General features: G+C 65.1%; 117 protein-coding genes (1 of these 117 only partly in view). 53 read left to right on the top strand and 64 right to left on the bottom strand.

Annotated features, from left to right (window positions below; all coding sequences use genetic code 11):
• The 4 genes from VGU00_RS11695 to VGU00_RS11680 all read right to left on the bottom strand — a co-directional run.
• Positions 1–434: the 5' end (the start) of an acetyl-CoA carboxylase carboxyltransferase subunit alpha gene (locus VGU00_RS11695; RefSeq protein ID WP_327468664.1), read on the bottom strand. 514 nt of this gene lie to the left of the window's left edge; only the first 434 of its 948 coding nucleotides appear in the window; the start codon lies at positions 432–434; its stop codon lies beyond the left edge, outside the window.
• An 11-nt stretch (positions 435–445) separates the two neighbouring features.
• Positions 446–1,357 (bottom strand): tyrosine recombinase, encoded by a 912-nt coding sequence (locus tag VGU00_RS11690; protein ID WP_327468662.1) that lies wholly within the window; start codon positions 1,355–1,357, stop codon positions 446–448.
• A 107-nt stretch (positions 1,358–1,464) separates the two neighbouring features.
• Entirely contained in the window at positions 1,465–3,282 is a 1,818-nt protein-coding gene (locus tag VGU00_RS11685; protein WP_327468660.1) for a hypothetical protein, read from the bottom strand.
• A complete protein-coding gene (locus VGU00_RS11680) occupies positions 3,279–3,692 on the bottom strand; it encodes a hypothetical protein (protein ID WP_327469863.1) in 414 nt (137 codons plus the stop codon). The genes VGU00_RS11685 and VGU00_RS11680 overlap by 4 nt, the downstream gene beginning before the upstream one ends.
• Here VGU00_RS11680 and VGU00_RS11675 point away from each other — a divergent pair.
• The 3 genes from VGU00_RS11675 (at position 3,625) to VGU00_RS11665 (ending at position 6,600) form a co-directional block, all read left to right on the top strand.
• The gene (locus VGU00_RS11675) at positions 3,625–4,140 is read left to right on the top strand and encodes a shikimate kinase (protein ID WP_327469817.1); all 516 of its coding nucleotides are present in this window, start codon (positions 3,625–3,627) and stop codon (positions 4,138–4,140) included. The genes VGU00_RS11680 and VGU00_RS11675 overlap by 68 nt on opposite strands.
• Positions 4,128–5,222, top strand: coding sequence for a 3-dehydroquinate synthase (gene aroB / locus VGU00_RS11670; RefSeq protein ID WP_327468658.1), 1,095 nt, complete (start codon positions 4,128–4,130; stop codon positions 5,220–5,222). The genes VGU00_RS11675 and aroB overlap by 13 nt, the downstream gene beginning before the upstream one ends.
• Before the next feature lie 91 nt (positions 5,223–5,313).
• The gene (locus VGU00_RS11665; protein WP_327468656.1) at positions 5,314–6,600 is read left to right on the top strand and encodes an MFS transporter; all 1,287 of its coding nucleotides are present in this window, start codon (positions 5,314–5,316) and stop codon (positions 6,598–6,600) included.
• Here the strand turns inward: VGU00_RS11665 and VGU00_RS11660 are convergent.
• From VGU00_RS11660 to radA, 4 genes are read right to left on the bottom strand one after another with little or no spacing between them, the layout of a single operon-like run.
• On the bottom strand, positions 6,597–8,495 hold the full coding sequence (locus VGU00_RS11660) for a cation:proton antiporter (RefSeq protein WP_327468654.1): 1,899 nt from the start codon (positions 8,493–8,495) through the stop codon (positions 6,597–6,599). The two genes, VGU00_RS11665 and VGU00_RS11660, sit on opposite strands and share 4 nt — an antisense overlap.
• Positions 8,492–8,920, bottom strand: coding sequence for an iron-sulfur cluster assembly scaffold protein (locus VGU00_RS11655; protein ID WP_327468652.1), 429 nt, complete (start codon positions 8,918–8,920; stop codon positions 8,492–8,494). The genes VGU00_RS11660 and VGU00_RS11655 overlap by 4 nt, the downstream gene beginning before the upstream one ends.
• Positions 8,917–9,477 (bottom strand): CvpA family protein, encoded by a 561-nt coding sequence (locus tag VGU00_RS11650; protein ID WP_327468650.1) that lies wholly within the window; start codon positions 9,475–9,477, stop codon positions 8,917–8,919. The genes VGU00_RS11655 and VGU00_RS11650 overlap by 4 nt, the downstream gene beginning before the upstream one ends.
• A gap of 10 nt (positions 9,478–9,487) precedes the next feature.
• The gene (radA, locus tag VGU00_RS11645; protein WP_327468648.1) at positions 9,488–10,849 is read right to left on the bottom strand and encodes a DNA repair protein RadA; all 1,362 of its coding nucleotides are present in this window, start codon (positions 10,847–10,849) and stop codon (positions 9,488–9,490) included.
• 128 nt (positions 10,850–10,977) lie between these two features.
• On the opposite strand from radA, the gene fsa reads away from it, so the two are divergent.
• The 4 genes from fsa (at position 10,978) to VGU00_RS11625 (ending at position 14,930) form a co-directional block, all read left to right on the top strand.
• The gene (gene fsa / locus VGU00_RS11640) at positions 10,978–11,628 is read left to right on the top strand and encodes a fructose-6-phosphate aldolase (RefSeq protein ID WP_327468646.1); all 651 of its coding nucleotides are present in this window, start codon (positions 10,978–10,980) and stop codon (positions 11,626–11,628) included.
• Positions 11,629–11,693: 65 nt separating this feature from the next.
• Positions 11,694–12,488: an enoyl-CoA hydratase-related protein gene (locus VGU00_RS11635; protein ID WP_327468644.1), complete on the top strand. Its 795-nt coding sequence runs from the start codon at positions 11,694–11,696 to the stop codon at positions 12,486–12,488.
• 1 nt (position 12,489) lies between these two features.
• A complete protein-coding gene (locus tag VGU00_RS11630) occupies positions 12,490–13,995 on the top strand; it encodes an acetyl-CoA acetyltransferase (RefSeq protein ID WP_327468642.1) in 1,506 nt (501 codons plus the stop codon).
• A gap of 56 nt (positions 13,996–14,051) precedes the next feature.
• Positions 14,052–14,930 carry a YwqG family protein gene (locus tag VGU00_RS11625; protein ID WP_327468640.1) on the top strand — a complete coding sequence of 293 codons (879 nt, stop codon included), beginning with the start codon at positions 14,052–14,054 and terminating at the stop codon, positions 14,928–14,930.
• A gap of 13 nt (positions 14,931–14,943) precedes the next feature.
• On the opposite strand, the gene VGU00_RS11620 is transcribed toward VGU00_RS11625, so the two are convergent.
• Positions 14,944–16,443, bottom strand: a complete 1,500-nt coding sequence (locus VGU00_RS11620; RefSeq protein ID WP_327468638.1) for an aldehyde dehydrogenase family protein — start codon at positions 16,441–16,443, stop codon at positions 14,944–14,946.
• A 97-nt stretch (positions 16,444–16,540) separates the two neighbouring features.
• On the opposite strand from VGU00_RS11620, the gene acs reads away from it, so the two are divergent.
• Entirely contained in the window at positions 16,541–18,505 is a 1,965-nt protein-coding gene (gene acs / locus VGU00_RS11615) for an acetate--CoA ligase (protein WP_327468636.1), read from the top strand.
• 165 nt (positions 18,506–18,670) lie between these two features.
• On the opposite strand, the gene VGU00_RS11610 is transcribed toward acs, so the two are convergent.
• The 8 genes from VGU00_RS11610 to VGU00_RS11575 all read right to left on the bottom strand — a co-directional run bounded on the left by VGU00_RS11610 (position 18,671) and on the right by VGU00_RS11575 (position 27,696).
• Positions 18,671–19,405, bottom strand: coding sequence for a peptidase (locus VGU00_RS11610; RefSeq protein WP_327468634.1), 735 nt, complete (start codon positions 19,403–19,405; stop codon positions 18,671–18,673).
• Between the two features lie 47 nt (positions 19,406–19,452).
• Complete coding sequence (locus VGU00_RS11605; protein WP_327469814.1) at positions 19,453–20,256, bottom strand: transglutaminase family protein; 804 nt, start codon at positions 20,254–20,256, stop codon at positions 19,453–19,455.
• 2 nt (positions 20,257–20,258) lie between these two features.
• The gene (locus VGU00_RS11600; protein WP_327468632.1) at positions 20,259–21,203 is read right to left on the bottom strand and encodes an alpha-E domain-containing protein; all 945 of its coding nucleotides are present in this window, start codon (positions 21,201–21,203) and stop codon (positions 20,259–20,261) included.
• The gene (locus VGU00_RS11595; protein WP_414713528.1) at positions 21,203–22,651 is read right to left on the bottom strand and encodes a circularly permuted type 2 ATP-grasp protein; all 1,449 of its coding nucleotides are present in this window, start codon (positions 22,649–22,651) and stop codon (positions 21,203–21,205) included. The genes VGU00_RS11600 and VGU00_RS11595 overlap by 1 nt, the downstream gene beginning before the upstream one ends.
• Positions 22,652–22,936: 285 nt before the next feature.
• Entirely contained in the window at positions 22,937–25,672 is a 2,736-nt protein-coding gene (gene secA / locus VGU00_RS11590; RefSeq protein ID WP_327468630.1) for a preprotein translocase subunit SecA, read from the bottom strand.
• 107 nt (positions 25,673–25,779) lie between these two features.
• The gene (locus VGU00_RS11585; RefSeq protein WP_327468628.1) at positions 25,780–26,046 is read right to left on the bottom strand and encodes a hypothetical protein; all 267 of its coding nucleotides are present in this window, start codon (positions 26,044–26,046) and stop codon (positions 25,780–25,782) included.
• An 89-nt stretch (positions 26,047–26,135) separates the two neighbouring features.
• On the bottom strand, positions 26,136–27,170 hold the full coding sequence (locus tag VGU00_RS11580) for a TonB family protein (protein WP_327468626.1): 1,035 nt from the start codon (positions 27,168–27,170) through the stop codon (positions 26,136–26,138).
• Between the two features lie 10 nt (positions 27,171–27,180).
• Entirely contained in the window at positions 27,181–27,696 is a 516-nt protein-coding gene (locus VGU00_RS11575) for a hypothetical protein (RefSeq protein WP_327468624.1), read from the bottom strand.
• Positions 27,697–27,806: 110 nt separating this feature from the next.
• On the opposite strand from VGU00_RS11575, the gene VGU00_RS11570 reads away from it, so the two are divergent.
• Entirely contained in the window at positions 27,807–28,610 is an 804-nt protein-coding gene (locus VGU00_RS11570; RefSeq protein ID WP_327468623.1) for an SDR family oxidoreductase, read from the top strand.
• Positions 28,611–28,793: 183 nt separating this feature from the next.
• Here VGU00_RS11570 and VGU00_RS11565 read toward each other — a convergent pair whose 3' ends face one another.
• The 8 genes from VGU00_RS11565 to VGU00_RS11530 form a co-directional block, all read right to left on the bottom strand.
• The gene (locus VGU00_RS11565) at positions 28,794–29,480 is read right to left on the bottom strand and encodes a head GIN domain-containing protein (protein WP_327468621.1); all 687 of its coding nucleotides are present in this window, start codon (positions 29,478–29,480) and stop codon (positions 28,794–28,796) included.
• A 67-nt stretch (positions 29,481–29,547) separates the two neighbouring features.
• Complete coding sequence (locus tag VGU00_RS11560; protein ID WP_327468619.1) at positions 29,548–30,315, bottom strand: head GIN domain-containing protein; 768 nt, start codon at positions 30,313–30,315, stop codon at positions 29,548–29,550.
• Between the two features lie 72 nt (positions 30,316–30,387).
• The gene (locus VGU00_RS11555; protein ID WP_327468617.1) at positions 30,388–31,038 is read right to left on the bottom strand and encodes a DUF1109 domain-containing protein; all 651 of its coding nucleotides are present in this window, start codon (positions 31,036–31,038) and stop codon (positions 30,388–30,390) included.
• 1 nt (position 31,039) lies between these two features.
• Positions 31,040–31,561 carry a sigma-70 family RNA polymerase sigma factor gene (locus tag VGU00_RS11550; protein WP_327468615.1) on the bottom strand — a complete coding sequence of 174 codons (522 nt, stop codon included), beginning with the start codon at positions 31,559–31,561 and terminating at the stop codon, positions 31,040–31,042.
• Positions 31,558–32,016, bottom strand: coding sequence for a DoxX family protein (locus VGU00_RS11545; protein ID WP_327468613.1), 459 nt, complete (start codon positions 32,014–32,016; stop codon positions 31,558–31,560). Before VGU00_RS11545 ends, VGU00_RS11550 begins: the two co-directional genes overlap by 4 nt.
• A 3-nt stretch (positions 32,017–32,019) precedes the next feature.
• Positions 32,020–32,715 carry a DNA-binding domain-containing protein gene (locus VGU00_RS11540; RefSeq protein ID WP_327468612.1) on the bottom strand — a complete coding sequence of 232 codons (696 nt, stop codon included), beginning with the start codon at positions 32,713–32,715 and terminating at the stop codon, positions 32,020–32,022.
• A complete protein-coding gene (locus tag VGU00_RS11535; protein ID WP_327468610.1) occupies positions 32,708–33,571 on the bottom strand; it encodes a DUF692 domain-containing protein in 864 nt (287 codons plus the stop codon). Before VGU00_RS11535 ends, VGU00_RS11540 begins: the two co-directional genes overlap by 8 nt.
• Before the next feature lie 5 nt (positions 33,572–33,576).
• A complete protein-coding gene (locus VGU00_RS11530) occupies positions 33,577–33,870 on the bottom strand; it encodes a DUF2282 domain-containing protein (protein ID WP_327468608.1) in 294 nt (97 codons plus the stop codon).
• 156 nt (positions 33,871–34,026) lie between these two features.
• Between VGU00_RS11530 and VGU00_RS11525 the strand changes: the two genes are divergently transcribed.
• From VGU00_RS11525 to VGU00_RS11505, 5 genes are all read left to right on the top strand, one after another.
• The gene (locus VGU00_RS11525; RefSeq protein ID WP_327468606.1) at positions 34,027–34,503 is read left to right on the top strand and encodes a GreA/GreB family elongation factor; all 477 of its coding nucleotides are present in this window, start codon (positions 34,027–34,029) and stop codon (positions 34,501–34,503) included.
• A complete protein-coding gene (locus tag VGU00_RS11520) occupies positions 34,500–34,679 on the top strand; it encodes a hypothetical protein (RefSeq protein ID WP_327468604.1) in 180 nt (59 codons plus the stop codon). Before VGU00_RS11525 ends, VGU00_RS11520 begins: the two co-directional genes overlap by 4 nt.
• 8 nt (positions 34,680–34,687) lie before the next feature.
• On the top strand, positions 34,688–35,854 hold the full coding sequence (locus VGU00_RS11515; RefSeq protein ID WP_327468602.1) for an NAD(P)/FAD-dependent oxidoreductase: 1,167 nt from the start codon (positions 34,688–34,690) through the stop codon (positions 35,852–35,854).
• A gap of 149 nt (positions 35,855–36,003) precedes the next feature.
• Positions 36,004–37,845 carry a DEAD/DEAH box helicase gene (locus tag VGU00_RS11510; protein WP_327468600.1) on the top strand — a complete coding sequence of 614 codons (1,842 nt, stop codon included), beginning with the start codon at positions 36,004–36,006 and terminating at the stop codon, positions 37,843–37,845.
• Positions 37,846–37,940: 95 nt separating this feature from the next.
• Positions 37,941–38,927 (top strand): quinone oxidoreductase, encoded by a 987-nt coding sequence (locus tag VGU00_RS11505; RefSeq protein ID WP_327468598.1) that lies wholly within the window; start codon positions 37,941–37,943, stop codon positions 38,925–38,927.
• Here VGU00_RS11505 and fghA read toward each other — a convergent pair.
• A complete protein-coding gene (gene fghA / locus VGU00_RS11500; protein ID WP_327468596.1) occupies positions 38,924–39,772 on the bottom strand; it encodes an S-formylglutathione hydrolase in 849 nt (282 codons plus the stop codon). The two genes, VGU00_RS11505 and fghA, sit on opposite strands and share 4 nt — an antisense overlap.
• A gap of 229 nt (positions 39,773–40,001) precedes the next feature.
• Here fghA and VGU00_RS11495 point away from each other — a divergent pair, with 229 nt between their 5' ends.
• A complete protein-coding gene (locus VGU00_RS11495; protein WP_327468594.1) occupies positions 40,002–40,220 on the top strand; it encodes a hypothetical protein in 219 nt (72 codons plus the stop codon).
• A gap of 81 nt (positions 40,221–40,301) precedes the next feature.
• On the opposite strand, the gene VGU00_RS11490 is transcribed toward VGU00_RS11495, so the two are convergent.
• The 5 genes from VGU00_RS11490 to VGU00_RS11470 are packed head-to-tail and all read right to left on the bottom strand — an operon-like array spanning position 40,302 to position 43,624.
• Positions 40,302–40,796 carry a prolyl-tRNA synthetase associated domain-containing protein gene (locus VGU00_RS11490; RefSeq protein ID WP_327468592.1) on the bottom strand — a complete coding sequence of 165 codons (495 nt, stop codon included), beginning with the start codon at positions 40,794–40,796 and terminating at the stop codon, positions 40,302–40,304.
• Positions 40,797–40,805: 9 nt separating this feature from the next.
• On the bottom strand, positions 40,806–41,186 hold the full coding sequence (locus tag VGU00_RS11485) for a VOC family protein (RefSeq protein ID WP_327468590.1): 381 nt from the start codon (positions 41,184–41,186) through the stop codon (positions 40,806–40,808).
• Between the two features lie 51 nt (positions 41,187–41,237).
• On the bottom strand, positions 41,238–42,110 hold the full coding sequence (gene purU, locus VGU00_RS11480) for a formyltetrahydrofolate deformylase (RefSeq protein WP_327468588.1): 873 nt from the start codon (positions 42,108–42,110) through the stop codon (positions 41,238–41,240).
• Between the two features lies 1 nt (position 42,111).
• Positions 42,112–42,498, bottom strand: coding sequence for a VOC family protein (locus tag VGU00_RS11475; RefSeq protein WP_327468586.1), 387 nt, complete (start codon positions 42,496–42,498; stop codon positions 42,112–42,114).
• Positions 42,499–42,511: 13 nt separating this feature from the next.
• A complete protein-coding gene (locus tag VGU00_RS11470; protein ID WP_327468584.1) occupies positions 42,512–43,624 on the bottom strand; it encodes an S-(hydroxymethyl)glutathione dehydrogenase/class III alcohol dehydrogenase in 1,113 nt (370 codons plus the stop codon).
• A gap of 202 nt (positions 43,625–43,826) precedes the next feature.
• On the opposite strand from VGU00_RS11470, the gene VGU00_RS11465 reads away from it, so the two are divergent.
• Positions 43,827–44,711, top strand: a complete 885-nt coding sequence (locus tag VGU00_RS11465) for an alpha/beta hydrolase (RefSeq protein ID WP_327468582.1) — start codon at positions 43,827–43,829, stop codon at positions 44,709–44,711.
• Positions 44,686–44,907 (top strand): hypothetical protein, encoded by a 222-nt coding sequence (locus tag VGU00_RS11460; protein ID WP_327468580.1) that lies wholly within the window; start codon positions 44,686–44,688, stop codon positions 44,905–44,907. Before VGU00_RS11465 ends, VGU00_RS11460 begins: the two co-directional genes overlap by 26 nt.
• Before the next feature lies 1 nt (position 44,908).
• Here VGU00_RS11460 and VGU00_RS11455 read toward each other — a convergent pair whose 3' ends face one another.
• From VGU00_RS11455 to VGU00_RS11415, 9 genes are all read right to left on the bottom strand, one after another.
• On the bottom strand, positions 44,909–45,160 hold the full coding sequence (locus VGU00_RS11455; protein WP_327468578.1) for a hypothetical protein: 252 nt from the start codon (positions 45,158–45,160) through the stop codon (positions 44,909–44,911).
• A gap of 27 nt (positions 45,161–45,187) precedes the next feature.
• Positions 45,188–45,433, bottom strand: coding sequence for a hypothetical protein (locus VGU00_RS11450; RefSeq protein ID WP_327468576.1), 246 nt, complete (start codon positions 45,431–45,433; stop codon positions 45,188–45,190).
• Positions 45,434–45,580: 147 nt separating this feature from the next.
• Positions 45,581–46,960, bottom strand: a complete 1,380-nt coding sequence (locus VGU00_RS11445; RefSeq protein ID WP_327468574.1) for an L-serine ammonia-lyase — start codon at positions 46,958–46,960, stop codon at positions 45,581–45,583.
• A gap of 108 nt (positions 46,961–47,068) precedes the next feature.
• Positions 47,069–47,683 (bottom strand): superoxide dismutase, encoded by a 615-nt coding sequence (locus VGU00_RS11440; protein WP_327468572.1) that lies wholly within the window; start codon positions 47,681–47,683, stop codon positions 47,069–47,071.
• Positions 47,684–47,772: 89 nt separating this feature from the next.
• On the bottom strand, positions 47,773–49,341 hold the full coding sequence (locus tag VGU00_RS11435; protein WP_327468570.1) for a cisplatin damage response ATP-dependent DNA ligase: 1,569 nt from the start codon (positions 49,339–49,341) through the stop codon (positions 47,773–47,775).
• Positions 49,338–50,351, bottom strand: a complete 1,014-nt coding sequence (locus VGU00_RS11430) for a ligase-associated DNA damage response exonuclease (protein WP_327468568.1) — start codon at positions 50,349–50,351, stop codon at positions 49,338–49,340. The genes VGU00_RS11435 and VGU00_RS11430 overlap by 4 nt, the downstream gene beginning before the upstream one ends.
• On the bottom strand, positions 50,351–51,778 hold the full coding sequence (locus VGU00_RS11425; protein WP_414713527.1) for a UdgX family uracil-DNA binding protein: 1,428 nt from the start codon (positions 51,776–51,778) through the stop codon (positions 50,351–50,353). Before VGU00_RS11425 ends, VGU00_RS11430 begins: the two co-directional genes overlap by 1 nt.
• Positions 51,775–53,025 carry a putative DNA modification/repair radical SAM protein gene (locus VGU00_RS11420; protein WP_327468564.1) on the bottom strand — a complete coding sequence of 417 codons (1,251 nt, stop codon included), beginning with the start codon at positions 53,023–53,025 and terminating at the stop codon, positions 51,775–51,777. The genes VGU00_RS11425 and VGU00_RS11420 overlap by 4 nt, the downstream gene beginning before the upstream one ends.
• Positions 53,026–53,351: 326 nt before the next feature.
• On the bottom strand, positions 53,352–54,896 hold the full coding sequence (locus VGU00_RS11415) for a sensor histidine kinase (RefSeq protein WP_327468562.1): 1,545 nt from the start codon (positions 54,894–54,896) through the stop codon (positions 53,352–53,354).
• A 209-nt stretch (positions 54,897–55,105) separates the two neighbouring features.
• Here VGU00_RS11415 and VGU00_RS11410 point away from each other — a divergent pair, with 209 nt between their 5' ends.
• On the top strand, positions 55,106–55,900 hold the full coding sequence (locus tag VGU00_RS11410) for a response regulator (RefSeq protein ID WP_327468560.1): 795 nt from the start codon (positions 55,106–55,108) through the stop codon (positions 55,898–55,900).
• Between the two features lie 5 nt (positions 55,901–55,905).
• On the opposite strand, the gene VGU00_RS11405 is transcribed toward VGU00_RS11410, so the two are convergent.
• Entirely contained in the window at positions 55,906–56,460 is a 555-nt protein-coding gene (locus VGU00_RS11405) for a sigma-70 family RNA polymerase sigma factor (protein WP_414713526.1), read from the bottom strand.
• Positions 56,461–56,601: 141 nt separating this feature from the next.
• On the bottom strand, positions 56,602–57,006 hold the full coding sequence (locus VGU00_RS11400) for a BLUF domain-containing protein (RefSeq protein WP_327468558.1): 405 nt from the start codon (positions 57,004–57,006) through the stop codon (positions 56,602–56,604).
• Between the two features lie 149 nt (positions 57,007–57,155).
• Between VGU00_RS11400 and VGU00_RS11395 the strand changes: the two genes are divergently transcribed.
• From VGU00_RS11395 to VGU00_RS11375, 5 genes are all read left to right on the top strand, one after another.
• Positions 57,156–57,410 carry a NepR family anti-sigma factor gene (locus tag VGU00_RS11395; protein ID WP_327468557.1) on the top strand — a complete coding sequence of 85 codons (255 nt, stop codon included), beginning with the start codon at positions 57,156–57,158 and terminating at the stop codon, positions 57,408–57,410.
• On the top strand, positions 57,410–58,042 hold the full coding sequence (locus VGU00_RS11390; RefSeq protein ID WP_327468555.1) for a sigma-70 family RNA polymerase sigma factor: 633 nt from the start codon (positions 57,410–57,412) through the stop codon (positions 58,040–58,042). The genes VGU00_RS11395 and VGU00_RS11390 overlap by 1 nt, the downstream gene beginning before the upstream one ends.
• A 67-nt stretch (positions 58,043–58,109) precedes the next feature.
• On the top strand, positions 58,110–59,288 hold the full coding sequence (locus VGU00_RS11385) for a PQQ-dependent sugar dehydrogenase (protein WP_327468553.1): 1,179 nt from the start codon (positions 58,110–58,112) through the stop codon (positions 59,286–59,288).
• Positions 59,289–59,298: 10 nt separating this feature from the next.
• Positions 59,299–60,039, top strand: a complete 741-nt coding sequence (locus VGU00_RS11380; RefSeq protein ID WP_327468551.1) for an esterase/lipase family protein — start codon at positions 59,299–59,301, stop codon at positions 60,037–60,039.
• Between the two features lie 78 nt (positions 60,040–60,117).
• The gene (locus VGU00_RS11375; RefSeq protein WP_327468550.1) at positions 60,118–60,402 is read left to right on the top strand and encodes a hypothetical protein; all 285 of its coding nucleotides are present in this window, start codon (positions 60,118–60,120) and stop codon (positions 60,400–60,402) included.
• 276 nt (positions 60,403–60,678) lie between these two features.
• On the opposite strand, the gene VGU00_RS11370 is transcribed toward VGU00_RS11375, so the two are convergent.
• Positions 60,679–61,197 (bottom strand): GNAT family N-acetyltransferase, encoded by a 519-nt coding sequence (locus tag VGU00_RS11370; protein ID WP_327468548.1) that lies wholly within the window; start codon positions 61,195–61,197, stop codon positions 60,679–60,681.
• Between the two features lie 204 nt (positions 61,198–61,401).
• The gene (locus tag VGU00_RS11365; RefSeq protein ID WP_327468546.1) at positions 61,402–62,751 is read right to left on the bottom strand and encodes a hypothetical protein; all 1,350 of its coding nucleotides are present in this window, start codon (positions 62,749–62,751) and stop codon (positions 61,402–61,404) included.
• 119 nt (positions 62,752–62,870) lie between these two features.
• Between VGU00_RS11365 and VGU00_RS11360 the strand changes: the two genes are divergently transcribed.
• Genes VGU00_RS11360 through VGU00_RS11345 form a run of 4 tightly spaced genes read left to right on the top strand, consistent with a single transcriptional unit; the run spans position 62,871 to position 65,254 of the window.
• Positions 62,871–63,335 (top strand): Rrf2 family transcriptional regulator, encoded by a 465-nt coding sequence (locus VGU00_RS11360; RefSeq protein WP_327468545.1) that lies wholly within the window; start codon positions 62,871–62,873, stop codon positions 63,333–63,335.
• Positions 63,328–64,023 (top strand): class I SAM-dependent methyltransferase, encoded by a 696-nt coding sequence (locus tag VGU00_RS11355; RefSeq protein WP_327468543.1) that lies wholly within the window; start codon positions 63,328–63,330, stop codon positions 64,021–64,023. Before VGU00_RS11360 ends, VGU00_RS11355 begins: the two co-directional genes overlap by 8 nt.
• Before the next feature lie 45 nt (positions 64,024–64,068).
• The gene (locus VGU00_RS11350) at positions 64,069–64,614 is read left to right on the top strand and encodes a helix-turn-helix transcriptional regulator (protein WP_327468542.1); all 546 of its coding nucleotides are present in this window, start codon (positions 64,069–64,071) and stop codon (positions 64,612–64,614) included.
• A gap of 52 nt (positions 64,615–64,666) precedes the next feature.
• Positions 64,667–65,254 (top strand): HD domain-containing protein, encoded by a 588-nt coding sequence (locus VGU00_RS11345; protein ID WP_327468540.1) that lies wholly within the window; start codon positions 64,667–64,669, stop codon positions 65,252–65,254.
• Here VGU00_RS11345 and VGU00_RS11340 read toward each other — a convergent pair.
• Positions 65,251–65,679 (bottom strand): VOC family protein, encoded by a 429-nt coding sequence (locus VGU00_RS11340; RefSeq protein ID WP_327468538.1) that lies wholly within the window; start codon positions 65,677–65,679, stop codon positions 65,251–65,253. The genes VGU00_RS11345 and VGU00_RS11340 overlap by 4 nt on opposite strands.
• A 183-nt stretch (positions 65,680–65,862) precedes the next feature.
• On the opposite strand from VGU00_RS11340, the gene VGU00_RS11335 reads away from it, so the two are divergent.
• Both VGU00_RS11335 and VGU00_RS11330 read left to right on the top strand, forming a co-directional pair.
• Positions 65,863–67,155 (top strand): S41 family peptidase, encoded by a 1,293-nt coding sequence (locus VGU00_RS11335; protein WP_327468536.1) that lies wholly within the window; start codon positions 65,863–65,865, stop codon positions 67,153–67,155.
• Complete coding sequence (locus VGU00_RS11330) at positions 67,139–67,618, top strand: MarR family winged helix-turn-helix transcriptional regulator (RefSeq protein WP_327468534.1); 480 nt, start codon at positions 67,139–67,141, stop codon at positions 67,616–67,618. Before VGU00_RS11335 ends, VGU00_RS11330 begins: the two co-directional genes overlap by 17 nt.
• Here the strand turns inward: VGU00_RS11330 and VGU00_RS11325 are convergent, their stop codons facing one another.
• The 3 genes from VGU00_RS11325 to VGU00_RS11315 are packed head-to-tail and all read right to left on the bottom strand — an operon-like array spanning position 67,619 to position 69,734.
• A complete protein-coding gene (locus VGU00_RS11325) occupies positions 67,619–68,101 on the bottom strand; it encodes a GNAT family N-acetyltransferase (protein WP_327468532.1) in 483 nt (160 codons plus the stop codon). It abuts the gene before it with no gap.
• Positions 68,098–68,487 carry an acyl-CoA thioesterase gene (locus VGU00_RS11320; RefSeq protein WP_327468530.1) on the bottom strand — a complete coding sequence of 130 codons (390 nt, stop codon included), beginning with the start codon at positions 68,485–68,487 and terminating at the stop codon, positions 68,098–68,100. The genes VGU00_RS11325 and VGU00_RS11320 overlap by 4 nt, the downstream gene beginning before the upstream one ends.
• Positions 68,484–69,734 carry a threonine ammonia-lyase gene (locus tag VGU00_RS11315; protein WP_327468528.1) on the bottom strand — a complete coding sequence of 417 codons (1,251 nt, stop codon included), beginning with the start codon at positions 69,732–69,734 and terminating at the stop codon, positions 68,484–68,486. Before VGU00_RS11315 ends, VGU00_RS11320 begins: the two co-directional genes overlap by 4 nt.
• Before the next feature lie 323 nt (positions 69,735–70,057).
• Here VGU00_RS11315 and VGU00_RS11310 point away from each other — a divergent pair, with 323 nt between their 5' ends.
• Genes VGU00_RS11310 through VGU00_RS11295 form a run of 4 tightly spaced genes read left to right on the top strand, consistent with a single transcriptional unit; the run spans position 70,058 to position 75,015 of the window.
• Positions 70,058–70,936, top strand: a complete 879-nt coding sequence (locus tag VGU00_RS11310; protein WP_327469808.1) for an NAD(P)-dependent oxidoreductase — start codon at positions 70,058–70,060, stop codon at positions 70,934–70,936.
• On the top strand, positions 70,933–72,597 hold the full coding sequence (locus VGU00_RS11305) for an amidohydrolase (protein WP_327468526.1): 1,665 nt from the start codon (positions 70,933–70,935) through the stop codon (positions 72,595–72,597). The genes VGU00_RS11310 and VGU00_RS11305 overlap by 4 nt, the downstream gene beginning before the upstream one ends.
• Entirely contained in the window at positions 72,587–73,855 is a 1,269-nt protein-coding gene (locus VGU00_RS11300) for an FAD-dependent oxidoreductase (RefSeq protein WP_327468524.1), read from the top strand. The genes VGU00_RS11305 and VGU00_RS11300 overlap by 11 nt, the downstream gene beginning before the upstream one ends.
• An 11-nt stretch (positions 73,856–73,866) precedes the next feature.
• A complete protein-coding gene (locus tag VGU00_RS11295; protein WP_327468522.1) occupies positions 73,867–75,015 on the top strand; it encodes an alpha-hydroxy acid oxidase in 1,149 nt (382 codons plus the stop codon).
• A gap of 137 nt (positions 75,016–75,152) precedes the next feature.
• Here VGU00_RS11295 and creD read toward each other — a convergent pair whose 3' ends face one another.
• The gene (gene creD / locus VGU00_RS11290) at positions 75,153–76,586 is read right to left on the bottom strand and encodes a cell envelope integrity protein CreD (protein WP_327468520.1); all 1,434 of its coding nucleotides are present in this window, start codon (positions 76,584–76,586) and stop codon (positions 75,153–75,155) included.
• A 204-nt stretch (positions 76,587–76,790) separates the two neighbouring features.
• Here creD and VGU00_RS11285 point away from each other — a divergent pair, with 204 nt between their 5' ends.
• Positions 76,791–78,359: a toll/interleukin-1 receptor domain-containing protein gene (locus VGU00_RS11285; protein ID WP_327468518.1), complete on the top strand. Its 1,569-nt coding sequence runs from the start codon at positions 76,791–76,793 to the stop codon at positions 78,357–78,359.
• 71 nt (positions 78,360–78,430) lie between these two features.
• On the opposite strand, the gene VGU00_RS11280 is transcribed toward VGU00_RS11285, so the two are convergent.
• Both VGU00_RS11280 and VGU00_RS11275 read right to left on the bottom strand, forming a co-directional pair.
• A complete protein-coding gene (locus VGU00_RS11280; protein WP_327468516.1) occupies positions 78,431–79,132 on the bottom strand; it encodes a TorF family putative porin in 702 nt (233 codons plus the stop codon).
• 301 nt (positions 79,133–79,433) lie between these two features.
• A complete protein-coding gene (locus tag VGU00_RS11275) occupies positions 79,434–80,195 on the bottom strand; it encodes a TorF family putative porin (RefSeq protein WP_327468514.1) in 762 nt (253 codons plus the stop codon).
• 256 nt (positions 80,196–80,451) lie between these two features.
• Between VGU00_RS11275 and ispG the strand changes: the two genes are divergently transcribed.
• Genes ispG through VGU00_RS11260 form a run of 3 tightly spaced genes read left to right on the top strand, consistent with a single transcriptional unit; the run spans position 80,452 to position 82,954 of the window.
• Positions 80,452–81,603, top strand: coding sequence for a flavodoxin-dependent (E)-4-hydroxy-3-methylbut-2-enyl-diphosphate synthase (ispG, locus tag VGU00_RS11270; RefSeq protein WP_327468512.1), 1,152 nt, complete (start codon positions 80,452–80,454; stop codon positions 81,601–81,603).
• A gap of 3 nt (positions 81,604–81,606) precedes the next feature.
• Positions 81,607–82,443 carry a hypothetical protein gene (locus VGU00_RS11265; RefSeq protein ID WP_327468510.1) on the top strand — a complete coding sequence of 279 codons (837 nt, stop codon included), beginning with the start codon at positions 81,607–81,609 and terminating at the stop codon, positions 82,441–82,443.
• Positions 82,444–82,474: 31 nt separating this feature from the next.
• Positions 82,475–82,954 carry a GNAT family N-acetyltransferase gene (locus tag VGU00_RS11260; RefSeq protein WP_327468508.1) on the top strand — a complete coding sequence of 160 codons (480 nt, stop codon included), beginning with the start codon at positions 82,475–82,477 and terminating at the stop codon, positions 82,952–82,954.
• A gap of 86 nt (positions 82,955–83,040) precedes the next feature.
• Here the strand turns inward: VGU00_RS11260 and VGU00_RS11255 are convergent, their stop codons facing one another.
• The 4 genes from VGU00_RS11255 to VGU00_RS11240 all read right to left on the bottom strand — a co-directional run bounded on the left by VGU00_RS11255 (position 83,041) and on the right by VGU00_RS11240 (position 87,201).
• Complete coding sequence (locus VGU00_RS11255) at positions 83,041–84,147, bottom strand: S41 family peptidase (protein ID WP_327468506.1); 1,107 nt, start codon at positions 84,145–84,147, stop codon at positions 83,041–83,043.
• 82 nt (positions 84,148–84,229) lie between these two features.
• Complete coding sequence (locus VGU00_RS11250; protein ID WP_327468504.1) at positions 84,230–84,427, bottom strand: hypothetical protein; 198 nt, start codon at positions 84,425–84,427, stop codon at positions 84,230–84,232.
• 13 nt (positions 84,428–84,440) lie between these two features.
• On the bottom strand, positions 84,441–85,574 hold the full coding sequence (locus VGU00_RS11245; protein ID WP_327468502.1) for an acyltransferase family protein: 1,134 nt from the start codon (positions 85,572–85,574) through the stop codon (positions 84,441–84,443).
• A gap of 109 nt (positions 85,575–85,683) precedes the next feature.
• Positions 85,684–87,201, bottom strand: a complete 1,518-nt coding sequence (locus VGU00_RS11240) for an acyl-CoA carboxylase subunit beta (RefSeq protein WP_327468500.1) — start codon at positions 87,199–87,201, stop codon at positions 85,684–85,686.
• A 56-nt stretch (positions 87,202–87,257) separates the two neighbouring features.
• On the opposite strand from VGU00_RS11240, the gene VGU00_RS11235 reads away from it, so the two are divergent.
• A complete protein-coding gene (locus VGU00_RS11235; RefSeq protein WP_327468498.1) occupies positions 87,258–87,746 on the top strand; it encodes a thioredoxin family protein in 489 nt (162 codons plus the stop codon).
• A 10-nt stretch (positions 87,747–87,756) separates the two neighbouring features.
• Positions 87,757–88,536, top strand: a complete 780-nt coding sequence (locus VGU00_RS11230) for an SDR family oxidoreductase (protein WP_327468496.1) — start codon at positions 87,757–87,759, stop codon at positions 88,534–88,536.
• Between the two features lie 3 nt (positions 88,537–88,539).
• On the opposite strand, the gene VGU00_RS11225 is transcribed toward VGU00_RS11230, so the two are convergent.
• Entirely contained in the window at positions 88,540–89,103 is a 564-nt protein-coding gene (locus VGU00_RS11225) for a VOC family protein (protein WP_327468494.1), read from the bottom strand.
• 86 nt (positions 89,104–89,189) lie between these two features.
• Between VGU00_RS11225 and VGU00_RS11220 the strand changes: the two genes are divergently transcribed.
• Positions 89,190–90,092 carry a DMT family transporter gene (locus tag VGU00_RS11220; protein WP_327468492.1) on the top strand — a complete coding sequence of 301 codons (903 nt, stop codon included), beginning with the start codon at positions 89,190–89,192 and terminating at the stop codon, positions 90,090–90,092.
• On the opposite strand, the gene VGU00_RS11215 is transcribed toward VGU00_RS11220, so the two are convergent.
• Positions 90,089–91,042: an L-threonylcarbamoyladenylate synthase gene (locus VGU00_RS11215; protein WP_327468490.1), complete on the bottom strand. Its 954-nt coding sequence runs from the start codon at positions 91,040–91,042 to the stop codon at positions 90,089–90,091. The genes VGU00_RS11220 and VGU00_RS11215 overlap by 4 nt on opposite strands.
• A 52-nt stretch (positions 91,043–91,094) precedes the next feature.
• On the opposite strand from VGU00_RS11215, the gene VGU00_RS11210 reads away from it, so the two are divergent.
• From VGU00_RS11210 to VGU00_RS11175, 8 genes are all read left to right on the top strand, one after another.
• Complete coding sequence (locus tag VGU00_RS11210; protein WP_327468488.1) at positions 91,095–92,834, top strand: acyl-CoA dehydrogenase; 1,740 nt, start codon at positions 91,095–91,097, stop codon at positions 92,832–92,834.
• A gap of 126 nt (positions 92,835–92,960) precedes the next feature.
• Complete coding sequence (locus tag VGU00_RS11205; protein WP_327468487.1) at positions 92,961–93,191, top strand: hypothetical protein; 231 nt, start codon at positions 92,961–92,963, stop codon at positions 93,189–93,191.
• Complete coding sequence (locus tag VGU00_RS11200; protein ID WP_327469806.1) at positions 93,149–95,242, top strand: EAL domain-containing protein; 2,094 nt, start codon at positions 93,149–93,151, stop codon at positions 95,240–95,242. The genes VGU00_RS11205 and VGU00_RS11200 overlap by 43 nt, the downstream gene beginning before the upstream one ends.
• A 714-nt stretch (positions 95,243–95,956) precedes the next feature.
• Positions 95,957–97,915, top strand: coding sequence for a ribonucleoside-diphosphate reductase subunit alpha (locus tag VGU00_RS11195; protein ID WP_327468485.1), 1,959 nt, complete (start codon positions 95,957–95,959; stop codon positions 97,913–97,915).
• Positions 97,916–98,069: 154 nt separating this feature from the next.
• Positions 98,070–99,362 carry a site-specific integrase gene (locus tag VGU00_RS11190; protein WP_327468483.1) on the top strand — a complete coding sequence of 431 codons (1,293 nt, stop codon included), beginning with the start codon at positions 98,070–98,072 and terminating at the stop codon, positions 99,360–99,362.
• Between the two features lie 125 nt (positions 99,363–99,487).
• Positions 99,488–100,936: a tyrosine-type recombinase/integrase gene (locus tag VGU00_RS11185; protein ID WP_327468481.1), complete on the top strand. Its 1,449-nt coding sequence runs from the start codon at positions 99,488–99,490 to the stop codon at positions 100,934–100,936.
• Positions 100,933–103,068 (top strand): hypothetical protein, encoded by a 2,136-nt coding sequence (locus VGU00_RS11180; protein WP_327468479.1) that lies wholly within the window; start codon positions 100,933–100,935, stop codon positions 103,066–103,068. Before VGU00_RS11185 ends, VGU00_RS11180 begins: the two co-directional genes overlap by 4 nt.
• Positions 103,068–103,505 (top strand): hypothetical protein, encoded by a 438-nt coding sequence (locus VGU00_RS11175; protein WP_327468477.1) that lies wholly within the window; start codon positions 103,068–103,070, stop codon positions 103,503–103,505. The genes VGU00_RS11180 and VGU00_RS11175 overlap by 1 nt, the downstream gene beginning before the upstream one ends.
• A gap of 290 nt (positions 103,506–103,795) precedes the next feature.
• Here the strand turns inward: VGU00_RS11175 and tnpC are convergent, their stop codons facing one another.
• The 4 genes from tnpC to VGU00_RS11155 form a co-directional block, all read right to left on the bottom strand.
• Complete coding sequence (gene tnpC / locus VGU00_RS11170) at positions 103,796–105,328, bottom strand: IS66 family transposase (RefSeq protein WP_327468475.1); 1,533 nt, start codon at positions 105,326–105,328, stop codon at positions 103,796–103,798.
• 62 nt (positions 105,329–105,390) lie between these two features.
• Positions 105,391–105,738 (bottom strand): IS66 family insertion sequence element accessory protein TnpB, encoded by a 348-nt coding sequence (gene tnpB, locus VGU00_RS11165; protein WP_058807932.1) that lies wholly within the window; start codon positions 105,736–105,738, stop codon positions 105,391–105,393.
• A complete protein-coding gene (tnpA, locus tag VGU00_RS11160; protein ID WP_058807931.1) occupies positions 105,735–106,091 on the bottom strand; it encodes an IS66-like element accessory protein TnpA in 357 nt (118 codons plus the stop codon). The genes tnpB and tnpA overlap by 4 nt, the downstream gene beginning before the upstream one ends.
• A 210-nt stretch (positions 106,092–106,301) precedes the next feature.
• Positions 106,302–106,604, bottom strand: coding sequence for a helix-turn-helix transcriptional regulator (locus tag VGU00_RS11155; protein WP_327468469.1), 303 nt, complete (start codon positions 106,602–106,604; stop codon positions 106,302–106,304).
• A 99-nt stretch (positions 106,605–106,703) separates the two neighbouring features.
• Between VGU00_RS11155 and VGU00_RS11150 the strand changes: the two genes are divergently transcribed.
• Both VGU00_RS11150 and VGU00_RS11145 read left to right on the top strand, forming a co-directional pair.
• Positions 106,704–107,087, top strand: a complete 384-nt coding sequence (locus VGU00_RS11150; RefSeq protein WP_327468467.1) for a hypothetical protein — start codon at positions 106,704–106,706, stop codon at positions 107,085–107,087.
• A 534-nt stretch (positions 107,088–107,621) separates the two neighbouring features.
• Positions 107,622–107,918, top strand: a complete 297-nt coding sequence (locus VGU00_RS11145) for a hypothetical protein (protein WP_327468465.1) — start codon at positions 107,622–107,624, stop codon at positions 107,916–107,918.
• 77 nt (positions 107,919–107,995) lie between these two features.
• On the opposite strand, the gene VGU00_RS11140 is transcribed toward VGU00_RS11145, so the two are convergent.
• The gene (locus tag VGU00_RS11140; protein ID WP_327468463.1) at positions 107,996–108,430 is read right to left on the bottom strand and encodes a hypothetical protein; all 435 of its coding nucleotides are present in this window, start codon (positions 108,428–108,430) and stop codon (positions 107,996–107,998) included.
• A complete protein-coding gene (locus VGU00_RS11135) occupies positions 108,427–108,735 on the bottom strand; it encodes a hypothetical protein (RefSeq protein ID WP_327468461.1) in 309 nt (102 codons plus the stop codon). Before VGU00_RS11135 ends, VGU00_RS11140 begins: the two co-directional genes overlap by 4 nt.
• 53 nt (positions 108,736–108,788) lie before the next feature.
• Here VGU00_RS11135 and VGU00_RS11130 point away from each other — a divergent pair, with 53 nt between their 5' ends.
• The 3 genes from VGU00_RS11130 to VGU00_RS11120 all read left to right on the top strand — a co-directional run bounded on the left by VGU00_RS11130 (position 108,789) and on the right by VGU00_RS11120 (position 110,511).
• A complete protein-coding gene (locus tag VGU00_RS11130) occupies positions 108,789–108,977 on the top strand; it encodes a DUF6771 family protein (RefSeq protein ID WP_327468459.1) in 189 nt (62 codons plus the stop codon).
• Between the two features lie 342 nt (positions 108,978–109,319).
• Positions 109,320–109,832, top strand: a complete 513-nt coding sequence (locus VGU00_RS11125) for a hypothetical protein (protein WP_327468457.1) — start codon at positions 109,320–109,322, stop codon at positions 109,830–109,832.
• Positions 109,833–109,845: 13 nt separating this feature from the next.
• Positions 109,846–110,511, top strand: coding sequence for an SOS response-associated peptidase (locus VGU00_RS11120; RefSeq protein ID WP_327468455.1), 666 nt, complete (start codon positions 109,846–109,848; stop codon positions 110,509–110,511).
• A 118-nt stretch (positions 110,512–110,629) separates the two neighbouring features.
• Here VGU00_RS11120 and VGU00_RS11115 read toward each other — a convergent pair whose 3' ends face one another.
• Positions 110,630–111,067, bottom strand: a complete 438-nt coding sequence (locus VGU00_RS11115) for a MucR family transcriptional regulator (protein WP_327468453.1) — start codon at positions 111,065–111,067, stop codon at positions 110,630–110,632.
• Between the last annotated feature and the right edge of the window lie 241 nt (positions 111,068–111,308).

The following is a 111,308-nucleotide window of genomic DNA, read 5'->3' as shown; positions in this document are numbered from 1 at the left end:
AGCTGCATCAGGCGGATCGCCTTGCGATAGCCCTCGGGCTTCGCCATCCCGAAATTATGCTTCATGCGCGACGGGATATCGTCGCCCTTTTCGTGACCGATCACCATGACGCGACGGCCGCGGAAACGCGCAAGCCCGCCGAGAATGGCCTGATCGTCGGCAAAATTGCGGTCACCGGCCAGCGGCATCCAGTCGTCGAACAGCCCCGCGACATAATGTTTGAAATGCGGTCGATCGGGGTGGCGCGCAACCTGCGTCTTTTGCCAGGGCGTCAATTTGGAATAGATTTCACGCAGCAATTTCGAGGACTTATCCTCCAATCGCGCGATGTCGTTGTCGATATTGAGCGTGGGGTCGTCCCCCATCTCGCGCAATTCGGCAATCTGGCGATCGAGCGCCGCGACCTGTTTTTCGAAGTCCAGAAAGGCTGTCATGGGGGACGTCGCTAGGCCGATGGAGCCTTGAGGTCAACGTCCTCCATCCGCGCCAGCGGATGGCGCCGGTTGACCAGTTCGACCAGCCGGCGGCTATCGACATGAGTGTAGATTTCGGTCGTCGCGATATCGGCGTGGCCGAGCATCAGTTGCAGCGCACGCAGATCGGCGCCGCCTTCGAGCAGATGGGTGGCAAAGGCGTGGCGCAGGACATGCGGGCTGATCGCGGTCGGGTCGATGCCGGCGCGCGCCGCCAGATCGCGCAACATCTGGAACAGGCGCACGCGCGAGATATGCGCCTTGCCCGACGGAAACAGCCAGGGCGACCCGCTGACAAGCAGCGGCAGCCAACGATCGAACGCATCGCGCGCACGATCCGACAGGGGCACCAACCGTTCCTTGTCGCCCTTGCCGCGGACGATCAGATATTCGCGCTCGCCGGCCACGGAGCGGCGCGGCAGCGAGACGAGCTCGCTCGCGCGCAGGCCCGAACCATAGAGAAGTTCGAGCAGCAGCAGCATGCGTATCGCATTCGCCGGCGGCGCGTCGCCGGCCGCTTCCTCGCCCGCCTGCTCGAACAATCGTTCGACGTCGGCGTGCGTCAGGATGCGCGGCAGCGGGCGCCGCGTCGCCGGGCGCGCAATGTCGAGCGCGGGATTGTCGGACCGCTCGCCTTCGTCGAGCAGAAAAGCAAAGAACTGGCGCAGCGCCGACAATTTTCGCGCGGCGCTGCTTGCCGCGAGCGACTGGTAATCGGCCATCAGCTTGCGAAGATCGGCGGCGCTGGCGTCGGCAAGCGGGCCCTTCACCCATTCGGCCGCCTGATCGAGATCGCGGCGATAGGCGGCGAGCGTGTTGCGCGATGCACCGCGCTCGGCCGCCATCATCTCCAGAAAGCGGCCGATCAGCGCGCCGTCAGACATCGTCGAAAGCGGCGCCGGCCCACTCCCCCTCCCGGCCTCCCCAACGATAGTAGCCTGTGGGAGGCCGGGAGAGGGAGTGGGCCGGCGCCGCATCTTTCAATCGATTTTCAGACACGCACCAGCGCTTCGGCGGCGATCATCCGCGCTTCGGACGGCAACCCGACTTCGCGCAGCGCCCGGACGATATAATAGAGATGATAGGGCGGCACTTTCGACCATTCGCCCTGCATCCCCGCCGCGGCGAGCAGCGCGACCATGCCCGGTTCGCGCCGTTCGGCCGCCGCCATGATCGCCCGCGACCAGCGCGTCTGCTTGCCGAGGTCGACGTCGAGGTCGCTCGCAGCCGATGCGGCAGCGCCGGCATCGATCCGCCCGAGCCCGGCAAGGCCCGCGAGCAGGAATTTCGAGCGCAGCGTGTCGGCGCTGTCGTCGTCGCCCGCGAACTGGCCCACTGCTCCCGCAGTCGTGCCGTTCAGCGGCCGCGGCGAACCGACCGCGAGCACGCCCCATGCGCGGCTGCCGACCGAAACCGTCGGGACCCAGGCGATCGCATTTTCGTCATAACCGCCGGCGAGCATCGACCCGAGCAATTGCCAGGGATCGCCGCCGACTTCGGTGCTGGCCGGCAGGGCAGCGGCGGCGCGCGCCGTCGCGACCATCGCGGCATAGCGCTGCGTCGGCGTCGAACCGGCGCTCCACAGCCCTTCCATAGCGGCGTAGCGATCGGTGCCGTTCGCAAGGCGAAAAGCACCGCGAAGCGCGCCGGTCTGGTTTGCGAGCGCCTCGGCGGGCTCTTCCTCGCTCGCCGCCGCGCTCAGCAGCGACACATAAGCCTCGCTCGACAGCACCCCGCGCGCCGCGGCTTCGGGTGCGGCGGCAACGCGGTTCGCCATGTCGGTCATCGGCGCGAGCACCGTCCAGCCCTTCATATAGGCGGGAGCCGAGGCGCGCAGCGCGTCGGGAACCGGAATGGCCGTTGCCGTTGCCATGCCGAAACGCCAGCTGGTCAGCCGGTCGATATTATCCCACTCGATCGTCGTCGACCGGCGGCCGCCGCCCGTTGCGCCCAGCACGCGCTCGGCAAGCAGGATGTCGAAATTGGAAATCTTGCCGCTCGACCGCACGCGGCCGATCGCCCAACCCGCCGGTCCCGCCTCGCCCGACAGCCCCGAACAAATGGCGGCCGACAGACGCCACGCCTGTTCGTCGCCATGCGCGAGGCCGGCCGGAACATAGGGGCACATGCCCGCGGGGTCGGCATTGGCAAGATAGGTCTGCTGTGCCGCGGCGACCAGACGCGGACTGGCGCGGTCGTAATCGACCGACTGGACGATCCAGCGCGCGGTCGTCGATTCGCCCATGCGGAGCAGAAGCGAGGCGCGTTCGGCGGCAAGGTCGGCGCCGTTGATCGTGTCGGGCGTATCGATCGCCGAGGCGAGCGCGCGGCGGAGCAGGATCTGCGCCCAGCGCGATGCGAGCTGGCCGTTGGTGCGGCGCATGATCGCCGCGGCATATTGGCCGCGGACACCGAAGGCGTCCGGCGCGAGCCCGCCCGTTTCGGGGGTCAGCGGCCCGATGCGCGTCAGCAGGCGGCGCGCGCCGGGCGGCAGGTCATATTTGAGGCCGCCGGACTCGACCTCTTCGCCTTCCTCGGCGTCCTCGCCCTCTTCGGCGCTCGCGCTCGTCGTCGTGCTGCTCAGCGTCGGAGCGACCGGCGGCGGCGTCGCGCCATTCTTCGGCGTCGGGCCGGGCGTCGGGGTCGCGGTCGGCGACGGCGTGGGCGCCGGGCGCGGCGCAGGGGTGTCGGCGGGATTGCCGAAGCCTTCGGGCAGCAGCGATTCCTGTGCAAGCGCGGGAAGGACCAATACTGCGGCCAGCGCCGTACCCGACAGGCCCAACGCCAGCGATAATGTCGCCTTACTCATTGCGCATCTCTTTTGGGTGGCACGCTTTCGGCAATCTTGTCGGTCACATCCACCTCAATCATTCGCGGCTCGATCGGCCGGCCCAGGAACAGCAGGAACAGGAAAAAAGCCACCAGCACCAACGTCAGCACGACCAATCGTGCGATCCACCGGCCTTTTCCCGATCTGCTCTTCGCGCGCAATATCCAATGCCTGTCGTTCGTCTCATGACGCAGGTGCAGCAAAATCATTGTCCCGCGCGTCCCGGTCGGTATAGCCGCGCGCACCATGTCGCGAAACCCGAAAAGCCCGGCACCCAAAACCTCTGGTGCCATCCCCGCGTCGATCCGCGACCGGTCGATCGTGCTCGTCGGGTTGATGGGGTCAGGAAAATCGACGATCGGCCGCCGCCTCGCCCAGCGGCTCGGCATGCGCTTCGCCGATGCCGACGACGAGATCGAGCGCGCCGCCGACATGACGATATCCGATATTTTCGCGCGTTTCGGCGAAGCGCATTTCCGCGATGGCGAGCGCCGCGTGATCGCGCGGCTGCTGGCCGGAAAGCCAATGGTCCTCGCCACGGGCGGCGGCGCCTTCATCAATGACGAGACCCGCAAGCTGATCCTCGACGACAGTCTTTGCATCTGGCTCGACGCCGATATCCCGACGCTCGTCGAACGCGTCGGCCGCCGCAGCCACCGCCCGCTCCTCAAGGACCGCGACCCGGGCGAAGTGCTTCGCGAACTCGCGGCGGTCCGCAACCCCATCTATGCCGAGGCGCATCTGCGCGTCAGCTCGGCTAGCACGCCGCACGACCATACGGTGCGTGCGATTCTGGAGGCCCTCTCAAAGTGGGGAGATCCGCAATGGAAAAGCTGACCGTAGAGCTCGGCAGCCGCAGCTATCCGATCCTGATCGGCGACGGACTGCTCGAAGAGGTCGGCCGCCATCTCGCGCCGTTGCTCAAGCGTCCGCGCACGATGATCGTCACCGACAGCCATGTCGCCGACCATTATTTGCGGCGCGTTGGAACCGCGCTCGGCAACGAAGGCATTTCCTTCTCTTCGTTCGTCCTCGAACCCGGCGAAGGTACGAAAAGCTGGGCCGGGCTCGCCCGGCTCACCGAATGGCTCGTTGGCGAAGGCGTCGAACGCAGCGACCATGTCATCGCGCTCGGCGGCGGCGTCATCGGCGACCTCGTCGGTTTCGCCTGTTCGATCGTCAAGCGCGGCTGCAATTTCGTCCAGGTGCCCACGACCTTGCTCGCGCAGGTCGACAGCAGCGTCGGCGGCAAGACCGCGATCAACGTGCCCGCCGGCAAGAATCTCATCGGCGCCTTCCACCAGCCCGCGCTCGTCCTCATCGATCCAACGACGCTCGCAACGCTGCCGCGCCGCGAGCTTGGCGCGGGCTATGCCGAAGTCGTCAAATATGGCCTGATCGACGACGCCGGCTTTTTCGCCTGGTGCGAAGATCATGGTGCGGCGCTGCTCGCGGGCGACAGCGCGGCACGGCACAAGGCGATTGCCCATAGCGTATCGGCGAAGGCGCGCATCGTCGCCGCCGACGAGCGCGAGACGCAGGATATTCGCGCCCTGCTCAACCTCGGCCACAGCTTCGGCCACGCGCTCGAAGCCGAAACGGGCTATTCGGACCGGCTGCTCCACGGCGAGGCGGTCGCCGCGGGCATGGTGCTCGCGCATCAATTTTCCGCGGCGAACGGCCTCTGCCCGGCCGAGGACGCCGCACGCGTTCGCACGCACCTCGCCAGCGTCGACCTGCCGCACAGCCTCGCCAGCGCGGGCATCAACAGCGACGGCGCGACGCTCGCGGCGCATATGGCGCACGACAAGAAGGTCCGCGGCGGCAAGCTGCCGCTGATCCTGACGCGCGGGATCGGGCAGAGTTTCGTGACCGAGGATTATGGTCTCGATGCGGTCGCGGCCTTTCTCGATCGCTAGCCGGCCGGGATGGCCGGCCCTTTCCTCCGCCTCCGCTTTGCGCTAGCCAGTTGCAAATGACTTGCAATATGCAGAGCGTGGGGACGGATATTTGGTTGCGATCGCCGACACGGGCCATCTGAGCGACAGCCGGGCGACGACGACGCCCGCCGGCGTGTGGGCGGTTGCCTTCCTCGGCATCACCGCGGGCACCCAGATGAGCGACCGCGGCTTGCAGTCGATCCTCTCGCCCGCAATCCAGCAAAGCTTCGGCGTTTCCGATGCCGTGATCGGAGCGCTGCACGGTATCGCGGGAATCCTTGTCGCCAGCGCGCTCGCGGTGCCGCTCGCGCGCCTTGCCGATCGCCATTCGCGAAAGTCGATCCTGCTCGGCCTGATCCTCCTCTGGGGCCTCCTCACCGCGCTCAGCGGGCTCGCGCCGAATTTCGAACTTTTCTTCATCGGCCGCGCCGCGTCGGGGATCACCGAATTTGCGATGATCCCGGTGGTCTACTCGCTGATCCCCGACCTCGTCAGCGACCGTCACCGCGTGCCCGCCAACCTCTTCTTCGCCGCATTGATGGCGACCGGCGCCAGCGCGGGCTTCTATTTCGGCGGCAATTTGCTCGAATTTGCAGGCACCATCGCCCCAGCCGGGACCGAGGCCTGGCGCGTCGCCTTACTCTGCCTCAGCCTGCTCGCGCTGCCACTGCTCGGCGCCGGCCTGTTCCTTCACGACACCGCACGCGGGGTCGCGGCGCCCGGTGAGAGCGGCGCCACCGCAGCGCTGCTACCCTTCTTCCAGTCGCACCGGCAGCGCATCCTGCTCTTCCTCGGCGCCGCCGGCGGGCTTGCAATCGCCGTGCAGGCAGTCGCGCCGCTGGCGGCGCTCGGGCTGGTGCGCCGCTTCGCGTCCGACCTCGTGCCGACCGGCCATGCCCTTGGCCTCATCACGCTCGCGACCAGCCTCGGCAGCCTCGCCGTCGCGGGGATCGTCGACCGGTTCCTGCGCCCGCGCTTCGGCGAGGCATCGCGGCCGCTGGTCATGGCAACAGGCGCATTGCTCGCGATCCCGTGCTTGATCTGGCTCGGCGCCGCGGCCGGCGAGCATCAGGCGCTGACGATGATCGCGCTGTTCCTCGCGCTCACCAGCACCGCCAACGCGCTGATCCCGACGATCCTCCAGGATATCATCCCCGCCGAACTGCGCGCGCGCAGCTTCGCCCTATACAGCTTCGTGATCGCCGCCTTTTGCGCCGTGGGGCCGCTCCTCACCGGCGGCCTGTCGGATCATGCCGTCGGCGGCAATCTGCTCCTCGCGATGGCGATGGCCGGCGTCCCGGCGCTTGCGGCCGCGACATTGTCGGCCGGCTTTATGGTCCGGCGCCGCGCGGCCTAGCTTTCGTCGGCGAAGTCCATCGCCTCATTCTCTTCGCGCGCCGCCTTCGCCGCCTGCCGCTTGCGGCGGAAGGTTTCGAGCACGCTGTCGGCCTCGCGCCCGCCGCCGGGCTTGAAGCGATGATCCATCCCCGCCGACAGGTCGCCTTCGTCGATCTGCGCCTGGAGCCGCGTTTCGTCGAGATGGCGCAAAGTCGCTTCGACATCGTCCATCTCGCGCGGGTCGACATCGAGATAACGCAGCGCCGTAAGCCCCATCGCGACCGAGCTTTCGAACACTTCGCGAATGACGCCATCGACCCCGGCGCCGTCGACCGCGAGCAGTTGCCGCCGGTCGAAAACACGCATCAATATCTTCGCGTCGGGGAAAGCCTCGACGATCGGCCGCATCGCGGCGGCGTCGACCGATGCGTCGTCCATGCAGAAGATGATCAGCCGCGCCTCCTCGGCACCGGCACGACGCAAAAGGTCGACACGCAGGCCGTCGCCGAAATAGACCTTGGTGTCGAACCGGCTCGACAGCTCGATCTGGCTCGGCTTCTTGTCGATCAGCGTCACCGAACAGGCGACGCCGTGCAGCATCTGCGACACAATCTGCCCGAAACGGCCATAGCCGACGACGATGGCCGAACCGCGCGGAGCGCCCTCGGGATCGTCAAGATCGGTCGCGTTCGCTTCGGGCGCGAATTCGAGATTACGCGCGAACAGCATCAGGAAGGGGGTTGTGACCATCGACAGCGTCACCACCGCGCTGAACAGGCTCGCCGCCTCGGGCTCGATCAGCAGTGCGTCGGCCGCCTGCGCAAAGAGCAGGAAGCCGAACTCCCCGCCTTGGCTCAGCAGCAGGCCGAGCCCGAGTGCCGCCTGCCAGCTCTTGCCGAAGGCCTTCACGATCAGCGTCAACACGACCAGCTTCACCGCCACCAGCCCGAGCGCAAGCGCGATCACCTGCAGCGGTCGCTCCAACACCACACCGATGTCGAGCACCATGCCCACCGCGAGGAAAAAGAGGCCGAGCAGGATCAGGCGGAAGGGTTCGACGTCCGACTCGATCTCGTGCCGATAGGGCGAATCGGCGAGCATCACGCCGGCGATGAACGCACCGAGCGCGGTCGACAGGTGCAGGCTGTGCATCAGGGCCGCGCTCGCGAGGATGGTGAGCAGCCCGACGACGACGAACAATTCGCGCTCGCCATAACGCCCGACGATGCGCAGCAGCGGATTGACGATGAAACGCCCCGCAAGGACCAGCACGATGATCGCCCATAGCGTGAAGAAGGCCATCTGCCAGCCCGACGGCGCCGACGGGTCGGCGGGCGCGCGCGAGAGGACCGCGACGATGGTGATCATCGGCACGATCGCGAGGTCCTGGAACAGCAGGATCGAAAAGGCCTTTTCACCGAAGGGCGAGTTGATGCGGCCCGAACTTTTCAGGCCCGGCAACACCTGCGCGGTCGACGACAGCGCAAGCGGCAAGCCGAGCGCGAGCGATGCGGCCGGACTGAAACCGAGCGTCAGATGGATGAGCGCAGTCAGGATGAGCCCGGTCGCGACGACCTGCACCATCCCGAGCCCGAAGATCGCGCGCCGCATGTCCCAGAGCCGGCGCGGCGACAGCTCGAGTCCGACGAGGAAGAGCAGGAAAGCGATGCCGAGTTCGGCAAAGGCGAGCTTCGATTCGCCGCCGCCGACGAGCGCCAGCCCGTGCGGGCCGACGATCGCGCCCGCAATCAGGTAACCGAGAACGGCGCCAAGGCCGAGCCGGCGAAAGATCAGCACGAACAGCGTCGCGACGCCGAGCAGGATCGCGCCTTCGACAAGTGCGGTGTCGGTCGCCGTCTCCGCGACCTTCTCGGCCGCCTCGGACGTCGCCGCGGTGAGCATGGTCAGCATCATGCCGCCGCCGCCCGCCCTTCCAGCGCCGCGATCGCGGCGTCGAAGGGCAGCAGGATCGCGCCGTGCCGCGCCGGATAGTCGCGTGCGGGGGCGAGCAGGTCGAAGCCCGGCCAGTCGGGCCGCAGTTCCCCGCCCGCGAACCAGTCCGCGATACCCGCACGCGCCGCACGGATTTCCGCGAGCCCCCGTCCCGGTGCATGCCGCGCGAGCAGCGCCGCCGATGCCTGTCCGAGCGCACAGGCTTCGACATGCATCCCGACGCGCGTCACATGACCGGCGGCGTCGGTATCGAGGTCGAGGATGATCGCGCTCCCGCACAGGGGCGCACGCCTGCTCACACGATTGGGAGCATCGGCGAGCGGCAGGAATTCCGAAGTCGCAACCGCCAGCGCCAATATGTCGCGATTATAAAGCGGCGCGCTCATGACTTCGGCGCGTCGGGCGCGTCCTGCTTGTTGCCGTTCGCTTCGGCCTCGCGCGCTTCGGCGCGGCGTTCGGCGATCACCTTGCTGAGCGCGCCGCTCGTCGCGGCGAGCGCGGGATAGGTCCGGCTGTCGGTCACCCATGCCGGGCGCTGCGCGTTGCCGTAACCGATGTCGTACAGCAAGGTGATGACCATGAAGGCGATCGTCGCGATCAGCAGGCCCTTGAGCGCACCGAACCCGGCGCCGAGGCCGCGGTCGAATCCGCCGACCAGCGACGCACGGCTGCGCTGTCCCATCGCGCGCGATCCCCATTTGGTGAGCGCGAAAACCCCGCCGAACAGGATCACGAACGCCAGCATTGCCGCGCCGCCGCCCGGCCCCATCCAGCCGCCGAGCAGGTCGGTCGCCAGCGGGTGAAAAAAGCGCACCGCCGCGATCGCGAGGACCCAGGCGAGAAGGCTTGTCACCTCCTGCACCAGCCCGCGCGTAAAGCCGAGCACCGCGCTGCCGCCGACAAGCGTCAGCACGATGATATCCAGAGCCGTCAGACTTCCCATTTGCCGGTCGCTAGTCGCGCCCGAGCATCAGGTCAACGAGTTCGCCGAGCCGCGTGAAACCGGTGACCGAAATTCCGCCGACGCCCTTCATCCCGGCGGGGCCCCAGCCGCGCGAAAAGCCGAGCTTCGCGGCTTCGCGCAGGCGGAGCCCGTCGTGCGAAACCTGCCGCACCTCGCCCGACAGTGACAATTCGCCGAAGACGATCGCATCGGCGGGCACCGGCCGCTCGCTGAACGCCGAGATCAGCGCCGCGGCGACCGCCAGATCGGCCGCCGGGTCGGTGAGCCGATAGCCGCCCGCGATGTTGAGATAGACCTCGGCTCCGCCCATCTGGAGGCCGCAGCGCGCCTCGAGCACCGCGAGCACCATCGCGAGCCGCCCGCTGTCCCACCCGACGACGGCGCGGCGGGGCGTCGCCCCGCTCGCCAGCCGTACGGTCAGCGCCTGCACCTCGACGAGCACCGGGCGCGTTCCTTCGAGCGCGGGAAAGACCACCGATCCCGGCACGTCGCGGCTGCGGTCGGTCAGGAAGAGGCTCGACGGGTTGGCGACCTCGCCCAGCCCTTCTTCCCCCATCGCGAAGACGCCGATCTCGTCGGTGCCGCCGAAGCGGTTCTTCACCGCGCGCAGGATGCGATATTGGTGGCTGCGCTCGCCCTCGAACGCCAGTACCGTGTCGACCATATGTTCGAGCACGCGCGGCCCCGCGATCGTTCCGTCCTTGGTGACATGGCCGACCAGCACGATCGCGGCGTCGCTGTCCTTGGCATAGCGGATGAGTTCCTGCGCGCTCGCGCGGACCTGGCTCACCGTCCCCGGCGCGCTGTCGATCAGGTCGCTGTGCATCGTCTGGATCGAATCGATCACGACGAAGTCGGCATCGCGCCCGTCGAGCGTCGCGAGGATGTCGCGCACCGACGTCGCGCTGGCGAGCGCGACCGGCGCCTTGTCGAGCCCTAGCCGCTGCGCGCGCAGCCGCACCTGCGCCGCGGCTTCCTCGCCGCTGATATACACGACCGACTTGCCCGCCTTCGCCAGCCGCCCCGCCGCCTGCAACAGCAAAGTCGACTTGCCGATCCCCGGATCGCCGCCGATCAGCGTCGCCGATCCCGCGACGAAGCCGCCGCCCAACGCGCGGTCGAATTCGGCGATCCCGCACAACATGCGTTCGGGCATCTTGCTTTCGGCATCGAGCGTTTCGAGCGCCAGCGTGCGCCCGCCGCGGCTGAGGTCGTGCTTCGCCGAAAACACCGTCTCGGCGGCTTCCTCGACCAGCGTGTTCCACTCGCCGCAATCGGCGCACTGCCCCTGCCAGCGATAGGTCGCCGACCCGCAATTCTGGCAGACATATTGACGTTTCGCTTTGGCCATGGCGTTCGCTTAACCGGAACAAAGAACGAACGCCAGCCCAATTCCGGCGCGACGGTTCATATTTATCGCGCGTTGTTCTAGGGGATCAACAACACCCGAATCACCTTCCCGCAGGAAAGCCCCGAGCCATGAAATTCTTCGCCGACACCGCCGAAATCGCCGACATCCAGGAACTGGCCGCGACCGGCCTGCTCGACGGCGTCACCACCAACCCGTCGCTGATCGCGAAGTCGGGACGCGACTTCAAGGAAGTGACGAAGGAAATCTGCGCGCTGACCACCGGCCCGGTGTCGGCCGAAGTCGTCGCGCTCGACCATGCGACGATGATGAAAGAGGCCGAAATCCTCCGCAAGATCGCCGACAATGTCTGCATCAAGGTGCCGCTGACGATCGACGGGCTCAAGACCTGCAAGGCGCTGACCAGCGACGGCACGATGGTCAACGTCACGCTCTGCTTCTCGGCGGCGCAGGCGCTGCTCGCGGCGAAGGCCGGCGCGACCTTCGTCTCGCCCTTCGTCGGCCGCCACGACGACAATGGCTTCGACGGTATGCAGCTGATCGCCGACATCCGCCTGATCTACGACAATTACGCCTATGAAACCGAAATCCTCGTCGCGAGCGTGCGCCACGGCATCCACGTCCTCGAAGCCGCCAAGATCGGCGCCGACGTGATGACCGCGCCCCCGTCGGTGATCAAGGGCCTGTTCAAGCATATCCTGACAGAAAAGGGCATCGAGGGCTTCCTCGCCGACTGGGCGAAGACCGGCCAGTCGATCTGACAGCCTTAACAGTTGACGTAAACGTCAAGTCATCGCGATACTCGCCCGAAAGGGAGAGATTCGCGATGACCGACACCAACATCCTCACGACACGCCGCGGCCATGTGCTGATCGTCACGATCAACCGGCCCGAGGCGCGCAATGCCGTCAACGCCGCGGTCCATGTCGGTGTCGGCACCGCGCTCGAAGAGGCCGAAAACGATTCCGAAATCCGCGCAGTCGTGATCACGGGCGCGGGCGACAAGAGCTTCTGCGCCGGCGCCGACCTCGTCGCGCTGTCGCGCGGCGAAAGCCTCTACCCCGACGATCCCGCACAACAGGCGTGGGGCTTCGCGGGCATGGTGTCGCACCCGATCTCGAAACCGATCATCGCCGCGGTCAACGGCTTCGCCTTCGGCGGCGGCTGCGAGATCGCGCTGATGAGCGACATCATCGTCGCCGCCGATCATGCCCAATTCGGGCTGCCCGAGGTCAAGGTCGGGCTGTTCGCCGCGGCGGGCGGCGCGTTCCGCCTCGCGCAGCAGCTGCCGCGCAAGCTCGCGATGGAATATATGCTCACCGGCGATCCGATCCCCGCCGCGCGCGCCGCCGAATTCGGGCTGGTCAACCATGTCGTGCCGCTCGCCGACCTGCTGCCGACCGCGCTCGCGCTTGCCGAAAAGATCGCGGGCAACGCGCCGCTGTCGGTGCAGGCGTCGAAGCGCGTCGCGCTCGGCATCGATCAGGGCCGCATCGCCGCCGACGCCCCCTATTGGGAGCATAACACGCGCGAACGCGCGGTCCTGATGCGCAGCGAGGATGCCCGCGAAGGCCCGCTCGCCTTCGCGCAGAAGCGCAAGCCCGAGTGGAAGGCGCGCTGACATGGTCATGACCGATCCCGAGCGGATTCCCGTCATCATCGGCATCGGGCAGGTCAACGACCGGCCCGATGATCCCGATCAGGGCCTCGACTCGCTCGGTCTGATGGTCGAGGCGCTGAAGATAGCGGACGCCGATGCCGGTGGCGGTCTCCTCGCCGACCTCGACAGCCTCGCGATCGTCGACCAGATCAGCTTCCACAGCCTCGGCAAATTGCCCGAGCCGCTCGCCGCTGCCATCGGGGCAACCCCGGCGATCGCCTATCAGTCGGCAGCCCCGCACGGTGACACGCCCGTTCGCCTGCTCAACGAAGCGGCGAACCGCATCGGCGCGGGTGAGGTCAAGCTCGCCGCCATCGTCGGCGCCGAGGCGCTGCGCACCGCCGCCGGCCGCGCGGCCAAGGCGGCAAGCGGCGAAGACAAAAGCTATAACGCGATCCGCAAGGTCGCGACACGGCGCGAGCCCAATTATGCCCAGAAGCACGGCCTCGCCGCGCCGGTCGACGTCTATCCGCTCTATGAAAATGCGACCCGCGCGGCATGGGGCGAAAGCCTCGAAGACGCGCAGTTCGAAAGCGCCGAAATCTGGTCGCGCTTTTCCGAAGTCGCCGCCGCGAACGACGGCGCATGGATCAGGAAACCCGCCACCCCCGAAGACATCCTCCGCGTCGACGAGCGCAATCGCCCGATCGCCTTCCCCTATTCGAAGCTGATGGTCGCCAACTCGTCGGTCAATCAGGGCGCCGGCTTCCTCGTCGCGAGCCTTGCCGAAGCGCGTCGCCGCGGGATCGCCGAAGACCGGCTGATCTACGTCGGCATGGGCGCCGCGGCGAAAGAGCCCGCGAGCATCCTGCACCGCGACCGCTACGACGGCAGCGTCAGCATGGAAACGTCGATTCATCGCACGCTCGACCTCAACGGCATGACCGTCGCCGATTTCGATTTCGTCGAACTTTACAGCTGCTTCCCCTGCGTACCGAAAATGGCGCGGCGCATCCTCGGCTGGCCGTGGGACCGCCCTGCAACGGTGTTCGGCGGGCTGACCTTCGGCGGCGGCCCGATCGCCAACTATATGAGCCATGCGATCGTCTCGATGGCCGACAGGCTGCGCAACGAAGGGCGCTATGGCTTCCTCTTCGCCAACGGCGGCTTCGCCACCGACAATCACTGCATCATACTCGGCAACAAACCGATCGCCGCGGCCAGCTTTCCGCAGGACTTCGACTATCAGGCCGAAGCCGAAGCCAAGCGCGGCCCGGTTCCCGAACTGGTCGAGGATTATGCCGGGCCGGCGACGGTAGAGAGCTACACCGTCTTCTATGGCCGCGACGGCGCCCCGAAAGCCGGGGTGGTGGTGGCGAAGACGCCCGATGGCAAGCGGACGCTGGCGCATGTCGACATCGCCGACGCGGCGATGCTGGCGTTCCTGACCGACGGCAAGGTCGAGCCGGTCGGAACCCCCGGCCGGGTCATCGCGCTCGACGAAGGTTTCGGCTGGCGAGCAGCCTGACCGGCGTGTCGCAACAATCACTCGCGCACGGTGGAAGGACGCGATAAATCGCTCGCATGCGAAAGATATTGATCCCCGTCACATTGGCGCTCGCCGGCGCATTGGGATGCACCCCGGCAACGCCGGCCGAGCCGACGATGCAGGAGTTGCTGCGCGACCCAGCGGTGGCCGAATTTGCCGCCTGGCAAAAAAAGCACAGCCTTCCCGCGATCGATCTCGAGCCCGCGGGTCCGGCGCCCGCAACCCCCGGCGGCACCCGCATCGGGGGTCCGGTCTGGCTCGCGGTGGGCGAAGTCTGGCCCGCCGACGCCGAGGGCAAGCCGATGTCCTTCCTCGCACAGGTCGATTTCGCCGACCTGCCACCGCTGCCCGACTATCCGACCAGCGGCGTCCTGCAATTCTTCATCGCGCGCGACGATTATTACGGCGCGAATTTCGAAAAGCCCGAAGCGGGCACGTTCCGCGTCATCTGGCGTGAAAAGCTGGGCGGCGCGGGCAAGCTGCACATGGGGCGACCAGCGGGCGACCGCGGGATCGACGATTATTCGCCGCTATACGACGCCACGGTAGCACGGGGCATCGCGCTCAAACCCAGACGCACCGATCAAATCCCCTCGGTCGAATCCTGGCTCGCCGAACGCGATCTCGAAACGCTGCTGAACGATGCCACCAAGAGCGATCGCGTCTATGACTTCGCCGAAAAGCAGAATGAACTGGCGGTGCAGGGTCATCATGTCGGTGGCCACCCCGGCTTCACCCAGTCCGACTGGCGCGCGGCCAAACCCTATCAGGACGTCGACCGCGTCCTCCTCAACCTGTGGAGCGACAAGCACCTTATGTGGGGCGATTCGGGGCAGGGTCAGTTCATGATCCGGCGCGAAGATTTGCTGAAGCGCGACTTCAGCAAGATCTTCTATCAGTGGGACTGCTACTGACCGGCGACCAGCGTCAGATGTCGAACGACACGCCCTGCGCCAGCGGCAGCGCGTCCGAATAATTCAGCGTGTTGGTTGCGCGGCGCATATAGGCTTTCCAGCTGTCCGAGCCCGACTCGCGCCCGCCGCCCGTTTCCTTCTCGCCGCCGAACGCGCCGCCGATTTCGGCGCCCGATGTGCCGAGATTGACGTTCGCGATACCGCAGTCGCTCGCCACGAGGAACCGCTCGGCCTCGCGCATGTCGGTCGTGAAGATCGCCGACGACAGCCCCGCCGCAACATCATTATGCTGCTCGATCACCGCGCCGAGATCGTAATAGCGCATGACATAGAGGATCGGCGCGAACGTCTCCTCCAGCACCGGCCCGACCTGCCCCGGCATTTCGACGAGCGCGGGCTTCACATAAAAGCTCTCGCCTTCGCCGACGCGCGTCCCGCCGTGCACGACACCGCCGGCCGCCGTGGCGGCGGCGAGCGCCTGCTGCATCATCTCGTAGGCCGCGCGGTCGATCAGCGGCCCGACGAGCACATCGCCGTCCAGCGGATTGCCCACCCCGACGCTGGCATAGGCCGCCTTCAGCCGCGCAACGAAGCCGTCATAGATGCTGTCGTGCACGAACAGCCGCCGCGTCGTCGTGCAGCGCTGCCCCGCCGTTCCCATCGCGCCGAACGCAACCCCGCGCAGCGCGAGGTCGAGGTCGGCCGACGGCGCGACGATGACGCCGTTGTTGCCGCCGAGTTCGAGAATCGCGCGGGCGAAACGCCCGGCCAGCCGCGGCGCCACGGCGCGCCCCATCCGCGTCGATCCGGTCGCCGACACCAGCGCGACGCGCGTGTCGTCGACCAGCGCTTCGCCCGCCTCGCGTCCGCCGATCAGGATCTGCGCCAGCCCTTCGGGCGCATCGCCGAAGCGCGCCACCGCGCGCGCGAAAATCGCCTGCGTTGCCAATGCCGTCAGCGGCGTCTTTTCCGACGGTTTCCAGACCACGCTGTTGCCGCACACCAGCGCGACGGCAGCGTTCCACGCCCAGACCGCGACAGGAAAATTGAACGCCGATATCACCCCGACGACGCCCAGCGGATGCCAGACCTCCATCATCCGGTGCCCCGGCCGCTCGGTCGCAATCGTCAGCCCGTAAAGCTGGCGGGAGAGGCCGACGGCGAAGTCGCAGATGTCGATCATCTCCTGCACTTCGCCCGCGCCCTCGGACGGGATCTTGCCCGCCTCGACCGTCACCAGCTTCGCCAGATCGTCCTTCGCCGCGCGCAATTCCTCGCCCCACAGGCGGACGAGTTCGCCGCGCCGCGGCGCGGGAATATCGCGCCAGACGCGGAACGCCGCACGTGCACGACCGAGCGTCTCGTCGATCGCCGCCGCATCGGCGACCCGGACCATCGCCAGCCGTTCGCCGGTCAGCGGCGTCACCACGGGCATCGATCCGCCGGCCCATAACGCGCGGTCGACGCCGAGCCGATCGAGAAGTCCAGCTGTCTCCTGGCCCAGTTGAACCATATTCCGTCCCTTCATAAGCGCGCATGCGCCTTGCAACTTGTGGCTCGCGGGTTATCGCAGCCAGCAAGTGAGTCAAATCGAAAGCGGGAGAATAGCCGTGTCCGACCTGCCCCCCTCCGAACCGCTGGTTCCCGTTCCCGCCGACGCCGCGGCGAACACGCATTGCACCGCCGCCGATTACGACCGGCTCTATGCACAAAGCATCGCCGATCCCGATACCTTCTGGGCCGAACAGGCGAAGCGGCTCGACTGGATCACGCCGCCGACGAAGATCGCGAACTGGTCCTACGATCCGGTCGAGATCAAATGGTATGAGGATGGTGTCCTCAACCTCTGCCACAACGCCGTCGACCGCCACGTCGCGGCCGGGCACGGCGACCGCACCGCGATCATCTTCGAACCCGACGCGCCCGACGGCGAGACACGCCACATCAGCTACAAGGCGCTCCTCGCCGACGTCGTCCGCTTCGCCAATACGCTCAAAAAAATGGGCGTCCAAAAGGGCGACCGCGTCACCATCTATATGCCGATGATCCCCGAAGGCGCGGTGGCGATGCTCGCCTGCGCGCGCATCGGCGCGGTGCACAGCGTCGTCTTCGGCGGCTTCTCGCCCGAGGCGATCCACGGCCGCATCGAGGATTGCGGCAGCGACTGGGTGATCTGCGCCGACGAGGGCCTCCGCGGCGGCAAGACCGTTCCGCTCAAGGCCAATGTCGACAAGGCGCTCGAACGCGTCGATGTGAAGGCGGTGCTCGTCATCGCGCACACCGGCGGCGACGTCGCGATGAAGGAAGGCCGCGACCATTGGTACGACGCGCTGTCGGCCGACGTCGGTGCCGACTGCCCGTGCGAGCCGATGGGGGCCGAGGACCCGCTGTTCATCCTCTACACCTCGGGATCGACGGGCAGCCCGAAGGGCGTGCTTCACAGCGTCGGCGGCTACAGCGTCTGGACCGCCAGCACCTTCTATTATGGCTTCGACTATCGGCCCGGCGAGATTTTCTGGTGCAGCGCCGACATCGGCTGGGTCACGGGCCACAGCTACGTTGTCTATGGCCCGCTCCAGAATGGCGCGACGACGCTGATGTTCGAGGGCGTTCCCAATTATCCGGGCCACGACCGCTTCTGGCAGGTCGTCGACAAGCATAAGGTCAACATCCTCTACACCGCCCCGACCGCGATCCGCGCGCTGATGCGCGAGGGCGACGATTATGTGACGCGGCACGACCTCTCGTCGATCCGCCTGCTCGGCAGCGTCGGCGAACCGATCAACCCCGAGGCGTGGCGCTGGTATCACCAACTCGTCGGCAAGGGCCGCGTGCCCGTGATCGACACCTGGTGGCAGACCGAAACCGGCGGGATCATGATCACCACCCTGCCCGGCGCGCATCCGATGCAGCCGGGCAGCGCCGGGCGCCCCTTCTTCGGTATCCGCCCGCAACTCGTCGACGCCGAGGGCGGCGTGCTCGTCGACGAACAGACCGGCGGCGCATCGGAAGGCAATCTCTGCATCACGCACAGCTGGCCCGGGCAGGCGCGCACCGTCTATGGCGACCATGAGCGCTTCATCCAGACCTATTTCTCGACCTATCGCGGCAAATATTTCACCGGCGACGGCTGCCGCCGCGATGCCGACGGATATTGGCGGATCACCGGGCGCGTCGACGATGTGATCAACGTCTCGGGCCACCGCATGGGCACCGCCGAGGTCGAAAGTGCGCTCGTCCTCCACGATCTGGTCGCCGAGGCCGCCGTCGTCGGTTTCCCGCACGATATCAAGGGCCAGGGCATCTACGCCTATGTGACGCTCAACGCCGGGGTCGAGCCGACCGAAGAGGTCGCCGCGGCGCTGAAGCAGCAGGTGCGCAAGGAGATCGGCCCGATCGCGACCCCCGACCATATCCACCTGACCCCCGGCCTGCCCAAAACGCGTTCGGGCAAGATCATGCGCCGCATCCTGCGCAAGATCGCCGAGAATGATTTCGGATCGCTGGGCGACACATCGACGCTCGCCGACCCCAGCCTTGTCGACGGGCTGATCGAGGGGCGCAAGAACAGATAGGCCGTATCATTCTTTGGTATGGTTGAACCGGCGGCCGCGGGACACCATATAGGAGGCACCCCCGAGTTCCGGCCGCTCCTCCCCCCTCCCTGACGGCCGGAGCAACAAGGCCCGGAAGGTCGCGTACCTTCCGGGCCCTCCCTTTCCCCGAGCCTTGCGGCGATCTCAGAAATGAAAGTCGGGCAGCTCCGCCAGCGCGATGCCCAGCGCCTCGGCCCAGCCGTCCGCGACGCTTTCGAAATAGGGGTCGTTGCGTTCGAAACGGCGCTCGCGGACGCCAACGAAATCGTCGCGTTCATGGACCTTGAGGTCGATCGGCAGGTCGACCCCGGCATTGGCGCGGATCGTCGAATCGAACGAGACGCAGAGCAGCTTCACCGCATCCTCGAACGACATGGCGGGATCGTAGGAGCGCACGATGATCGGGCGGCCATATTTCGTCTCGCCGATCTGGAAAAAGGGATTGTCCTCGCCCGCCTCGATGAAATTGCCCTCGGGATAGATCAGGAACAGCCGCGGTTCGGCGCCCTTGATCTGCCCGCCGACGATCAGCGAGGCACGGAACAGCGAATCCGCCGCAGATTGGCCCTCGTCATTGTGTCGCATCACGATGTGGCGCAGCGTTTCGCCGATGATCGTCGCCACCGCGAACATCGACGGCGCGGCGAGGATCGACGGGTGCCGTTCCTCGGGCGCCTTGGTGCGTTCGTCGAGCAGGCTGACGACCGCCTGCGTCGTCGCAAGATTGCCCGCCGACATCAATGTGATCACGCGCTCGCCCGGCACATGCCAGCTGCGCATCTTGCGGACCTGCGAGATGTCGTCGACACCGGCGTTGGTGCGGGTGTCCGACATGAACACCAGCCCCTTGTTCAAACGCATGCCTACGCAATAAGTCATGGTATCCTGTTTTCCCCGCCCGGAAACTTCTGGTCGCTCCGGTCCGCTTATTGCTGGACCTGCAATTGGACAACCAGATTTTCTTGCGCTGCACCATAGCGCATCCCGCGAACCGGGGCGGCATCGCGATAATCGAGCCCGGTCGCAACGCGGATATAGCGCTGGTCGGGCGAGTGGCCGTTGCTCACGTCGAAGCCGATCCAGCCGATATGCTCGAAAAACGCCTCCGCCCAGCCGTGGGTTGCATCCTGGTGCGTCCGGTCGTTCATCATCAGATAGCCCGACACATAGCGCGCCGGATGGCCAAGGTGGCGCATCGCCGCGATGAAGATATGCGCATGATCCTGGCACACGCCGCCTTCGCCCGCGAGCGCCTGTTCGGCGGTCGTTTCGGCATCGGTCACGCCGATCCGATACGGCAGCCGCGCCAGTATCAGCGCCGACAGTGCGTGCGCGCGCTCGATATCGTTCGCAAAATCGCGTCCCAGTTCGGCGGTCATCGAGCGCACCGCGCGCCCGGCGCGCGTCAGCGGCGTCGGCCGGAGGAAGGTCCAGAGCGGCATCGCACCGCGGTGCGGCCCGATCACCCCGTCCCAGGTGACGAGCTCGACCTCGCCGGTGCAGCGGATGACGAGTTCGCTCGTGCCGCTATCGACCGATACCAGGTCGACGCCATTGCCGTGATGGTCGGTGTAATGGAGCTGCTGCGAACCGCCCTCGATCGCGACCGTCCAATCGTGGATCAATTGCTGCCCGGGGCGCTCCTTCGGCGTCAGCTTGAGTTGCTGGAGCGCATAGCGAACCGGGCCGTCATATTGATAATGGGTGATATGTTCGACACGCAGTCTCATCGTCATTCCACAAAGCGATAGTCGCGCTCGATCTGCTGCGCGAGCGCAGCATTGGCGCGAAGGAAGTCGGTAATGAACTCGTGCAGCCCGCCGTCGAAAATCGACTGGATCGGCCGCGACAGCCGGTCGCGGCAGATCGACGCCCCCATCCGGACCGCCTCGGTCTCCTCGCCATAGGTGCGTTGCAGCAGCCCCAGATTGTCGTTCATCTGGTCGCAGCAAAAGGCGAGGCTGCGCGGCATCTGTTTATAGAGGATCAGGAATTCGGCGATCTTCAGCGCGCTGATTTCCGCCCCGTACAGCCAGTGATAGGCGCGGTGCGCCGACACCGAACGCAGGATCGTTTCCCACTGCACATTGTCGATCGAACTGCCGATATGCGCGACAGAGGGCAGCAGCAGATAATATTTGACGTCGAGGATGCGCGCGGTGTTGTCGGCGCGTTCGAGGAAGGTGCCGAGCCGCGCGAAATTATAGCCGTCGTTGCGCAGCATCGTGCCCGAAAAGGTGCCGCCGACCTGCGCGCTCTGCCGCCGGATCGCCGCGAGCACATCGGGCAGGTCATCCTCGCGCACCTGCCGTTTCAGCAGCGCGCCGAGCGTCATCCAGCTCGTGTTGACCGCCTCCCACACTTCGCGCGTCAGATAGGTGCGCGCGGTCCGCGCATTGTCGCGCGCGCGCTTGACCACTGACAATATGCTCGACGGATTGGCGGGATCGCGAAGCAGGAAGTCGACGACGCGCTGCGACGTATAATCCTCGCCATGCGCTTGCCGGAACGCGAAATCCTGTCCGGCGGTGACGAGCACCGACCGCCATTCGGATCGCGCGGTGCTGGAGCGCGTGAGCGCGATGCGGAATCCCGCGTCGATCAGGCGCGCGTTGTTTTCGCTGCGTTCGAGATAGCGCGCCATCCAGTAGAGGCTGCCTGCGGTCTTGCCGAGCATCAGTCTTCCAATACCCAGGTGTCTTTGGTGCCGCCGCCCTGGCTGCTGTTCACCACCAGCGACCCCTTGCTCATCGCGACGCGCGTCAGCCCGCCCGGCGTGATCCGTATCCCCTGCGGCGACATCAGCACGAAGGGGCGGAGATCGACGTGGCGCGGCGCCAGCCCCGCCTTGGTGAAGATCGGCACGGTCGACAGCGACAGCGTCGGCTGCGCGATATAATTGCGCGGATTGGCCTCGAGCTTGGCACGGAAGGCGGCGATCTCCTTCTTGCTCGCCGCCGGGCCGACGAGCATGCCATAGCCGCCCGATCCGTGGACTTCCTTCACCACCAGTTCGGGCAACCGGTCGAGCACTTCGCGCAGATGCTCGGGCTCGCTGCACCGCCAGGTCGGCACATTGGGCAGCAGAGCCTTTTCGCCCGTATAAAATTCGATGATGTCGGGCATGTAGCTGTACAGCGCCTTGTCGTCGGCGATGCCCGTCCCCGGCGCATTGGCGATCGTGATCCCGCCGGCTCGATAGACGTCCCAGATGCCCGGCACGCCGAGCATCGAGTCCGGGCGGAAATTGAGCGGATCGAGGAAATCATCGTCGACGCGGCGATAGAGGACGTCGATCGGCGTATAGCCCTGCGTCGTGCGCATCGCGATACGCCCGTCGACGACGCGCAGGTCGTGCCCCTCGACCAGTTCGGCCCCCATCTGGTCGGCGAGGAAGCTGTGCTCGAAATAGGCGCTGTTGTGGATGCCCGGCGTCAGCACCGCGACGGTCGGCGTCCCGTTGCACGCGGGCGGCGCGCACGCCGACAGCGACTTTAAGAGGTTGAGCGGATAGTCGCTGACCTCGCGCACCGAAATCTTCGCGAACAGTTCGGGAAACATCTGGAGCATCGTTTCGCGATTTTCGAGCATGTAGGATACGCCCGACGGGGTGCGCGCATTATCCTCGAGCACATAGAATTCATCGGCGCCGGTGCGCACGATGTCGATCCCGCTGATATGCGTATAGACGCCCCCCGGCGGGTCCATGCCCATCATCATCGGCAGGAAGGCTTCGTTGCGCGAAATCAGTTCGGTCGGCACACGGCCCGCGCGCAAAATCTCCTGCCGGTGATAGATATCGTGGAGGAACGCGTTGAGCGCCCGGACGCGCTGTTCGATACCGCGCGACAGACGCCGCCACTCGCTTGCCGAAATGATGCGCGGGACGACGTCGAAGGGGATAAGCCGTTCGTCGGCCTCGTCGGCGCCATAGACGTTGAAGGTGATGCCGGTGGTGCGAAAAAAGGCCTCGGCCTGCTGGGCCTTGCGCTGGATGCGCGCCGCGTCCTCGCGGTCGAACCAGTCCGAATATTCGCGATAGGGCGACCGGACATCGCCGCCCTGACTTGGCTGTCCCGTCATCTCGTCGAAAAAGGAAATGCCCCAGACCTTTCCACGCAACATGCCACCGGTCCGGCCGCACCCGGTCGCCCGGGCAAACGGCCCCATAGTTCCTGCCTGCTGCGTTGCTTGTCTGGCTACGCGGCCGCCAAGCTTGTGACGATGATGCTAATCGCGCCCGCGCGCCTTGGCAAGCGGGCTCGTGAGCACGCGTTGTTACCGTAACTTGAGGGAAACAGATGCCATTCCTTCGTCATGCCGGACCTGGTCCGGCATCCAGTCCTGCTGCGAGGGTCTGGACCCCGGATCAAGTCCGGGGGGACGAAGGGTGGAAGTCCGGCGCGTCGGTCAGATCGCCCCGTGGCAATGCTTGTACTTGCGCCCCGAACCGCACGGGCACGGCGCGTTGCGGCTGATCTCCAGCTCGGCATAGGGGTTTTCGCCCTCGGGCAAATCGGGCTTTGGCACCTGCATCGGCGGCAGCGTGTTGGCGATCACGCCCAGCGTTCCTGCATCGATGTCGCCGCTGTTATCCTCGCCCGTGAAGGGGTCGATGTGCGTCGTCAGGAAATCGGGCAGGTCGGGCAGCGGCATCGGTTCGGGCTCTTCGAAACGCAGGTCGATCCGCGCCACGGTGCGCGTCACATCCTCGCGGATGTTCGACAGCATGCGCTCGAACAGCGCAAAGGCCTCCTGCTTATATTCGTTGATCGGCTGCTTCTGCGCATAGGCGCGCAGGAAGACGACCTGGCGCAGCGCGTCGAGCGTCGCGAGATGCTCTTTCCAATGATGGTCGAGCGTCTGGAGCAGCACCGATTTCTCGATCCCCTTCCACGTCTCGGCGTCGACCAGCGCTGCCTTTTCGGCCGCGATCGCGTCGGCCTGCGCCTGGATGCGTTCCTCGAACATTTCGGGGTCGACCGCGTCTTCCTGCATCCAGGCGTCGATCGGCGGCTCGAGGTCGAGGATGTTCGCGACGCGCTCCTTCATCTGCTCGATGTTCCACTGCTCGGGATAGCTGCCCGGCGGGCACGCATCGGCGACGATCGCGTTCACCGTCTCGGCGCGCATCGCGAGCATGACGTCGTCGACGGTTTCGCTGTCGATAATCTCGCCGCGCTGCTCGTAAATGACCTTGCGCTGGTCGTTCATGACGTTGTCATATTCGACGACCTGTTTGCGGATGTCGTAGTTGCGTGCCTCGACCTTCTTCTGTGCGGTCTCGATCGCCTTCGACAGCCATTTCGACCCGATCGCCTCGCCATCCTCCAGATTCTTGTTCATCATCTTGGAAAAGAGCGTGTCGGGACCGAAGATGCGCAAGAGGTCATCGTCGAGGCAGAGGTAGAATTTCGACAGGCCGGGGTCGCCCTGACGCCCCGAACGGCCGCGCAGCTGGTTGTCGATGCGGCGGCTTTCGTGGCGCTCGGTCGCGAGTACGAACAGCCCGCCTGCGGCCTTCACCGCTTCGCGCTCGGCGGCGACTTCGGCCTGGATGCGCGCAACCGCGGCGTCGCGTTCGGGCCCTTCGGGCAGGTCCTTCAGCTCGTCCTCGATACGGAACTCCTCGTTGCCGCCGAGTTTGATGTCGGTGCCGCGGCCCGCCATGTTCGTCGCGATCGTGACCGCGCCGGTGCGGCCCGCCTGCGCGACGATATGCGCCTCGCTTTCGTGGAAGCGCGCGTTGAGCACGCTGTGCGGCACGCCTTCCTTTTCGAGGTAGGAGGACAGGAGCTCCGATTTTTCGATCGACACGGTGCCGACCAGCACCGGCTGGCCACGCTCGTTCGCCTCGCGGATCGTGCGCGCGATCGCGCCGAACTTGTCGGTGATGTTCTTGTAGAACTCGTCCTCGTCGTCCTTGCGCGCGATCGGGCGGTTGGTCGGGATGGTGACGCAGTTCATCTTGTAGATGTCGAAGAATTCGGCCGCCTCGGTCGCCGCGGTGCCGGTCATGCCGCTGAGCTTCGGGTACATGCGGAAATAATTCTGGAAGGTGATCGACGCGAGCGTCTGGTTCTCGGGCTCGATCTGCACGCCTTCCTTCGCCTCGACCGCCTGGTGCAGGCCGTCGGACCAGCGGCGACCGTCCATCATGCGGCCGGTGAATTCGTCGATGATGACGACCTTGCCGTCCTTGACGATATAATCGATGTCCAGCTTGAACATCATGATCGCCTTCAGCGCCTGGTTGACGTGATGGACGACCTGCGTGTTCTCGATGTCGTAGAGATTGTCGCCCTGCAGCAGGCCCGCGGCTTCGAGCAGCCGCTCGACATGCTCGGTGCCGTCCTCGGTCAGGCTGATCGACTTGGACTTTTCGTCCTTCTCATAATCCTCGTCGACCAGCTGGAGCACCACCTCGTTGACGCGGACATACATTTCCGACTTGTCGTCGGTCGGGCCCGAAATGATCAGCGGCGTGCGCGCTTCGTCGATCAGGATCGAATCGACCTCGTCGACGATGCCGAAGTTGAAGGTACGGTGGACCATCTGCTGGCGATCGAACTTCATATTGTCGCGGAGGTAATCGAACCCCAGCTCGTTGTTCGTCGCATAGGTGATGTCGCTGTTATAGGCCTCGCGGCGCTGCGTCTCGTTGAGGTTCGGGACGATGATCCCCGTAGTCAGGCCGAGGAAGCCGTAAACGGTCCCCATCCATTCGGCGTCGCGCGTCGCGAGATAGTCGTTGACCGTCACGACATGCACGCCCTTGCCCTCGAGCGCGTTGAGGTAACAGGGCAAAGTCGCCATCAGCGTCTTGCCCTCGCCCGTCGCCATTTCGGCGATTTCGCCGCGGTGGAGGACGATGCCCCCGACCATCTGGACATCGAAGTGGCGCATGCCGAGCGTGCGGACCGCGGCTTCGCGCACCGTCGCAAAGGCTTCGGGCAGGATGTCGTCGAGCGTCTCGCCGGCGTCGAGGCGGTCGCGGAATTTCTGCGTCTGGGCCTGCAATTCACTATCGCCGAGCGCCTGCATCGCGGGCTCGAAGGCGTTGATCTTGTCGACGATTTTGCGGATCGATGCAACATAACGGTCGTTGGACGAGCCGAACAGGCTCTTGGCGAGGCCAGCAAACATGGAATTTTCCTTGGAATTATAATGAGATGGCGGCGCCTTCGCCGCATGATATGCAAAAGGCCCCGGGGTGCGGGGCGGCGCCTTTCGAAAGACGCGGAAAGCCGGCTCTATTCGAGCGCGCGGTCGCTGCCGGTGAGCAGGCCGGGAAGATGCGGCGGCGGGGCCTTGCGCGGCTTGCCGCTGCCGCTCGTCGTGCGGCGCGTCGGGGTGGTCGCCGCCGGACGACGTTCATTCTCGCTGGCTTCGGCCTTGCCCGCCGTTTCGGCGAGCATGACGAGCGCCCCCATCGCCGCCGGCATGGCGGGCGCGGCAACGGCCCGGTCGGCTGTCGCCAGGCCGGTCAGCAATGCCAAAAGGGTCAGCAATAACCGCAAGAATCGCCCCTCTATACGTCCGGAACGACAAATATTGCGCCCCGTTCCCTGAACATAGGGTGAAAGCGGCGCCGCGTCCAGACTTGTTGCTATTTGGCCTTCGCGGGTTTGGCCGGCGCCGGCTTGGCCGGCGCCGACGCGTCCTCGACGAGCAGTTCGGTGCGCAGCGTCACGCGTTTCGCCACGGGCTTGCCGTCGCTGCCGACGAACGGCGTATACCGCGCCTGCGCCGGGAACATGTCGCACGGCGTCATCCCGTTCGGCATCGCACCGAATTTTCCCGTGTTCGAGAAGCTGCAATCGGCGACGCGGCCGTCGGCGCCGACATGGATCGTCACCGTCGCGCTACCCGGCTCGCCCATCGGGAAGCTGCGCGCGCGCGGGACCGACACGCCGTCGGGGCTGTCCTCGACCGCCTTCGGCAGCGTCCACCGGAATGTCGTCGCGACGACCGACCGGACAGGCTTGCCGTCGCTGTCGAGCGCGGGCGAGAATTTGCCGTCGCTGCGCATCAGCGCGCACGCCGCTTCGTCGAGCGACGCCGACTGGCTGCTCTCGTTGACCTTGCAGCCCGTGACCCGCCCGGCGGCGTCGATGCCCAGCTCCATCTGGACGACGCCCTCCTCGCCCGCGGCGCGCGCCGCGGCCGGATAATGGGCCGCGGGGTCGATCCGTATGAGCGCATCGTCGGGCGTCGGGCCGCGCGGCCAGCTTTCCTGCGCTTCGTCGATCGCGAAGCCCGCGACCGCGATCGATCCGTCATGTTCGGGGATCTGCCAGCGGATGCGGTTGCTATAGGTCCCGCCGACCACCTTGCCGTTCTTGTCGCGACCGGGGGTAAAGCGCGCGCGCTCCATGATCAGCCGGCACGTCGTCGTATCGAGGTCGGCATGGCCGCTCGACGATATGATCTCGCATTGGGTGGGCAGGCCGTCGACGCCGACCGTCAATTTGAACCCCGTCGTGCCCTCGCGCTCCTCGCGCATCGCGCTGGCGGGATAATCGTCGTTGGTGGCCCAACTGCCCGGATTGGTCGCCGGCGCCATCATCTCGCCCAAATCCTCGGTGACGACCTGCGTCACGAGGTCGCCGGGCGCGGCGAGCGCCAGAAAGAACGCGAACATCGATTGCCCCCTACCCAAGCTGCGGGTTCAGCCCCTTCACCTCTATAAGAAAGCTCTTGGGTTTCTTGAACAGCTTACTTTTGCGGTTGACCGTCAGCCCGACGACTTCGGCCAGTTCCATGACGAAATGCACGCAGTTGCGCTTGTTCAGGCTATAGCTCGGCTGTTCGCGCGTCCGCCATTCGTCGACCTTCGCCAGCACCCGCGCATAGGTCGCATCGTCGACCGTGACGTCGAACTGCCGATCGCTTTTCGCGATATAATCGGGCTTGGACGATTCGACCTTGCCCTTCACCGACCCGAGCAGGATCGCGGGGCTGACCGATGTCGCGGTAAAGCCGTAATTGGCATCGACCGCCTCCCCCGTCGCATCGACCGTGCCCTTCAGCACGATGAACGCATGCGGAAAACGGTCGCCGAAATCATGGCTGTAGAAGCTGACGACGACCTCGGCGCGCGCCGGGGCGGCGACGCCCGCGCACAGCAGCAACAGCGACAGGAGAAACAGGCGGAGGCCGCAGGTCATCACCGCTCTCTTAGCGAGCGGCATCTTCGATTGCCAAGCCGCGATTGCCGCTTGACGGGAACGTCAACTTCGCATCTTGTCGCATTGACATCAATGTAAGGAGGGGTCCCATGGCACGGAAAGCGATTTTCATCACCGGCGGCGGATCGGGTATCGGCCGTGCGGTCGCGCGCCATTTTGCCGCGCAGGGCTGGTTCGTCGGCATCGCGGACGTCAACAGCACGGGGATCGACGAAACCGCGGCGTTGCTGCCCGACGGCGCGACGTCGCGCCATGTGATGGACGTGCGCGACCGCGACCAGTGGAAAGGTGCGCTCAACGCCTTTGCCGCCGCCAGCGGCGGCCGCCTCGACGTGCTGTTCAACAATGCCGGCATCGGGTCGGGCGGGCAGTATATGGACATGGCCCCCGAAGAAGCCGACCGGCTGATCGCGATCAATTTCGGCGGCGTCGTCAACGGCATCTACGCCGCGCTCCCCCTGCTGCGCGCGACGCCGGGGGCGACGATCCTCAACACCGGATCGGCGTCGGGCTTTTACGGCGTCGCCGGCCTCGCGGTCTATTCGGCGACCAAGTTCGCGGTGCGCGGGCTGACCGAGGCGCTCGAGATCGAATTTGCCAAACATGGCATCAAGGTCCGCTCGCTGATGCCGGGCTTCATCGACACCCCCCTGCTCGACCAGGTCAGCGCCGACAGCAACGAGCCCGCGCGCAACCGCCTGTCGGACAGCGGGTTCGAGATCGTTCCCGTCGAACGCGTTGCCGAGGCGGCGTGGGACGCAGTGCACGGAACCGCAGTCCACACGACCGTCGGCAAGATGGCGAAACGCCTGTCACGCCTCGCGCGCTGGTTCCCCGGACTGATCGTGCGCCAGTCGAAGAAGATCGATGGGCTGGGGACGGCGGGGCACTGAGGCCGGGACTGGCATCGGCTTTGGGGTGGGAAGCTGCCACTCCTAATATCCGTCATCCCGGCGAAGGCCGGGATCTCACCCTCTCGAAATGACGCGCCGGCGAGATCCCGGCCTTCGCCGGGATGACGAGGATAGAGGCGGCAGCAATCGGTCGTTAGCCGCCAGTCCGCCCTGACGCCGAATCTATTTCTTTGCATTCCCGCACTGCACCGACCCGTTGCCGATGTTGCGGATGGTGCAGACGGGTTTGCCGAGCACGACCGTCTTGCCGATGCCGCGCGTCGTCACCGCCGCGGTCTTGACGGCGTTCAGCCGCGTGTCGCCCGCGCCCTCGCTGTCTAGGGTCAATTCGCCCACCGCAAGCGCGCCGGCGTCGAACATCCCGGCGCCCGACAGCGTCATCTGCGCCTGCTTGGCGGCGCCGCCCAGCGTCATCGTGCCGTTGCCGATCATCGCCACCGACAGCCGGTCGGCCTCGATAGCGCCGACCGACAGCGTGCCGGGACCGCGCAGGCCAAGGGTGACGCGGCTGCCCTTCATCCGGTCGATCGCCAGCGACCCCGCCCCGCCCATCGTCGCCGACCGCAGGCTCGCCGCATTGATGCGGATCGTCACCTTTCCGCGCGGCGCGGCGCGCTTTTCATCGCCCGCGAACTGGCGTGCGCCGATCACCAGCCGCCCGTCGCGCGCCTCGAGGCTCAACCGGTCGATCGCGTCCTGCGGGCCCGTCGCCACCGCGCCGACCGGCGCGCGCGTCGTCACCTCGATGATATAATCGGCATTGACCTCGATCGCCTCGAAACTGGTGAGGCCGAAACGCTTTTCGGCCGCCGATGCGGATCCGGTGAACAGCAGGGCGGCGGCCAGCATGGCGCATCGTGTCGCAAGGGTCATGGTGCCGCCTTACCGCGTTCGGATTGGCGGCACCAGCATGACGTCATTTGCAGGTCGCGGTGCCCGACCCCATCTGGCGCGTCGAACATTGTGCGCCGCCACCGATCGTCACATCGCCCGACCCGAGGATGCTGACATCGGCCTTGCCCGTCGCGCGCGCGTCGACATTGCCCGACCCGGTCACCGATACATCGAGCGTCGTCGCGGCCAGCCCTTCGGCATCGATGTCGCCCGATCCGGTCACCGCCAGATCGGCCGATCCGACCGTGCCGCCGCCAATTTCGATATCGCCCGATCCCGAAACCTTGATCTCGGCGCTCTTGGCGGTGAGCTTCGCAACCTTGAGGTCGCCCGATCCGGTCACCACCGCTTCGACCGCATCGCCATCGGCGGTGTCGGCGTCGATCGATCCCGATCCGGTCAGGCGCATCGCATCGAGCCGGGGCATGGTGATCGCGATGTCGAGGTCGTCGTCGTCGCGGCTCGAAAAGCTGAAGCCGTCGCGCTTGCGGCCGATCACCAGTCGCGTCCCGTCGAGCTTGATGTCGAGCCGGTCGATGACATCCTGTCGTCCGCGCGCGCTGATCGAGAAACTGTCGCCCTGCCGGATGGTGACGTCGTCGGGCCCCGACACCTCGACGCCGGTAAAGCCGGTGAGCGCATAGGTCTGGGTCGTCACCGGACCGGCGGCGGCGGGCGCGGCCGACTCGCTCTTGCCCTGCTGGCTGTTGCCGTCGTGATCGGTGCCGTTGCACGCCGTCACCGTCATGCCGAGAGCCAGCGGCAAAATCGCCATCGTCCAGTTGCGCATCGTCAATCTCCTTCGTGTATTATTCATCTAACACACGAAGGAGTCACTGTCCAGTTAGGGTCAGGAACCTAGCTACCAGCGAAGCAGCGGCGGCAACAGCAGCCGGCCGGCGACACCCGAGAGCAGGACCGCAAGCCCGTGCCACAGCGCGATATGGATCATGTCGTTCGATGCGCAGTGCAGCGCGACGATCGTCGCCCCCGCCGCGCCGGCAGCGAACCCGATCACCCACCCCGCGCGCGTCGGCGAGGTCGGCGCGCCGCCTTTCAGCCAGAAAAAGAGCGCCGCGCCGACGCCGAGCCCCGACAAGGCGCCCTCGATCATGCAGCGCAGGCCGTTTTCGGGACGCGCGGCCTCCATTGCGGCATGGCTGTCGCCAAAACCGATGACGAGCGCGGATAGCGGCAGCGCAAGCGTCGCCAGCCCCGCCCAGCGCCAGCCGCTATAATCGCGCCCGACGCCGGGCAGGCCCATCCGCAGCGCGCTCCATGCCGCGGCAAGGCCCAGCGCGACCACCAGCCAAAAGGACAGCATCGGCAGCGGCGGCATCATCGCGCCGTCGGCGAGGTCGTGGCGCGCGCCCGACAGCCAGAGCAGCGCCGCCCCGCCGCCGACCCACCCCGCCGCGACCCACAACGACCCGCGCGCGACGCGCCGCGGCCGAACGGGTTCGAGCTCGTCGGCAAGGCCGTCGATCAGGTCGTCGATCGATGCATTGTTCATGTCATTCGCTTTCAATCAATTGCGCGAGCTTCTTCAGCCCCCGATGAATATTCACTTTGACCAGCGACTCGCTCTGGCCGCAAATCTGCGACGCTTCGGCGATCGATGCCCCCTCGATCTTGACCAGCGTGATCGCCTGCGCCTGCGCCGGCGACAATTGGGCAAGCAAGTGATCGATGCTGAGCCGCGCGTGCACCGCTTCGTCCTCGGCGCCGACCGCGGCGTCATTGTCGCCCAGTTCGGCCTCGTCGCGCTGGCGGCGCAGCATGTCGATCCAGCGATAGCGCGCGATCGCGGCGAGCCATGGCAGGAACGCGCGCGACGGATCCCATGTCGCGAGCTTGCGGTGCATCGACACCAGCGTTTCCTGCACCAAATCGTCGATCTGGTGCGGCGCGCTGCGCCGCGCGAAATAGCGCTCGAGCCATTTGCGGCTGTCGCCGAGCAGCGCGCGATAGGCCGCACGATCCCCGCGCTGCGATGCCGCCATCAGGCGCGCGAGCGAGGGTTCGTCGATGCTCATTTCGCGCGCACCTTAGCAACAAGCGCGTCGAGCGAGAACAGCCCGCCGCCGCGCACGATCAGCATCGCCGCCATTGCGACCCACAGCGAATGGACCGGCCACCAGGCATCGGGAAAGACGAAGACCTGGATGACCAGCGTCATGACGAGCAGCGCGCCCGCCGACAGGCGCGTCGCCAGCCCGAACAGCAGCAGGACCGGGAACAGATGCTCGGCATAGGTGGTCAGCGGCACCGCGATCGACGGATCGAGTGGCAGCCCCGAAAATTCGGACGCGAACAGGTCATATTGCGACGGGTCGATCTGCAGGAAACCGCCTTCGACCACCTTCGTCTGCCCCGAGCGCCAGAAAACGCCGGCAAGCGCGACGCGCAGCAGCAGCAAGGCCAGCGCCTCGGGGATGCGCCCCGCCGCCAGCGCGACGCCGCGATCGTAAAATGCGATAATCCTGTTCATCTCTCAAACCCTCTCGAATGCCCCGGCGGCGATCAGCGCCGCGATTGCGGCACCGCCTTCGGGGTGGGTTTCGTCGAGCGCGGCGATCAGGTTACCGAGCGGCGAAATTTCCCCGGCCATGGCCAGCACGGCGATCACGGCGGCATGGGTTGCGAGCAGGCGAACCTCGGCGGCCGGCCGCACGGCGAGCAATGCCCGGACATCGGACGCGAACGCCGGATCGATCTGCGGGGCGGCAGGGCTGGCCAGCGTCAGGCCGCGCACCGCAGGATGTCGCCGCACGCGAAGCGCGAGCAAGCCAGCTTCGTCGAGCCCCGCAAGATCGGCAAGGTCCAGCGCGGGCGCATCGGCGGCATGATAGGCTTCGAGCCACGCCGCCTCGATGCGCGCAAGGTCGGCGGCGACCGGGTCGGAGAGCGTATCGGCGAAGCCTTTGCCGATATCAGCCAGCGACCGGTGGCTCCCCCCCCCGGCGTCGAGGTACGCACGCGACAGCCGGTTGAATTCGGCGTCGCCCAGATAGGAGCGCGTCTGCGGGAATGTCTCTTCGAGCGCGACGAGCCGCGCATGCGAGATGGTATTGGCATGGACGCGTAAGCCCCGCAGCACCTCACCGTCGCTGCCTGCGAACAGGCCAGCGGGCAGGTGATCGGGACCGTGGAGCAGGGTCGCGGCGATCGCCGCCTGCGCCTCACGCATCGGCCTGTTCGACCAGCAGCGCGTCGGCCTTGGCGACCTCGGCCATCAGTACCGCATAGGCGGGGACGTCGCTGTCCCATTCGACCAGCAACGGCTTCGGGCCGGCGCGATCCAGAAAGGTCGCAAGCAAATCCCAGCAGCTAGCGCGCACCGCCGATCCATGGTCGTCGATCGCGATGCGGCCGCCCATGTCGTCGTCCTTCACCGCATGGCCCGCGACATGGATTTCGCCGACGAGACGCGGATCGATCGCATCGAGCCAGGGCCCCGGATCGAGTCCGAGGTTGAACGCCGACACCTCGATATTGTTGATGTCGAGGAGCAGGCCGCAGCCGCTGCGGCGGCCAAGTTCATGGAGGAAATCGACTTCGCCCCAATCGTCGCCGGCATAGGCCATATAGCGCGAGGGATTTTCGATCAGCATCGTGCGGCCGAGCCGGTCCTGCACGCGGCCGACCTCGGCGACGAAATGGTCGAGCGCCGCATGGCTGTATGGGACGGGCAGCAGGTCTGGAAACTTGTCCTCGGGACCGTTGCTCCAGCTCAGATGGTCCGACACCATCGCGGGGCCATAGCGCGCGCACAGCGCCGCCAGCGCCTCCAGCTCGTCGCGGTCAGCGCCCGCCGCCGAACCGAGCGACAGGCCGACCGAATGGAAACTCAGCGGCATATGCCCGGCGATCGCGGTCAGCCAGCGATGCGGAGGCCCGCCTGCGCCGAAGTAATTCTGGGGGTGTACTTCGGCCCAGGCGGGCGGGTTGCCCTGCTCCGCCGCCGCCAGCACATCGGCATAATGTTCGGGCTTCAACCCGAAACCGGCGCGGGGCGGCAAGTCGCGAAGCGGGCGGGGGGTCATCGGGCTCAGCCCTTCTTGGGGACCGGCTTGGCATTGCCCTTGTGCGCGGCCAGCGTGCCGCCCATCTTCACGCATTCGCCCTTGGGCACATTCTTCCAGGCATTGCCCTGATAGTCGACGGTCGACGTGCCGGCGCAGCTCGTGCCCGGGCCCGCGGCGCAGTCATTCTTGCCCTTCAGCGACACGCCGTAGCATTTTTCCTTGGCGCCATCGGCGGCGGCGGCGGGGACGGCCATGGTCCCGGCGGCCATGGCGAGGACCGCCGAGGCGGCGAGCGACAGTTTCAGCGTATTGGACATTCGGATTCTCCCTTCAAAAAATGGGTGATGCGGAGGATGGCATCGGGGAGGGTTTCGCGCGGCGCCGTGGACCGGTTACGCCGGCGCCGAAATTTTGCGCCATCTTGTCGCCACCTTCGTGCGTCAGGGGCGGCTTTCGCATTTGAAAGAGAGACGATGAGCGTAGCGTTCCGCCGCGAAAGCGACGACGAGCACAAGGAACCGGAATATGAGCTGCCCATTCCGGTCGGCCCCAATCTGGTGACTCCGCGCGGGCTGCGCCTGCTCGGCGAAGAGGTCGCGCGGATCGAGGCCGATGTTGCCGCGACCGCCGACGATGATGCCCGCAAGAAGCTCCAGCGCCGCCTGCGCTATTTCCATACGCGCCAGTCGACCGCCGAGGTGCAGGCACCGCCCGCCGACGGCAGCATCGGCATCGGCAGCCGCGTGCACTACCGGCTGGGCAAGGCCGACAAGATGCTGACGATCGTCGGCGGCGACGAGGCCGACCCGACGTTCGGTACCATCGCCTTTTTCGCCCCGCTCGCCCGCGCGATGATGGGCGCCGAAGCGGGCGAGAGCGTCGAATATCAGGGCCGCGAGGACGCGATATCGATCCTTTCGGTCGAACCCGACCCGGAGGTGTTGGCATGAAAGACAAGTTCGAACGCCATAAACAGCCGTGGACCGCGGCCGAGATCGACAAGCTCCACACGCTCGCGAAAAAGGGCATGGCCTTGAAAGCCATCGCCAAGGCGCTGACGCGCAGCGAGGAATCGGTAAAGATCCGCGCCAAGGCCGACGGCCTGTCGATCGCGAAGCTGCACTAGACCTTCCGATGACAAGTTACGACGCCATCGTGCTGGGTGCCGGCGCGGCCGGACTGATGTGCGCCGCGGTCGCGGGGCAGCGGGGCAAGCGCGTCCTGCTGCTCGACCATGCCGATCAGGTGGGCAAGAAGATCCTCATCTCGGGCGGCGGGCGCTGTAACTTCACCAACATCCACACCGCGCCCGACCGCTATATCTCGGCGAACCCGCATTTCGCCAAGTCGGCGCTCGCGCGCTACACCGCCGCCGACTTCATCGAACTGGTCGACCGCTACGGCATCGCCCATCACGAAAAAACGCTCGGCCAGCTCTTCTGCGACGGATCGGCGAAACAGATCGTCGCGATGCTGCTCGAGGAATGCGCGAAGGGCGGCGTCGACGTCCGCTGCGGCCGGCCGGTCGGCGATGTCACCCATGCGGATGGCAAATTCGGCGTGGCCTTCGGCGAACAGGCCTTCGCTGCCCCCAATCTCGTCATCGCAACCGGCGGCCCGTCGATCCCGAAAATGGGCGCGACCGGCTTCGCGTACGAGCTCGCGCGTCAGTTCGGCCTCAGGGTCGTCGAGCCCCGCCCCGCGCTCGTCCCGCTGACGCTCGGCGGCGGCGATGTGCTGTTCCGCGACCTGTCGGGCGTCGCGACCCCGGTCGAGGCCCGCGCAGGCAAGGCCGCGTTCCGCGAGGCCGCGCTGTTCACACACAAGGGCCTCTCCGGCCCCGCCATTCTCCAGATCAGCAGCTATTGGCGTCACGGCGAGCCGGTGACGATCGACTTCCTGCCCGACGCAGCGCCCGGCTGGCTGCTCGATACCAAACGCGCAAAACCCCGCACGACGCTGGCTTCGGCCATCGCCCTGCCCGACCGCCTCGCCCAGACGCTTGCCGAACGGCTAGCGTTACCCGGCGAACTCGGCGCGCTCACCGACCGCAAGCTTGCCGAGGCCGAGGCGCAGCTTGCACGCTGGCCCTTCCGTCCGAACGGGACCGAGGGCTTCGCGAAAGCCGAGGTCACCGTTGGCGGAATTTCGACCGCAAACCTGTCCTCGCAAACAATGATGGCCAAAAGCGTGCCGGGGCTGTATGCGGTCGGCGAAGCCGTGGATGTCACCGGGTGGCTGGGCGGCTATAATTTTCAATGGGCTTGGGCCAGCGGACACGCTGCGGGCCAGGCACTTTAGGAAAAAACCCACATATTTCCTCGTCATGCTGATCTCGTTTCAGCATCCATGACCCAATTCTTTGGACTCAGGCGACAGACCTGAGCCGAATCCCCGGGCGGCGGAGAACAAACCACGGCGCTTTTGCCGTCCAGGATAAGAAGAACAAAATGCCTTTCGAAAATCTCTCGACCGTCCTTTCGGACGCCCTCACCGCGCGCGGTTATGAAGCGCTCACCCCCGTTCAGGCGCACGTCACCGAAACCGAAGCGAAGGGACGCGACCTCCTCGTCTCGGCGCAGACCGGCTCGGGCAAGACCGTCGCTTTCGGCCTCGCAATGGCCGACGAGCTGATCGAGGACGGCCGCCTGCCCTTCGCGACCTCGCCGCTCGCGCTCATCATCGCCCCGACGCGCGAACTCGCGCTTCAGGTCAGCCGTGAACTGAGCTGGCTTTACGGCAAGGCCGGCGCGCGTATCGCGACCTGTGTCGGCGGCATGGACGCCAGCAAGGAACGCCGCAACCTCAGCCAGGGCGTCCATATCGTCGTCGGCACCCCCGGGCGCCTGCGCGATCATCTCGAACGCGGCGCGCTCGACCTCGAGGCGCTGCGCGTTGCCGTGCTCGACGAGGCCGACGAGATGCTCGACATGGGCTTTCGCGACGATCTTGAGGAAATCCTCGACGGCACCCCCGAAACGCGCCGCACCCTCCTGTTCTCGGCGACGCTTCCCAAGCCGATCGTCCAGCTCGCGAAGCGCTACCAGAAGGATGCGCTGCGCATCTCGACCGTCGGCGAGGACCGCGGCCATGGCGACATCGCCTATCAGGCCGTGACCGTTGCCCCCGCCGATATCGAGGGCGCGGTGATCAACCTGCTGCGCCTCCACGAAGCCGAAACCGCGATGCTGTTCTGCGCGACGCGCGACAATGTCCGCCGCCTGCACGCCAGCCTGATCGAGCGCGGTTTTGCCGCCGTCGCGCTGTCGGGCGAGCACAGCCAGAACGAACGAAACCACGCCTTGCAGGCGCTGCGCGATCGCCGCGCCCGCGTTTGCGTCGCGACCGACGTCGCGGCGCGCGGCATCGACCTGCCGACGCTCAGCCTCGTCATCCACGTCGAAATCCCGCGCGATGCCGAAACGCTCCAGCATCGTTCGGGCCGTACCGGCCGTGCCGGCAAAAAGGGCACGGCGGTCATCATCGTCCCCTATCCGCGCCGCCGCCGCGTCGACGGCATGCTGCGCGGCGCGCGCATCAACGCCGAGTGGATGGACGCCCCGACCGCCGCCGACGTGCGCGCGCGCGATCAGGAACGGCTGATGGAAAAGCTGCTCACGCCGCAAGAGCATGAGCCCGAGGACATCGAGCTCGCACAGCGCCTGATGGCCGAGCGCACGCCCGAGGACATCGCGGCGTCGCTCGTCCGCTCGCACCGCGCGCTGATGCCGCCGCCCGAGGATCTGATCGACAACGGTCCGCGCGGGCGCGACCGCCCCGAGCGCGGCGAACGTTTCGAGCGTCCCGACCGCGGCCAGCACCGCGAGCAGTTCGACGACAGCGTCTGGTTCAAACTCAACATCGGCCGCCGCCAGAACGCCGACCCACGCTGGATCCTGCCGTTGCTGTGCCGCCGCGGCCATGTGACGAAGCACGAGATCGGCGCGATCCGCATCGGGCCGAGCGAGACGCTGTTCAACATCCCGCTCGCGATCGCCGACCGCTTTGCCGAAGCCGTCCAGCGTACCGCCAATCAGGACGGCGAGGATGACGCAGGCGTCGCGATCACCCCCGCGCCCGGCGGCGACACCTATCCGCCGCGCCGCGAGAAGCGCCCGCACAAGAGCGGTCCCCGTCAGGACGGCTCGCGTCATGATGGCCCTCGCCATGACGGCCCCCGGGGCGACGGCCCGCGCAAACCGCGCGGCGCGGGCGCACCCGGCGGCCCGACCGACCGTTACAAGCCCAAGCCCTACGGCCAGCGGGGCCCGCGCAAGCAGGGCAAATATTGAACGCTCTCGCCTGAAGGCGAACGGCTTTCGTCGCTTCGCCCTTGCGCCGCCTCCCGCACCGCCCCAGATGGGCTGAACCAGCAGGAGAGCGGCGCATGCAAGCGATCGAAGCCTTTATCGAAAGCCAGGGCGGACCCGAGGTCATCGACTGGCGCACGGTGACGATCGGCGACCCCGGTCCCGGGCAGGTGCTCGTCCGCCAGACCGCGGTCGGGCTCAATTACATCGATATCTACCACCGCGACGGCACCTATCCGGTCGAGCTGCCCGGCGGACTCGGGGTCGAAGCCGCGGGCGAGGTCGTCGCGATCGGCGCCGACGTCCACGGCCTCCAGCCCGGCGACCGCGTCGCCACCTTCGGCCCGCAGCGCAACGCCTATGCCTCGGCGCGGCTGGTGCCCGCCGCGTCGCTGTTCAAGCTTCCCGCAGGGGTCGACGACGACACCGCCGCCGCCGCGTTGCTCAAGGCCTGCACGGTCGAAGCGCTCGTCGAACGCTGTGCGCGGGTCGAACCGGGCACCACCGCGCTCGTCCACGCCGCCGCCGGTGGCGTGGGGCTGATCCTCGTCCAGTGGCTGAAAGCGATCGGCGCGAGCGTGATCGGCACGGTGAGCACCGAAGCCAAGGCGCATGCCGCGCGCGAAGCGGGCGCCGACCATGTCCTCATGTACAAGGCAGACGATGTCGCCGCGCACGTCCGCGAAATCACCGATGGCCAGGGCGTCCCCGTCACGTTCGACGGCATCGGCATGGCGACCTGGGCCACGTCGCTCAAGGCGACCGCACGGCGCGGCCTGATCGTCAGCTATGGCAATGCCGGCGGGCCGGTCACCGGCGTCAACCTCGGCATCCTCGCGCAGCATGGATCGCAGTTCGTGACGCGTCCGACGCTGTTCGACTATTATCTCCATCCCGGCGAGCGCGCCGCCGGCGCCGCACGCGTGTTCGAGATGATCGAGAGCGGCGCGGTGCAAATCAGCGTCGGCCAGCGCTATTCGCTCGAAGATGCGGCGCGTGCCCACGCCGACCTCGCGGCCGGGCGGACGACCGGGTCGAGCCTGCTGATCCCGGAAGAGCGCTAGGCCTTCAACCGCTCCGCATGCCAGGCGACGTGCGCGGGCATGAAGGTCGAGATGAAATAATAGCTGTGGTCGTACCCCGGCTGCATGCGGATTTCGGCCTTTTGTCCGTTGCGCTCGCACGCCGCGACCAGCAATTCGGTCTTGAGCTGTTCGACGAGGAAATTGTCCGCGTCGCCCTGATCGACGAGCAGGTCGGGGACGCGCAGCCCCTGATCGAGCAGCGCGCACGCATCATAGGCGTGCCAGTCCTCGCGGTTGTCGCCCAGATAGCCGGTCAGCGCCTTCTCGCCCCACGGGCATTGCGTCGGCGCGACGATCGGCGAAAAGGCCGACACCGAACGGAACCGATCCTGGTTGCGAAGCCCGATGGTCAGCGCACCATGCCCGCCCATCGAATGGCCGGTGATCGCCTGCCGCGTCAGGTCGGCGCTCGCGAAATTACGCAGCACCAGCGACGGCAGCTCATCCTCGATATAGGCGCGCATCCGGTAATTCTTCGCCCAGGGCTCGGCGGTCGCGTCGACATAAAAGCCCGCACCCAGCCCGAAATCATAGGCCGCGTCGGGATCGTCGGGAACGCCGTTGCCGCGCGGGCTCGTGTCGGGGGCAATGAAAATCACGCCATGCTCGGCGCAGGCCGCGCGATATTCGCCCTTCTCCATCACATTGGCGTGGGTGCAGGTCAGCCCCGACAGATACCAGAGCACGGGCAGCTTGGCGCCGGGCTCGTGATCGGGAACGAAGACCGCGAAGGTCATGTCGGTGCCGGTGGTGGTGCTGGCATGTTTGTACACGCCCTGCGTGCCGCCGTGGCTGCGAACGGTGGAAAGGGTTTCGATAGGCATGGCGCCTTGTGCCGCGCACGCCCCGAACGCGCAACCCCGCCGTCCTGCCCGCTCGGCTCACCCCGCATTTCGGGTCGTTCATCCCGCAGGCGCAACACGCGCGGCAACGTGCCGGAACTTTCCAGCAATAACACAGGTTTGCCTTTCACCACACGCCGCACCAACCTGCGGGGGTGGCAATTCATTGGTCGCTCTGCCGGCCTCTCCCGATACCAGCATAGGGGTATTTATGCGCAAGATTTCGATTATCGCCGTTGCCGCAGCAAGTTTCTTCATCGCACCGCTGGCCGCTGCCCAGGAACCCGACGCTCCGGCACCCACGGAAGAACCGGCACCCGCGCCTGCCCCGAGCGAAGAGCCGACCGCCGAGCCCGCACCGGCCCCGGCGCCCGGCGACCAGCCCGCCCCGACCGAGGAACCGGCCCCGGCGCCCGATCCGCAGGCATAATCCTGCCGGGTCGATCCCGACACAGAGAGCCGCCGAAGCGACCTGCTTCGGCGGCTTTTTCAATGCCCGGTGCGGGCGGAATTACTGGACGGGGATTTCGGCCGCCAGCGGGGCGTGCCCCCAATGGCGCAGCAGGTCCAGGATCGCCGGCCCCGGCAAGCCCAGCGTCGCCGTGTTGCGCAGCGGATGGACGTTCACGCGCTCGGCCGCCGCCAGCCCGGCTTCGAGGACCACATTGATGCTGCCCGGCTCGGCGTTGATCGCGGCGAGCGGAGTGACCGATCCGGGCGCGATGCCGAGCAGCCGCGCCATATCTTCGGCCTTGCCGAAGCTGACGCGCTTGCTGCCGATCGCAGCGGGCAGCGCCTTCAAATCGACGCGCGCGGCACCCGGCACGGTCACGAGCCAGAAAGCCCCGCCATTGTCCTTCAGGAACAGATTCTTGGTATGTGCGCCCGGTATCGCGGCGTTCACTTCGTCGCTCTCGGCGACGGTGAACACCGCGACATGCTCATGCGACGCGAAGGGGATCGCAAGCGCGTCCAAATCGTCCAGCAATCCCGCTTCGCCGCGCATGACCGGTCCTCAAACGATGCGGTGAAGCGCGCAGAGCTTGTTGCCCGACGGATCGCGCAGATAGGCGAGATACATCGCGCCGAAACCGCCTTCGCGCACGCCCGGCGGATCTTCGATCGAGGTGCCGCCATTGGCAACGCCCGCATCGTGCCAGGCCTTCGCCTGCTCGGGCCCTTCCATTGCAAAGCCGATCGTGCAGCCGTTGCCGACCGTCGCAGCTTCGCCGTCGATCGGCTTGCCGACAAGGAACAGCCCGCCATTGTGCATATAGATCAGGCGGCCCTTGTCGTCCTGGATCGCGGGCTTGCCGCCGATCGCCTGAAAGGTCGCGTCGTAGAATTTCTTCGCGGCCTCGATGTCGTTCGCGCCGACCATATTGTGACTGTACATGGGTTTCCGCTCCTCCTGATTATGGTTGCGATTCGATACCTATACCGTGCGTCAGCGGAAGACCACCGTCTTGCGCCCGTCGATCAAAACCCGCTGTTCGGCGACCCAGCGCACCGCGCGCGCCAGCACTTGCGCCTCGGTATCGCGCCCGATGCGGATGAGTTCGTCGACGCTGTCGCGATGATCGACACGTTCGACCGCCTGTTCGATGATCGGCCCCTCGTCGAGGTCGCTCGTCACGAAATGCGCGGTCGCACCGATCAGCTTGACCCCGCGCTCCTGCGCGCGGTGATAGGGCTTCGCGCCCTTGAAGCCCGGCAGGAAGCTGTGGTGGATATTGATGCAGCGCCCCGACAGCTGCACCGACAAATCCTGCGACAGCACCTGCATGTAACGCGCGAGGACCAGATATTCGGCCCCGCCACGCGCCATGACGTCGAGGATCGCCGCTTCCTGTTCGGCGCGGTTCGCGTCGCTGACGGGCAAGTAGTGGAACGGCACACCATGCCATTCGCTGAGGCGCCGCTGCGCCTCATGGTTCGACACCACGCCGACGATGTCGATCGCGAGATTGCCCGTCGACCAGCGATGCAGCAGGTCGTTCAGGCAATGGCTGCCCTGCGACACCGCGATGACGAAGCGCGGCTTGGCGGCGCGATCACTGATCCGTGCGTCCATCGCAAAGCGCGCGACGATCGGCGCGAACGCCTCCTCCACCCTGGCCAGTCCCTCGGGAAAGCGCGCCCCCGCCCCGCGAAACTCGACGCGCATGAAGAAGCGCCCGGAATCGAGGTCGGCATATTGCTGGCTGTCGAGGATGAAGCCGTCGCGCTCCGCAAGCAGCCCCGTCACCGCCGCGACGATGCCCACCGCATCGACGCAGCTGAACGTCAGCACATAGGCGCGCCCGTTCCCCCCGGTCATTTCAGCCCGAAATCTTGTACGTGGCGCACAGCTTGTTGCCGGCCGGGTCGCGCAGATAGGCGAGATAGACGGTGCGCCCCTCGGTCGCATGACGAATGCCCGGCGGATTTTCGGCCGTCGTGCCACCGTTCGCCACCCCCGCCGCGTGCCAGGCATCGACCGCGTCGGTCGAGGGCGCGAGCAAGCCCAGCGTATGCCCGTTGCCGCACGCCGCCACCTCGCCGTTGACCGGGTTCGTGACGATCAGGCGGCCGCCCGCGTGCATGTAGATCAGCCGCCCGCGCTCGTCGATCACACCCTCGGTCGCCCCGAACACGCCGAGGATCGCATCGTAAAACCGCTTGCTCGCCGCGATGTCGTTCGACCCCAGCGCCACATGGCTGAACATGAATGCCCCCTTTTTAGAAAACCACCACGCTGCGGATGCTCTCGCCCGCGTGCATCAGGTCGAAACCCTTGTTGATCTCTTCCAGCCCCATGACATGGGTGATCATCGGGTCGATCTCGATCTTGCCGGTCATATACATGTCGACGATCTTCGGCACGTCGGTGCGGCCCTTCGCGCCGCCGAACGCCGTACCGCGCCAGTTGCGGCCGGTGACGAGCTGGAACGGACGCGTCGCGATTTCCTTGCCCGCCTCGGCCACGCCGATGATGATCGAGGTGCCCCAGCCGCGGTGGCAGGCCTCGAGCGCGATCCGCATCACCTCGGTGTTGCCCGTCGCGTCGAAGGTGTAATCGGCGCCGCCGTCGGTCATCGCGACGATCGCCGCGACGACATCCTCGCGGCTCATACCCTTCGAATTGAGGAATTCGGTCATGCCGAACTTGCGGCCCCATTCTTCGCGGGTCGCGTTGATGTCGACGCCGATGATCCTGTCGGCGCCCGCAAGCCGCGCGCCCTGGATCACGTTCAAACCGATGCCGCCCAAACCGAACACCACGACATTGTCGCCGACCTGCACCTTCGCGGTGTTGATCACCGCACCGACGCCCGTGGTCACGCCGCAACCGATATAGCAGCTCGACTGGAACGGCGCGTCCTCGCGGATCTTCGCGACCGCGATCTCGGGCAGCACAGTGAAGTTCGAGAAGGTCGAACAGCCCATATAGTGGAAGATCGGCTGGCCCTTGTAGCTGAAGCGCGTCGTGCCGTCGGGCATCAGCCCCTTGCCCTGCGTCGCACGGATCGCGGTGCAGAGGTTGGTCTTGCCGCTGAGGCAGCTTTTGCACTGGCGGCATTCGGGGGTGTAGAGCGGGATGACATGGTCGCCGGGCTTCACGCTGGTGACGCCCGCGCCGACCTCGCGCACCACGCCCGCGCCCTCATGGCCCAGCACGCTCGGGAAGATGCCCTCGCTGTCGAACCCGTCGAGCGTATAGGCGTCGGTGTGGCAGATACCCGTCGCCATGATCTCGACCAGCACCTCGCCCGCCTTCGGGCCTTCCAAATCGAGTTCGACGATTTCGAGCGGCTTCTTCGCTTCGAACGCAACGGCGGCGCGGGTCTTCATCGGGCTGTCTCCTTCTCGCGCGTTCCCTTCGATCAAACGCCACCGCAATGCAAGAGCAAGCAACGCAAACATAGCTATGGCATCGCTGTCAGACCCTGCCAACCCGGCTTTGACACGGCCCGCCCTTCCAGCGTTCTGCCCATTGGAACGACAGCGACCGACAGGCATTGCTTTCTGCGGCGGGGCGAGAGCGGAGACGCAGATGAGCAATGCCGATATCCACCACCATTGGATCGACATAAACGGTCACCGCATCTTCGCACGCGAGGCGGGGCCGGGAGACGCCCCCGTCCTGTTGCTTCCGCACGGCTACCCCTGCTCCTCCTTCCAGTATCGCCGCCTGATGCCCGCGCTCGCCGACCGCTGGCGCACCGTCGCGTTCGACTGGCCGGGCTTCGGCTATAGCGACACCCCCGACCCGCAGGCCTTCGCTTATGATTTCGACGCCTATGCCGCGGTACTCGCCGATGTCGCCGACGCGCTAGGGCTCGACCGCTACGCGCTCTGGCTCCACGATTATGGCTCGCAGATCGGGCTGCGCCACGCGATCGCCTTTCCGGAGCGCATCGCGGCGCTGATCGTCCAGAACGGCGACATCTACGAAGATGTGCTCGGCCCCAAATATGAGACGATCAAGGCGTGGTGGGCCGACAAGACGCCCGAAAAGCACAGGCCGCTGGAGGAAGCGGTGAGCGAGGAGGGCTTTCGCGACGAATTCGTCGGCGAGGTCGCGGACGCCATCGCCGCGCGCGTGCCGCCCGATCTGTGGAAACTCCACTGGCCGCTGATGGACACGCCGGTTCGCCGCGCGATGGCGGTCGGGCTGATGGAAAAACTCGAAGCGAACCTCGACTGGTTCCCGTGCTATCAGGCCTATTTGCGCGAGCACCGGCCGCCGGCGCTGATCGTCTGGGGCCCCGAGGACGGCTATATGCCCGCCGAGGCGGCGCGCGCCTGGCTGCGCGATTTGCCCGACGCCGAACTGAACCTGATCGAGGGTGCGGGGCACTGGCTGCTCGAAACGCATTTTGGCGAGGCGCTGCCGCTGGTGCGCGATTTTCTTGAAAACCATCTCCAGCCTTCGTAGGCCGCAGCGCCAGCCAATTTCCCGATTTCCATGTGATGCCGTAGGCGCGCTCGTCTCGCTCCTCGACCCGCTGCGTCCGCAGGAGGAGCCGATCTGGGCGGTCTATCCGCAGCGGCGCCATTTGCTGCCAAAGGTGCGATTGCTGATCGACAAATTGCGCGAGGAACTGCCGGGGGCGTTGCAGCGGGAAGGCTGAACTATTCGTAGTAGGATTCGAACGTACGAACTTCGCCTGTCGCACCATTCACGATTAGAATTTGCGGCCCATCGACCAAACCACCTTCAGGCGAGAACCGATCTACAACTACGGTCCAGTTATCGGGATCGACACCTGCGCGATGGACCTCAGCGACGTCGAAGCGCCAGCCTAACAAATCCTGCTTGGCCAAATATGCCGTCGCCAAGGATTTCGCTTCTTCGCCAGTTACCTTAGGCTTTCGACGATTCATTTTCCTGTATCTTTCGACAATCGGGCTTCAGCGCTTGTTCGCAGCAACGCTTGACGGATTATAGTTGGGGTTCGGCTTGAACTCGCCTTCGATCAAACCGTCTTCGTCGACCTTCCAAGCTCCGACAATCGCTTCGGGAGGTACGCCGTCATCCGGTCCGTAATTGCCAGAGATGCGATATACCCAGCCACCGGGATGACGAGCAGCTTCTTCGATCTCGCCGGGCTCCGGCTGACTTATTGAAGCTGCGGGAGATTTTTTCTTGAACCACATGCGACGACTAGTAGCTGAAAATTCGGCACCCACAATCTGCGCCCTTCAGCTTCGTCATCCCAGACTTGATACGGGATGCATTGTTCCGGCGCTGGCGTGAATGGACCCCGGATCAAGTCCGGGGTGACGACAAAGGTAACATAGTGCTCAACACTCAACCACACTAACCGCGAGCCCGCCCTTCGACGTTTCCTTATACTTATCGCGCATGTCGCGGCCCGTCTGCAGCATCGTCGCGATCACCGTGTCGAGGCTCACGACATGCGTGCCGTCGCCGATCATCGCGATGCGGCTAGCATCAATGGCCTTGATCGCGCCCATCGCGTTGCGCTCGATGCACGGGATCTGGACGAGCCCTCCAATGGGATCGCAAGTGAGTCCGAGATTATGTTCCATGCCGATCTCGGCGGCATTTTCGACCTGCGCGTTGGTGCCGCCGAGCGCCGCGGTCAGCCCCGCCGCCGCCATCGAGCAGGCGACGCCGACCTCACCCTGGCAGCCGACCTCGGCGCCCGAGATGCTGGCGTTGCGTTTATATAATGCGCCGACCGCGCCCGCGGCGAGCAGGAAGGTGCGCACCCCCGCCGCATCGCCGCGATAGCCGCGGCGGTAGAAGCGGATCACCGCGGGGATGATCCCCGCCGCGCCGTTGGTCGGCGCAGTGACGACCTTGCCGCCCGCGGCATTTTCCTCGTTCACCGCCATCGCCCACAGGTTGATCCAGTCCATCATCGCGAGCGGGTCGATCAGATTGGTTTCGTGGCGGCCCCGGATGTCGTCGGCGATCTGCGGCGCGCGGCGCTTGACCTTGAGCCCCCCGGGCAGAATACCCGTGCTCGAACAGCCCGCATCGATCGAGGCATCCATCGCTTCGGCGATCGCATCGATACCCGCCGTCACCTCGTTCGGCGGGCGGTGACGCACTTCGTTGGCGAACATCATTTCGGCAAAGCTGAGGCCCGACGCCTTGCCCATCGCGATCAAGTCGGCGCCCGAGGTGAAGGGATAGGGCAGTTCGACTTCATCCTCGGCGCCGCGGCTGTTGCGCCCCGCCTCATCCTCGTCGACGACGAAGCCGCCGCCGATCGAGAAATACATGCGCTTTGCCAATATCTCGCCGTCGCCGTCGCGCGCGGTGAAGCTCAGCGCGTTGCTGTGGAACGGCTGGCGCTGGCGCATCTGGAAATGCAGGTCGCTTTTCGGCAGGAACCGCACGCGCTGCCGCCCGAGCAAATAGATAAAGCCCTCGCTCTCGGCGCGATCCCAATGCGCCTTGATCGCGGCAAGGCTGGTCGATGCGGGGATTTCGCCCGCGAGCCCCGCAACGACCGCGGTATCGGCGGCGTGGCCCTTCCCGGTCAGCGCGAGCGAGCCATAAAGGTCGGCCTCGACATGCACGGTCCCGGTGAGCAGGCCCTGCTCGTCGAGCCAGACGGTGAAACGCCGCGCGGCGACCATCGGGCCCACAGTATGCGAGCTGGAGGGACCGACACCGATTTTGAAAAGTTCGAACAGGCTGATCGTCATGGCGGCCCTATAGGAGAAGGCGGACGATCCCGATAGGCCCGCGCGGGCCAATTTTCGTTACGGCATAGCGTCATCCCGGCGAAGGCCGGGATGACGACTATTCAATACTTACGCCGGATAGGTCCAGGTCGCCTCGCGCGCGAAATTCTCCGCCGCGAAATCCCAGTTGAGCAGCTCGTCGACCACCGCGTCGACATAGGCCGGGCGCAGATTCTTGCGGTCGATATAATAGGCATGCTCCCACACGTCGATGACGAGCAGCGGCTTGATGCCCGCGGTCAGCTCGGTGCCTGCATCGTGCGTGTCGGTAACCGACAGCGTGCCGTCGCGCGAGACGAGCCACGCCCAGCCCGACGCGAAATGGTTGACCGCGGTTTCCTTGAGCTTCTTCTTGAGGTCGTCCAGCGAACCGAAATCGCGGTCGATCGCGGCGGCGAGGTCGCCGGCGGGCGCGGTCTTCGAGGGACTCAGGCTTTCCCAATAGAAAGCATGGTTCCACGACTGCGCGGCGTTGTTGAACAGGCCCTTGTTGCCCGACCCTTCGGCGTGGTGAACGATTTCCTCGAGCGGCTTCGACGCAAGGTCGGTGCCTTCGATCGCGGCGTTGACCTTGTCGACATAGGCCTTGTGATGCTTGCCATGGTGCGTCGCCAGCGTGTCGGCCGAGATATGCGGCTCGAGCGCGTCCAGGGCGTAAGGCAGGGGAGGATGGGCGATCGTCATGGCAGTCTCCTTTTTTGGTGTTCGGGGGCCTAACTCGGTATCTTGCCCATGAGTTGCAACCCTGTGACCGCAAATTTCCCGGTTATTTTTCAGGTCACCATCGCTTGCAGCGCCGCGATCCGGTCGGCCTCTTCGGCGGGCTTGTCGCGGCGGATGCGCGATATACGCGGAAAGCGCATCGCGAGACCCGACTTGTGGCGCTTGGACGCGTGGATCGAATCGAACGCGACCTCGAGCACGAGCGACTTTTCGACCTCGCGCACCGGGCCGAAGCGATTGAGCGTGTTGTCGCGCACGAACTTGTCGAGCCACTTCAACTCCTCGTCGGTGAAGCCCGAATAGGCCTTGCCGACCGGGAGCAGCTCGCCGCCCTCCGACCAGCAGCCGAAGGTGTAGTCCGAATAGAAGCTTGCGCGGCGTCCGTTGCCGCGCTGCGCATACATCATCACGCAGTCGGCGGTGAGCGGGTCGCGCTTCCATTTATACCAGAGGCCGGCCCGGCGCCCCGCCACATAAGGCGCATCGCGGCGCTTGAGCATCACCCCCTCGATCGCGGCATCGCGCGCGCCCGCGCGGCGTTCGGCGAGGTCGTCGAAATCGCTCGCGTCGATCACCTGCGACAGGTCGAAATGGCTGGTCGCAAGGCGCGGGACGAAGGCCTCCAGTTGCCGCCGCCGCTCGGTCCACGGCAGGGCGCGGAGGTCGTTGCCATCGACCGCCAGCAAATCATAGACGCGCACGAAAGCGGGATAGTCGGCGAGCATCTTCTTCGACACCGTCTTGCGCCCGAGCCTTTGCTGCAGCGCGTTGAAGCTCGCCGCTTCCCCGCCCTGCACCTCGCCGCGCACGAGCAGTTCGCCGTCGATCACCGCATCCTGATCGAACGCCGCGACCAGTTCGGGAAAAGCCCCGCTGATCTCCTCGCCGCCGCGGCTGTAGATGCGCGTCTCGCTACCACCGCGAACGATCTGGACGCGGATGCCGTCCCATTTCCACTCGGCGGCATAGTCGGCGAGATCGACGCTCTCCTCTTCCAGCGGATGCGCGAGCATGAAGGGACGGAAGAAGGCGACATCGGCGAGGTCGGGGCGCTCCGCCCTCCCCTCGCCCCACGCGAAGAGCGGCGCATAGGGCGGCGGGATCGCGTGCCACAGCTCCTCGACATCGTCGACCGGCACGTCGAACGCCTGTGCAAACGCCTGCTTCGCGAGCCGCGCCGAGACCCCGACGCGCATCCCGCCGAGCGCGAGCTTGAGCAGTGCATAGCGTCCGTCGGCGTCGAGCCGGTCGAGCAGCGACGCGACGACCGCGGGCGCATCGCTGCGGCTGGTCGCGGCTAGCGCATCGACGGCTTCGGAGACGCTGAGGTCGGCTTTCTTCCCCGGCGCATCGGGCCAGAGCAGCGCCGCCGTCTCGGCCGTGTCGCCGACAAAATGCCGCGACAGGCGGAACAATTCCTCGTCGACGCGCGTCGCGAGCAGCGCGCGCACGGTCCCCGCCTTTACCGCCGGAAAGTCGAGGCTCTCGGTCAGCGCCGCGATCGCCCAGCCTCGATCCGGGTCGGGCGTATGGCGCAGATAATCGACGATCAGCGCCAGCTTCGAATTGCGCGAGCGCGTGTAGATCAGCCGGTCGATCAGGGCCGCAAAACGCTTCACGCCTCCTCCTCCAGATCGCGCCCGACCAGATGCAGCGCGCGCGCCTTGCGCTGAGTGAGTTCGCACCAGCGCAGCAGCCCGTCCTCGCTGCCATGGGTGATCCAGCTTTCCTTCGGATTCACCTCCTCGATCGTCGCGGTCAGCTCGTCCCAGTCGGCATGGTCCGAGATGACGAGCGGCAGTTCGACCATCCGCTGCCGCGCGCGCTGGCGTACGCGCATCCAGCCCGACGCGATCGCGGTCACCGGATCGGGCAGCCGCCGCGACCAGCGATCGTTAAGTGCCGACGGCGGCGCGAGGACGATCTGTCCCGCCATCTCGGCCTTGTCGGTCTCCGAAACGAGCCGCAGTTCGCCAAGCTCGACGCCATGCACCGCATAAAGCTGGCACATCTTCTCGAGCGCACCATGGATATAGATGGGCGCGTCCCATCCTGCCCCGCGCAGTTCGGCAATCACGCGCTGCGCCTTGCCGAGCGCATAGGCGCCGACGAGCACCGAGCGGTCGGGCTCGGCGCGCACCGCACCGATCAGCTTGGCGATCTCGTCGGCGGTCGGCGGGTGGCGGAACACCGGAAGGCCGAAGGTCGCCTCGGTGACGAAAATGTCGCACGGCACGACCCCGAACGGGGCGCACGTCGGATCGGGCCGCCGCTTGTAATCGCCGGTGACGACGATCCGCTCGCCCGCATATTCCATCAATATCTGCGCGCTGCCGAGCACATGCCCCGCCGGATGGAAGCTGAAGCGCACCCCGCCGCGCTCGAACCCGTCGCCATAGGCAAAGGCCTGATTATGGCTCGCCTCGGCATCGACGCCATAGCGCAGCGCCATGATCGCCAGCGTCTCCGGGGTCGCGAACACCGATCCATGCCCGCTCCGCGCATGGTCGGCGTGGCCGTGCGTCACCGCGGCGCGCTCGACGGGGCGCGAGGGATCGATCCACAGGTCGGCGGGCTTCACATAGATGCCGCTCGAATGCGGCTCGATCCAGGTCTTTGCCTTCGCCATCAGGCGGCAAGTTTCCGTGCGCGGACGAGGTCGGCGACGAACATCGCGCGCTCCTCGGCGGCGCGCTCGCGGTCGGGCAGCCGCAGCAGGAAGGACGGGTGGATCGTCGCGATCAATTTGCTCCCTCCTTCCAGTTCGTGCACCGCACCGCGCATCGACTTGATGCTCGCGCTCTTGCCCGTCACCCCGCGCAGCGCGCTCGCGCCCAGCGTCACGATCAGGTCAGGCTGAACAAACGCGCGCTCCTTGTCGAGCCACCAGCGGCACATGTCGATTTCGCCCGTCGTCGGATTCTGGTGCAGCCGCCTTTTGCCGCGCGGCTCGAACTTGAAATGCTTGACCGCGTTGGTCAGGAACAATCGCGTGCGGTCGAGCTCCGCCTCCTCCAGCGCCGCGTTCAGCACCTGCCCCGCCGGCCCCACGAACGGCCGCCCCTGCAGATCCTCCTGATCGCCAGGCTGTTCGCCCACGACCATGATCCGGGCCGCCTCCGGTCCCTCACCCGCGACACCCTGCGTCGCGTTGCAATAGAGCGGGCAGCGCGTGCAGCGATCGATCGCGCGCGCGAAGTCGCCGAGCGTCTTCACATCGTCATCGAGGAGCAATTCGTCGGGCAAGCGCGTCCGCCATTTGTCGGTCAGAGGGTTCGCCATGGAAACGGCCGTTTCGCGCATGCGTTCCACCCGCGCCTCGGCCCCCGCGAGCAGCGGCCCGATATCCTGCGCCTCGGGCAAATTCTTCCAATATTTCTTCGGCATCTCGGCGCGCATCGCATCGATCTTGACCCGCGCGGGGTTGAAGATCGCGCCATAATAGGTGCGCCACTGGTCCTCGACGACATCGCTGTCGGGCACCTCGTCCTTCGTCCCGCCGGGACCGTAGCAGAGCATTTCGCCCTGCCAGATCGCGCGCGCGTCGGGGGTAACGATCGCCCAGTCCATGCCGTAGAAGCGCCGCTGGAAAAAGGGCGCGGTGAGCCTGAGGATACGGTGCGACGGTTCGAACCACGCCGCGAAGCTCTCGCGCCCTGCCGCTTCGCCCAGCCGCCGGAAGCGCACGAAGGCGTGCATCTTGTGCACGTCGCGGCGGATCGCCTTGTCGGCTCTGCGTAGCCAGTCGACTTCGACATCGGTCGTGCGCGCAAGCAAATCCCGGTCGCGCGCCGCACGCCACATGATCCGGTAGAGCCGCGCCGGCACTTCGGCGTCGCGGTGGCAAATCACCCGCTCGGCGATTTCGACCAGCTCGCGCGGCAGGCTGAGCTGTCCCGCGGGCGCCGCCGCAACCGCATCGCCGAACAGCGACGCGCCCTCCTCGCTCCCGCGCCAGCTCACCTCGTCGGGCGCAACACCGCCTGCGAGCAGGCTGCGCGCAGCACTGCGCCATTCGGCAAAATCGCCCGGTGTCTTGAGCACGACCTCCCTCACAGCGCGAGCGCCAGTTGCTCGGCGGGCGGCGCGAAGCGTGCGCGCAGGTCGGCGCTGTCGGTGAGCTTGCCCGGCCGCCAGTCGGGGGTGACGATGAACGGCAAGACCTTCTTCACCGACGCCGTCAGCTTTGCGAGGTCGCCGAGCCGCAGCTTACCCAGCCGCCGCGCCGCGACGATTCGGTCGACCGCGCGTGTTCCCAGACCCGGCACGCGCAGCAGCAGCTCGCGCGGCGCGCGGTTGATATCGACCGGAAACGCCTCGCGTCGCCGCAACGCCCACGCCAGTTTCGGATCGATCGCGAGGTCAAGCATCCCCCCGTTTGCGCCCTCCATGATCTCGGCGCGCTCGAAGCCATAGAAGCGCAGCAGCCAGTCGGCCTGATACAGCCGGTGCTCGCGCATCAGCGGCGGGCGTACCGGCGGCAGGTCGCTGCTCGCGTCGGGGATCGGGCTGTACGCCGAATAATAGACGCGGCGGAGCTGGTATCCCGAATAAAGGTTCGTCGCGGTCTTTAAAATATCGTCGTCGCGCGCCGCATCTGCCCCGACGATCATCTGCGTCGATTGCCCCGCGGGCGCGAAACGCGGCGGCGTCGCCTTGCCGATCAGCCGGCTCTTCGCCGCCTCGATCGCATCGGACTCGCCGACGCGCACCGATGCCATCGTCTTGCGGATCGTCTCGGGCTTTTTCTCGGGCGCAAAACTTTGCAATCCCGCCTCGGTCGGCAGTTCGACATTGGTCGAGAGGCGATCGGCATAAAGTCCCGCGAGCGCGACCAGCCCCGGATCGGCGCCCGCGATCGTCTTGAGGTGGATATAGCCCTGGAAGCGATGCTCCTCGCGCAAGATGCGCGCGACCTCGACGAGTTGCTCCATCGTGTAATCTTCGGAGCGGATGATGCCCGACGACAGGAACAGCCCCTCGATATAATTGCGCTTGTAGAAATCGAGCGTCAGCGTGACGACTTCCTGCGGGCTGAACCGCGCGCGCTCGACATTGCTCGACGCGCGATTGATACAGAAGCGGCAGTCATAGATGCAAAAGTTGGTCAGCAATATCTTGAGCAGCGAGATGCAGCGCCCGTCGGGCGCATAGCTGTGGCAGATGCCCATCCCCTCCGTCGATCCGATCCCCTTGCTCAGGGTCGAATCGCGCTTCACCGTCCCCGACGACGCGCAGGACGCGTCATATTTCGCCGCATCGGCGAGCACCGCCAGTTTTTCGAGAATCGGTTTCGCGGACATATCCCATGCCTAGCATGAGAACATAAGCGGAACAAATGCCCGAAAGGGCATCGAACGCAGTTAGGGTCAGGACCCATTAATTCCACGCTCGAGGCGTCGAAATGGCGAAGATATCGGGTTCGGGCGGGTGCAGCGGGTAGCATCGCTACCCGCAAGGCCGCGCGTGCCTGAGATCGAAGCCATTTCGACGTCCCTTTGGGATTTGACCGATTTTGCCCATGGCTTCGTCGGAAAGCCTTGAGATATCGACATATCCCCGTGCCTTTCCTCCTAGCCCTGAGCAAAATCGCTTCAAACCTCGAACGTGGAATTAATGGATCCTGACCCTAGGCGTCGCGCCACCGCGCGGGGAGCGCGATATCGACGATCAGCCCGCCCGATTCCCAGCGCCGTTCGATCGTCCCGCCGAGATTATTCTTCACGCTGCGTTCCATCAGCAGCGTGCCGAAGCTCGTCCGTTCGGGCGGAACCACGCTGATCGCGCCCCCGCTTTCGGCCCAGGTCAGGCGGAACATGCGATCGTCGGCTCCCTCGGCTTCCTGCGTCCAGGTGACATCGACGCGGCCGTTTTCGCCGGTCAGCGCGCCATGCTTGACCGCATTGGTCGCAAGCTCGTTGAACAGCAAAGCCATCGCAACGAGCGCATTTTCGGGAAGCAGCAGGTCGGGGCCCGACCAGCGGATGCGCGGAAACGCCGCCTCGACCTCGCGCATCAGCGCGTGCATCGACCCGGTCATGAAATTCGACCCGAGCAGGACATTTTGCGCGCGGTTCAGCGCGTCGAGCCGGCTGCTGATCCGTTCGACATAATCGTCGACATCTTTCGCCGCATGGCGGGTGAGCGAGATGATCGCGCTGACCGTCGCGAACAGGTTGCGCATCCGGTGGTGGAGCTCGCGCATCAGCAGGTTGGCATTCTCCTGCCGGCTTTTCTGCTCGGTGATGTCGATGCTGACACCGGTGAGCACGGCATCGTCGGCCTGCACGTCCCAGTCGCCGCGAATACCGAGCCAGCGCACGCCGCGTTCCGGATGGACGATCCGATGCTCGACCTTATACGGCGAGCCATCCGACACCGATTCGCGCAGCGCAAACAGAACCGCATCACGGTCCTCCGGGTGGATACGGCCGATGGTGTCGTCACGCGTCGCCAGCGCGGTCCGGTAGTCCGAACCCCATAATTCGGCGACCGCGCCGCGCCAGGAGACTGCCTGCGTGCGCGCGTCGTAGCGCCACGTCGCGATTCCCGAATAATCGAGCGCGCGTTCGAGCGTGCGGCGCGCCTCGTCGCGTTCGGCGCCGATTCGGCGCAGGTCCGCCTCGGCCATGATAATACCGGCGAAATCCTCGAGCCGTTCAAGCTCGACGCTGGTCAAGGCATCCCGTTGTTCCCGGTCGATGACGCAAAGGCTGCCAAGGATCGCACCATTATAGGCGCGCAGCGGCACGCCGGCATAGAAACGGATATGCAGGTCGCCCGTCACCAGCGGATTGTCGTGAAAACGCGGATCGCCAAGGACGTCGGTGACCATCACCGGCCGGTCTTCGGCAATGACATATTGGCAAAAGCTCATCTCGCGCGGCGTTTCCGGGGTATCGAGGCCGTATGCGGACTTGAACCACTGGCGGCAGTCGTCGACCAATGAAACGAGGGTGATGGGCACGCCGTAAAGTTCGGCAACCATCTTGGTCACCCGGTCGAACGCCTGTTCGGGCGGCGTATCCATGATGCGATATTCGCGAAGCGTATCGAGGCGAAGCCTTTCCGCCCGTGCCGCTTCGTCTCCCCCGTCGGTCAAACCCCGTCCTTCGCTATTGTTCGATGTGGCATAGGCCGCATCGTTCATTTCCCCGGGGCGCTGCTCTGCCATGAATATGGTCCTCAAAAAAGCATGCTGGCCGGACCATAAGGAAATTGGTGCGATTACACCAGCTTACGGCAAAGCCTTCGAGCGTCCCGGCTGACTCTACGCATTGCGCCACCACAAGTTGCAGCTATCCGGGGTGCATTTCGATGCGATCCGCGGGAACCGACGCACGGGCAGGCGCGTATGATCGCACTCAAGAGGGAGGTTTTTTGATGACATTGGGTGAGGAACTTCGCGGCCATCTTCCCTATCTGCGCCGCTATGCGCGCGCACTGACGGGAAGCCAGCAGCATGGCGACAATTTCGTGCATACGACGCTCGAAGTCATCGTTGCCGCTCCGCAAGAATTCCACAGCGGCGACGGCACCCGCATCGACCTCTACCGCAATTTCCATCGCATCTGGGAAAGCGCCTATATCGACGAGGGCGAAGACGCCGACGAAGGCGAGCATCCGCTCGTCCGCGCGGCGCACCGGCGCCTCGTCCAGATCACCCCGCTCGGCCGGCAGATCCTCTTGCTCACCGCGCTCGAGGGCTTTTCGGTCGAAGAAGCCGGGCTGATCACCGGCACCGACAATGCGACGGTCGAAACCTTGCTCGCCGACGCCGTTGGCGAACTCGACCGCGAAACGCGCACGTCGGTCCTCATCATCGAGGACGAACCCCTGATCGCGATGGAACTCGAACAGATCGTCCGCGACCTCGGCCACCGCGTTGCCGGAATAGCGACGACGCACGAAGATGCGGTCGCCGCATTCGAAGACACCGACGCCGGCCTTGTCCTCGCCGATATCCAGCTCGCCGACGGATCGTCGGGGATCGATGCGGTGCAGGATATATTGGCGATCGCGCCGGTACCCGCGATCTTCATCACCGCCTTTCCCGAACGGCTGCTCACCGGCGGGCGGGTCGAGCCGACCTTCCTGATTTCGAAGCCGTTTCGCGAAAATACCGTGCGCGCGGCGATCAGCCAGAGCCTGCTCTTCACGCCGCAACTCGCGGCCTGATCGCGCTAATCGCCCGCAGGCCCGTTGGCGGTCAGCTGGTCGACATTGTCCATGATCGTGCGGAACGCCTCGCTCGACGGCATCTCGTCGGTGCTGCGCCGCGGCATTTCGCCGCTGTCGAGTATCGCCTGCAGGGCGGCGCGGCCGCGCGACACGCGGCTTTTCATCGTGCCGACCGCGCAGCCGCAGATCGCCGCGCCCTCCTCATAGGATAATTGCCCTGCGCCGATCAGCACGAGCGCCTCGCGCTGGTCGACCGGCAACAACAGAAGCGCGCGCTGGACGTCGGCGAGATGCAGGCTGTCATCCTGGTCGTCGGGTGCGACGAGCAGCCGCTCGGCCGCCATCTCGTCATATTCGGCGGTGAATTTCTTGCGCCGCATCTGCGACAGGAAACAGTTGCGCAGGATGACGAAGGCCCAGCTTTTCATGCTGGCCGGGCCCGGTACATATTGCGTCCGCGCCTTCCACGCCTTCAGCATCGTTTCCTGCACCAGGTCGTCCGCCATGTCGGCATTACCGGTCAGGCTGCGTCCGAACGCACGCAGGTGCGGCAACATCGCCGCGAGTTCGCGCTTGAAGCTGGCATCGTCGAGCGGTTGAGGCGTTACGTCGCTGATAAAAAGGCCTTCGTCTGGCGGTGTTCGATCATGTCCTGTCCGGCTTAGCGCTTCGACCCTGCATTGCAAGCGCGCCGCCGGTCATCCGGCACCCTGCCCGCGCCCCAGCGCGATGAAATTGGCGAACATCTTTTCGTCTTCGGCGTCGATCCGGCCGTTAGCGCCCAGCCGCACGATGCTGTCGCGCTGCCATTCGAAGCGCGCATCGTACAGCATCGCCCAGTCGCCGAAGTCGCGCGTCTCGACCGTGCGGCGGCGCACCTCGACCATCCCGCTGTGCCGCGGATCGGCCCGGATGATCGCGAGGCACGCTTCGACCTTTTCGTCGGGCCCTTCGAGCAGTTGCAGGAAATTATATCCATTATAGGCGAGCGCGCCGGTCAGCTTGTCGCGTTCATTGTTGCGGCGCGCCGACGCAAGGATCGCCTCGATATCGTCGGCACCGATCAACGGATCGGCAACGCTTACATAGGTAACGGACAGCAACCGGCCACCTCCCCGATCCCGGCAATACTCCGGGCAGAACGTGACCCCTCACACATCATCGCTTAGGGCGACTGTGCTTTATTGGCAACGCGTTCGTCGCAAAAAAGAAAATCCGTGGAACCAGCGACGATGTTCGTCGTTGCTCCGTCATGGCTACGCAAGGCAACAACAGGATGAACGGCAAGGGCAGCGGCCACCCTGCGACCGGTGCGTCGCATCGGGGGCAGGGCAGCTTTCCCGGCACCGGCAGCGATCAGTGGCATCGCACCCTGACCGGTCGCCAGGCGCCCGAGCCGGTGAGTGCGAAACTGCGTATGATCTACGGCAATATCGTTTCCGAACAATTGCCCGACAATATGCTCGATCTCCTGTCGCAGCTCGATCAGAAAAGCCCGAAGCAATAATGACCCACGCCACTGCCGCGTCGCAGCCGCAGGCCGACGCCCTGTCGGACAGCGAATTCAAGACGTTGCTGGCGGGCGTTATTCCGCATCTGCGCGCCTATGGCCGCAGCCTTTCGGGCAACCCCGACCTCGCCGACGACCTGACGCAGGACACGATGGTCAAGGCATGGGCGTCGCGCGAACGGTTCGAACGCGGCACCTCGATCAAGGCGTGGACCTTCGTCATCCTGCGCAACACCTTCCTGTCGCAGATGCGCCGCAACAAGTTCGTCGGCGAGTATGACGAGACCGCGGTCGAGCGCACCATGTCGACCCCGCCGAGTCAGGAAGACAGCGGCGAGATGGCCGATCTCCAGCGCGGCCTCATGGAATTGCCGCAGGACCAGCGCGAGGCGCTGATCCTCGTCGGCGCCGGCGGCCTCTCCTACGAAGAGGCGGCGAGCATCTGCGACTGCGCGCTCGGCACGATGAAAAGCCGCGTGTCGCGCGCGCGCGCCGCGCTCGAGGAAATCATGAACAGCGGCCAGTTCTCGCAAAAACGCGCCGACGCCCCGCCGTCGAGCGAAGCGGTCGATGCGATCATGGACAGCGTCGAGACGATCACCGCGCGGCGCGAGGCGGCGAACCGCTAAGGCTCTCGACTTTGGCGCGGCGGCGCGTCAGAACGGCGCGTCCTTCCCCAGCAAAGCGAGCCTTTCGATGAAAAAACTGCCGCACCTTGCCCTGATCGGCGCCCTCGCCGTCGCCGCCTGTTCGGGCGCGCCGACCTCGACGCAGGCCGCGCCCGCCGACACCGCGAAGCTCGACGCGTCGGGCGCGCAGCCGGCAACCCCGCTCGCCGATGCGCCCTTCACCGTGCAGGAGATCGCAAGTTTCAACGAGCCTTGGGCGATGACCTTCGTCCCCGGCACGCGCGCCGCGCTGATCACCGAAAAATCGGGCAAGCTGAAACTGTGGCAGGAAAATGGGCCGACGCAGGATGTCGCCGGCGTGCCCGCCGTCGCCTATGGCGGTCAGGGCGGCTTCGGCGACGTGATCGGCGCCCCCGATTTCACGACGACCGGCACCATTTACCTGAGCTGGGTCGAGGCAGGCAGCGGCGGCACCGCCGGCGCCGTCGTCGGCAAGGCGAAGCTGGTTCAGGGCGCCGCGCCGCGGATCGAAGGGCTCCAGATCATCTGGAAACAGGATCCGAAGGTCACCGGCCGCGGCCATTATTCGCACCGCCTCGCCTTCTCGCCCGACGGCAAATATCTGTTCATCGGGTCGGGCGAACGCCAGAAATTCGACCCCGCGCAGGACATGAAGGCCAATCTGGGCAAGATACTGCGCCTCAACCCCGACGGCAGCATCCCCGCCGACAACCCCTTCGCATCCGAAGGCGGCGTCACCGCGCAGATCTGGTCGCTCGGCCATCGCAACATCCTCGGCCTGACCTTCGACGGCACGGGCAAGCTCTGGAATCAGGAAATGGGTCCGAAGGGCGGCGACGAGGTCAATCTCGTCGAGGCCAAGGCGAACTATGGCTATCCGATCGTCTCGAACGGCGACCATTATGACGGCAAGGATATTCCCGACCATGTGACGCGCCCCGAATTTGCCGCGCCGAAGCTCTGGTGGAATCCGGCCGTGTCGCCCGCCGGCCTCGCCTTCTATGGCGGCGATCTCCATCCGGGCTGGAAGAACAGCCTGCTGATGGGCGCGCTCTCGGGCGAAGGACTGGTTCGCATGGCCATCGACGGCGACCGGCTGCACAAATCCGACCGCTGGGATTTCGGCCAGCGCATCCGCGAGGTCGAGGTGGCGGGCGACGGTTCGGTCTGGCTGCTCACCGACGGCGAGGACGGCAAGCTGGTGAAACTCGTCCCGAAGAAGTAAGGGCGGCGGCATGTTCCGCGGCTTCCTCACCCGGCGCGCCGAATGGCCGGCGCGCATTCCCGATCCCGACGCGCCGCCGCCGCTCGGGCTCCTGTGGCGCGAGGCGACGGGGCTCGCGCGCGCGCTGTGGGGCCGCGTCCGTCCTTTGCCGCCCGAACCCAACCCCGACAGCGCCCATCCGCCGGTGATGGTACTGCCCGGCTTCCTGTCGGGCGACTGGGCGACCAAGGCGCTGCGCGCCGACCTGCGCCGCGCGGGATTTCGCTGCTATGCCTGGGGCCTCGGTTTCAACCGCGGCGCGACCGCCGACATCATCGACCGCATCGACACGCGCGTGCAATGGATCATCGACCGCACCGGCTACGCCCCCGCGCTCGTCGGGTGGAGCCTCGGCGGCATCTATGCGCGCGAATATGCCAAGCATCACCCCGGCAAGGTCGCGCGTGTCGTCACCCTGGGCTCGCCCTTTTCGGGCAGCCGCCGCGCCAATCGCGCCTGGCGCCTCTATCACCTGATCGCGCGCCATCCGGTCGACAATCCGCCGATCGACTTCCATCCGGCGCCGCGCCCCGAAATGGCGACCTTCGCGCTCTGGTCGAAACATGACGGCGTCGTCGCGATCAACAGCGCACGCGGCCAGCCGCACGAAAGCGACCGGCAGGTCGAGGTCGATTGCGGCCATATGGGCTTTGCCTATGCGCCCACCTCGGTGGCCGCGATCGTCAAGGCGTTAACCGAAGACATAGGTTAATCGGGCATAAGGCGATATTCCGACGCGCCTGAGGATGCCTGCCGAATGCTCTCGATAACGACCGCCCTCGCCCTTGCGATGCAAACCGCCTCCGTACCGCCGACCTGCCCGGCGGGGCTCGCCGCAGGCAGTGCGCGCCTTTGGGTTTACAGCGCACCCAGCGTCGGCGCGCGCAAAACCGCGAAACTGCGGCCGGGGTCGCCGCTGTTCGTCTGCAACGCCAATGCCGGCTGGGTCTATGTCCTCTACCGCGACCGGCGCCATTCGTGCCCCGGCACCGCGAACGGCCTCGATCTGCGCTACACCTCGACCTGCGCCAACGGATGGCTGCCGCGCCATCACGTCGCGCTGATCCGCCGCTAGGGTCAGGACCCATTAATTCCGCGATCGAGGTTTGAAGCGATTTTGCTCAGGGCGAGGAGGAAAGGTGAAGGAATATGAATATATTTCAAACCTTTTCGACGAAGCTATGGGCAAAATCGGTCAAATCCCGCAGGGACGCCGAAATGACTTCGATCTCAGGCCTGTGCGGCCTTGCGGGTAGCGATGCTACCCGCTGCATCCGCCCAAGCCCGATATCTTCGTCATTTCGACGCCTCGAACGTGGAATTAATGGGTCCTGACCCTAGGCTCCCGCTCCTAGCACACATCGATGCGATAAGCCGGCGCCGCGCGCCATTCCATCAGCATCCGCCCCGGCCGCTTCCCCGCGCGCCCGGTCGATACGAAACCGACGCGGCGCAGCAGCGCGCGCGATCGCTCATTATCGGGATGACATTCGGCGACGATCGAACAGCCCGGCCGCGACGAAGCCAGCGCCTCGACAACCGCACGCACCGCTTCGGTCGCGATCCCCTTGCCGCGCACGCGCGCCGCGAACCAGTAACCGATCTCATATTCCTGCCCCATGCGGCGGTGGACCCCGATCACGCCGTTGAGGTCGAGGCCATGTTCGTCGCGCACCGCATGAAACACGTCGCCGCCGCCCGATTTGGCGATCAGCGCGCGCGCGTCGGCTTCGGTGAAAGGGGCGGGCAGGAAATGCACGCGCGAGGTCACCGTCTCGTCGGTGATCGCGGCGAGCGCGCGCGCATCGTCGGCGAACAGCGGCGTGATGCGGCAATGGTCGGTCGACAGGGCAAGCAAGGTATCGGTCATGTCGCGTCTTCTTCAAAAAGCGCGCGCCGCGGCCGGGGAGTTCTGGTCTGATGATGTGATGACAACCATTCGCCTTCCGGTCACGGCGGCGATGGTCACAGGTGATGCCATGCCGCTCCTATGTAAAGGAGCGCCAATACGCCTTGAATCGGGTGGATCGGTCGTTGGTCATCGCGGACGGCCTATTCGCAATTCGCACGCGGGTCAATCGGCGAGCAGCGCGTCGATCGCGGGCGCCGCGTCGAGCTTGCCGGCAACCATGGCCTCGATCTGCCCGATGCGTGCGCCCGAAACGCCAAAGGCGCGCGCCGCCGCCAGCCATTCGGCGCCGGTCACCTGCCCGTCGGCATCGTCGCGGATCAGCCCGCGCACGAAATCGGCAAAGCCTTTCCCGCGCGGCCGGCCCGCATCGTCGACCGCCTGCGCGAACAGCGCACCGCACGCATAATAGGCGCGCTGGTCGTTCCGCCGCCTCGCTTCGGCGAGCGATCCCTTCGCCAGCGCCGCGATGCAATCGCTGCGCGCCTCGGCCATGAAAGCCTTTGCGTCATAGCTCGCGTCGGCGCGCACCGCCGCCTGCATCGCCAGATAATCGGCACCGCCTTCGGTGATCCACGCCTCGTCGGGCGTCGCATAGCCGACCGTCTGCCCCAGCCAGAAATGCGCGGCCTCATGCGCGATGAACCAGCGCATCTGGTTGAGCGCACCCGGCGTTTCCTTCAGCAACTGCTTGCCCTCCAGCCGCATCGTGATCATCCCGGGCGAAACGCTCCCGCCCGTGCTCACCCCGCCGAAATCCGTGCCCGCCCAGCTCGCGATCACCATCGGCCGGCCGCTCTTGTGCGGTCCCATCTGTGTTTCGAAATCGCGAAAGACCGAAGGCGTGAAATCGCGCAGGCGCGTCGATATCCACGCGGGCAGTCCGGGGTCCAATATCGTCGCGACCGGATCGTCCGGCGACATGGTGACATCGCCGACATAGACATAATTGTCACCCACATCGTCGGCGCGCGTCACGCGCTGCCCGCCGAACAACAGCGGTGCGCCCGCCGCGGTCAGCGCGATGTGCGTCGGATATTCCTGCGGTTCGCGCAGCGCCGCGATCGCCTCGCGGCTCGCCATCGGAAAGGCGTTGAAATGACCGCCATAGAGGGCGAGCGTACCGTCAGAGAGGCGGATCGCCGGATCATAATCGGCGACCAGATCCTCGGCGAGCGGGCGAAAGCGGATCGTCACTTCGCGCGGGACGTCGCCATTCGCCGCGACGAAAACATCGAAATCGCCGATACGCTCCAGCGACACGCCGGGAGAGATCACCTCCCAGCTTTTGGGGCGCCAGGGCAGTTGCTCGACGCGCAGCAACGCCGAACGTTCGAATGCCCAGAGCGGCGCGTCCGCCGCAAACCGGAAGCGCGCTTTCCATTCATCGCCGTCGCGGAAGATCAAAACCTCGTTTGCTGCCTTCGCGGCAGCGGTTTCGCCGCCACCGGGTTTCAGCGGAGCCGAAGCACAACCAGCCAGCAAGGCGAGACATAATACCGGCAGAAATTTCACGCACACCCCCATGAAAATCCCCGGTAGTCAGCGAGATAGCCATGCCGATCGCTTGCTGTCAATCGCGCGGAGCGACCCTCGCGGTTGACGAAATCGATTCACGCACTATTTAAAGTTACATGAAACGCGACAGCCGACTCTCGGGCGTGCTCCACGTCCTCCTCCACATGGCCGAACAGTCTGCACCGATGACGTCGGAGCAGCTTGCAAAGGCGATGCAGACGCATGCGGTCGTGATCCGCCGCATCCTCGGCGGCCTTCGCGACGCGGGCTTCGTCCACAGCGAAAAGGGGCATGGCGGCGGCTGGACGATCGCCAAGCCCCTCGCCGACATCACGATGCGCGACGTCTATGACGCAATCGGCCGCCCCGCCCTGATGGCGATGGGAAACCGCACCGAGGCGCCCGGCTGCCTCGTCGAACAAGCGGTCAACGCCGCGCTCGACGACAGCTTTCGCGATGCCGAGGCGCTGTTGCTCGCACGCTTCGAACAGGTGACGCTCGCCGAACTAGCCGCAGATTTCCACGCGCGCATGGCCGCGCGCTCTCCCTCCCCCACGATGCAGGAGCATATCCATGGCTGAAGGCGCCCAACATTTCCTCGACAGCTTCAAGGACCCCGAAGCGGTGGCGCGCTACACCGAAGGGCCGCGCCGCTTCGTCCCCGGCCTCGACGGGCTCCACCGCATGACCGGGCTGCTGCTCGCCGAGCGCGTTCCCGACGACGCGCATATCCTCGTCCTCGGTGCGGGCGGCGGCAGCGAGATGAAGGCGATGGCCGAGGCGCATCCCGGCTGGCGCTTCACCGGCGTCGATCCCGCGGGGCCGATGCTCGATCTCGCGGCCAAGGTCATGGGCGCGAACGCCCACCGCGCCGATCTTGTCGAAGGCTATATCGACGACGCCCCCGCCGGCCCGTTCGACGGCGCAACCTGCCTGCTCACGCTCCATTTCCTCGATACCGAAGAGCGCATCCGCACCGCCGCCGAAATCCGCCGCCGCCTCAAACCCGGAGCGCCCTTCGTCGCCGCGCACGGCAGCTTTCCGCAGGGCGCGGGCGAGCGCGACCGCTGGCTCGACCGCTACGCCTCCTATGCCATCGCATCGGGCGGCGACCCCGATCAGGTCGCGAAGGGCCGCGAGGCGGTGGCAACGCATGTCGCGATGCTCAGCCCCGAAGCCGACGAAAAGGTACTGCGCACCGCCGGGTTCACGGGCATCGAGCAATTCTACGCCGCCTTCACCTGGCGCGGCTGGGTCGGTTACGCCTGAGGATCGGGGCTGACAGGCGGCATCGCCCTGCGCTAGTGTCGCGCGATGATCCATGACCTGCCCATCGGCCGCGCGCTGCGGCGGTTCCGCCGCCTCAACGCCATCAAGCAGGGCCATTTCGCCGAACTGCTCGGCGTGTCGCAGGCCAGCGTGTCGCGCTGGGAAAGCGGCACGCACGAGCCCGAAACGATCCACCGCGACAAAATCGTCGAACTTATCGCGGCGCAGACGGGCGGCGACGCCGATGCCGCGCTGAAACGGCTCGTCGAAACCTCGACGCAGGCCGTCCACCTCGTCTGCGACGCGACGCACCGCCTGCTCGCCGTATCGCCCGCGCGCGCGGCGTCGTGGCAGGCCGACGCGCAGAGCTGGATCGGTACCTCGCTCTGGCGCTTCGCGACGGCCGAGATCGTCCGCGCCGAGGCGGGGCTCGACGCCGCGGGCTGGTTCGACCGCCCGTTCCAGACGCTCGACGTGCGGACCGGCGGCAACGGCAGCGCCGAAATCCCCGTGCGCGCGGGGACGATGCGCTGGGAAACCATCCCCCTCGCCGATGGCCGGACCGGCCGGCTGACCACCACCCTGTCCTGACGCGCATAATTTTTACGTGTCCGCGTCCGCGGCGCATTCCTATGGCCGCGCCATGGAACAGACCAATCGACACGACCCCGCGCGCCTCGACGCAATCCTCGCCTTCGTCCAGTCGGCGGAGAGACTGAAAGACACGCTGCGCAGCGGCATCACCGCGCAGGGCCGCGCCGAAAGCACCGCCGAACATAGCTGGCGGCTCTGCCTGATGGCGATGCTGTTCGATCGCGAACTCGGCGATTTCGACCGGCTCAAATTGCTCAAACTCTGTATCGTCCACGATCTGGGCGAGGCGATTTCGGGCGACGTACCCGCGACGCAGCAGGTCGCGGGCGACGGGCGCGCCGCGCAGGAACGCGCCGACCTCATCACGCTCTGCGCGCCGCTCCCCGCCGATTTGCGCACCGAGCTGGTGGCGCTCTGGGACGAATATAGCGCGGGCTCTTCGCCCGAGGCGATCCTTGCCAAGGGCTTCGACAAGCTCGAAACGATGCTGCAGCATCTGGTCGGCAAAAACGAACCCGGCTTCGATTACCGCTTCAACCTCGATTATGGCGCGAAGCACACCGCGCGCCATCCCCTGCTCGCACAGCTGCGCGGTCTTGTAGACCGCGAGACCCGGAAGCGCGTGATAGCGGGCTAGAAGCGGATCTCGACCGACGGCGCGCTGCGCTCGTGCGCGCCATGAAAGACCGCCTCGATATTGTTGCCGTCGGGGTCGATCAGGAAGGCGGCATAATAGCCCGGATGATAGGGCCGCTCGCCCGGCGCGCCATTGTCGCGCCCGCCCGCAGCCAGGCCCGATGTGTAAAAGGCATCGACCGCGGCGCGATCCGCCGCCTGGAACGCCAGATGGTGGCGGCCGGTGAGCTTGCCGAGCGCGGCTGCGCTGTCGGCGGTCGATACGAACATCTCGTCGGCCCAGAAATAATCGGCTTCCTCGCCGCCGATCGGCACGTTCAGCACGTCGAAGATCGCGCCGTAGAATTTGCGGCTCGCCGGCAGGTCGGCAACGACCAGCTGGATATGATCGATCAGGCGGCCGCGATGCAGCAATTGCGTTTCCATGACGTCGCTCCTTCTACGCTCCCCCGAAAACCCGCCCGGTCGGGCCATGGTTCCCGCATAGTGCCGCGCGCCCATTCATCGAACCGCCTTGCGCGCCCGATAAATACAATATATTGCGCAATATATTGTACGAATCGCAAACCCAACAGGAAACCTATGAAAAACAAGCGCTGGATGGTCCTTATGACTGCAACGACGGCATGGCTCGCGACCGTTGCCGCCACGGACGAAGCCCCGCTTACCGCCGCCGACAAACGCGCGGTGGTCGAGCAACTCGCCCGGACGCTCGAAGCGAACTATGTCTTTCCCGACAAGGCAAGGACGATCGCCGCGACGCTGCACCGCCATCTCGACGCCGGCGACTACGACGGTGCGTCCGACCGGGGCAAACTCGCGAGCGCGCTGACCGACGATCTGGTCGAGGCGAGCAACGACCTGCATTTTGCGGTGGGGGTCGATCCGGCGTGGGTCGCCGACTATGTGGCGCGGCAGGACCCCGCGCGCGTCGCCGCGCTGCGCGAGGAGGAGCGGCGGAGTGAGGCCGGCAGGAATTTCGGCTTCGCCGGCCTCCGCTACCTCGAAGGCAACATCGCCTATGTCGACCTGACGCATTTCGCCGACCCCGAACTCGGCTATGACGCCGCCGCCGCCGCGATGCGCTTTATCGAGAATGGCGACGCGGTGATTTACGACCTGCGCTACAATAATGGCGGTCATCTGGAGATGGCGCAGCTCCTCGCAAGCCAGCTCTTCCGCGGCGACAAGGATCAGGAACTGTTCGACTATTACTACAACCTCGACGGCCGCCGCGTCGAGCGCGGCCAATGGGTGCTGCCGGCGCTGCCCGCGAAGCGCCTGACGGGAAAACCCGTCTATGTGCTGACGGGTTCGACCAGCTTCTCCGCCGCCGAATGGTTCGCCTACACGCTGAAAAAGCTCGGGCGCGCGACGCTGGTCGGCGAACGGACCGCGGGCGGCGCGCATCCCGTCGACCGCAAGCCCGTCGGCACCGACTTTTTCCTGCAGGTGCCGATCGGCCAGATACGCGACCCCATCGATCGCGGCGATTTCGAGGGTCAGGGGGTCGCGCCCGATCATCCGGTCGCGTCCGCCGATGCGCTCGCCGTCGCGCACCGCCTCGCGCTTGCCGACCTCGTCAAAGCCGATCCCGCGCGCCGCGCCGATACCGACTGGTTAGCGCCCGATCTCGCCGCACGGCCGCAGCCTTCTGCCGCCGCGCTCAAGGCAATCGCCGGCCGCTACGAGGGGCGTCGCATCGACCTCGTCGACGGTAAATTGCTCTACACCTGGCGCGACCGTTTCCGCCTGACGCTCGAACCGCTCGGGGGCGACCTGCTGGCGGTCGAGGGCGTACGCGACTTCCGCTTCCGTATTGTGCGGAAAGGCGGCAAGGTCGGTGCGCTCGAACGCATCGACCGCGACGGAACCACGCAAAGCTATGCCCGCCTCGACTGACATCTCGACCGACCTCGACGACATATCCTTCTTGGGACGGCTCAGCGAAGCGCTGAGCCAGCTGATCGAGGAACAGACGCGTCCCCTGTTCGAGGACGCCGGTATCATCGTCCCCGTGCGGTCATGCTCGCTGCTCACCGCCCTCCTCGAGGCCGGCGAGGCGTCGGCGGCCGACCTCGCCCGGACGCTCGGCCAGTCGCACCAGCTCGTAATCCAGAAATGCCCCGCGCTTCTCCGCCTCGGCCTTGTCACCCAGCACGCCGATCCCAACGACGCGCGGCGCAAACTCTTGCGGCTGACCGATGCAGGCATCGACCAGCTTCGCCGTATCGACGCCTATAGCGAGCGGATAAGCGAAGTGTATTGCGCACTCTTCGAAGAGGTCGGCGACACCCATGGCGCGATCCTGAAAACGCTGAACGCGCTCGCCGACAGGCCGCTGGCCGAACGCTTCAACGAATGATCAGAGCGCGCGGACCATCACCAGCGCGTCGACGAAGCCGTCGGCCGGATGATCGAACGCGCCGGGCAGCCGGCCGACCACCTCGAACCCCAGCGACTGCCACAATCCGACCGCGCGGACATTATTGCTGACGACGAAATTGAACTGCATCGCGCGAAAGCCGCGCGCCCGCGCACGGTCCAGCGAATGCAGGCACATCGCCCGCGCCACTCCGCGCCCCGTCGCCGCCGCGCCGGTCATATAGCCCGCGTTGCAGACATGCGCGCCGCCGCCGGCCTGATTGGCACGCAGATAATAGGTGCCCAATACCACGCCATCCGCCTCGGCCACGAACACCTCCTTGTCCGCGCCGAACCAATAGGCGAGTGCATCGTCCTCGCGCATGTCGCGGTCCAGCGTATAGGTCTCGCCCGCGCGGATCACGGGTTCGAGGATCGCCCATATCGCGGCGGAATCGGCGGGGGTCGCGGGCCGGATGATCATTGGAACGGTACGAGTATCTCGTCGGTCACGCGCAGCGGCCGGCCGCTCGCCTTGTCGAGCAGCGCCCACACCGTCCGCACCCGCACATGCACCTTCCCGCCCTCGCCGGTGAATTCCATAAAGCGGTCGAACTTCGCGCCCTGCGGCCTGTCGGCGACCCACGTCCGCGCGGTCACCGTCTCGCCAGGGCCGAGCGCGCGCAGATAATCGATCTCGTGCCGCACCACGACCCAGATATAGGCAAGCTTGTGGCTCCGCGGCGCCGCCGCATCCCAATGCCCCGTCGCGACCTGCTGGATCCACTGGACCCAGACCGCATTGTTGACGTGGCCGAGCTCATCGATGCTCTCGGGCGTCGCCGTGAGTTCGAGCATGAACTCCTTCATGCGAGCTCGACGGTGGTCACCATATAACCCGCATCGCGGAGCGAGGCGACGAGGCTGTCGAGATGCTCGCGGTCGCGCGCCTCGCACTCGATATCGGTGATCAGGCCCTTCGCGGGCAGCGTCGTGAAGATGCGCTGGTGATAGATTTCGATGATGTTGACCTGCTTCTCGTCGAACAGCTTCATCACCTTGAACAGCGCACCCGGCCGGTCCTGCAACCGGATACGCAGCCGTGCGATACGCCCCGACCGCGCGAGGTCGCGCAGCAGCACATTGGCGAGCAGGCGCGTGTCGATATTGCCGCCGGTCAGCACCAGCCCGACCTTGCGCCCCGCAAACTCCTCGGGATGCGCAAGCATCGCCGCGAGACCCGCGGCGCCCGCGCCCTCGACCACCGTCTTTTCGATCTGGAGCAGCAGGCTCACCGCGCGTTCCAGATGCCGTTCGGCGACGAGCACGATATCGTCGTTGAGTTCGGAAACGAGCTTGCGCGTATAGGCCCCCGGCTCCTTCACCGCGATGCCCTCGGCCAGCGTATCGCCTTCGCACGCCATGTCGACGCCGTTCAGCTCGGCATACATCGACGGATAGAGCTCGGCCTGCACCCCGACGAGGCGCATGTCGTTCTTGATCCCGCGCGCTGCGGTGCCCATGCCCGCGAGCAGCCCACCGCCCCCGATCGGCACGATCAGCGTGTCGAGCTCGGGCACATCCTCGAGCATTTCGAGCGCGACCGTGCCCTGCCCCGCCGCGACATGCGGATGGTCGAAGGGATGGACGAAGGTCAGCCCGCGCTCGACCTCGAGCACGCGTGCATACGCATAGGCGTCGTCGAACGTCTCGCCGTGCAGCACGATCGTCGCGCCATGGCTCGCGGTCTGCGACACCTTCACCTGCGGCGTCGTGCTCGGCATGACGATGGTGACCGGCACGCCGAGCCTTTTGCCATGATAGGCGAGGCCCTGCGCATGGTTGCCTGCCGACGCCGCGATCGCGCCGCGCGCCTTCGCCTCGTCGCTGAGCAGCAGCAGTGCGTTGAGCGCCCCGCGCTCCTTATACGCGGCGGTAAACTGGAGATTTTCGAACTTCAGCCACACTTCGGCGCCGACCATCTCCGACAGCGTCTGCGACTTCAGCGTGGGTGTTCGCACGACCGCGCCATTAATTCGCCCTGCCGCCGCGCGCACATCGTCCAATGTGATCGCCGGAAGGTCGGCGGCGGAGGTCAGGGTGAGTTGGTCTGTCATAGCGATGCGGCCCTAGCCCATCTGGCGCGCGAAGCAAACAATGCTATGGACGGAGGGTCAGCACCTGTCGCTTGCATAGCCGAGGTTTGAAGCGATTTTGTTCAGTGCAAGAAGGCAGGCCGAAGGCATATGTCGATATTCCAAGGGCTGCCGACGCAGCAATGGACAAAATCGGTCAAATCCCGCAGGGACATGAAAATGGCTTCGATCTCGAACGGACGGACCCTTGGATATAGAACCACTATATCCGGCGGGCCCATCCGCCCGATATCTTTGCCATTTTCATGCCTCGGCCATGCAAGCGACAGGTGCTGACCCTAATCATGAGCGAACAGAAATTGCGCATCACTTTCATCGGTACCGGCGTCATGGGCGGACCGATGGCGGGCCACCTCGTCAAGGCGGGCCATCATCTCACCGTCTATAACCGCACGCGGGCGAAGGCCGATGCCTGGGCCGCGCAACATGGCGGCACCGCTGCGGCGACCCCGGCGGAGGCCGCGGAGGGCGCCGATGTCGTCCTCACCTGCGTCGGCAACGACGACGATCTCGCGCAGGTCACATTGGGCCGCGACGGCGCGTTCCGGGCGATGCGCAAGGGCGCGCTGTTCGTCGACCACACCACCGTCTCGGCACGCATCGCGCGCCAGCTTTCGGTCGAGGCCGAGGGGCTCGGACTGCTCTGCCTCGACGCCCCCGTCTCGGGCGGCGAAGCGGGCGCGCAGAACGGCACCCTCTCGATCATGTGCGGCGGAACGAAGGCCGCGTTCGATGCTGCCGAGCCGGTGATGCAGGCCTATGCCGCGCGCATGGTCCATATCGGCGGCCCCGGCGCGGGGCAGACGACAAAGATGGTCAACCAGATCGCAATCGCCGGTGTGATCGAGGGCCTGTCCGAAGCCCTCCGTTTCGCGCAGGCGTCGAAGCTCGATACCGACAAGGTGTTCGAAGCCGTCTCGGGCGGCGCGGCGGCAAGCTGGCAGATGCTCAACCGCTGGGGCACGATGGCGAAGGACGAATTCGACTTCGGCTTCGCGGTCGACTGGATGCGCAAGGATTTGGGGCTCGCGCTCGACGAAGCGCGCGTCAACGGCGCGACCTTGCCCGTCGCCAGCCTCGTCGACCAGTTCTACGCCGACGTGCAAAAGGCCGGCGGCGGCCGCAAGGACACCAGCTCGCTCGTCACGAGGCTGCCGAAATGAAGCGCCTTGCTCTTACCGCGCTGGCGCTCACCCTCGCAGCCCCTGCGCACGCCGACACGCTCGTCGACAATGTCAACGGCATCACGCTCGACAAGGACGGCAAGCTCGTCCGTTTCACCGGCCTCGTCATCGACACGCAGGGCAAGGTCAAGCAGCTGCTCGACCGCAAGGACAAGCGCCCCGAACGCCCCGATTTCAAGGAGGATGGCAAGGGCCGCACGCTGATCCCGGGCCTGATCGACGCGCACGGCCATGTCATGGGTCTGGGCTTCCAGCTCATGCTGCTCGACCTGTCGAACACCAACAGCCTTGCCGAGGCGCAGGCAGCGATCCGAAAATATGCCGCCGACAATCCCGAAATGCCGTGGATCATCGGCTCGGGCTGGAATCAGGAGAAATGGGGCCTCGGCCGTTTCCCGACCGCCGCCGATCTCGACGCCGCGGTCCCCAACCGCCCCGTCTGGCTCGAACGCGTCGACGGCCATGCCGGCTGGGCGAACAGCGCGGCGATGACCGCCGCGAAGATCACTGCCGCGAGCAAGTCGCCCGAGGGCGGCCGCATCGAGATGGAGGGCGGCAAGCCGAGCGGGGTCTTCGTCGACGCCGCGATGAGCCTGATCGAGGGTGCAAAGCCCAAGCCGCTCGCACGCGATCTCGACCGCGCGCTGTATCTCGCGCAGCAGAAATTGCTCGAACAGGGGATCACCGCGATCGCCGACATGGGCACCAGCATCGCCGACTGGCAGGCGTATCGCCGCGCCGGCGACAAGAAACAGCTCGCCGTGCGCATCCTCAGCTATGGCGGCGACATCGACAATATGGCGCTGATCGCGGGGTCCGAACCGACGCCCTGGCTCTATGACGACCGCCTGCGCATGGTCGGGGTAAAGCTCTATCTCGACGGCGCGCTGGGATCGCGCGGCGCGTGGCTGAAGGCGCCGTACAGCGACGCGCCGGGGCAGAAGGGCCTGCCGCTGCTCACCCCCGCGCAGCTCCGCAACAAGATGGTGCGCGCGTCGATGGACAAGTTCCAGGTCGCGATCCACGCGATCGGCGACGCCGCCAATGCCGAAGCGCTCGCCGCCATCGCCGACCTCACCGCCGACCTGCCCGGCGAGCGCCGCTGGCGCATCGAGCATGCACAGGTGATCGACCCGCTCGACATCCCGAAGTTCGCCGAGCTCAAGGTCATCGCCTCGATGCAGCCGATCCACCAGACGAGCGACCGCGTGATGGCCGAAGCGCGCCTCGGCCCCGACCGGCTGAAGGGCGCCTATGCCTGGCGCAGCCTCCAGAATGCCGGTGCCCGCCTGGCCTTCGGCTCCGACGTCCCGGTCGAAAGCGCAAACCCCTTCCCCGGCATCGCCGCCGCGATCTCGCGCACCGATGCGAAGGGCGAACCCTTCGGCGGCTGGCGTCCCGAGGAAGCGGTCAGCCGCGAAACAGCGCTCGACGGTTTCACGCGCACAGCCGCCTTCGCCGGCTTTGCCGAGGACCGCATCGGTACGCTGATGCCCGGGATGCGCGCCGACTTCCTGATCGTCGACGCCGACCCGCTGCTCGCGAGCCCCGACGAGATCCGCCGCATGACTCCGCTCGAAACCTGGATCGGCGGCTATCGCTATTACAAGAAGAAAGAGGGGGCGACCGTTGGCCGCTGACACGCCGACCCGTCGCGCGCTGCTCACCGGCCTCGCCGCGCTGCCGGTTGCGGCGACCGCTGCCGCCGCCGAACGCAAGGAACGCCGCCCCAAAAAGCGCAAGCCCGCCAAGCCCAAGGTCCAGCATGTCGACGTCGCGATCATCGGCGCGGGCGTGTTCGGCGCATGGACCGCGTGGCATCTGCTCCGCGCAGGCAAGTCGGTGCGCCTCTTCGACGCCTATGGCGCAGGCAACGCGCGCGCCTCGTCGGGTGGGACAAGCCGCGTCATCCGCATGGGCTATGGCGCCGACACCATCTATTCGGAGATGGCGCGCGACTCGCTCAAATATTGGAAAGACCTCTCCGACAGCGCGAGCGCGCCGATCTTCCACAACACCGGCGTCCTCTGGTTCGCGCCGCAGGGCGATGCCTACACTGCGCAATCGCTCGCGTGGCTGCAGGCGAACCGCGTCGGGCACGAACATGGCGACGTCAGCTGGCTCCAGAATAAATATCGCCAGATTCAATTCTATCAGGGCGAAACCGGCATCCTCGAAACCGAGGCGGGCGCGCTGATCGCAGCAAGGGGCGTGCAGGAGCTGATCGCCGACGCGCAGATCGAGGTCGAGCGCGTCGTCATGCCCGCGCCGCTCTTCTCGAAAAAGACGAAGCGCCACACGCTGCCCGACGGCGGCACCGCCGACCATCTCGTCTATGCGGCGGGCCCGTGGATCGCCGAACTCTTCCCGCAGCAATTGATGAACAAGATCGTCGCGACGCGGCAGGAGGTCTATCATTTCGGCGCGCCGCAGGGCGATACGCGCTTCGCCCCGCCCGAACTGCCGGTGTGGGCCGACTTCAACAACGGCCGCATCGTCTATGGCATCCCCGACCTCGAAGGCGCGGGGTTCAAGATCGCGATCGACGTCCATGGTCCGGTGGTCGATCCCGACACGATGGAACGGCAGCTGTCTCCCGCCGGCATCGCCGAGGCGCGCGCCTATATGCAGCGCCGTTTCCCCGGCCTCGCCTCCGCCCCCCTGCTCGGCGGGCGCGTCTGCCAATATGAGAATAGCTCGAACGGCGATTATCTGATCGACCGCTTTCCGGGGCAGGAGCATGTCTGGCTCGTCGGCGGCGGATCGGGCCACGGCTTCAAGAACGGCCCCGCGGTGGGGAAACGCGTCGCGGCGCATATCCTCGACGCGAACCTCGCGGTCGAACCGCGCTTCAGCTTCGCGAGCAAGGGGACGGTGGCCGCGCGGACTGTTTTCTGATCGGGGCAAGCATGAAACTCACCGACTGCCACAACATCGACGACTTCCGCGCGCTCGCGAAACGCCGCCTGCCATGGCCGGTGTTCGACTATATCGACGGCGCCGCCGACGACGAGGTCACGCGCCGCCGCAACCGCGCCGCCTTCGACGATTGCGACCTCATCCCGCGCGTCCTCGCCGGCGTCGAAAGCGTCGACATGAAAACGACGCTGTTCGGGCGCGAGATTGCGATGCCGCTCTTCCTCTCGCCGACCGCGCTCCAGCGCCTGTTCCACTGGCAGGGCGAGCGCGCCGTGCTCCGCGCCGCCGCGAACGCCGGCACCGTCGCCGGCATATCGAGCCTCGCGACAATCAGCCTCGCCGAAGCCGGCGCGCTGACCGACGGCCCCAAGCTTTTCCAGCTCTACGTCCATCACGACGAAGGGCTCAATCAGGCGATGCTCGACGCCGCACGCGACGCGAAATTCGACGCGGTCGCCCTCACCGTGGACACGATCGTCGGCGGCAACCGCGAACGCTGCCTGCGCTCGGGCTTCACCTCGCCGCCGCGCTTCACCGCATCGAACATGCTGAGCTACGCCGCCAAGCCCGGCTGGGGCCTCAACTATGTCCTTCGCGAGAAATTCAGCCTGCCGAACCTTGCGACGCATGTTTCCGAAGGATCGAGCGTCCCCAGATCGGTCGCCGAATATTTCACCTCGATGCTCGACCAGAGCCTCGACTGGAAGCGTGCCGAGGCGATCCGCAAGAAATGGGACGGCCCCTTCTGCCTCAAGGGTATCGTCGCGGTCGAGGATGCGAAGCGCGCCGCCGACATCGGCGCGACCGCGATCATGGTGTCGAACCACGGCGGGCGCCAGCTCGACGGCAGCATTTCACCGTTCGACGCGCTCGCCGACATCGTCGATGCGGTCGGCGACAAGCTGGAAGTCATCTGCGACGGCGGCATCACGCGCGGCACGCATGTGCTCAAAGCCTTGTCGGTCGGCGCGAAAGCCTGTTCGGGCGGCCGCCTCTATCTCTATTCGCTCGCCGCGGCGGGCGAGGATGGCGTCGCGCGCGCGATCGCCCTGCTCCGCGCCGAAATGGAGCGCGGCATGAAATTAATGGGGGCCAAAACCCTCACGGATCTCGGCCCCCACAATCTGCGCTGGCGGTAAAAGGATCCTCCCTGCGGCGAAGCCGTGGGGAGGGGGACCACCGAAGGTGGTGGAGGGGCCGCGCAACCTTGCAGCCCCTCCGTCAGCCCTGCGGGCTGCCACCTCCCCATCGCTTCGCGACAGGGAGGATTACCGGCTTACGCCGCCGCAACCTCCTCTTTCTTGCCGAGCCCGCCCCAGTCGATGTTGCGCGTCATGTACATCACCCCGGCAAGGGCGAAGAACATCAGCACCGACCCGATCAGCAGCGCATAGGCTTCGAGGTTGAGCAGCGTGTAGAGCAGGGCATAAAGCCCGATCAGCATCGCTGCGAGGAAGCGTGCGCGCTTCCAGCTCTTCAGCACCGCCGCGCTGTAGAAGGTGAGCAGCCCGATGATGGCCGCCGACGCGACCATATAGGCGGGCATGAACCCGATCACTTCCGCGAACGCGAGCAGCAGCACGAAGAACAGCACCAGCGCGATGCCCGTCAGCAGATATTCGGCCGGTGCCACCCGCGCGCCCGCGATGATGTCGAACATCAGAAAGGCGACGAAAGTGAAACCGATGAACAGGAAGCCATATTTGATGCTGCGATCGACCTGGCTGTAGAGGTCGACGGGCTCGATCAGGCTGATCGCGACCGCCTTCGCGGTGCCGCCCGAGGCTTCGCTGCCGCCGCCGCTGTTGCTCGTTACCTCGACCGGCGCCTCCATATAGGCGTCGCGCGGACCGTAATTGGTCGTGACCGGCGGCGACAGATCGCCGGTCAGCACCTGCGCCTGTCCGAGTGCCAGGTTCGGAACCGCATAGGTCGCGGTAAAACCGCTGCTCTTCACCTCGCGCTTGGCGGGCAGGAAATCGCCGCCGAAGCTCGGATTGGGCCAGCTCGACTTCACCGTCCAGCGCGTATCGACGCCGCGCGGGATCAGCTTGAAATCGCCGAGCCCGCGTACGCCGATCTTGTAATCGACCTTCATCGGCGCCGCAGCGCTCCAGTCGACGAACGCGAAGGTGCCCGAATTGCCGGTCGAGAGCAGCCCCTTGCCCGGCTGGAGCGCGAGCGGGGTGCCATCGACGGTCAGGCTGTTGCCGTCGACCAGCCCGCGCGCATCGCTGATGCCCAGCCGCACTTCGGCGCGGTCGAGCATCAACGCCTCGCGGCTCACACCGTAACGCGCGATATCGGCGGGCAGCACGAACTCGGCGCTCCCCGCGATCTGGCTTTCATAGACGACGGTTTCGTAGATCGCCTTCTTGCGCTTCTCGGGCTTGATGACGACGTCGGCCTTGTTCGTCTGCGGCGAGAGATAGAGGTTGCGGATCGTGTTCACCGTCCGCGTCACATCCTTGCCATTCTCCTGCACCGTCGTCGTTTCGGTCGCGCGATAGGGGATGACGATCACCGGCCCGGCGATCGTCTGCTGCCCACCCCAGCCCTGTCCGATCGAGGCTTGCGCGGTTTCGGCCTGCTGCTGGCGATCCCAGAGCAGGCCGTAAATCATCAAAAGGGGAACCATCAGTGCGACTGCGATCAGCACCGCGACGACCAGCTTGACGCCGGGACTTCGCTCGCTTCGTGCAGGCGGCACGGGGGGAAGGGAAACACTCTGAGTCATGGGGGATCAAACTCCGCTGCTTCAACTCATCGATGAAATTGCACGGTTCACCGTCGTGGTCAACCCGGTTGCGACGGGTTGCGGCTGTGATCGCCGATACTTGCCATCAACGGCCGGACTGCTATCGCGAAGGGCATATCTGGCGACACGGCCGGGGGATGCGGGATTGCAGAGACTATGACGGCCAACGCGACCGATGCGGCGTCGGAACGCCCTTATGATATTTTCATCAGCTACAGCCGCGCGGACGCGGCGAAGGCGCTGCAACTGAGGGACCTGCTGGCCGCCCGCGGGCATCACGTCTTTTTCGACGCCGAAGGGATCGACGCAGGCGCCGAATTTCCCGACGTCATCGACCGCGCGGTGAAGGGCGCAAAGGTTGTGCTCGGTTGCTGGACGCCCGCCGCGATCCAGCGCCGATGGGTGCGCATCGAAAGCCGGATCGGCCTCGACCGCGGCTCGCTCGTCGCGATCGGGCTCGAACGGATGGAGCCCGAAAAGCTTCCGGCCGAATTCTACAACGTCAACGTTCTCGACCTGTCGTCCTTCGACGGCAAGGAAACGCACCCTGCATGGCAGCGCGTGCTCGCCGCGATCGACCGGCGCGTGACGCGTGGCGCAGCCGGCGAACTGCCCGCGGGTGAAGAGGTGCGCACGCCGGCACCGCCGCGCCGCCGCCGGTCACCGCTCGCGCTCGGCGGTGCGGCCGCGCTGGCGATCGCCGCGCTCGCCGGCGGCGGCTGGTATTATGCAAATCATGCGGCCTTCGACGAAGCTGCGGTCGAAACCAGCCTCGACACGACGTTGAAGGCGGCCGAACCCGTCATCGCCAACGCGGTGACCAGCGCGCTCGGCGACAGCGAAGCTGCAACCAACGGCAAGATCTTCTGGGGGCTCGTCCAGCTCGTCGCCGTCGACAAGACAATCGACCAGACCGAACTGGCGCGCTTCGATGCCGCCACGGGCCGGTTCATGGGCAGCGGCTGCCACTGCGTCGCCGTCGAAGGCGCGCCCTTCACCGTCGTGTCGATCTGGACGGTCAAGGCCTATGCTGCCGCCAACCGGCCGCCCCCGACACCCGTCGTCGATGCGTTGCTCGGCGCACAGAATCGCGAGGGCTGGTGGTCGAGCGCGATGGACGCCGCCGACCGGCCCGACAATGCCGCAACCTATGTTACCGCCTTCGCGGTCATCGCGCTGCGCGAGGCGGACCCGGCGCTGAAAGGCGACCCGGCGTTGCAGGCCAGGGCGCGTGCCGCACGCGGCCGCGCGGTCGAATGGCTGAAGCGGCGGCGGCCGAAGGCCGGCGTCAACTGGGCCGACTATCCCGACAACAGCCTGCGGACCGAAGCATCGTCGATCTCGGCGATGGCGACGCTCGCGCTGCTGCCCGAGGTAGGAGATGCCGAAGCGAAAGCGATCGCGGCCGATTTCGTCGCCGGGATCGACAAGCTGTCACCGATCGAAACGAATTTTTCGACCGACATCATGGTCACCCGCGCCGACGGCGAAACCTATGTCGACACCTATCGCCACGTCCCCGCGGGCTGGCAGGTGCACGCGCTCGCCAAAGCCTATCCGCTGCTTTCGGGCGACGCCGCGGCAAAGGCCGAGCGGCTGCTCGACGAGGCGCGGACGATCAGCCTCTCCGACCCGCAACTCGCGCGGCAGGACTGGATGCTCGCCGAACAATATATGGGATTGCGCGGCGCCCGCGATGCCCTTGCGGCGCCGAAAAAACCATAGGGTCCTGACCCTAGGATCGCCGACCGGCGATGAAGGGGGCGGCCTCCCCCGAAGCCGCCCCCTGCCCGGCGTCAGAATGCTGCGCCGAGCGAAAAGACGACCGCGCCGTCGGCCCCCACCGATTCCTTGTAGCCGCCGAACTTCGGCGCATCGGTGTTGACATAGGCGACCCCCAGCGTGAGCACCTTCCAGGTGAAATCGACGCCGACCGAATAGTCGACCACTTCGCCGTCGAGGCCGCCGAGGAAGCTGTCGCTCTTGGCATAGCCAAGATGCGCCTTCAGCTTCACCGGCGTGTCGGGAATCTGCACGCCCACATCGCTGTAGAGATAGACGGCGCTCGCATCGCCGAGCGAATCCTGCCCGCCCGGCGCCCAGGCGATGCCGCCCTTGACCGTCGCCGGGCCGATCGCGCCGGTCAACGAGGCATAGGGTTCGATGACCGAGGTGTTGGAAACGCCGGGATAGAGATAGAGCGTCGCGCCGACGTCGGCGGTCAGGCCGGGTGAGACTTCCTTCGCGAAACCGGCAAAGACGTCGATCTCGGTGCCGTTGTTGAACCCGATGCTCGACCCCCAGGTGCCGACATAAAGGCCGCTGTCATGCCCGATGGTGAAGCCGCCCTGGATCGCGGCCTCTTCGTTCGACTGGCTGAAGCCGCGGAAACGATAATCGCTGACGACGGTGGCGCTGCCGGTGATCGTGATGCCGTCACCCGATTCTTCTTCCTGGGCGTAGGCAGTGGCGGGAAACGCCGAAACGGCAATGAGCATGCCCAGGCATGCACGGGAAAGATTTTTCATGGACAGATCCCTGTATCAAGATTGATGGATCGTCCCTGCCTGCCGCTCGACTGCCAGCCTCTTTTCGGGCCGGTCCGGTCTTGCGTGACACTTTTGTTGACCAGATTGCTGCGCTGCACAAACAAAAATTCGGCGCGCGCGCATTTTCGCGAATCTTCCTTATGCGATGCGACTTTTTTGCAACATTCCGGTGCCGGAAATCGGCACGAAAAAGGGGACGGCCTCCCCCGAAGCCGCCCCCTTCGCGCGTGGTCGCTGACCCGTCAGGCGATCAGAAAGAAACGCCCAGCGTAAAGACCACGGTTGGATCGTAAAGCGTGTCGACGGCCTTGACGCCCGTCTTCTTGATGTCGGTGTCGATATATTGGACCGACAGCGTCGCGGGACCGACGACATAGGAAGCGCCGAGCGACCAGTCGACATAATTGCCGTCGGGCGCGGTCAGCGCGAGCGAGCCGTCGGCATAACCGACGCCGGCGCTCAGCGTGATCGGCGTGTTCGGGACGCCGAAGCCGAGGCCGAGGTTGAGATACCAGCTGTCGTCGCCCAGCGATTTCTGGTCCCAGGCATAAGCGACGGTGCCCGTCGCCGACAGCGGGCCGATATCGTGCGACAATTTGCCGATCGCCTCGAAATAGTCGGTCGGCGCCCCGCCATCGTCGCTGCCCGGATAGGTGTACCAGGTAACGCCGACGTCGATCGACGTGCCCGGCGCGATCTCGGTCGCATAGCCGCCATAAAGGTCGAGTTCGAACTTGCCATAGGCAGGGCTGTCGGGAAGCGAAGATCCCCAGGTCCCGACATAAAAACCGCTGTCGTGGCTCAGCGTCAGCGTCGGCTGCACCGCGACCTTCTCGTTCGACAGCGAAATGCCGCGGAAACGATAGTCGGAGGTGACCGAAATGCCGCCCGAAAGCGAGAGCGGGCCGCTGGCTTCTTCCGTTTCCGCCGCTTCGTCCTGCGCGAAAGCCGGCGTCGACATCGCCGACGCGCCGAGCAGCATGCCGAAACACAGCTTGCCAAAAAACTTCATGGGTGATCCCCCTCAAAAAACGGATCGTCCCGCCTGCTGCGCGTGTCCATGCCTCTATATCCGGGCCTGTGACGACGAACCGGGGCAAAGTTGCGCATTCGGGGCGGACTCACAAATAAAAATTGCTCGAAAATTGCCGATCTGTGTCAAACTGTGTCTTTCACGCAACAAGTGCCGCGCCACGCGCTTCGCTTTGCCAAGCCGCGCACGGGCGGCTAAAGAGCTGCCGATACCATCTTTTGCCCGAGCCCCATCTATGAGCGACCATAATCCCGGCCTGCGCCCCTGGCGCGACATCGCACGGCGTGAATGCCGCCAGATCATGGTCGGCAATGTCCCCGTCGGCGGCGGCGCGCCGATCAGCGTCCAGACGATGACCAACACGCTGACCAGCGATCCGGTCGCGACGATCGACCAGATCCGCCGCTGCGAAGAGGCCGGCGCCGACCTGATCCGCGTCTCGTGTCCCGACACCGATTCGACGGCCGCGCTCGGCAAGATCGTCCGCGCGTCGCGCATCCCGATCATCGCCGATATCCATTTCCACTATAAGCGCGCTTTGGAAGCCGCCGACGCCGGCGCCGCATGCCTGCGCATCAACCCCGGCAACATCGGCAGCAGCGAACGCGTCGGCGAGGTTGTCCGCGCCGCCAAGGCGAACGGCTGCGCGATCCGCATCGGGGTCAACGCGGGCAGCCTCGAAAAGGACCTGCTCGAAAAATATGGCGAGCCCTGCCCCGAGGCGCTTGTCGAAAGCGCGCTCGACCATATCAAGCTGCTGCAGGACCACGATTTCCACGAATATAAGGTCGCGGTAAAGGCGAGCGACGTCTTCCTTGCGGTCGCCGCCTATGCGCAGCTCGCCGACGCGGTCGACTGCCCGCTCCACCTCGGCATTACCGAAGCCGGCGGGCTGATCGGCGGCACCGTCAAATCGGCGCTCGGCATCGGCAATCTCCTTTGGGCGGGCATCGGCGACACGATCCGCGTCAGCCTTTCCGCCGAACCCGAAGAAGAGATCCGCGTCGGTTACGAGATACTGAAATCGCTCGGCCTCCGCACCCGCGGCGTCCGCGTCGTCTCCTGCCCCAGCTGCGCGCGGCAGGGCTTCGACGTCATCCGCACCGTGCAGGCGCTCGAAGAAGCGCTCAGCCACATCAAGACCCCGATGTCGCTCTCGGTATTGGGCTGCGTCGTCAACGGTCCCGGCGAAGCGCGCGAAACCGACATCGGCATCACCGGCGGCGGCAACGGCAAGCATATGGTCTTCCTGTCGGGCGTCACCGACCATCATGTCGAGGATGCCGACATGATCCAGCACATCGTCAAGCTCGTCGAAGCCAAGGCGGCCGAGATCGACGCGGGCAGCGCGGTGAGCATGGACACGCTCCACGGCAAGGCGGCCTAGCCTTTGCGGCGGGGGGCCTCGGCGCTGCTGATCGCGCTCGCGGCGAGTGCCCCGGCCGCCGCACAGACACCCGACAGCCTCGCCCAAGCGACCGGCGGCCTGTGGACGCTGCAATCCGACCGCGAATTCGCACCCGAAGACAAACGCTGGCGCTACGAAGCGCCAAAGCCGCGTGCCGGCTTTTCCGCGCAGGGCGCGGCGGGCGACCTTATCGTTGCCCCGGGCCTCGACTATGAAGCGCTGTCCGGCGCCTGCTTCAGGTCAGGCCGCGGCCTGCTCGACGACGGCAGCAACCCGGCGCAGCATTTCTGGTATTTCCAGTCGGGCGACGAAGGGCTGCTCCTCGTGCGTACCCGCACGCTCGTCGCGGTCGAGGATTGCAAGCCGCGCTTTCGCCACGACATGACGGTACAGCGGCTGACGTTCGGCAAACAGGGCTATCAGCTTTTCACGCGCCAGCCCGGCGGCGGCTACTCGGTGCAGAGCCGCCTCTTTTCCGAAGACTGGCATAGCGAGCGCAAGGATATTGTGATGGGCAGCGGCTACCCGCTCGCGACCTATTTCGCGCTGCGCAAACAGCACCTCTCCGACAGCAATGTCGGGGCCGCGCTCGGCAAGCTCAGGACGCACTGCGTCGCGTACAGCAGCCCGCCCGACGCGGGCGGACAGCAATGCTGGATCGGCTCGCGCGGGCCGTCGCAGGGCCTGATCACCTACGACATGAGCCTCTTCGCGGGCAGCCCGATGGTGGCGCACAAGCTCGACAAGGTCGAAAACGGCGCGATTGACGGCCGCCTGTTCGAATGGGATCGCGACATTCGCCCGGCAGCGGCCGATTGACAGCCGCCCCGCCGCCCGACACAGCGCGGACATGACCCTCTCGATCCGCCCCGCCACGCCCGCCGACCTGCCGCTGATCGCGCAGTTCATCCGCGACCTCGCCGACTATGAAAAGCTCGCGCACGAAGTCCGTTTCGACGAGGCGAAGCTCGGCGCCAACCTCTTCGGCCCGCGCCCCTATGCGGAAGTTCTGATCGGCGAGATCGATGGCGTCGCGCAGGGCTTCGCGCTCTTCTTCCACAATTTCTCGACCTTCGAGGGGCGCCCCGGCATCTATCTCGAGGATCTGTTCGTCCGGCCCGAAGCGCGCGGATCGGGGCTCGGCAAGGCGCTACTTGCGCATCTCGCGAAGCTCTGCGTCGAACGCGACTGCGCCCGCCTCGAATGGTGGGTACTCGACTGGAACACCCCGTCGATCGGCTTTTACCAGAGCCTCGGCGCGAAGCTGATGGACGAATGGACCGTGATGCGCGTCGACGGCGACGCGTTGACGGCGCTGGCAGGTTCATAAACTTCGTCACCCCGGACTTGATCCGGGGTCCAAACTCGCGCCGTCGAATGGATACCGGATCAAGTCCGGCATGACGAAAAAGGGAACTAACGCGCCCCGCGCGGCTTGCGCCGCTCCATCGGCCACGCGGGCATATGCGCGTCGGACAGCGTCTTCGCTTCGGCGGGCGCCACGCCCAGTTCGGTCAGCGCGCGTACCAACGCATCGGCCGGCGGCACCGCGATATCGGGCAGCACGCCCTCGCCTTCCCAATCCTTGCGCGTGACCGGGTCGTAAGTCCGCCCGACGGGGATGAAGGCGCCATAGCCGCCGCCGAGGTCCTCGCCGCGCCCGAAATGATTGGCGCCCGCGGTCGGCGCGCCGACCAACGTGCCGCGCCCCGTGTGCTTCATCGCGAGCGCGAAATGCTCGGCCGCCGACGCGCTCGCGCCCGACGTCAGCACATAGATTTTCGCATCGCGCAGCCGCGTATCGGCGTTCGGTGTCGCCCAATGCTCGCGCGCGACCATGCCGGCGTCGCCCTCCACCATGCGCATCGACGCGATGCCCGCGATCGGCGATCCGCCCTCGGCATCGACCGACGCGCGCGTCGCCATCGTCACCAGCCGCGTTTCCTTGCCGAACAGCCAGGGAAAGATGACGTCCATCTGGTCGAGCCCGCCGCCATTATGCGTACGGATGTCGAAAATGATCGCCTTGGCATCGGCATGGTCGGCCATGAATTTCGCCGCGGCGGCGGTCACCGCCTCGTCCTGCGGAAAGATATTGAAGCGCACAAAGGCGATCCCCGGCGCGATCCATCCCGCCTGCTCGACCGGCACTTTCTTCGGGCGCGGCGCCGGCGTGGCGCTGCCCGGCGCGGGTATGGCGGACGCCGCGGCTTCGGGAATGCGCAGACGCAAATGGCCGTCGGGCGAGACCGCATCGACATCGCGGTCGATCGCGGTGCCCAGCGCCTCGCCGGTCAGCGCCTTGTACCGGCCGGCAGCGATGCCCGCACGGATCGCATCGGCGTAACGCTTGCCCGTTTCGGGATAGAGATAATCGCGCTCGAGCAGCGCCGCATATTTTCCGGCGACGACATCGGCACTCGCCTCGTCCGCCGCCAGCACCGGCGATGCGACCAGCAGGGGTGCAGACGCCGTCGCCGCGGCGACCAGCAAGGCAGGCAATATACGCGAAGAACGAATCATCCCAGTCTCCAATCCAGCCCCGGCCGGACGAAGGTGTATCACATAAACAATACAGATCAACTACATTTGTAGTCGCATTTGCTCAACGCTTGCGCGCGAACCACACCAGAAAGATTCCGACCACCGCGAGCACGATGCCGTTGCGCGTCCACACCGTGTCGCCGAGCATGAAGCTGCTCGCCGGCCAGCGGACGATATCGAGCCCCTGTAGCGCCCACAGCCCGCCGACGAGGATCGCCGCAACCCCGACGATCGCCAATATGCCTTTCAATGCGCCCATCGTCCCTCCCCCTTCATTTGCGCTGCAATCCGATCAGCGGCCGCAGCCAGCCGATGCTGCGCCCGATCCGGTAGAAAAGCCAGCAGCCCGTTACCGTCGCGGCAACCAATATCAGGAAGGACGGCAGCGCGCCGACCCCGGCGCGGAGAAGATACCAGCCGACGACGACGATGATCGTCTGGTGGACGATATAAAAGGGAAAGACCGCCTCAGCGAGCATCGCGCGCTTCGAATGGTCGCGGTTCCAGAAGCGATCGGCGATCCCGACCAAGGCGACGATCATCGTCCAGCCCTGCACCTGATGCGCGATGTCGAAGGCGGCCCGGCCCCATTCGGGGGGCTGCGCGCCGCTGAGCCACAGGCACAATATCGTTGCGACGACCGCGAAGGCGGCGACCGACACGAGCAGCGCGACGCGCCACCAGCGCGCCACGGCGTCGAACATCGCCGGCCTGACCCGGAACAGCCAGCCGATGAAAAAGGGCATCAGATAATGGAGGTGCGACGGCCCGTCGTCGAACAGCGCGTGCGTTTCCTCATGGTCCGGGAACAGCGCGAGCAGGAGCAGCCACCAGAGGAGCGGCAGGGCGAGCAGCCGCCAGCCGCCGAGCAGTTGCGCCGCGCCGTCGGCGACCTTCGCGCGCGTCGCCGCCGGTACCCACGCAAGCACCGCCGCGGCGAGCATCGTGTAGACCCACAGATAGACGACGAACCACAGATGCTGCCAGGTCGGCAGCACGATGCCGTCGAGCGTTCCGAAACGGAAATAATCGCCAAACCAGAAGGTCCCGAGGCTCTTCGCATAGCCATGCTGCGTGACCAGCTCGATCCACGGCTGCGGCGGGATGACGACGAGGATGCCGAAAGCGAGCGGGATCAGCAGCCGCGCGCTGCGCGAGCGGACAAAGGCCCCGCTTCCGCCGAGTTTCGCGAACAGCGCCGCGCTCGCATAGCCCGACACGAGGAACAGCAAGGGCAGTCGCCAGCCGTTCGTCGCGAGCATCGGCAGTTGCACCCAGTCGAGCGGCTGCGCGATCTTCACATGCCAGCCCCACGGCACGAAATACATGCCGATATGATAGAGGATCAGCAGGCCGAACGCCCCGATCCGAAGCCAGTCCATGCCGTGATGGCGCGCGGTGTTCAAAGGCTCCAGCCCCCCTTATTTCGTCATCCCGGCGAAGGCCGGGATCTCACCCTCGCGATCCAAAAGCAAGGTCGGGATTCCGGCCTTCGCCGGAATGACGGATGAAGGACTATTTCAAAACCCGCCAGGCCAGATCGGCGAACTCGCACAGCAACGGCCGCGTGTCGCGCGGGTCGATGATATCCTCGACCCCATATTTCTCGGCGGTGCGGAACGGCGAGCGCACGCGATTGAGCCTTTCGCGGATCGCCTCCAGATGCGCCGCCGGATCTTCGGCTGCTTCGAGCTCGCTTTTGTATGCGACCTCGACCCCGCCCTCGATCGGCAGACTGCCCCAGTCGCCCGACGGCCACGCGAAACGGTACTGGAAGCGCTCGGCGTTCGACATCGCGCTTCCGGCGATCCCGTACGCGCGCCGCACCACCACCGACGCCAGCGGCACGGTGGCACGATAAATCGCGTTCATCGCCTGCACGCCATAGCGAATTGTCCCCGTCCGCTCGGCCTCGCCGCCGATCATGAAGCCCGGATTATCGACGAGATGGACGATCGGCAGGCGGAACTGGTCGGCGAGCTTGACGAAGCGCTCGGCCTTCTCGCTCGTCTTCGCGTCCCACGATCCGCCGAGATAGGACGGATCGCTCGCGAGCACCGCGACCGGATAACCGTCGAGCCGTGCAAAGGCGGTAATCACCGCCCGCCCCCAGCGCGCGCCCATTTCAAAGAAACTGCCCGCATCAAACACCGCATTCGCGATGCGCCGCATCGAATAGACCTGCTTCGCCTCGCGCGGGACGACCGACAGCAAGGCCTCGTCGCGGCGCCCCACCGGATCGCTGCATTCGGTGCGCAAGGCCCGATCGTGGATCGACGACGGCAGATACGACAGGAACCGCCGCGCCGCGGCGAACGCCTCGGCCTCGCTCGCCACCTCGTCGTCGACGACGCCGTTGCGCGTATGCACATCGACCCCGCCCAGCTCCTCGCGATCGAGCGTATCGCCGATCGCCGCCGCAACCGCCGGCCCCGCCGCGAACAGCTGCGACAGCCCGCGCACCATGATGCTGTAATGGCTCGCCACCACGCGCGCCGCGCCCAGCCCTGCGGTCGGCCCCAAGGCCAGCGCCACCACCGGCACCGTGTCGAGGTTTGCGATGATCTCGTCCCAGCCGGGCACATGCGGGATATAGGTATATCCCATATCCTCGAGCGTCTTGACCGACCCGCCGCCGCCGGTGCCGTCGATCATGCGGATCAGCGGCAGGCGATATTCATGCGCCATCGCTTCGCACTGGACGAACTTCCTGTGCAGCGCCGCATCGGCCGCGCCGCCGCGCACGGTGAAATCGTCGGCGCTCGCGACGACGGGCCGGCCATCGATATTCGCGCGCCCGAAAATGAAATTGCTCGCCGCGAGATCTTCCAGTTCACCGTCGGCGCCATATTTGCCGCGCCCGGCGATCTTCCCGATCTCGCGAAAACTGCCCGCATCGACGATCGCCGCGAGCCGCGCCCGCGCGTCCATCTTGCCGCGCCCATGCTGGCGCGCGACCTTTTCCTCGCCGCCCATCTTCTCGGCCATCGCGCGGCGCTGTCCGAGTTCGCTTACTTCTTTTTTCCAGCTCATGCGGCGAAGGCTATCTTACGTTGACGGAAACGTCATGCAAAACCTATCGTCGGTGCATGACGCGCAAACTCGCCTTCATCTTCGCCGCGGCGCTGCTCCCGCTCACCGCTGTCACCGCCGCCGAAACGCGGACGCTTCCCGGCGTCGACGATGCGTACAAGACCGATGCCTTCATCGCCGATCCGATGCCTGCAATCGATGCCGCGCTCGCCAAAGCCAAACTGTCGGGCAAACCCGTCCTCCTCGTCATGGGCACCGGCGGCTGCCACGACAGCGCCTGGCTAGCCAACTTGCTCGCGACCGACCGCTTCGCCCCCGTCCGCGCGCGATACGAGATCGTCTACGCCGATATCGGCATGCCGCACATCCGCGGCCTCGGCCGCAACCCCGATGTTGCAAAGCGTTTTCGCTTCAAGATCAAGGGCACGCCGACCGTCGCGATCCTCGATGCGGGCGGCGACGTCCTCAACCGCAAGGTTGCGCCCAAATGGCGCAACGCCGCGAGCCGCAGCGACGACGACATCTATAACGAACTGATGGATTAGGGAGAGAAACATGGCCGACATGAACCTTGCGGGGCGCGTCGCGCTCGTCACCGGCGCCTCGCGCGGCATCGGCCGCGGCATCGCGATCGGCCTCGCCGAAGCGGGCGCCGACGTCGCAGTGAACTACACGCGCGGTGAGGATGCCGCCGCCGAAACCGTCGCCGCCATCCAGGCACTCGGCCGCAAGGCAAAGGCCTATCAGGCCTCGGTCACCGACGAGGCCGCCTGCGCCGCGATGGTCGCCGCGATCGAGGCCGATTTCGGTCCGCTGTCGATCCTCGTGAATAATGCGGGCATCGCCAGCCGCGGGCAATCGGTCGCCGACACGAGCCCCGAAGAAGTCGACAAGCTCTTCGCCGTCCACGCCGCCGGCCCGCACCGCCTCAGCCGCCTCGCGCTCCCCCAGCTCCGCACCCACGCGCGCAGCGACATCATCGTCATCTCGAGCATCGCGACCTATGTGAATTCGGCGAACGGCGCGCCCTACACGATGGCGAAAGCCGCGGGCGAAGCGCTCGCGCTGACGCTCGCCAAGGAGGAGCTTGCGAACGGCGTCCGCGTCAACATCGTCGCCCCCGCGCTCACCGTCAGCGACATGGGCGAGAAGCTCTCGCGCGCGATCACCGGCAATGCGGACATCCACCACCTAGACACCAAAATGCCCTTCGGCCGCGTCGCGGTCCCCGCCGATGTGGCGGCGGCGGTCGTCTGGTTCGTCAGCGATGCGAACAGCTATTGCTCGGGCCAGAAACTCAACATCGACGGCGCAGGACAGGCGACCTTTCGCTAAATCTCAAACCATCCCGTGCGCGGCGGGAATGCCCGCCGGCGGCCCGTCTGGTATCGCCATCAGTTCGGCCTCGCTCGCGCCGGCTTCGTAGCGCGCGAGCAGGACATCGGGGTCATATTCGACCCCGATCGGATTGTTGCCGAACAGCTCGCTCTTCATATAGGCAACGCCGTCGGCGACGCTGCCATGATCGACCTGAAACTCCATCCGGTTGCCGTCGGGGTCCTGATAATACATCGACAGCGCGATCCCGTGGTGGATCGGCCAATAGGGCGTGATACCCGCAGCCTTCAGCCGTTTGTACGTCGCGAGCAGGTCGCCCGCGCTCGCAAATGTATAGGCGACATGATTGACCCCGACATCACCGCGCCCGCCGTCGCCGCCGGGCTTCAGCAGCTCGAGATTGGCAAAGGCGAAGCGGTGATGCTCGTCGTCATAGGTAAGGAAGGCGAGCGCCGGGTCCTGATGCACGACCTCGGCCTCGAACACCCGTTGGTACCATTCGATCATCTCGTCATAGCGCCGCGTCATATAGACGACATGCGCGAACTTGCTCGGTTTGGTCATGGCCCCACTCCATCCAGCAACCCGCCGCGACGCTGCGCCACTTCGTTTCATTGTGCAAGTCCGAACCCCTCCGCTAGAGGCGGGCCATGCGCCCCGATTCGCCCTCGCCCGCCGTCCCCTTCCTGATCGCCTGCGCGGGGATTGCGACCTATTCGGCGATGGACGTGCTGATGAAGGGGCTTTCGATCGAAATCGGCGCCTATAACGCGGTGCTGTGGCGTAACGGTGCCGGCGCTGTCTTCGCCGGGTTCCTGTGGTTCGCAAGCCGCCCCAAATGGCCTGACCGGCCGACGCTGCGGATCCACGCCTGGCGTTCGCTCTTCGTCGCGGGCATGGCCTTGAGCTTCTTCTGGGCGCTCGCGCGGCTACCGATCGCGGAGGCGATCGCGCTCGCCTTCGTCGCGCCGCTGATGGCGCTCTACATGGCAGCGATCTTCCTCGGCGAAAAGATCGGCCCGCGGTCGATCGCCGCCTCGCTGCTAGGGCTCGCAGGGGTGATCGTCATCGTCGCGGGCAAGCTCGGCGGCAGCGACTATTCGGACGAGGCGTTGCTCGCGGTTGGCGCGGTCTTCCTCTCCGCCATCTTCTACGCCTACAACCTCATCCTCGCGCGGCGGCAGGCGAAGATGGCCGAACCGATGGAGATCGCCTTTTTCCAGAATTTCTTCGTCACCGCGATCCTCGCGCTTGGCGCGCCCTGGTTCCTCGCGGTGCCCGACACGGCGCAGGCACCGAACATCGTCGGCGCCGCGATCCTCGCGACGACCTCGCTGCTGCTGCTGAGCTGGGCCTATGCCCGCGCCGAGACGCAGATCCTCGCGACGACCGAATATACAGGCTTCCTGTGGGCGATGCTGTTCGGCTGGTATTTCTATGACGAGGCGGTGACGCTGCCGACGTTCGCCGGCGCGCTGCTGATCGTCGCCGCCTGCCTGATCGTCGCGCGCAAGGTTCCGCACAAGGATCCGGTGGATCCGGCGGCTGCCTAAACCGCCGCGCGCGCCAGCCGGTCGTTGATCGCTGCGCCGAGCCCCTCGAACGGGATCGCCGCCACCGCGATCTTCGTCTTCGCGCTCGCGGCGCCCGCGTGCAGCGCGTCGAACAGGCGCGCGGCCGCCTCGGTCAGGTCGCTCGAGGCGCTCAAATCATAGTCGCCCGCGACCGCCCCGAAACCGATACCGAACTCGTCGGCCGCAAACGCGCTCGCTCCCAGCCGCACCGGCTTTCCCGGCGCATAATGGCTCGCCAACATCCCCGGCGCGACGATCTCCGATCCCTGCACTCCGGTCACCGACAAGCCGCTCGCCTCGCCAAGCATCTCCGCCGTCACCGGCCCCGGCCGCAGCATTTCGACGGCGCCACCCTTCACCCGCGCAATGGTGGACTCGACACCCGCCGTCGTCGGCCCGTCATCGATCACCAGCGCGATCCGCCCGTCGAGGCTCGCGAGCACATGGCTTGCCTTCGTCGGGCTCACCCGCCCGCTCGCATTGGCGCTCGGCGCCGCGAGCGGTGCGCCCGTCTCCGCCAGCAATGCCTGCATCGCGCGGTGCCCGGGCACCCTTATCGCAATCGTATCGAGCCCCGCCGTCGCGATACTCGCCACCGGACAATCGTCGGTGCGCGGCACCACCAACGTCAGCGGCCCCGGCCAAAAGGCTTCCGCGAGCGCCCGCTCGACCGCGCCGAACACGCCCAGTTTCTCGGCCGCCGCGAGGTCGGGTACGTGCACGATCAACGGGTTGAAATCGGGCCGCCCTTTCGCCGCATAAATCCGCGCCACCGCCTCCGCATTACGCGCATCCGCGGCGAGACCATAGACCGTCTCGGTCGGCACCGCGACCGGCTGCCCCTCCCCGATCAGCCCCCCGGCGCGCGCCATTGCCTCCGCGCCGAAAGGGCGGATATCGGTTGTCATGCGCGTTTGACCGTCGGCCATGCCGCGCTATAGCGCCCGCGCAACGATATTCACCAGCAAAGTGTCCCGTCCCATGACCTACACGCCGCCCACCACCGAACAGCTTTTCGTCCTCGATCATATCGCGCGCGTCGACGCGATGGCGCAGCATGAGCGTTTCGCCGCCGCGTCCCCCGACATGGTCGATGCGATCGTCACCGGCATCGGCGAATTCGCCGCCGAGATGTATGCGCCGCTCAACCGCGTCGGCGATGTCACCAATCCCAAATGGGATAATGGCAAGGTCACGATGCCCCCGGGCTTCAGGGATGCGTACAAGCAGTTCGTCGAGGCGGGTTGGGGCAGCATCGACGGCCCCGGCGACTATGGCGGGCAGGACCTCCCCTTCACCCTCGCGACCGTGGTGATCGAGGCGCTCGGCAGCGCGAACATGGGCTTCACCCTTTGTCCCATCCTGACCGCGGGCGCGATCCACGCGCTGATGGCTTATGGTACCGAGGAACAGCGCCAGACCTGGCTTCCCAAGCTGGTCAACGGCGAATGGAACGGCACGATGAACCTGACCGAGCCCGCCGCGGGCAGCGACGTCGGCGCGTTGCGCTCGACCGCCGAAAAGGTCAGCGACGGCCCGAACGCCGGGCTCTACCGGATCAAGGGGCAAAAGATCTTCATCACCTTCGGCGAGCATGACCTCACGGACAATATCGTCCACCTCGTCCTAGCCCGTACCGCGGGCGCGCCCGAGGGAACGCGCGGCATCTCGCTCTTCCTCGTCCCCAAATACCGTCTCGACGACGCGGGCAATCCGACGATTTCGAACGGCGTCCACTGCGCCTCGATCGAGCATAAGCTCGGCATCCACGGATCGCCGACCGCCGTCATGGTCTATGGCGAGGGCGAAGATTGCCTTGGCGAAATCGTCGGCGACGAGATGGGCGGCATGCGCGCGATGTTCGTGATGATGAACAACGCGCGCCTGATGGTCGGCTGTCAGGGCGTCCAGATCGCCGAGCGCGCGACGCAGCAGGCACAACGCTACGCCGCCGAACGCGTCCAGTCGTCGCTCGCGGGCTCGCCCGATCGCACCCCGGTGACGATCGAACATCACCCCGACGTCAAGCGCATGCTGTGGCGGATGCGCGCGCAGACCGAAGCGGCGCGCGCGCTCACTTACTATGCCGCGGCGCAGATCGACTTCGGCAAATTGGGCGACGAAGCCGCCGCGATGCGCGCCGAAATCCTCATCCCTCTGGTCAAGGCGCACGCGACCGACATCGGCTGCGAGGTCGCCAGCCTCGGCGTGCAGGTCCACGGCGGCATGGGCTTCATCGAGGAAACCGGCGCCGCGCAGCATTATCGCGACGCGCGCATCGCCCCGATCTACGAAGGCACCAACGGCATCCAGGCCGCCGATCTGGTGGGCCGCAAGCTCGGCATGGCGGGCGGCGACCTCGTCCGCGCGCTGATCGACGATATCGCGGCGGGCGCCAGCGAATCCCCTGAATTACAGCAGTTGGTCGACGCGTGCCGCGCGGTCACCGACTGGATGGCGAACGCGCCCACCGCCGACCGGCTGGCGGGCAGCTATCCCTATCTCACCATGCTCGCCACCGCGACCTGCGGCTGGTTGATGGCGATCCAGCAAAAGGCGGCGCGCGCCGCACTCGACGAAGGCGGCGACCGCGCCTTCCTCGAAGCGAAGATCGCCTCGACGCGCTTCTATCTGCAGCAGATCGTCCCCGCCGCAACCGGTCTCGCGGCGTCGGCGCTCGCCGGCGACGCGGCGCTGGAAGCGCTGCCAGCAATCGCCTGAATCGACCGGAATCCCGCGCTGCGCGCCCCGATCGCGCAGCGTAGGACTTCGTTCATAATTAACGCGATGATAACCATCTGCGACTAGATACGTCCGGCAATTGCTGGAGACGTGCGGGTGCCGTTGGTGACCAACAGGATGATTATCAGCTGGCGGACTCTCGGCCTGTCGCTGCTCCTTGCTATCGTCGTCGGCTTCTCCTCGATCGGCGAGCCGATCGACCGTGTCTATGATGCCGCCGTCGGCCGCGTCGCCTATCGCCCCGTCTCCGGCGATATCGTGGTGGTCGGCGTCGACGATCGCGCGGTGGCGCGATCGTCGACGGCCGGTTCAGCCGCACCGACGCCGCAGCGCTGATCGATGCCGTCAACAAGGCCGGCGCACGCCGCCTGTTCGTCGATTTCGACTATCAGCGCCGCAAGGGCGATACGGGGCTCGAACTGGTGGCCGCGGCGGTACGCCGGATGGGCGACCGCGTCATACTCGCGGTGTCGACGCGCTCGGCGCCCGGCAAGGATCATCTGGTCACCTATTTCCCCGATCCCGTTTTCGGCGACAAGGCGCGGCGCGCCAGCATCGCGTGGGAATATGAATTCTGGCAGGTCTGGCGGGTGCCGCTGATGTACGAGACCGAAGGCCGGCTGCTGCCGAGCTTCGCGGCGGTGCTGGCCGGCAAATCGGCCGACAAGCCCGGCAACTTCCGGATCGACCTGACCTACGACCCGCGCTCGATCGTCGAATATAGCGCCGACGACGTGATCGAAGGGAAGGTCGGTGCCCGCGAGCTGGCGGGGAAGGACGTGATTTTCGGGCCCACTGCATCGGTGCTCGACGACCGGCATTATCTCCCCGGCCACGACCTCGTGCCCGGCGCCTATATCCATTTGATCGCAGGTGAAACGCTCCGGCGCGGCGATCCCGTCGATCTCGGCTGGATTCCCGGTCTCCTCGTCGCCCTCTGCGCGGCCTTCATCGGGCTGTGGGCGAACGCCAGCCGGTCCTTCTGGATCATCGCGCTCGCCACCGCCGCCTCGATGTTCGTCGCCAAATTCTTTCTCGCGACGATGCTCGTCACCCTTTCGATCGGGACGGGGCTCATCTTCCTCGCCGCGATCGGGACCAATGTGTCGCGTACCAGCCGCCGCCGTTCGGCCCAGCGCGAAAATCCCGTGTCGGGGCTCCCCAATTTCGAGGCGCTACGGTCGCAGGAATCGTTCGGCAGCGCCACCGTCGTCGCGGCAAAGGTCGTCAATTTCGAGGATCTTGCCGCCTTCATCCCGGGCGACGGTATCGGCAAGCTCGTCGAACAGGTCACGCGCCGCCTCCAGCTCGCGTCGCAGGGCACGACGCTGCACCACGACCTCGACGGCACCTTCGCCTGGCTCGTCCCCTATTATCAGCACAGCCAGATCGAGGGACAACTCGCGGGTCTTGCCGCGCTGTTCAACGCGCCGCTGACGATCGGCGAGCTGCGCGTCGACGTCGCGATCGCCTTCGGGGTCAACGACGAGTTCGAGGGTTCGAACGCGCAGCGCCTCGCAGCCGCGCTCGTCGCCGCCGAACGTGCGATCCGCACACGGTCGCTGTGGACCAAATATACCTCGCGCCAGAAAGAAGACGCCGGCTGGCAGCTCTCCTTCCACTCGCAGCTCGAGGATGCGCTGACCGGCGGCGACATCTGGGTTGCCTTCCAGCCGCAATATGAGATCGCGACGCATCGGCTCGTCGGGGTCGAGGCGCTCGCGCGCTGGACGCACCCGACGCGCGGCCCGATTCCGCCCGACGAGTTCATCGTGCAGGCCGAAAAGAGCCAGGACATCTATCGCCTCACGCTCTTCGTCATGGATCAGGCGATCCGGTCGGCAGCGCAGCTGCGCGAGCGCGGCATTCCGATCAACATGTCGGTCAACCTGTCGGCGACCCTGCTCGACCATAGCGACCTCGTCGGCACGATCCGCGTCATGCTCACCGCGCACCATCTGCCGCCCGAAATCCTGACGATCGAGATCACCGAAACCGCGCAGATCGAAAACAGCCGGCAGGCGCGCCAGACGCTCGCCCAGCTTCGCCGAACGGGTATCCGCCTGTCGATCGACGATTATGGCACCGGCCAGTCGAACCTCGAATATCTGACCGAGATCGAGGCCGACGAAATCAAGATCGACAAGCGATTCGTGATGACCATGCGCGATTCGCAACGGAACCTCGAAGTCGTCAAATCGACGATCGATCTCGCGCATCGTCTCGGCGCCGTCGCGGTCGCCGAAGGCATCGAAGATGCCGACACCATGGCCCTGCTCGCCGGTCTCGGCTGCGATGTCGGCCAGGGCTATCATCTTGGAAAGCCGCAATTGTTTTCCGAACTCGCCGCGACCCTTTCGGCATCCCCGCAAAACCGCACCGCATAACTGCCAGATTGGCTGCAATCCTTATAGTTAAGACTCGATTTACCTTACTAATTAAGGTATACGCTCCGTTAACTGTTCTTCATGGGCAGTGCCGACAGGAGATTTCAAATGGGTTGGTTTTGGAAATTTCTGGGTGGCGCCGGCACCGGCAGCGGTGGCGGACAGGGCTAACCCAGTTTCGAAATAAGGAGAGGGCTCCGGCATCGCCGGGGCCCTTTCTCTTTGCCCGATTGCCCTTGCCCGGCGTACGCCCGCGGGCGCTCTCTGTGCCATTGTGCAAGCTTTCACCGGTGTCATCGCGCCGGCACTTTTCGCACCCGAAAAAATATGGGGCACCGCCCCCTCTTCGCCGCCCGCCGCGCAAACCCGCGGAATGCCTTGCTCCGGCGCTGCGAAGCGGCCATTGGCCGCGACGAGACGAATCAAAATATCGACGAACCGAGTCTCCGATCTGTCATTTACCGTCTTGCATCGTCGCGCCGACGTGGCACTATAGGTGGTGGGTCAACCACGGGGGCACCCCAATAAATTGTATAAGGCTGCAAATGGCGGATTTCCGTCGTCCATCGCATATGGGCACGGGAAAACCACTTTTGCGCCCAAAAAAAGTGCCCACGCGGACAGGTTTAGATGCTAGGATCGGGGCTTCGCCCTGAGTCGAACAAGACAGGAACAAAGCGCATCATGTGCGCGGTCAGATCGGGGGCGAACTAGATGGATTTTCGGGAAACGGAACGGGTGGAGACGAGCGACGTGGCGACGGTGGAACTGACGAAGAATGACGCTCCGGCGGCACCCGAATCGAAGGGCGAATCGGCGCCCGAGGGGAAGCCCGCGGCGAAGCTCAACGACAGCAGCGAGCCCAAGGTCCACGCGCGTCGATTCGACATCGTCACCGACAAGAGCCGCGACGCGCTGCTCACCGACTTCGGCAAGGAAACGCTCGAGGATCGTTACCTGCTGCCCGGCGAATCCTATCAGGATCTCTTCGCGCGCGTCGCCGACGCCTATGCCGACGATCAGGACCACGCCCAGCGCCTCTACGACTATATCTCGAAGCTCTGGTTCATGCCCGCGACCCCCGTTCTCTCGAACGGTGGCACCGGCCGCGGCCTGCCGATCAGCTGCTACCTCAATTCGGTCGACGACAGCCTCGAGGGCATCGTTGGCACCTGGAACGAGAATGTCTGGCTCGCGAGCCGCGGCGGCGGCATCGGCACCTATTGGGGCGCGGTGCGCGGCATCGGCGAACCCGTCGGTTTGAACGGCAAGACCAGCGGCATCATTCCCTTCGTCCGCGTGATGGACAGCCTGACCCTCGCGATCTCGCAGGGCTCGCTCCGCCGCGGTTCGGCCGCCTGCTATCTCGACATCTCGCACCCCGAGATCGAGGAGTTCCTCGAAGTCCGCAAACCCTCGGGCGACTTCAACCGCAAGGCGCTCAATCTCCACCACGGCGTGCTCATCACCGACGAGTTCATGGAGGCCGTCCGCGACGGCGCCGAATTCAACCTCCGCTCGCCAAAGGACCAGAGCGTCCGCGGCACCGTCGACGCGCGCGGGCTGTTCCAGAAGCTCGTCGAAACGCGCCTCGCGACCGGCGAGCCCTACATCATCTTCATCGATCAGGTGAACCGCATGATGCCGAAGCATCATCGCGACCTGGGGCTCAAGGTCACCACCTCGAACCTCTGCTCCGAAATCACGCTGCCGACCGGCCGCGACCATCTCGGCAACGATCGCACCGCGGTCTGCTGCCTCTCGTCCTTGAACCTCGAAACCTGGGACGAGTGGAACGGCGACAAGGCCTTCATCGAAGACGTCATGCGCATGCTCGACAACGTCCTCCAGGACTATATCGACCGCGCCCCGCCCGAAATGGCGCGCGCCAAATATAGCGCGAGCCGCGAACGTTCGGTCGGCCTCGGCGTCATGGGCTTCCACAGCTTCCTGCAGGCGCGCGGCCTGCCCTTCGAGGGCGCGATGGCCAAATCCTCGAACCTCCGCGTCTTCAAGCATATCCGCGCGCAGGTCGACGCCGCATCGATGCTGCTCGCGAACGAGCGCGGCCCCTGCCCCGACGCCGCCGATCAGGGCGTGATGGAGCGCTTCAGCTGCAAGATGGCGATCGCGCCGACCGCGTCGATCAGCATCATCTGCGGCGGCACCAGCGCGTGCATCGAGCCGATCCCGGCGAACATCTACACGCACAAGACGCTCTCGGGCAGCTTCTCGATCCGCAACCCGCACCTCGAGGCTTTGCTCGTCGACAAGGCGAAGAACAGCGACAATGTGTGGAACTCGATCCTCGAAAAGGGCGGCAGCGTCCAGCACCTCGACTTCCTGACGCAGGACGAAAAGGACTGCTACAAGACCAGCTTCGAGATCGACCAGCGCTGGCTGCTCGAACTCGCCGCCGACCGCACCCCCTATATCGACCAGGCCGCCTCGCTGAACCTCTTCATCCCGGCGGATGTCGAGAAATGGGACCTGCTCATGCTCCACTACCGTGCGTGGGAACTCGGCATCAAATCGCTCTATTATCTCCGCTCGAAATCGGTGCAGCGCGCCGGCTTCGCGGGCGGGGTCGAGGCCGACAACACGCCCGAGGCCGCGAAATTCGAACTCTCGGCCGAGAGCACCGATTACGACGAGTGTCTGGCCTGCCAGTAGGAAGACACTCTACAGGACCGTAAACCCCCTCCTTGACGATAAGGAGAAATACAAAGGAAAATCATATCTCTAACGGGATATATTCCTTGCTCGAACCGTAAACCAGCCTATTGAGCGGATTCGTCGGTATTTGGACGGCGGAGAAAGCGTAAACATGCTGTCGTTCCGAGTACGCCGATTCAAGGGTCAATCGAGAGGTCGAAAAGGTGAGGACGTCGTCGTCCTCACCGACCTTCGCGGGTCTCCAACGCCGCACTATCATCCGAACTTTTATGTAATCTCCGAATACCGTCAGGTCGGGAGATCGGCCCACACCATCGAAAAAGTGCTGCGAGCTATCGGCATGGCCAAATCATGGGCTGAGATGCGCGGACGCGACCTCGACTATGACTTGACGGCAGGTCCGTTTCTGAACGGAGCCGACGTTCTCGACCTCGTAAGATTTCTCAGTCTCAACGCCACAGATCAGCAGATCGAATGCGAATCGGTGAAGCCCGAGTCCAGCGTGGTGTCATTCGCGGCGCGCCGAAAAAAAGACGACCAGGGTGACGGCCCCTATGGTGTGGTTCCATCCGTCGAGGTTGGCAACCGCATCCGTTGGATAGCGAACTACATCGAATGGCATCGTGCCCGCCGCTTCGACAACCGCGACCTCGTCAAAACGGAGGCCCATCAAAACGCCTCCGTGCTCAATATGCTGAAAGATTTGAGAGGCAAGGCGCCCGGTGACCATTCGCGCTGGCATGATGACGAGTTGCTCGAGGCCCCCGACTCGGATGTCCTACAACGCATTGATGAGATTCTCGTCCCGGGCTCTAACGAGAATCCATTCCAATCAGAATTCATTCAGTGGCGAAACTACCTCGCTTGGCGTTTGCTCTTCGATACGGGAGCCCGTCGCAGCGAGGTCACGACGGCCGCGACCGATAGTGTGATCGGAGCGAAGAATCGCTTCCAAATTCGAGAATCGAAAACCATCGCACGCACCGTTCCGATCATTAAAAAGACTGCGGACGTGTTCGACCACTTCTTCATGACCTTCTGGCTGAAAATGCCCGAGGGGTGCGAAGCGCACCGCACAGGAGCGTTGTTTACGAACAAGGCGGGCGTACCACTCACCAGCGGCAAGTTCCTGAATCGTATCTTTCTCGCCGTGCGCCCCATCCTCGGGTCACAGCCCTGGCAGCTAACCCCACACATGATGCGACGTGCCTGGAATCATATCCTGAGCCTCAAGCTTGACCGCCTTCCAAAAGACCAGCGCTTTTCTCCTGAAAAGGAGGCCCAGATGCGCATCCGGCTTATGGGGTGGTCGGAGAGCTCGCGCCAACCAGCTCGATACAACCGTCGTCATATCCGCGAGAACGCCGACCGAATCGCCCAAGAAATGATGGACGAGCTTCAGCCCGCCGATGAATATCTCGAGAAAAGCAAGCAGGACCAGTGATTTGCCAAGGGACCGCCCGCGCGACAACGTCTTTCAGATGGTAGCAATTGGTTCTCGCGAACCCCATCCGAGGGCAGCGATTGCAAGCCGACTCCTGCACAAGTTTCCGTCACCGAGGTATTTGAATGGCTAATCGCCCCGATCTTGCACCCAATCGTTTTCGCGAAATCCGGCTTTTCGATGGGCGCTGGATAACGGTTGAGCTCTACGGATTAACCCGCCTCAAAAGTGATCAAACTGCCCACAGGTATGACTTTTCATGGCGACGTGAAGGTGTCGAGTGGCACGATTCGGCGGCGGAAGTTTTAATCGGGCTCCTGTCGACGCATTCACCGGTTTACGCAGAACAATGTGCCCTACACTTCGGGTTCGTGGCGCAGCGACTCAATCTGTTGCCGGGCGGCCCCCCTGCAGTGCTCAAACTTGTGCATTTTGAAGATTATCCAGATCACCGCCCGATTTCGACTTGGGCATTTGTACAAGCGGTTCTGAGCCGCTTGGCGGATAGGTCGTGGCCAGGGATCGATCACAAAATCGCCAGCTTCCTGCGGCAACCTGAGAAATGGGAAGAGAAAGGGAATGGTCAGTATTTCGCCCTTGTGGCTAATGATCCGAGACGCGGGGCGCTCACCGAACAAGAACTGCGCAGTGCTTATCGGGCCTTGAACGACGCCTACGCCAAAGGTCGCATCTCGACGAAAGATTGGGCGCTGGCCTCATTTCTGATGGGTACCGGCATCAGGCCCGTGCAGATTGCTCGAGCGACGAAAGGCGACATCATCGAGACGACGGGTCCAGAAGGCAGAGAATTCACACTGCTCATTACCCTTGCCAAAACGCGCGAAGCGACGAAGGAAACGCGGTGGCGAAGAAAATGCCAATCCCAGCTGGCGGAGGTGTTGCAGACATATCTGTCGACCAAAAAGATGAAGGAGGCCGATCCTCAAACGCGGCTCTTCTTTGACAGTTCAAGAGGGGTGACACAGCGACTGACCGCGATCTTCAAAGTGCTAGAAACACATTCCGACCGGCTAGGAGGTCCCATTCCGCTTTTCCCGTATCGCTTCCGTTACACAATGGGAACGCGAGCGATCGCGTTGGGAGCAAGGGACGAAGAAGTGGCGCGCCTTCTCACACATACTTCGCTCCATTGCATCCAGTATTACCGCGCGGCCATGCCGTCCCTGCAAGACCCGATTCGCGAATTGATCGGCGACGAAATGCGCGTGTTCGCCCAAGCCTTCAAAGGCCGATTAATCGACAGTCTAGAGGATGCGACGCGGAGAGACGATGATAGTGCGCTTATCACAGCCTATGAGCATCTAAATGGTGCTGATCTCGGAGCGTGTGGAACACGCGCCAAATGCCATCAAAACGCACCTCGGAGTTGCCTTACCTGCGACCGCTTCGAACCGTTCCGTGAAGCACCATGGGAAGAACTGCGCGCCGTTTTGATCGCCGATCGGGACAGCGAAACCGCTGAGCGGATTAAAATCATCACGCAAGAGCAAATCGACGCTATCGACGGCATCGTGACCGAGCGCGACTGCATGTCCGCAAGGATGGCGCCGTGACGGCGATGATCATCCCGTTCGTCGGTCGCGCGGAACTCGATGCTCGCCAGAATTTGTCAGCCTATATCGAGCATGCGCGTAGCTACCGCTTTTTTCACGGGCCCAATGCCGTAAATTGGGACCAGAATAGCTGGGATTTGCGCCCGTTTTTCACCAAAGCGTCATCGACTTCCGTCGGACTGGCCGCGCATTTTACGAACCTGGAAACGACGAGGAGAGGGTCGCGCTCGAAGACCGCCATCGATCTACAAGAGCCGTTTCTCAGCGCCGCGAAGGCCCTCTTAACCGACTTTCTTCGAACGTCGGGAGAGAATAGCGCAACTCGGATCGTAGGTGCGCTGCGGACAATCGAAATGGCCTTCCGTGACCTAGGTCAGCATCCCGATATCTGCCATCTTACTGCGCCCGTTTTAGACCGAGCCCAAGAGATTATTGTCGAGAAGTATAAGGATGCTTGGTCTTATGGACGGCTGCTCGAGCGTATCGTCCTCGATTATATCAACCAGTCGCGCATTTCCGAGAATCAGATTCATTGGCGAACGTCAATTCAATACCGAGCGCCTACACGCAATGACCGGGTTAATCAGGAAGGTGCCCGCGGTAATTCCGCGAAACTGCCCAACCTCCAAGCGATTTTTGACCTTGCGAGCGTATTCCATGACAGTAGCTATGTCCCAGACGTAGTCGCAAGTAGCTGGTTCGCGCTTGCGATGTTTGCGCCCTCGCGCGTGACCGAGGTATTGGGGCTTCCCACCGACTGCGAAACTGAGATGGATGGCCGATATGGTCTGAGCTGGCGACCGCTCAAAGGCGGTGACGCGATGACAAAGTTTGCTGCTAGCGAGGAAAATGCCGAGATAGCAAAACTCGCAATTCGGAAGCTCCTCGCCATTGGCGAGAAACCTCGCATCGCGCACAAGTGGTACGAAGAGAATCCTGGGCGACTATATCTTCCGCCCGGCTTTGAACATCTGCGCGGTGAACCCATCACCCAGTGGGAGGCCGCACAGATTATTGGGCGGACAAAACCGATAACCCCTGGGCAAGCTGTTTATAATGCGTTTGAACGTTGCGGGACCACAACGGACTTGTCGCGAGGACAGCCCGGCCGGCAGGGCGGAGTATTTCGTGTCTTGGTAACCTTTGAATCGCTGGAGAAATATGTGATTGGCGCTCTCCCGCCAACCTTCCCGTATATCGATCCCCGCAACCGGCTGCCGGGAAGCCGGGCACTTTTCTGCATGCCCGACGAAGTCATGCGGGGAGCGGCAGAGCCGCAGCAATATATCCCCCGCTATCTGACCTATGCGCAGATCACGCACGAGTTGGGATCGAAACCGACAGGCAAAACGATTTTTTCGCGTAACAATCTCATCAATCCCGAAACCGGCGAGCCTTGGCGCCTTAACACCCATCAGCCCCGCCACCTCCTGAACACGCTAGCACAGTCAAAGTACATGTCGCAGGAGCTCATAGCCTTCTGGTCGGGGCGTAAGAGCGTCCAGCAAAATGCATCCTATAATCATGTCTCGCAGGAGGCATATATCGAAGCTTTCGTGTTCCTCGATGAGGCCGCACCGACCAATCTAAAGGTGGTTGGTCCGCTCGCCGACAAAATCGACGAGCGTGCCCGCAAAGAGTCGATCACGCGCGAAACAGCATTGAAACTCGAAGTCGGATCCACAATCACGACCCGCTTCGGCCTTTGCCGTCACGATTATTCGCTCATGCCCTGCCCCAAAGATAAAGACTGTATACGATGCGGGGAAAATACGTTCATCAAGGGCAGTTCGAAGCACGTCGAAGAAGCGCGGCTTCAGCTCTCTATCTCTAAGAAAGCTGTGGAGCAGGCTAGGGCCGCGCTCGATGCCGGCCGATACGGCGCGCAGCGCTGGGTGACCATCCACGAGGAGAAAGCCAATCGCTGGCAGCTAGCGCTCGACCATTTGACCGACCCTCAGATCGATGATGGCACTTTGATCACCTTGCCGGCCGTCCTCAACCCTCAGACAAGGTCCGGATTGGCGGCCGCCGTGCGCGAGGCCGAATTTCGTCCGGACGAGGTCGACGGCTCCAGCGACCAGCTACTAGCGACCTTTGATCAGCTATGGTCCGACGAGGGAGAGCTGTAATGTCTAGCGCACCGCGGTTAACTGACAGCGACATCGACAAGGCGATCGAGCTTCTTAGTGGCTGGACCGGCAAGCTGACGTGGCGGGCCTATCTTGTTATCCTGGCGATGGAACTGCCGCACGGCCATGTTTACAGCAAGGTCGCCATGCTCAAACAGCCTCGTATCAAAGACGCGTGGAATATTGCGCGAGCGCGTCTGGCGGATGATACGAAAGACGCTGGCGAGAAGCGCTACGGAAGCTCGGCCGTGGGCGCACTACGGCGAAAACTTGACGAGACGCGCGAAGAACTCCGAGCCAGCAAGGCGCTCAATAACGAGCTGCTCGAACAATTTCAGCGGTGGCAATTCAATGCCGAACGACATCATTTAAAGCTCTCACAGCTAGATGCGCCTCTCGTCAATCCGCGCGCTCCTGTGGAAAAGAAGATACCCTGACGGGGCCCAACGTGGAAACGTATCTCCGGCACTGCTTAGCCCTTCACGTATGCATCATTAGAATAGCTTAGACGTGGTTGGCCGTCAGTTCGGTTAGCCGAGCAATAAGCTAACCCCTCGGAAAGCAGGGGCAGCGCATAGCCCTCGCTCCAGTGCAGCGCTGACCCTGCCGATGCTTAATCTAACGACCTAAGACCCGGACCCGCTGCCCCGCAGCGGGCCCGGTCACTGTTCGCTGATGTTAGTTATCGAACTGTGTGCAAGGAGTAAGCGTGGCCTGAAGGCCGCAGCTAGGCGGCTTGGGCGATCTGCTGCTGATCGTGCTGCCAGTTCCATGGCATGAGCTCATCCCATCGGGACGCGGGCCAGCCTGAGGCGATCTTCTCGATGACGTCGGCGATATAGGCCTGCGGCTCGACCCCGTTGAGCTTCGCCGTCTCGATGACGGAGTAGATGGCGGCGGCGCGTTCGCCGCCGGCCTTCGATCCGGCGAAAAGCCAGTTCTTGCGCCCGATCGCGATGGCGCGGATGGCGCGCTCGGCGATATTGTTGTCGATCTCCGCGATGCCCTCATCGATGTAGCGGGTCAGCGCGTCCCAGCGCTTGCGGCCATAGGCGAGCGCCTTTGCCATCGCCGACTTGGGCGACAGGCAGCGCAGGGCGTCGTCGATCGCGCAGCGAAGCGCGTCGATCTGCGGCCTGGCCTGCTCTTGCCGGTGGCGGCGCCGGACATCGGGCGGCTGACCGCGGACGTCCTCTTCGATCCGGTAAAGCCCGGCGATGCGGTCGAGAAGATCCGTGGTGAGCGGGGTTGGACTTGTCTGGTGACACTCGAAGATCTTGCGCCGGAAATGCGCCCAGCAGGCGACCTCCTGGATGCCATTGCCCTGGTAGAGCTTGTCATATCCGGCATAGCCGTCGGCCTGGAGTAGGCCGGTGAACGACCTGAGCTCGCTCTGCGGATGGATGCCGCTGCGATCGGGGGTGAACCGATACCAGGCGAGCGCCGGGGTGGCGGCGCCCGATGCGCGGTCATCGACAACATAGGCCCAGAGCCGCGCCTGCGCAGTCCGGCCCTTGCCGGGCACGAGCATCGGCACCGGCGTGTCGTCGGTGTGGAGCTTGGCGGCCTTCAGTCCTTCCTCGCGGATGCGGCTGACAATGGGATCTAGCAGATGCGCGGCCTGGCCCGCCCAGCCGGCGAGGGTCGAACGATCGATGTCGATACCCTGCGCCGCCATCATCTCTGCCTGGCGATAGAGGGGCAGATGATGATCGAACTTGTGAACGACGACATGGGCGAGCGTGGCGAAGCTCGCCTTACCGCGCGCGATCGCCTTCACCGGCGTCGGCGCCTGGACGATCCTGTCGCAGGCGCGGCAGCTATACTTGGGCCGCACGGTGCGGATGACACGCCACTGGACCGGCGCGACATCCAACTGCTCGTCGCTGTCGTCCCCCAGCGGACGCAGTGCGCCGCCGCAATCAGGACAGGTGCAACTGCCGGCCTCGGGCTCGATCCGCCGTTCGGCGCGCGGCAAATGATCGGTCAAGGCCCGCACCGGTGAGGGGCGCTCGGTGGGTGCCCGCTCACTCGTTCGGTTGTCGGCGACCTCAGCCTCGCCTTCGAGCTCCTCGAGAGCAAGCTCGAGCTGCTCGATCTGCAGCGCGAGCTTCTCCGACGACTGGCCGAAGGTCATGCGGCGAAGCTGGGCGAGCTGGTGACGGAGGGTATCGATCAGCGTGTCGCGGGCCGCGAGAGCGGCTTCGAGCTCGGCGATCCGGGCGTCCTTGTCGATGCTGGAAGAGGCTGGTTCCGACACCCCGGATGCCTAGCAAAACAGGCTCCACAATGCCAGTAAAACTAACGATAATCCGCCACTTTTTACCCTGCAAGCAAGGGTGCCGCGGTGCGTTCGGGACGCCGCCAGTCGATGCCTTCGAGCAGCATGGAAAGCTGCGCCGCGGTGAGACTTGCCTTGCCGGCCTTGGTAATCGGCCAGACGAACCGGCCGCGGTCCATGCGCTTCGAGAACAGGCACAGACCCTGGCCGTCGTACCAGAGCAGCTTGACCAGATCGCCGCGCTTGCCGCGGAACGCGAACAGCGCCCCCGAGTGCGGACTCTTCTCCAGCACCTGCTGCACCAGCACCGCGAGACCATCGAACCCCTTGCGCATATCGGTGGCGCCGCAGGCCAGATAGATGCGCGTCGTCGGTGGTAAAGGGATCATCGGGCAAGGACGGACATCACCCGGGCCAGCGCATCGGCGTCGACCGCCGCGTCGACGGTGATCCGGACCCCCGACGGCAGCTCGATCCCGATCTGGCCGCTGCCCGCCGTCACCGCGGTCGGCACCGACACCTCGACCTCGGCGAACGATGGCGGCGGCGTCCGCTTCGCCCCCGTCAGATCGCCCGCCAATGCCTGCCGGCGCCACGTATAGAGCATCCCGCTGCCGACCGCGTGCCGCTGGCACGTTGCCGAGACCGAGCCATCCGGGCCGAACGCCTCGCGCAGGATCGACAGCTTCTGATCCACCGACCAGCGGCGGCGACCGCCAACGACCGCGATCCGACTGCTCATACGATCACTCATATGACCGGTCGTAAGAGCACTCGCTCCCGCCGCTCCGATATCCTCGTTCATCACCGCTCCTCGCAAAGAGCGGCTATCAGCACCCCAGAGCAGCTTCCCGCAAGGCGGCCTTCAGGACACGGTTACTGCAAGGATGTCGGCAAGATCGCAGCGACAGATAGGCGCCCTTTCGCAGCGCCCGCTTTAGACCGACGTCGATCAAGCATCCTCTTTGGAGGGGACACAATCGGATTTCCTGACGTCGGCGAAGAGCTCTGACGGGTGAACCTTCAAGTGATGGGCCAGCCGGAAGATAACGTTCGCGGAAATGTTCGCCTCGCCGCGCTCTATCTTTCCGTACCGAGCGCGCTCGATGCTCGCTAGCTGAGCAAAATTCTCTTGGGAGATTCCCTGCGCCTCCCGCAGGGATCTAATCTTTTGTCCAAGTTTTGTGAGAGCGGCTTTGTACACCGATCTCTTCAACGAAATCCTTGCAAACTCGTCCACGTTGTATATGACCACGTCGTATATGACCCATTATGATTGGTGAGATCGGAAAGGCGTTCTCGGTCATGGAGCTGACTGCGCTGGCAGCGGCATGAGGCTGATCGCGAGGCATCGATGAAAGATAGAGGCCAGCTGGCCATACATGACGAATTCGCGGAGCTACGATGGGAAGCTCTCAAGGATTTTGGCCACGACGAGTTTGTAAACCAGTTGCTTGGTTCGGGACGCTTTTGCGCTGGTGAAGAACACGATCGCAAGGAAGCGCTCCTAGAAATCTTGAGTTCGCTGAAAACCCTGTGCGGCTCAGAAAAGGCCGCAACGAGATGGCTTTTTGGGCACTCTTTTTTCAGCGAGGCTGCGGGTTCGCCGCCTTACCTGTCACTGGAAAATCACGAATTTTGGCCGATGCAAGTTATGCTCGATTGGCTCAAAGTTTTCTTACGGATGCAGGAAGACGGGATTGCTACTTTCCCAGAATTATTTCCAGAAGATCGATGAACTTTGTGGGTCAACGTATGCGCGTAATCTGGATTGAGCGTGGCGGGGAATATCAGCTCAAACACTTGGTTTGACGGCATGTGTCGGGTGGCCTCGTGAAGATCCCTCCACGTCAGCGAAGGACAGCGTACTCATCTCTGCGCCGCATCGCTCGACGCTTGGGCTTACCATTCAGGGTCGGACAACAGCAACACGCGCGGCGCGACCAGAACGATGAAGCAGATCAGCAATAATGCTCAAACGCGGAAGCAAAACTTTTATGTTCGTTGGCTCGTTGCTGACCCTTTTTGCGGTCGGCAAGAAATCCCTCAACCGAAAATTCTTCATTCAAGACGTCACCTCTAATTTCGGTGTACCGCTTCTCGGTTCCGCAACGACTGCTCAGCAGTAGCTGATCCTCGAGTCGTAACGTCTCTTGCAGGTGGAAATCGCGTGCGGCATGGAACAAAATTCGAGCCTGAACGACATGGGCCGGCAGGCCTGCGTACGTTTGTTAATATCGCCCGTTTGTGGGACTTGGGCGTACAGGAACAGATGGCGATGCTCGGGATTTCGGAGCATTCGAACTTCGATGACTGGATCGCTCACGCACAGTCGCACATTCCGGTAACGATTCCCATGGAGGTCATCGAGCGGATCGGATACGTCTTATCGATCTACGGTTCGCTCGTAACTCTCTCTTTAGAAGAATGCAGCGGCGACTGGCTGCGCGCACCGAACTCGAGTTCGACGTTCAACGGAAGCAGCGCTTTGGAATTGATGATTAGTGGTGATTTCAACGACCTTCGCAAAGTCGCCAGATATCTTTTGGGTCAGATTTACGGCACTTGAGCGAAACATGAAATCTACTGCTCGTGTCATCTAGGGCAACGAATTCGCGATTCCCTATTGCGGCTTCCCACCTCGTATCAGCGATCGCAACGATGGTTGCGCCAGTATCGATCCCAACGTGCGGCGTAGCCGCCGCGTACCATGGCACAAGATAGGTCACCCGACTTTGGCGACACGCAGAACGCCGCCGTTCGATTACCACCGGCACCGCCAACTGACCGACAGCGCATAGTAGGTCCGGTGACTTTTACATGGCCCGTGCGCAGCTTTCCGTTTGGCGTCCCCAACAGCGATGCAAGATGATCGCGCGCGGCTCTCGGATCAGCAACGGGGCATGGATGGCCGGGACTGCAGCTCCCGTCCATTTCGCGAGCTGCTACTCCCGAAAGACGGACATGCGGCCCTTCGGCACACCAGATAGGGCCGTCCCCATCCCACACGGCTGTCGGGGTGCAGTTGAAGGATTGGCCGGCGGGGACGACGGAGACGCCAAGCATGAGCGCAGAAATCATTGAGCGTCATTAGCTTCGTCGATCGATTTGCGCAGCCCTTCGGGTGTTGTGTACCACAATGCAGCTAGCTTCTCGATCTCGTCCACTGTTGGCTCGGCGTCGTCGTTTAATTCCTCGATCCGTGGGCGCGTGATGCCGGTCTTGCGGGTGATCGCGTCCCATGGCGTGCACATCTGCCCCAGCCATGCGTCCATCCAATGGTCACCATCGGCAATGCCGCTCGCGACGGGGTGATCCGCGTCATAGGGCCGGATTACCTTTGCAACCGGCCGCTCGCCCTTTCGGTAAACCATCGCTTCCTCCATCGTTCCGATTCGATCCCTTGATTAAATGTTCTCATCATGTTCTCATAGTGGGTATGGAACGACTCGATGAAAATCTGATCGCGGAGGCGTTGCTCGCGGCGCCCGGGTGGGCGCGGATCGGGCTAACCGCGCCGGTCGAGCATCTGCGACAGCAGTCGGCACGAGAGCTTGCGATGGCGATAGTTGACTGGGCGGACCGCGGGCCCGACCGCGGACCCGATCAGCTGGCGCTGACGCTGTGACGTGGGCGGCTGGACAAAGGGCGGTGAGCGTCGAGCAACGCACATATTCGAAGCCGCCGCTTGGTATCAGGCGGTCAAGCCAGTGTGCGGATGTGGCCATAGCGCGACATTCGATCCCTACGGTCTGTGGTGGAAGTTCCAGCGCAAGATGTGGGACGACGACCTCGGCAAGGCGCGAGCGCGCTTTTGGTGCGCACGATGTAAAGCGCGGACTGGTAAGCGTGTGCGACCTATCCGTCTCGAACTCGTCAAACCTAGCAAGGATGACATTCGCCTCCCCATGCCGGATGAACGGGAATGGAAGCGCGCGTTGAGCCGCTTCCGCGCGTAGGAGAGTGTCCGATGGACATCGAGAACGACGAGGCCCTGTCGGGCATTGGCAAACAGCGCCGCGTGATGATCTGGGACGGACAGCAGGAGCGAGAGAAAGAGCTTCACTGGGGCCTGCCATCGCGCGATCCCGACGTCTTCCAGATTCCGCTCCTGAAATCAGAAACGGCCATCATCGACCGACCGTGCCTTCTCCTCGCAAACGAGTTTGGATTGGTGAAGCGCGGGAAGACGATCTACGCCGCCAGTCTCATTTCCGATGAGCCGTTCTTCTGTATCGCCGCGGTATGGCGTCCGGGCGGCAAGGATTGGCCGGACAGCTTCGCCGCGCTCACCGTTCCCGCCTATGATGATCTCGAGCCCTACAAGGACCGCCATGTTGCCGTCATCGATCCGGATGACTGGTTCGATTGGCTGATGGGAGCGCGGCCGCCGCTGGACATTCTGCGCCGCTTCCCCAAGGGTAGCTTCCGGATTACACCACCGATCCAGCAGAACTTCGACGACTTGCTGGGGGCAGCCTGAAGGAACTGCCAATATGTGCAACCTCGTCACGCTGAACTGCTCGACCGACGAGGTCGCATCTCACTTCAAAGCCCGTCGACCAAAGCCGACCAACGCCAGCACCGGCGAGGTATGGAAGGGCGGTACAGGCTTCGTCGTTCGCGAAAGCGGCGGGCAGCGCATGATCGAGACAATGACATGGGGCTTTCCCAAACGGCTTAAGACGATGAAGCCAACGAGCAAGCCACTGAAGGTCAATAACGCCCGCGACGATCATCTCCGCAATCCCTATGGCATGTGGCGCGAATGGTTCGTCCAACCGGGCAAGCGCTGCCTGATCCCGATCTCCGCCTTTGCCGAAGCGGTGGGCGAGAGCCCCAACATGACGCGGGCATGGATCAGCGTCGCCGATCAGCCGATCGCCGCGTGCGCCGGCTTCTGGCGCCCCACGGACGAGTGGGGCGACAGCTACACGATGGTAATGGTGGACGCGGTGCCAGAGATGATCGAAATTCACGACCGCATGCCAGTGATCCTACACGCCGCGGAATGGGACCGCTGGCTGCACGCCGAGGCCGATGAGGCGATGGAACTGGTGACGCAATATCCCGCGGACCGGCTCGTCGTCCAGCATACAAACGAGCGCTGGTCGATGGGAAGCTCTAAGCCGAAACCGACCGAAGGGCCGAGGTTGATCTGATGCCCCGCCTGTGGCCCGACCCGCGCGACCGAGTTGCCGCATAACGCATGAAATGGTCGCACCGACCTTACTAACTCGACGCGAATGGTGCCACGAGGACGCTATGTGGAGCGGGCTTTTATTTCGCTTTGGGCTGCGCGCGGGAAGCTGGCTTGCGACCGCCGCCCCGCCCTTTCGTTCCGAGGCCAATGGCTTTTGCGAGAGTGCGGCGCTTTTCGGCGTAGTTCGGTGCCACCATCGGATAATCCTTGGGTAGGTTCCATTTGGCCCGATAGTCTTCCGGTGTCATATTATATGCCGTCATCAGATGCCGACGAAGCATCTTGAGCTTTTTGCCATCCTCGAGACACACGATGTAGTCGGGTTTCACGGAAGCGCGAACAGAAACGGCAGGCGCTTGCTTGATCTCAGGCTCATTAGGCGTGGCAACACCAGCGAGCGCCTCGTACACTGAACGGACGAGCAACGGAATGTCGACGATCGCCACGCTGTTATTGCTGACGTGCGATGCAACAACGTCCGCAGTCAGCGTAATGAGCGTTTCGGAGTCTTTCAAGTGCAGTACCCTTCGAAAGCTAAGCTATCTAAGTCGGCGTAGCAGGCCATTGTGCCACTAACAATCGACAAGAGCGGAATTTGCCTATGCAAGCGTGCTGGCATTCGGGGCAGGCAAGAACGCATCAGCACGAGCAACCCATTGAGGTCCGCCGAGCCACTACAATTGAACAGCGCCGTAATTCGAAGCGTGCTCATTTGGCCGATCTCAGATCGACAATACCCCTTTGGTTCTCAATATT

Origin of the sequence: Sphingopyxis sp. (assembly GCF_035944815.1) — a bacterium.
Lineage (GTDB): Bacteria > Pseudomonadota > Alphaproteobacteria > Sphingomonadales > Sphingomonadaceae > Sphingopyxis.
The sequence above is the reverse complement of the archived record's forward strand: the minus strand, read 5'-3'. Positions and strand labels throughout refer to the sequence as shown.

Bases quoted from the DNA above. Each gene is read 5' to 3' on its own strand.
- VGU00_RS11690 (WP_327468662.1), bottom strand. From the start codon at position 1,357: ATGTCTGACGGCGCGCTGATCGGCCGCTTTCTGGAGATGATGGCGGCC.
- VGU00_RS11685 (WP_327468660.1), bottom strand. From the start codon at position 3,282: ATGAGTAAGGCGACATTATCGCTGGCGTTGGGCCTGTCGGGTACGGCG.
- VGU00_RS11680 (WP_327469863.1), bottom strand. From the start codon at position 3,692: ATGCCGAGCCGCTGGGCGAGGCGGCGGCCGATCGTCGATTTTCCTGAC.
- aroB (WP_327468658.1), top strand. From the start codon at position 4,128: ATGGAAAAGCTGACCGTAGAGCTCGGCAGCCGCAGCTATCCGATCCTG.
- VGU00_RS11660 (WP_327468654.1), bottom strand. From the start codon at position 8,495: ATGATGCTGACCATGCTCACCGCGGCGACGTCCGAGGCGGCCGAGAAG.
- VGU00_RS11655 (WP_327468652.1), bottom strand. From the start codon at position 8,920: ATGAGCGCGCCGCTTTATAATCGCGACATATTGGCGCTGGCGGTTGCG.
- VGU00_RS11650 (WP_327468650.1), bottom strand. From the start codon at position 9,477: ATGGGAAGTCTGACGGCTCTGGATATCATCGTGCTGACGCTTGTCGGC.
- radA (WP_327468648.1), bottom strand. From the start codon at position 10,849: ATGGCCAAAGCGAAACGTCAATATGTCTGCCAGAATTGCGGGTCGGCG.
- fsa (WP_327468646.1), top strand. From the start codon at position 10,978: ATGAAATTCTTCGCCGACACCGCCGAAATCGCCGACATCCAGGAACTG.
- VGU00_RS11635 (WP_327468644.1), top strand. From the start codon at position 11,694: ATGACCGACACCAACATCCTCACGACACGCCGCGGCCATGTGCTGATC.
- VGU00_RS11630 (WP_327468642.1), top strand. From the start codon at position 12,490: ATGGTCATGACCGATCCCGAGCGGATTCCCGTCATCATCGGCATCGGG.
- VGU00_RS11625 (WP_327468640.1), top strand. From the start codon at position 14,052: ATGCGAAAGATATTGATCCCCGTCACATTGGCGCTCGCCGGCGCATTG.
- VGU00_RS11620 (WP_327468638.1), bottom strand. From the start codon at position 16,443: ATGGTTCAACTGGGCCAGGAGACAGCTGGACTTCTCGATCGGCTCGGC.
- VGU00_RS11610 (WP_327468634.1), bottom strand. From the start codon at position 19,405: ATGACTTATTGCGTAGGCATGCGTTTGAACAAGGGGCTGGTGTTCATG.
- VGU00_RS11605 (WP_327469814.1), bottom strand. From the start codon at position 20,256: ATGAGACTGCGTGTCGAACATATCACCCATTATCAATATGACGGCCCG.
- VGU00_RS11600 (WP_327468632.1), bottom strand. From the start codon at position 21,203: ATGCTCGGCAAGACCGCAGGCAGCCTCTACTGGATGGCGCGCTATCTC.
- VGU00_RS11595 (WP_414713528.1), bottom strand. From the start codon at position 22,651: ATGTTGCGTGGAAAGGTCTGGGGCATTTCCTTTTTCGACGAGATGACG.
- secA (WP_327468630.1), bottom strand. From the start codon at position 25,672: ATGTTTGCTGGCCTCGCCAAGAGCCTGTTCGGCTCGTCCAACGACCGT.
- VGU00_RS11580 (WP_327468626.1), bottom strand. From the start codon at position 27,170: ATGTTCGCGTTCTTTCTGGCGCTCGCCGCGCCCGGCGACCTCGTGACG.
- VGU00_RS11575 (WP_327468624.1), bottom strand. From the start codon at position 27,696: ATGACCTGCGGCCTCCGCCTGTTTCTCCTGTCGCTGTTGCTGCTGTGC.
- VGU00_RS11570 (WP_327468623.1), top strand. From the start codon at position 27,807: ATGGCACGGAAAGCGATTTTCATCACCGGCGGCGGATCGGGTATCGGC.
- VGU00_RS11565 (WP_327468621.1), bottom strand. From the start codon at position 29,480: ATGCTGGCCGCCGCCCTGCTGTTCACCGGATCCGCATCGGCGGCCGAA.
- VGU00_RS11560 (WP_327468619.1), bottom strand. From the start codon at position 30,315: ATGCGCAACTGGACGATGGCGATTTTGCCGCTGGCTCTCGGCATGACG.
- VGU00_RS11555 (WP_327468617.1), bottom strand. From the start codon at position 31,038: ATGAACAATGCATCGATCGACGACCTGATCGACGGCCTTGCCGACGAG.
- VGU00_RS11550 (WP_327468615.1), bottom strand. From the start codon at position 31,561: ATGAGCATCGACGAACCCTCGCTCGCGCGCCTGATGGCGGCATCGCAG.
- VGU00_RS11545 (WP_327468613.1), bottom strand. From the start codon at position 32,016: ATGAACAGGATTATCGCATTTTACGATCGCGGCGTCGCGCTGGCGGCG.
- VGU00_RS11540 (WP_327468612.1), bottom strand. From the start codon at position 32,715: ATGCGTGAGGCGCAGGCGGCGATCGCCGCGACCCTGCTCCACGGTCCC.
- VGU00_RS11535 (WP_327468610.1), bottom strand. From the start codon at position 33,571: ATGACCCCCCGCCCGCTTCGCGACTTGCCGCCCCGCGCCGGTTTCGGG.
- VGU00_RS11530 (WP_327468608.1), bottom strand. From the start codon at position 33,870: ATGTCCAATACGCTGAAACTGTCGCTCGCCGCCTCGGCGGTCCTCGCC.
- VGU00_RS11525 (WP_327468606.1), top strand. From the start codon at position 34,027: ATGAGCGTAGCGTTCCGCCGCGAAAGCGACGACGAGCACAAGGAACCG.
- VGU00_RS11520 (WP_327468604.1), top strand. From the start codon at position 34,500: ATGAAAGACAAGTTCGAACGCCATAAACAGCCGTGGACCGCGGCCGAG.
- VGU00_RS11515 (WP_327468602.1), top strand. From the start codon at position 34,688: ATGACAAGTTACGACGCCATCGTGCTGGGTGCCGGCGCGGCCGGACTG.
- VGU00_RS11510 (WP_327468600.1), top strand. From the start codon at position 36,004: ATGCCTTTCGAAAATCTCTCGACCGTCCTTTCGGACGCCCTCACCGCG.
- VGU00_RS11505 (WP_327468598.1), top strand. From the start codon at position 37,941: ATGCAAGCGATCGAAGCCTTTATCGAAAGCCAGGGCGGACCCGAGGTC.
- fghA (WP_327468596.1), bottom strand. From the start codon at position 39,772: ATGCCTATCGAAACCCTTTCCACCGTTCGCAGCCACGGCGGCACGCAG.
- VGU00_RS11495 (WP_327468594.1), top strand. From the start codon at position 40,002: ATGCGCAAGATTTCGATTATCGCCGTTGCCGCAGCAAGTTTCTTCATC.
- VGU00_RS11490 (WP_327468592.1), bottom strand. From the start codon at position 40,796: ATGCGCGGCGAAGCGGGATTGCTGGACGATTTGGACGCGCTTGCGATC.
- VGU00_RS11485 (WP_327468590.1), bottom strand. From the start codon at position 41,186: ATGTACAGTCACAATATGGTCGGCGCGAACGACATCGAGGCCGCGAAG.
- purU (WP_327468588.1), bottom strand. From the start codon at position 42,110: ATGACCGGGGGGAACGGGCGCGCCTATGTGCTGACGTTCAGCTGCGTC.
- VGU00_RS11475 (WP_327468586.1), bottom strand. From the start codon at position 42,498: ATGTTCAGCCATGTGGCGCTGGGGTCGAACGACATCGCGGCGAGCAAG.
- VGU00_RS11470 (WP_327468584.1), bottom strand. From the start codon at position 43,624: ATGAAGACCCGCGCCGCCGTTGCGTTCGAAGCGAAGAAGCCGCTCGAA.
- VGU00_RS11465 (WP_327468582.1), top strand. From the start codon at position 43,827: ATGAGCAATGCCGATATCCACCACCATTGGATCGACATAAACGGTCAC.
- VGU00_RS11455 (WP_327468578.1), bottom strand. From the start codon at position 45,160: ATGAATCGTCGAAAGCCTAAGGTAACTGGCGAAGAAGCGAAATCCTTG.
- VGU00_RS11450 (WP_327468576.1), bottom strand. From the start codon at position 45,433: ATGTGGTTCAAGAAAAAATCTCCCGCAGCTTCAATAAGTCAGCCGGAG.
- VGU00_RS11445 (WP_327468574.1), bottom strand. From the start codon at position 46,960: ATGACGATCAGCCTGTTCGAACTTTTCAAAATCGGTGTCGGTCCCTCC.
- VGU00_RS11440 (WP_327468572.1), bottom strand. From the start codon at position 47,683: ATGACGATCGCCCATCCTCCCCTGCCTTACGCCCTGGACGCGCTCGAG.
- VGU00_RS11430 (WP_327468568.1), bottom strand. From the start codon at position 50,351: ATGGCGAAGGCAAAGACCTGGATCGAGCCGCATTCGAGCGGCATCTAT.
- VGU00_RS11420 (WP_327468564.1), bottom strand. From the start codon at position 53,025: ATGTCCGCGAAACCGATTCTCGAAAAACTGGCGGTGCTCGCCGATGCG.
- VGU00_RS11415 (WP_327468562.1), bottom strand. From the start codon at position 54,896: ATGGCAGAGCAGCGCCCCGGGGAAATGAACGATGCGGCCTATGCCACA.
- VGU00_RS11410 (WP_327468560.1), top strand. From the start codon at position 55,106: ATGACATTGGGTGAGGAACTTCGCGGCCATCTTCCCTATCTGCGCCGC.
- VGU00_RS11405 (WP_414713526.1), bottom strand. From the start codon at position 56,460: ATGTTGCCGCACCTGCGTGCGTTCGGACGCAGCCTGACCGGTAATGCC.
- VGU00_RS11395 (WP_327468557.1), top strand. From the start codon at position 57,156: ATGGCTACGCAAGGCAACAACAGGATGAACGGCAAGGGCAGCGGCCAC.
- VGU00_RS11390 (WP_327468555.1), top strand. From the start codon at position 57,410: ATGACCCACGCCACTGCCGCGTCGCAGCCGCAGGCCGACGCCCTGTCG.
- VGU00_RS11385 (WP_327468553.1), top strand. From the start codon at position 58,110: ATGAAAAAACTGCCGCACCTTGCCCTGATCGGCGCCCTCGCCGTCGCC.
- VGU00_RS11380 (WP_327468551.1), top strand. From the start codon at position 59,299: ATGTTCCGCGGCTTCCTCACCCGGCGCGCCGAATGGCCGGCGCGCATT.
- VGU00_RS11375 (WP_327468550.1), top strand. From the start codon at position 60,118: ATGCAAACCGCCTCCGTACCGCCGACCTGCCCGGCGGGGCTCGCCGCA.
- VGU00_RS11370 (WP_327468548.1), bottom strand. From the start codon at position 61,197: ATGACCGATACCTTGCTTGCCCTGTCGACCGACCATTGCCGCATCACG.
- VGU00_RS11360 (WP_327468545.1), top strand. From the start codon at position 62,871: ATGAAACGCGACAGCCGACTCTCGGGCGTGCTCCACGTCCTCCTCCAC.
- VGU00_RS11355 (WP_327468543.1), top strand. From the start codon at position 63,328: ATGGCTGAAGGCGCCCAACATTTCCTCGACAGCTTCAAGGACCCCGAA.
- VGU00_RS11350 (WP_327468542.1), top strand. From the start codon at position 64,069: ATGATCCATGACCTGCCCATCGGCCGCGCGCTGCGGCGGTTCCGCCGC.
- VGU00_RS11345 (WP_327468540.1), top strand. From the start codon at position 64,667: ATGGAACAGACCAATCGACACGACCCCGCGCGCCTCGACGCAATCCTC.
- VGU00_RS11340 (WP_327468538.1), bottom strand. From the start codon at position 65,679: ATGGAAACGCAATTGCTGCATCGCGGCCGCCTGATCGATCATATCCAG.
- VGU00_RS11335 (WP_327468536.1), top strand. From the start codon at position 65,863: ATGACTGCAACGACGGCATGGCTCGCGACCGTTGCCGCCACGGACGAA.
- VGU00_RS11330 (WP_327468534.1), top strand. From the start codon at position 67,139: ATGCCCGCCTCGACTGACATCTCGACCGACCTCGACGACATATCCTTC.
- VGU00_RS11325 (WP_327468532.1), bottom strand. From the start codon at position 68,101: ATGATCATCCGGCCCGCGACCCCCGCCGATTCCGCCGCGATATGGGCG.
- VGU00_RS11320 (WP_327468530.1), bottom strand. From the start codon at position 68,487: ATGAAGGAGTTCATGCTCGAACTCACGGCGACGCCCGAGAGCATCGAT.
- VGU00_RS11315 (WP_327468528.1), bottom strand. From the start codon at position 69,734: ATGACAGACCAACTCACCCTGACCTCCGCCGCCGACCTTCCGGCGATC.
- VGU00_RS11310 (WP_327469808.1), top strand. From the start codon at position 70,058: ATGAGCGAACAGAAATTGCGCATCACTTTCATCGGTACCGGCGTCATG.
- VGU00_RS11305 (WP_327468526.1), top strand. From the start codon at position 70,933: ATGAAGCGCCTTGCTCTTACCGCGCTGGCGCTCACCCTCGCAGCCCCT.
- VGU00_RS11295 (WP_327468522.1), top strand. From the start codon at position 73,867: ATGAAACTCACCGACTGCCACAACATCGACGACTTCCGCGCGCTCGCG.
- VGU00_RS11285 (WP_327468518.1), top strand. From the start codon at position 76,791: ATGACGGCCAACGCGACCGATGCGGCGTCGGAACGCCCTTATGATATT.
- VGU00_RS11280 (WP_327468516.1), bottom strand. From the start codon at position 79,132: ATGCTCATTGCCGTTTCGGCGTTTCCCGCCACTGCCTACGCCCAGGAA.
- VGU00_RS11275 (WP_327468514.1), bottom strand. From the start codon at position 80,195: ATGAAGTTTTTTGGCAAGCTGTGTTTCGGCATGCTGCTCGGCGCGTCG.
- ispG (WP_327468512.1), top strand. From the start codon at position 80,452: ATGAGCGACCATAATCCCGGCCTGCGCCCCTGGCGCGACATCGCACGG.
- VGU00_RS11260 (WP_327468508.1), top strand. From the start codon at position 82,475: ATGACCCTCTCGATCCGCCCCGCCACGCCCGCCGACCTGCCGCTGATC.
- VGU00_RS11255 (WP_327468506.1), bottom strand. From the start codon at position 84,147: ATGATTCGTTCTTCGCGTATATTGCCTGCCTTGCTGGTCGCCGCGGCG.
- VGU00_RS11250 (WP_327468504.1), bottom strand. From the start codon at position 84,427: ATGGGCGCATTGAAAGGCATATTGGCGATCGTCGGGGTTGCGGCGATC.
- VGU00_RS11240 (WP_327468500.1), bottom strand. From the start codon at position 87,201: ATGAGCTGGAAAAAAGAAGTAAGCGAACTCGGACAGCGCCGCGCGATG.
- VGU00_RS11235 (WP_327468498.1), top strand. From the start codon at position 87,258: ATGACGCGCAAACTCGCCTTCATCTTCGCCGCGGCGCTGCTCCCGCTC.
- VGU00_RS11230 (WP_327468496.1), top strand. From the start codon at position 87,757: ATGGCCGACATGAACCTTGCGGGGCGCGTCGCGCTCGTCACCGGCGCC.
- VGU00_RS11225 (WP_327468494.1), bottom strand. From the start codon at position 89,103: ATGACCAAACCGAGCAAGTTCGCGCATGTCGTCTATATGACGCGGCGC.
- VGU00_RS11220 (WP_327468492.1), top strand. From the start codon at position 89,190: ATGCGCCCCGATTCGCCCTCGCCCGCCGTCCCCTTCCTGATCGCCTGC.
- VGU00_RS11215 (WP_327468490.1), bottom strand. From the start codon at position 91,042: ATGGCCGACGGTCAAACGCGCATGACAACCGATATCCGCCCTTTCGGC.
- VGU00_RS11210 (WP_327468488.1), top strand. From the start codon at position 91,095: ATGACCTACACGCCGCCCACCACCGAACAGCTTTTCGTCCTCGATCAT.
- VGU00_RS11195 (WP_327468485.1), top strand. From the start codon at position 95,957: ATGGATTTTCGGGAAACGGAACGGGTGGAGACGAGCGACGTGGCGACG.
- VGU00_RS11190 (WP_327468483.1), top strand. From the start codon at position 98,070: ATGCTGTCGTTCCGAGTACGCCGATTCAAGGGTCAATCGAGAGGTCGA.
- VGU00_RS11185 (WP_327468481.1), top strand. From the start codon at position 99,488: ATGGCTAATCGCCCCGATCTTGCACCCAATCGTTTTCGCGAAATCCGG.
- VGU00_RS11175 (WP_327468477.1), top strand. From the start codon at position 103,068: ATGTCTAGCGCACCGCGGTTAACTGACAGCGACATCGACAAGGCGATC.
- tnpB (WP_058807932.1), bottom strand. From the start codon at position 105,738: ATGATCCCTTTACCACCGACGACGCGCATCTATCTGGCCTGCGGCGCC.
- tnpA (WP_058807931.1), bottom strand. From the start codon at position 106,091: ATGAGCAGTCGGATCGCGGTCGTTGGCGGTCGCCGCCGCTGGTCGGTG.
- VGU00_RS11150 (WP_327468467.1), top strand. From the start codon at position 106,704: ATGAAAGATAGAGGCCAGCTGGCCATACATGACGAATTCGCGGAGCTA.
- VGU00_RS11145 (WP_327468465.1), top strand. From the start codon at position 107,622: ATGGCGATGCTCGGGATTTCGGAGCATTCGAACTTCGATGACTGGATC.
- VGU00_RS11140 (WP_327468463.1), bottom strand. From the start codon at position 108,430: ATGATTTCTGCGCTCATGCTTGGCGTCTCCGTCGTCCCCGCCGGCCAA.
- VGU00_RS11135 (WP_327468461.1), bottom strand. From the start codon at position 108,735: ATGGAGGAAGCGATGGTTTACCGAAAGGGCGAGCGGCCGGTTGCAAAG.
- VGU00_RS11130 (WP_327468459.1), top strand. From the start codon at position 108,789: ATGGAACGACTCGATGAAAATCTGATCGCGGAGGCGTTGCTCGCGGCG.
- VGU00_RS11125 (WP_327468457.1), top strand. From the start codon at position 109,320: ATGGACATCGAGAACGACGAGGCCCTGTCGGGCATTGGCAAACAGCGC.
- VGU00_RS11120 (WP_327468455.1), top strand. From the start codon at position 109,846: ATGTGCAACCTCGTCACGCTGAACTGCTCGACCGACGAGGTCGCATCT.